The sequence below is a fragment of the Rathayibacter sp. VKM Ac-2926 genome, from assembly GCF_022815565.1.
Taxonomy (GTDB): domain Bacteria; phylum Actinomycetota; class Actinomycetes; order Actinomycetales; family Microbacteriaceae; genus Rathayibacter; species Rathayibacter festucae.
Genome location: NZ_JALGRS010000005.1, coordinates 170,757 through 284,782 on the forward strand (window position 1 = coordinate 170,757; position 114,026 = coordinate 284,782).

Consider the following 114,026-nt stretch of genomic DNA (forward strand, 5'->3'; position numbering starts at 1 on the left):
CGCGCCGCGTTCCGCAGGAGCGTCGACACGGCGTACTCCTGGCAGGAGCCCGACGCCGAGGACGTCCTCGCCGCACTGCCGGAGCTCCGCGCCGCGCTGCTTCCCGTCGCCGAACGCGTGCTCGTTTCCCCGGCCGCGGCGACGTGGACGAGCCCCGCCACCCGGACTCAGTGGGCCGTCGACTGGCGCCCCGACACCGCACGGCCGCTCCCGACCGGCGCCGCCGCGCTCCTGGACGAGTGGGACGCCGCCCGCCGCGCCGACGAGGAGCAGTCCGCCCGCGATCGCCCGGCCGACCCGCGCGCGAGCTTCTCCGGCTCGTGGTGGTCGCTCCCCCTCCGACTGCTGCGCACGCAGTCCCGGATCGAGGATCTGCTGGAGCTGGTCGAGGACGCCGCCGGACTCGACACCGCGACCGTGATCCCGGTGAGCGGCGCCGGCCGCACGCTCGAGATCGGCAGCGCCGAGGACTGGGCCGCGCTCTGCCGCGCCTTCCCCGCCGAGGTCACCGCCTCCCGCCGGCACGACTGGTACCGGGTGACCGGCGGGGAGGGCCGCTGGCTGATCCCGGACTGGCAGCGCGTCGCCGCCGAGTGGGACGCCGTGCACCTCACCGTGCTCGGCTACCTCTCGGGCGCGACCCGGCTGATCCCGGTCGACGACGGGTACGCCTCCGTGATCGCCGGCTGGGCCCCGGACAGCACCCTGTGGCTCACGGACACCGCGCGGGAGTCGGACGGCCCCCGCCAGCAGTGGCGCCGGAGCGGCCGCGACCACTGGGAGCGCACCGGCTGACCGCGCGCGGCTCAGCCGAGCTGCGTCAGCGCCTCCCGCAGGCGGTCGAGCGCGGCGGTGGCCAGAGCCGCCAGCTCGCCGTCCCGGCCCTCGGACCACTCGGCGAACGACTCCTTGAAGGCGAGCACCCCGAGCTCGGCGGCGGCATCGGCGACCGCCGGGGCGACGCCGCGCTCGCGGAGGGCGTCGGCCATCGCCGTCGCCATCCCGACCTTCTTCAGCAGAGCCCGCTGCTGCAGCTCTGCGCTGGTGGCGATCACCGCCTCGAGCCGCGGCCCGAGCTCACGGTTGAAGGGCGTCATCGCGCCGGACGCCGACACCAGACCGGCGGCGACCGCCTGCATCGGCGTCGCCCCGGCCGGAGCCTCGCGCACCCCCTGCGCGAGCAGCGCCGAGAGCGTCTCCTGACCGGCGGCGAGCACGTCGCGCTTGTCGGGGAAGTGCCGGAAGAACGTGCTCCGGGTCAGCCCGGCCCGGTCGGCGATCTGCGCCACGGTGGTCTCGTCGTAGCCCTGCTCAGTGAACAGGTGCAGAGCGGCGGAGACGAACCGCTCGCGGGCATCGGGTTCCCAGCGTGGCATGGGGAGATCCTACCGTGACGCGACACGAGTCCCATCGCAGGGCTACAGTGATGGGACATCGATCCCATCACTCAGAAGGAGTCCTCCCATGCGCATCCTCCTCACCGGCGCCCCGGGCGCCATCGGCCTCGCCGTCACCGAGGATCTCGTCGCCCACGGCCACGAGGTGCTCGGTCTCGCCCGGTCGGAGTCGGCCGCCCGCCGGGTCCTCGACGCCGGCGGCGAGCCCCTCCGCGGCGAGCTCGCCGACCTCGAACTGCTGGCGGACACCGCCCGTGCCGCTGACGGCGCGATCCACCTCGCCTTCAGCAACGACTTCTCCGACCTCGAGCGCAGCATCGCGGAGGAGGGCGCGGCGATGGACGCGATCGGCGCCGCGCTCGTCGGCACCGGCAAGCCGTTCTCCCTCGTCTCGGGCACGACCTTCTCCGCGGGTGCGGTCGCGACCGAGCACGACCCGCTGACCACCACCGGCCCGGTCGGCGGCCGCGGGGTCAACGCCGCGCGGGTCCTGGGTCTGGCGGAGCAGGGCGTCCGGACGACCGCCGTCCGGCTCCCCCGGTCGGTGCACGAGCGCGACGTCGCCTACGGCTTCGCCGGGCTCCTCATCCAGGCCGCGCAGCGCTCCGGAGTCTCCGCCTACGTCGGCGACGGCGGCCAGCGCTGGCCGGCCGTGCACCGTCGCGACGCGGCGTCGCTGTTCCGCCTGATGATCGAGCGGGGCGAGGCGGGGACGGCCGTGAACGCCGTCGCCGACGAGGGCGACACGATGCTCGCGATCGCCACGGTCATCGGGCGGCGCCTCGGCCTGCCCGTCGAGCAGGTGCCGGCGGAGACGTTCGGACCCCTCGGCGAGATCTTCGCGATGGACCAGCCCGCGTCGAGCACCTGGACCCGCAGCACCTACGGCTGGGCGCCGACCCACCCGAGCCTGCTCGCGGACCTCGAGGCGGGCGACTACCCCGCCCGGAGCTGACCCCGGCCTCCGTGCGCTTCGGCGGTCGAGCGCCGCGCGTCGCCGTCCGCCCGGGCGGCGCGCAGGCCCTACCGTGGGTGGTCGGTTCCGGGGAGGGCGACGTGCGCAGTGCAGTGGTGAAGGACGGTGTCCGCAGGCGGACGCCGCTGCGGGACCCGGACACCGCGTCGCGGGCGGTGATGACCCGCCGCGCCTGGTGGCTGCTCGGGCTCGGCCTGCTGATCCCCGGATCCGCGCAGGTGCTCGCCGGCTCGCGGCGTCTCGGCCGGATCGGTCTCGCCGCGACCCTGCTGCTGTGGGCGGTCGTCGTCGTGCTGCTGCTGGCACTCCTCGTCGTCCCGTCGCTCGTCTTCTCGGTCGCCGCGCTCGACGGGACGCTGGCCGTCCTGCAGGTCGTCCTGGTCGCCTGCGCCGCGCTCTGGCTCGTGCTCACCCTCGACACCCTGCGGCTCGCCCGGCTCGTGAAGCTCCGGTCGCGCGCCCGCGTCGCGCTCGGGGTGGCGACGGCGCTCGCGCTGCTCGTCTCGGTCGGGACGGCGGGCTACGGCGGCCACCTCGTCGGGATCTCCCGTGGACTGCTGTCGACGGTGTTCGGCGACGGGCCGGTGGCCGCGCCCGTCGACGGCCGCTACAACGTCCTGCTCCTGGGTGGCGACGCCGGCGAGGACCGCGCGGGACTCCGCCCGGACAGCATCTCCGTCGCCTCGATCGACACGGCGACCGGAGCGGCGACGGTCATCGGGCTGCCGCGGAACCTCCGGAACGTGCCCTTCCCCGAGGACTCGCCGATGCACGACCTCTACCCCGACGGCTACCTGTGGCGGGGCTGCAACGTCGATCCCTGCATGCTCAACTCCATCCACACGGAGGTCGAGCTGAAGAGCCCCGAGCTCTACCCGGACGCGGTGGCCGACGGCAGCTCCCCCGGCATCGAGGCGACGCGCGACGCCGTCGAGGGCGCGCTGGGGCTGCCGATCCAGTACTACGCCTTCGTCGACATGCAGGGCTTCGCGAGCCTGATCGACGCGCTCGGCGGCATCGACGTCGACTACACCGGCGACGGCGACCTCCCCTTCGGCGGCGTCCTCGACGAGACCACCGGCGAGCTGGTCGGCGTGAACGCCTGGCTCACCCCCGGGGAGCACCACCTCGACGGCAGCAACGCGCTGGCCTACGCCCGTTCCCGCTACGGCTCGGCCGGCGGCGACTACGACCGGATGGTCCGCCAGCGCGAGGTGCAGGGCGCGATCCTCGCCCGCCTCTCCCCGGTTAACGTGCTGCTGCAGTTCCAGGGGATCGCGGACGCCGGCGCGCGCGTCGTCCGCACGGACATCCCGCAGGGCGCGCTGGGCGGCTTCCTCCAGCTCGCGCTCCGGACCCGCTCGCAGCCGATCGGCTCGGTCGAGCTGACGCCCCCGGCGGTCGACCCCGAGCACCCGGACTACGACGCGATCCACGCGTCGGTCGCCGAGGCGCTCACAGGCGGCTGACCCGCCCGCGTCGGGGGGACTCGCCGCGGAGAGCGGCCGCGCCGCTGAGCCGCGGAAAGTCGACGAGCGCGATGTCCCGGGGTCGCGGTAGCGTCGACAGTGGTCGTCAGCCCACACCAGAGAACGGGAGAACGCCGTGAACGCCGTGAAAGCCGTGATCCATCGCCTCCGATCCCTCGCCGCAGCGCTGCGGAGCGCCGTCTCGAGGACTCCGGCCGAGCTGCCGGTCGACCCCTTCGGCGAGCCGCCGCGGGCGCCGCACGATCCGCACGCCTACCGGACGGAGGCGTGGAAGGCGCCGTCGCCGTCCACGCTGAACTTCCACTGACCGTCGGAACTCGAGCATGCGAGGGACGCGCGCCGCAGCAGTGGTCGCCTGTGCGGTCGTGCTGACGCTCTCCGGGTGCTCCCCGGCGCCGCAGCCGGTGCTCGTCGGAGCCACGGGCGACCTGCACGTGAGCCCCGACGGCGAGACGCGCTTCTGCGAATCGGTCATCGACACCGGCTTCGGCACGGACTGCCGCGACGGCGTCCCGACGGCCGGAATCGACCCGGCGGCTCTCGCGAGCACGCCCGGCGACACGGTCGTCCTCTCCCGCCAGGGTGAGCGGTCGACCTCCCCCGGCGGCCTGGTGCGCACCCTCGAGGACGGCACCCGGGTGTACTCGCTCTTTCTCGTCGGCACGAGGGACGCCGACGTCTTCACCGTCTCCTCGATCGGGACCGCGGACTTCACCCTCCCCGACGAGTACCGGAAGCCGGACGTCGACGTCCCCGGCGGCTTCCTCGTCCCGGTGGTCCCGACGGGCTGACCGTCCGGGCCCGGCGAGCGCGGCGATGCCGAGCCGTGCGCCGTCACGGCACTGCGCCATGATCGAGTCATGGTCGCGTCGGTCGAGGTCGTCACCCGCTCGGAGCGGTCGGTCGAGGACCTGTTCGACCGCGCGCGGAGCATCGACCTGCACACGGAGTCGCAGGCCGCGGCCGGTGAGCGGGCGGTCGCCGGAGTCGTCAGCGGCCGGATCGGCCTCGGCGAGGAGGTGACCTGGCAGGCCCGGCACTTCGGAGTCCGCCTGCGGCTGACCAGCCGGATCACCGCCTTCGACGCGCCGCACTCCTTCACGGACGAGCAGACCCGCGGCCCGTTCCGCTCCTTCCGGCACGAGCACCGCTTCGAGCCGGACGGCAGCGGCTCGGTGATGACCGACCGGCTCGCCTTCCGCGCCCCCTTCGGCGTCCTCGGCCGGGTCGCCGAGCGGCTCGTCCTGGCGCGCCACCTGCGCCGGCTGCTCGAGGAGCGCGGCGCGTTCCTCGCGGCCTCGCCCGCTCCGGGAGACGACCGGCGCTCGTGACGGCCGCCCGATACTCCTGCCGTTGGAGTATGGTATCGCCCGTGCCGAGGAGATGCGAGAGACGACCTTCTGGATCCTGACCGCGCTCGCTCTCGGGCGCCGCCACGGCTACGCCCTGCTGCAGGAGATCGAGGAGCAGTCGGAGGGCCGCGTGCGGCTGCGGGTGACCACGCTCTACGCGGCGCTCGAGCGGCTGGGGTCGGCGGGCCTGATCGCCCCCGACGGCGACGAGCGGGTCACCGGCCGCGTGCGCCGCTACTTCCGGCTGACGGACAGCGGCCGATCCGCACTCGGCGCCGAGGTGGCCCGGATGGAGGCGAGCGCCGTGCGGGCGCGGATCAACCTCGGGCTCTCGCCGTCCGCCGCGCTCTGACCCGACCACTCGACGAAGGAGAACGGCATGACGACGAACGAGGACGCGCGGCGCACCGACCGCTTCCGCCGCGCGCTGCGCTGGTACCCGGCCGCCTGGCGCGATGAGCACGGCGAGGTCCTGCTGGGGATCCTGCTCGACGAGGCCGACGACCGCGGGCACCGCGGCCCGGGCATCGGGCAGCGGACCACCCTCGCGGTCGGCGGTCTGCGCCACCGCCTCCGATCCACTCCCGGGCGCTCCCCGTCGACGATCGTCCCCCTCGCCCTCGCCACGGCGTTCTTCGCCTTCTACGCCGTCGTCAACTGGTCCCCCGGCGTCAATTTCCCCGGTGCGATCGGACCGTTCACCAACCCCTCCTTCCTCGCCGGGGCGCTCTTCGCGATCGCCCTCGGCCTCGCTCTCGCCGCCCGGACCGGCGCCGCACGGGTCACCGCCCTGCTCGCCTCCGCCACGGAGTTGAGCATCGCGCTCGTCGCCGCGGCGGCCGGCTGGCTCGGTCCCGATCTGTCGACGGCGGGTCCGGTGGCGGCGCTCGGCGTGCTCGCCGTCGTGCCCTGGCGCGGTCGGGCGGCGGCCGCGATGTCGGTCCTCCTGCTGGTCGGCCTGTCGGCGCTGCTGACCGCCGTCGACGCCCTCGGTGCGACGGTGCTCATGGATGTGCCGGCCGCCCGGGTCGTCCTGCCGCTCCCCATCATCGCCGCCGTGCTGCTCGCACTCGCCCTGGCCGCCCGCCGCGCCACCCTCCTGGAGCGGAGTCTCCCCCGCGGCGTCGGGGCGTGACGCGCGAGGCGTCCCCGAACGGTCGAGGCAGCCCGTTCCTGCGGGACGTCTCGACCGTTCCGGGACGCCTCGTGGAGGCGTGACGGCTGACGGCGGGCCGACCCGCGGCAGGGGTGCCCCGGCAGGGAGTCCCAGCCGTGCGCCCGGCGCTCCTAGCCTGGGCGGACCCGAGGAGAGGACGACGACATGGACCCGGACCCGGACCCGGACCTGAGCGACCTGATCGCCGCGTTCGACGCGCGGCGGACGATCGAGGGCGGCTCCCCGCTGCACGCGGTCCTGCACACGGCGAGCCAGGAGGCGCTGCGCATCACCGGGGAGCTGAACAGCGGCTACCACCCGCCGGAGCGCGTGCGGGAGCTGCTGGCGGAGCTGACCGGCCGGCCGATCGACGAGTCGGTGACCCTGTTCCCGCCGCTGCGCGCCGACTTCGGCCGCAACCTCCGGATCGGCGCCCGGGTCTTCATCAACTCCGGCTGCGCCTTCCAGGACCAGGGCGGCATCACGATCGGCGACGACTGCCTCATCGGGCACGACGTCGTCTTCGCGACCCTGAACCACGACCTCGATCCGGCGCGACGCGGCGACCTGCACCCCGCCCCGATCGTCGTCGGCTCCAACGTCTGGATCGGCGCGAAGGCCGTCCTTCTCGCCGGCGTCACGGTCGGCGACGACGCGGTGATCGCCGCCGCCGCGGTCGTCACGAAGGACGTCCCGGCGGGAGCGGTCGTCGTCGGCGCCCCGGCCCGCGTCGTCAGGAACGTGCGGGAGGCCGGCGCGGACGCGACGGCCTGAGGGCCCGCCCGCGGCCGGTTCCGCGCGTCACTCCGACGGGACGGCGCAGGTCTCCTCGGCGGCGGTCTGCCCGGGGGCGTCGAGCGGTTCCGGAGCGGGCTCCGCGGCGGCGGGGTCGGTCGGCGCAGGAGCGGAGGTGCTCCCCTCGACCGGCGGCGCGGATTGCTCCTCCGCGGGCGTCGACGCGAGCACGACCGGCTCGTCGTTCAGCACCTTCGCCATCAGCTCGCCGCCGAGCACCGTGTCCGGCACGACCTTGCCCGGCCGGTCCGGGTCGTCCAGCGCCGGGTACTGCACGAACACCATCTGCGCGAGGTCGACGTCCTCGAGGGCCAGCGCGAGCGAGATCATCGTCGACGGGTTCGTCAGCGTGGTGGAGAGGTGCACGTTCGAGGACACCGCCTGTGCGAGTCCGTAGAGGGCGGGCACGTTCGACAGCGTGTCCGCCGAGCGGACCGTGCGCATCAGCGAGGCCAGGTACTGCTGCTGCGAGGAGATCCGGCTGAGGTCGCTCTCGTCGCCGACGCCGTGCCGGGTGCGGAGGAACGCGAGCGCGGTCGCTCCCGAGACGGTGCTCGTGCCGGCGGGGAGGTCGAGCCCGGAGTCGGTGTCGCGGATCGGCCCGGTGAGGCAGATCGGCACTCCCCCGACGGCGTTGCTCATCTCGATGACGCCGTTGAAGGAGACCCAGCCCGCGTACGGCACGGTCAGGCCGGTGAACTGCTGCACCGTGTCGTTGACGCAGGAGAGCCCGCCGGCCTCGAACGCGGAGTTCAGCGGGACGTCGGCGGTCGCCTCCGTGACCTCGCCGGTCTCCGGATCGGTGCAGGCCGGGCGGTCCAGGACGAGGTCGCGCGGCAAGCTGATCACCGTGGCGCTGCGATGGTCGGCGGAGACGTGCAGCAGGATCGTGACGTCGTTGAGCGTGCCGTCGCGGACCCCGAAGGCGTCGCCCTGCACCGCGTCGTTGTCGGTGCCCACGATGAGGACGTTGAAGCCGCCCTCGATCGCACCCAGCTGTGCGGCGCGCGGCTCCGCGGAGGGCGCGATCCCGAGGTCGACCGCGTTGCCCGCGACGTTGCTCGTGATGCTCGCGGTCGCGATCCCGACCAGGCAGGCGCCGCTCACGGCGAGGACCGCGACGGCGGCCACAGCGCCGCGGAGCAGAGTCCGCGGTCCCGAGCGCGGCCTGAGCCGTCCGTGCCGTGCGCCACCCGTCGTCGCCATCCGTCCCCGCCACCCCCGCAGCTCGCGCCGCCGTCCGCGCGGCGCCCGGGCCAGTGTACGGAAGCGCCTCGACCGGGAGCGGACGGCGTCGCGCCGGGTAGCCTTCCCCGGTGACGACTCCGACCGCAGCGCTCGATCTCGGCTACGCACGCCTGGCGGTCGGCGCCTGGGGCCTCGTGCACGCAGCACTCGCCGCAGTCCTGGTGCCGTTCGTGCTCCTGGGCACCGCGTCCGCTGTCGACCCGGGCATCGACAGCTGGAAGGAGCTGCGCGTGCTCTCGCCCGCGGTGCAGTGGGCCGTGCTCGGCGCGTGGCTGCCCGTCCTGATCACGCCCGTCGTCGGGTTCGCGGTGGTCGGGCGGCTCGCGAGACCGCTGCGCTGGTGGTGGGTGACGCCAGCGCTCGGGGTCCTCGCGACGCTCGTCCTGCACTTCCTGCCGTACCTCTTCTTCACGGCTCCGCCGCCCGCGATCGGCGGCTAGCGGCACCGCCTGTGCCACCGTCTGTGCCACCGCCTGTGCCACCGTCGCCCGGTACGCTCGTCAGCGGATCCGAGAGGGAGGCGACCGGTGCTGGAGACGATCCTGGAGGCTCTCTCCCTCATCACGCTCCCGCTGGGGCTGCTGTTCCTGTTCGCGGCGTTCGTGGGGCTGCTGATCGACGGGCGGTGGTCGACGACGACCGCCTACCTCGAGGACGGTCCGCCGCGCGCGCTGCACTGGGTCACCCGTGCGGGCGAGGTGCGCTCGCGGCCGCTCGCCGTCGACGACCCGCTGACGCCGGTCGGCTCGGACCAGCGCGAGGTCTACTACCGCGAGGAGGACCCGGAGCGCATCCGGCTGCACCGGCGCGCGGATCCGGTGCGGGCGCTGCGGCTGACGGGCCTGATCCTGGTCGGCACCGGCGCGGTCTGCGGGATCCTGTCGACGGTGCTCGCGATCCTCGGGAGCTGAGGCCGCGCCGGTGTGCTCGGCTCATGTGCGCCGGACGCGGGTGCGCCGGACTCGGGCGCGCCGGGCTCGGGTGCGCCGGGCTCAGGTGCACCGGGTTCAGGCCTCCGGACGCCGCTCGTCGTCGATCGCGCGGCGATGCGCCTCGTCCTCGCGATCGAGGGCGGCGGCGCTCGCCGGAGTGATGACTCCGGCCCGCCTCAGCGCGCTCGTCACCGCCGCCCGGACGACGAAGTAGACCGCGACGAGGACGAGCGCGAACCAGAAGAGGTTGATCACGAGGCCGGTGAGCAGGGCTCCGAAGCTGGGTTCCATGCCCTCCACGCTAACCACCGAATCCGTCCGGAGCCGAGTGCGCCCACCCCCGAAGCCGCGGTGATCCGCCGATCGACCCGTCACGAACGGCTCCCTCGGCACGTCGGCGAGAGCCGTCCGCGACGGATCGACCGCCCGCTGGGAGCGCTGCGGAGCCTCAGCGCCAGTGCGCGAGCGTCGCCTCCATCAGCAGGCGGGCCCGGGAGAGCTGCCCGCGGACCACGGTCGCGCTGACGCCGAGCTCGGCGCCGATGTCGTCGTAGCTGCGCTGCTGCAGCTGGCGGAGCTCCCAGCAGCGGCGCTGCAGCTCCGGCATCCGGCCGAGCACGGCGCGCGCCTCGGCGACGAGCGCCGCGCGCTCCGACACCGCGGTCGGGCAGTGGTCGAGCGACTCGGGCAGGTCCTGCTCCAGCTCGGCGTGGTTCTGGTGGTCGCTCGAGCGCAGCCGGTCGTAGCAGCGCCGGCGCACCGTGGTCAGCAGCCAGCCGACGATCGTCTCGCCGTCGATCACGCTGTCCATGTGCGTCCAGGCGGCGAGGAACGTCTCCTGCACCACGTCGTCCGCCTCGCTCGAGGCGCGGAGGATGCGCAGCGCCGTCCCGCGCAGCAGAGAAGTGTGCCGGCGGACGATCTCGGCGAACGCGCCGTCGTCGCCCGAGGCCGAGCGGATGACGAGCATCCGGTCGGAGTCGGGCGGGAGCAGCGGCAGCGCGGGCGCGAGGACGGCGCGCGAGCGGCGGGCGGCAGCGGTGCCGGCGGTGGGGGCGGTGCCGGTGGCGGTGGCGAGCATGCGGGCTCCGGTCGTGAGGTTGATGTGTACGCATGATTCGGAGCAGACCTGGGAGCGGATGGCGGGAAGGGCCGCTCTGGCGCGACAGGACGGCCGGAACGTCGCCACATCAACGATTCTGAGCACCTGTGCAGCCGCTGCCGGTGGGGCGTCCGTTGTTGCCGGTCGAGCAGCCCGGAGGGGCGTATCTCCTTGGCAGAGGCGCTCGCACACATGCTGGTCGAGTAGCCCCGGAGGGGCGTATCGAGACCCACCGTCGCCAGCAGGGCAGCCTGCAGACCCGCCTTCCGACGCTGGTGGATGTCGATACACCCGCTCCGCGGTCCACTCGATCAGCAATGGAGGCGCCCACTCGCGCCGGGTGCGGCACGCCCGGGATCGCCTACCGCGACTTCCGCGGCGAGGTGGTGCCCTGGTGACGGCGGTGCGGTGCCGGTCCTGCGGTACCGGTCCTGCGGTAGCGGTCCTCCGGTAGCGGTCCTGCGGTGCCGGTCCACCGGTAGCGCTCCTCCGGAGCCGGTCCTCCGGTGACGGTGGTCTTCCGTACGCTCGGGGGGTGCCCTCTCCTCGACCCTTCCAGCAGCGACTCCTCCGGCAGCTCGTCGGCACGCTGAGCGGCCAGCGCCCCGCCGCGCCGGTGAGCCGTCGCTCGCAGCGTGCCGTCCTCGCCGAGCAGACCGTGCGCGGCGTGCTCGAGCTGGCGGTGCGGCTCGGGGAGACGCTGCTCTCGCTGGGCTCCGCGGCCGCGGAGGTCACCGAGACCATCGAGCGGGTCTGCCGCGCCTACGGCATCGAGGTGCAGGTCGACCTCACCTTCACCTCGATCCTGGTCGTGCACGACGGGAGCGAGGACTCGCCCAGCGTGAGCGTGCTGCGCGTCGTCGCCTCCCGAAGCGCCGACTACGAGCGGCTCGCCCGCGTGACGACGCTGGTCACCGCGATCACCGACGGCTCCCCCGAGGTGCGGGTCGCCGACACCGTCGACTCGACGGCCGCGCGCGACGAGGCCCGGCAGCAGTTCGAAGCGGCGCACGAGCGGCTCGACGCGATCCTCGTCCAGCCGCACCGCTACCGGCGGAGCGTCGTGACGCTCACCCTCGCGGTGATGGCCGCGGGCGTCGCGATCCTGCTCGGCGGCGGGCCGCTCATCGTCCTCCTCGCCGCGCTCACGACCGCCGCGATCGACGGCGTCAACCAGCTGCTCGGCCGCTGGGGGCTGCCCGCCTTCTTCCAGCAGATCGCCGGAGCCGCACTCGCGACCGGAGTCGCGGTGCTGCTGCTCGCGGTCGTGCCGCAGCTGCCGGTCGAGTTCGCCGTGCTGCCACCGGCACTGGTGGTCGCCTCCGGAGTCGTCGTGCTGCTCGCCGGGCTCTCCTTCGTCGGAGCGACGGACGACGCCATCAACGGCTTCCCGATCACGGCCGGCGGCCGGCTGCTCGAGGTCGGGCTGCTGACGCTCGGCATCGTCGTCGGCATCGCCGCCGTGCTCGACGGCGCGCGCACCCTCGGCGTCGAGCTGGTGCTGGTCGACTCCTACGCCCGCCCCTGGCCGGCCAGCGTGCAGGTCCTCGGTGCCGGCATCGCCGCGGGAGCCTGGGCGCTCTCGTCGCACACGCCCCCGCGGCCGGCGCTCGTCGCCGCGCTCACCGGTGCGGGAGCGTGGGTCGCCTCCGACGCGCTGAGCGGGCTGGGCGCCGCGCCGCTGCTCGCCAGCGCCGTGCCCGCGATCGTGATCGGCCTGCTCGGCGAGACCCTGGCCGAGCGCTGGCGCGTGCCCGCCGTGGTGACCACCGCCTGCGGCATCGTGCCGCTGCTCCCCGGCCTCACCCTCTACCGCGGCGTGCTCGACCTCACCTCCGGCCGCGGCCCCGAGGGCGGGATCGAGCTGCTGCTCCAGGCGGGCATGATCGCGATCGGGCTCGCGGGCGGCGTCACCCTCGGCCGCATCGCGTACCGGCGGCTGCGCACTCCGGTCGTCCGCGCGGTGGCGCCGGTGCGGGCGCGCCGCTCCCCGCATCCGGAGTCGGCGCCGACCGCCGAGGAGCCGCTCGCGCGGACGGGCACGATGCCGATCATCAGCACGATCGGGGTGACCGAGCCGACGGAGGACGACCTCGCCGGAGGCGCCGCGGCGGCGAAGGACTGACGCCCGACGGCAGTGGGCGGCGTCACTCGCTGTCGATGCGGCCGATCTCGCGCCCGTCCTCGCGGAACGCCGCCCGCGCCGCCGACCAGCTGCTCGCGTCGACGCCGAGCGCGGTGCGGAGGTAGGCCGTGGTCAGCTGCTGGATCGTGGAGAGTCGCGCGGGATCCGCGTCCGTCGTCTCGGCGACCTCCTCGCCGACGATGCCGCCGAGCGAGTGCTCGCCGCCGTGCAGGGTGAGCAGGTCGGTCGCGCCCGGGCTCTGCGTGTAGGCGTCGGTGAACCAGTCCGGCCCGCGCCGGGAGAGCCGCGACTGATCGCGGTCGCCCGCGACGACGAGGGTCGGCGTGCTCAGCTGCGCGAAGGAGGGGCGGAGGAAGGGGAAGGCCGCCTGCGCGAACGGCTCGAGGTCGTCGCCGGCGACGCCCGTCGCGGCGAGGAGGACGCCGGCGCGCACCCGGCGGTCGGAGCGGTCCGGGCTGAGCGAGCCGTCCTCTCCGACGATGCGGGCGCCGAGCAGCGCCTGCGCCGTCTGCGCGCCCCAGGAGTGCCCGGCGACAGCGATGCGGCTCGAGTCGACCCGGCCGGCGAGACCGGGCACGGCCGCCTCGAGGACGTCGAGCCGGTCGAGCACGCGGGTGAGATCGGCGATCCGCTGCTCCCAGATCGTCGGGAAGACGGGGTTGTCGAAGCCGAAGCCGTGACGCCTCGAGTCGAGGTGCGTCGGCTGGATCGCGACGAAGCCGCGCGAGGCCCAGTACGCGGTGAGCGGCGCGTAGCCGTCGTGGTTCCAGCCGTTTCCGTGTGAGAAGAGCACGACGGGGAGGTCCGTGCCGGTCGCCGGGGCGGAGATCCGCACGGTGAGCGGGACGGGGCGGCCCGGAGCGTCGAGCTCGACGGGGGCGACCGAGACGACGGGGAGTGCTTCGGAGAGTGCTTCTGGGGAAGAGGTGGGGACGGTGCTGGTCATGCTGGTGCCTTCCGGTTCGCGCTCTGCGATACTGCTTATCGGAGCGACGTTCCGCAACAATACGGAGCGCTGTTCCGTTAAGCAAGCGGAGCGTTCGGAGGAGCAGCAGTGACGGATGATGGCGGCATCGGCCCGGCGGTCCCCCGCGTCGGCCGGCCTCGGCGCGACTCGCAGGCGCTCCTCGACGCGGCCGCCGCGGTCTTCGTCGAGTCCGGCGTCGACGCCCCGGTCCGCGAGATCGCGACGCGCGCCGGCGTGGGCACGGGCACGATCTACCGGCACTTCCCCACCCGGGCGGATCTCGTGGTCGCCGTCTACCGGCACCAGGTCGAGGCCTGCGCCGAGGCCGGGCCGCGACTCCTCGCCGAGAGCGACTCCCCCGAGGCGGCGCTCCGGGAGTGGCTGGCGCTGTTCGTCGACTTCCTGGTCACCAAGCACGGGCTGCCGGATGCGCTGCAGGGCGACGGCGCCGGCTCCGACGCCCTGCACGCCTTCTTCGTCGACCGGCTGGTGCCGGTCTGCGCGACGCTGCTCGAGGCGGCGCTCTCACCGGACTCCCCACCCGTCGAGGCGTACGGCCTGCTGCGCGGCATCGGCAATCTCTGCATCGGCGGCGCGGGCGACCCGCGCTACGATACGGACGCCCTCGTGCAGCTGCTCGTCACCGGCGTCCTGGCGCGCGGCGGGTCCTGAGGCGCGCGGTCCGAGGCGCGGCACCCTCAGTCGCCGAAGCGGGTCTCCTTGTGCGGGGCGCCGGTGCGGTCGTAGGCTACCGCGTCGCGGGCGAGTACCCGGCCGACGTCGCGAGCGAGCAGCGCCGGCTCGACGCCGCCGAGCACCTCGTGCTGGTCTTCCCCGTCTACTGGTGGTCGATGCCGGCGCTGCTGAAGGGCTGGATCGACCGCGTCTTCGTCAACGGCTGGGCCTTCGAGATCGACCCGGCCGACGGGATGCGCCGGAAGCTCGGCGGGCTCACCGTCCACCTCGTGCCGATCGCCGGCGACAGCGCCGGGGTGTACGACCGGCACGGCTACGAGCAGTCCCTGCGCACCCAGATCGAGCACGGCGTCGTCGACTACTGCGGCGCCGTGCGCGGCGCGACGGCCTTCGTCCACGACTCCGAGCAGGAGGACGCCGCCGCCCGCGCGGCGAGCGTCGACCGCGCGGTCGCGGCCGTCGTCGCCGCGATCCGCGGGCAGGCCCCCGCGCCGGCGGAGTAGCCGCCTCGGGCGCCCTCCTTCTCGCCCTCGCCGCCTTTCGTGCCGGTCGAGCAGCCGCCTCCAGCGCCATTCATGCTGGTCGAGCAGCCGCCTCCTGCGGCATTCATGCTGGTCGAGTAGCCCCGGAGGGGCGTATCGAGACCCGCCCAGCTCAGCACGGTGGATCTCGATACGCCGCGTTCCGCGGGCTGCTCGATCAGCGTGGGGTCGCCGTCCGCAGCCGCGATGCGGGTCGTGGGCTTCATGCTGGTCGAGTAGCCGCCACCGGCGCCTCCTCATGCTGGTCGAGTAGCCGCCTCCGGCGCCTCCTCATGCTGGTCGAGTAGCCGCCACCGGCGGCGTATCGAGACCCACCATCACTGGCAGGTTCGGGAGCGAGTCTCCTCCACACTCGTCGATCCGCCGATGTTGTCCCCGATCAGCCCGTGGTTCCGACCCGGCCGTCGGTGGCCCCTGCTTCGATATCCGTATGTCAGAAGATGAGAACGCGGCAGCACTCGCGGAGGTGCGCGACTGCTTCACCGACGCCGCCGCCACCGAGCGCGCCGCATCCCCGACGCGCCTGAGAGCCGCAGAACGCATCCACCGCGGCTACCGCGTCGCCCTCACCGTCCCGGAATCATTCGCCCGCGGCGCCTCCCGGAGCGAGACCCGTGACCTCGTCGAGCGCTCGATCCGCGCCGAACTCGCGGTGACGCTCGGCGTGTCCGAGCGGGAGGTCTCCCGCCGCCTCGAGACCGCGCAGATGCTGATGGAGCACCTGCCGCTCACCCGTGCGCTGCTCCGCGACGGCCGGATCCTCTGGGAGGTCGGCGAGGCGATCTGCAGGACGGCGAGCAGTCTCCCTGAGGCCTCCCGAGCGGCCCTCGACGAGCGCGCGGCCGACGCCGCGCTCACGATGACGACGACCCAGCTGCGCCGCGCCCTGAGTCGCTGGCGCGAAGAGCTGCACGAGCAGCCCCTGAGCGAGCGCCACGCCCGCGCCACGCTGGACCGCGCGGTCTGGATCACACCGGACGTCGACGGGATGGCCACCCTCTGCGTCCACGCTCCCGCGCCGGCGGTGACGGGCGCGTACGACCGGCTGCGCCGCATCGCCCGCACCCTCCGAGACGACGGCGACCCCCGCACCCTCCAGCAGCTCAGCGCCGACGCGGCCGTCGATCTCCTCTGCGACGGCGACATCGCGGGAACGACACCCGACCCCGAGCACCAGCCGGACCCGACCTTCGTCCCCGGAGTCCGCGCCGAAGTCCGGCTGACCCTCGCCGCCTCCACCGCAGTCGGCCTGGACGACGCACCCGCGGACCTCGACGGCTACGGACCCGTCCCCGCGCCGATCGCCCGCGAGCTGGTCCGCACCGCCGCCTCCTTCACCCGAGTCCTCACCGATCCGGACACCGGCGCGGTCGTCTCCGTCGGCCGCACCCACCGTGTCCCACCGCCGCAGATGCGCCTGCACCTGCAGCTGCGGGACCAGACCTGCCGCTTCGCCGGCTGCACTCGCCCCGCTGCGACCAGCGAGGCCGACCACACCCTCGAGTGGCGCAACGGCGGAGAGACCTCCCTGGAGAACCTCGTCTCGCTCTGCACCTCGCATCACCATCTGCGGCACGGCGACCAGTGGACGTACATCGGGAGCGGTGACGGGACGATCGTCTGGACGAGCCCGACCGGTCGGCGGATCAGCAACCGCCCGCCACCGCTCCCCGGCCGGCCGCCCGACCCGCCGCCGAAGCCCCGCTTCGTCGACGTTCCCGCCCCGTTCTGACGACAGTGGATCTCGATACGCCCGCTCAGCGGGCTACTCGATCAGCAGGAAGGGGCTGCTCGAGCAGGATGCGTGGTGCGCTCCGCGGGGTTGCTCGATCAGCAGGCAGCGCGCGCGATACAGGCGTGCGCTCCGGACCCGCACATGCTGGTCGAGCAGCCCCGTCGGGACGTATCGAGACCCGCCCAGGCCCGCATGGTGGATCTACCGGGAAGGGACGCCCGCAAAAATGCTGGTCGAGTAGCCCCGCAGGGGAGTATCGAGACCCACCCACCCCAAGGACGTCGGTCTCTTACCCGCCCTGCGCTGGCGCCGGAGGCGCCCCCTCCGCTCGATCCGCCCGCGTGGCGGGCTACTCGATCAGCATGCAGGGGCTGCCCGATCAGCAGGCGTCCGAACCAGAGGCGGCGCCGTGATCGGATCGCGACAGCCCTCGATCCGATCGGGACACCCGCCGTCGGCCTCCGCCGCGAGGCTGGATCCATGACCGACACCACCACAGTCCCCCTCCTCACGGACGACCGGCTCGCCGGCCGCACCGCCCTCGTCACCGGCTCCTCCAGTGGACTCGGCGAGGCCATCGCCCACCGACTCGCCTCGTCCGGCGCGCACGTCCTCGTGCACGGCCGCGACCGCGCGCGCACCGAGGCGGTCGCGCAGGCGATCACCGCGGCCGGCGGCACCGCCTCCGTGCTCGTCGCCGACCTCGGCGGCACGCCCGACGCCACCCGAGCCGTCGCCGCCGAGGCGCTGCGCCTGCTCGGCGGCCGGATCGACGTGCTCGTCAACAACGCCGGCGTCTTCCCCGTCGGCCCGACCGCCGAGCTGAGCGACGCCGAGGTCGACGCACTACTCGTCACCAACATCCGGGTCCCGCACCAGCTCGTCGGAGCGATCGCGCCGACGATGGCCGAGCGCGGCTCCGGCGTGATCATCAACATCACCTCGTGGATGGCGCGCGTCGGCACGCTCGGCACCGCCCTCTACCCGGCGACCAAGGCGGCGCTCGATCACCTCACCCGCGCCTGGGCGGCCGAGTACGGCGCGGACGGCGTGCGCGTCGTCGCGGTCGCGCCCGGCGCGACACTCACCCCCGGCAATGCGCACGCCTCGGCGATCCTCGACGCGATGACCGCCCCGACCCCTGCCGGCCGCCCCGGCCGCCCGGACGAGATCGCCCAGGCCGTCCGCTGGCTCGCGACCGACGAGGCGTCCTACGTGCACGGCACGACCCTGCTGGTCGACGGCGGCATCGTCGGCGCGCGGCGCTGACCGCGGACCCGCGAGCGCAGGTCAGTCGACCTGCACCAGCCGGCCGGGGTGCAGCGCGGCGTCGGCGGCGGGGGTCGTCTCGTAGGCGCGGCGGTAGTCGCGGCCGAAGTGCGACGCGCTGGCGTAGCCGACGGCCGCCGCCGCGCCCGCCGCCGTCTCGCCGCGGACCAGCAGGAGGCGCCGCGCCTCGCCCAGCCGCAGTCGGCGCAGGTAGCCGAGCGGGGACATCCCGGTCAGCTCACGGAAGCGCCGGGTGAGCGTCGGCACGCTCGTGCTCGCCTCGGCGGCCAGCGCGTCGAGCGTCCAGCCGTGCGCGAGCGCGCCGGTCATCGCGTCGACCGCCCGGGTCACCGCGGCCGAGCGGACGGCGGACGACGCCGACAGCAGGCGCGGCGCCTGGTCGCTCTGCAGCAGCCGGAGCACCAGCTCGCGGGACACCGCCGGCCCGAGCACCGGGATCTCCTCGGGGACGTCCAGGAGCCGGAACAGGCGGTGCAGCACGTCGGCGAGCTCCGGGGTGATCGTGCCGATCCGCTCAGGGATCGCGGCGGCTGGCCGGTGCGCGACGAGCCCGGCGACCTCGGCGACGAGCACCGGATCCAGGTGCCAGTTGGCCGAGACGAAGTCGCCCTGCTCGCCGGTCTCGACGACGGCCGCGATCACCGGCAGGTCGACCGGCGTGATCAGGAAGCGGCCGGCGCCCCACTGCTCATCCGAGTCGCCGACGATCGAGCGCTTGCGGCCGGAGAGCACGAGGCTCAGCGTCGGCGGGAAGCGCGTGTAGACCAGCGAGGTCGGCGCCGTGACCCGGTGCAGCCGCAGGTCCAGCGCGGCCGCGCGCTCCGGATGCTCCAGGTGCCGGCGGGCGAGATCGGCGGCGGCGGCGAGGTGCTGCCGGGCGGTCCCTGGCGCGGCGGTCACGGGCGCGGCGGTCACGGGCGCGGCGGTCACGGGCGCGGCAGCGCCGCGAGGGCGAGCTCGCCGATCTCGGCGACGCGCTCCGCGCTCCCACCGTCGCGGGCCTGCGTCGACATCCCGGTCAGCACCGCGACGACGAAAGCGGCCGTCCGCGCCGCGTCGGTGCCGGCCGGCACATCCCCCTCGGCGATCCCCCGATCGATGCGCGCGGCGATGACGTCCTCCATCGAACGTCGGCGCTCGGCCAGGCGCGGCTCGCTCAGCACGAAGCAGCCGGAGGGCGTGCCCGGGTCGGAGTAGCCCGCGGCGCTCGAGCGGACGACGGCGGCCAGCGCGTCCCAGGCCGTCGGGGCGTCGAGGAGCCGGGCGAGGGCGGCGTCGGCGGTGTCGGAGTAGCAGCTCGCCGCGGCACGGAAGAGCTCGTCCTTGTCGCCGAAGGCCGCGTACAGGCTCGGCGCCGAGATGCCGATCTCGCGGGTGAGCACGGCGACCGTCGTCTCGTCGTAGCCGTCGCTCCAGAAGCGGCGCATCGCCGTGTCGAGCGCCTCGTCGCGGTCGAAGCCCCTCGGTCGTCCTGCCATGCTCCGATTCTATAACAGTCGCTACGGAACGTGCTAGCGTGCGTCGCACCAGTTCTTTATCGACCATTACAGAAAGGCACTCCCATGCAGATCCAGGACTCCGTCGTGCTCGTGACCGGCGCCAACCGCGGCATCGGCGCCGAGTTCGTCCGGCAGCTGACGGCGCGCGGCGCCCGCACCGTCTACGCCGCGGCGCGCGACGCCTCGACGATCGCCGCCGCGCCGGGCGTCGTGCCGATCGCGCTCGACGTGACCGATCAGGACCGCATCGCCGAGCTCGCGGCGACCCTCGGCGACGTGTCGATCGTCGTCAACAACGCCGGCATCGCCCCCACTGTCGACTTCGTCACCGGCGACCTCGACGAGATCCGCCGCACGGTCGAGACCAACGCCTTCGCGCCGCTGACGCTCGCGCGCGCCTTCGCCGGGAGCCTCGGCCGCGCGGGCGGCGGCGCCGTGCTGAACGTGCTCTCCGTGTCCGCCTTCGTCTCGTTCCCGGGCTCGGAGTCGTACTCGATGTCCAAGGCTGCGGCCTGGAGCGTCACCGACGGCCTGCGCCTGGCCCTCGCTCCGCAGGGCACCCAGGTGCTCGGCCTGCACATGGGCCTCGTCGACACCGACATGGCCTCGTGGTCGGACGCTCCGAAGTCGAGCCCCGAGGCGATCGTGACGGCCGCCCTCGACGGCCTCGAGCGCGGCGCCGCCGAGGTCCTCGCCGACGACACCGCCCGCGCGGTGAAGCCCGGCCTCGCCCTCGACCCGAGCGAGCGCTACGCGGACGCGCTCGCCACCACCCGCTGACGCCTCATGCTGGTCGAGTAGCCGCGGGACGCGGCGTATCGAGACCCGCCGTCCCAGCAGGACAGGTCTGCAGACTCGTCCTGCTGACGCCGGTGGATCTCGATAAGCCCGCTGCGCGGGCTACTCGATCAGCATGGAACGGCCGACACGAAGAGGACGCTCCCTCCCAGGAGTCGGAAGGGCGTGGCCGCCGCTTGCCATCATGCTGGTCGAGTAGCCCCGCAGGGGCGTATCGAGACCCGCCGTCACCAGCACGTCAGGTCTGCACACTCGCCCTGCTGACGCCGGGTGGAGGCCGATCCGCGATCTCCGACGCGGTGCGGCCACTGCTCCGCCTTCGCGGGAATAGAGTGGCCTCTAAGACGCAGAAGCGGAACTCCTTCCCGCACCGTCGAACCCAGGAAGGTCCCTCCATGACGCTCCCCCGCGCCGCCGCCGCACTGCTCTCCTCCGCGGCCCTCCTCGCGGTCCTGGCCGGCTGCTCCGCCTCGGCACCCGCCGAGACCGCGACGGCCGAGGCCTCGAGCACGCCGACCGCGACCAGCGCACTCTCCGGCTCGATCACCGTCTACGCCGCCGCGTCGCTGAAGGGCACCTTCACCGAGATCGCGACCGCCTTCGAGGCCGAGCACCCGGGCACCACCGTCGAGCTCACCTTCGCCGGCTCGTCCGACCTGGTGACCCAGATCACCAACGGCGCGCCCGCCGACGTCTTCGCCTCGGCCGACGAGAAGAACATGGCGAAGCTCACCGACGCCGACCTCATCGAGGGCGACCCCGTCGACTTCGCGACCAACACCCTCGAGATCGCCGTCCCGCCGGCGAACCCCGCAGGGATCGGCTCGTTCGCCGACCTCGCCCGCGAGGGCGTGAAGACGGTCGTCTGCGCGGCCCAGGTCCCGTGCGGCGCGGCGACGGTCACCGTGGAGACCGCGACCGGCGTCGACCTCCAGCCGGTCAGCGAGGAGTCGTCGGTCACCGACGTCCTCGGCAAGGTCACCTCGGGCGAGGCCGACGCCGGCCTGGTCTACGTCACCGACGTCGCCGCCGCCGGCGACGCGGTGACCGGGATCGAGTTCCCCGAGTCGTCGCAGGCCGTGAACACCTACCCGATCGCCCCGGTCGCCGGCTCCGCGAACCCGGACCTCGCGGCCGCCTTCACCGCGTACGTGGCCGGCGACGAGGGCCGCACGGTCCTCGCCGCGGCGGGCTTCGGCGCCCCCTGAGCACCGGCCCCCTCCGCCGAATCGGCTCTACGATGGCTCCCATGCCGCAGATCCGGATCAAGAACGCCGCCGACTACCTCGGCGTGAGCGACGACACTGTCCGCCGATGGATCGAGAACGGCACCCTCGCGAGCAGCAAGGACGCCTCCGGCCGCAGCGTCGTCGAGGGCCTCGACCTCGCCCGCCTCGCCCGGCAGAACGCGATCCTCCCCGTCGACCCGAGCGAGGTGGGTCGCTCGGCGCGCAACCGCTTCGTCGGCATCGTCACCGAGGTGGTCTCCGACACCGTGATGGCGCAGGTCGAGCTGCAGTGCGGCCCGCACCGCGTCGTCTCGCTGATGTCCGCCGAGGCCGTCCGCGAGCTCGGCCTCGAGCCGGGCTCGCCCGCGATCGCGATCGTCAAGGCGACGATGGTCGTGGTGGAGACCCCGATCGGGAAGGCGTGACGCGCGCGCCCGTGACCCGCTCGGCGGCGACCCGCGGGCCGGTGACGCTCTCCGCCGGAGTCCCCCGCTGGGTCGTCGCCGTCGCGGTCGTGGGCGGTGCCTTCGTGCTGCTGCCGCTGGTCGGCATCCTCACCCGCGTCGACTGGGCCGGGTTCGTCCCGCTGATCACCTCGGACTCCTCGATCGCGGCGCTCCTGCTGAGCCTGCGCACCGCCGCCGCCGCCACCGCACTCTGCCTCGTGATCGGCGTGCCGATGGCGCTGACCCTCGCCCGGACCTCCTTCCCCGGTCAGGGGCTCGTGCGCGCTCTCGTGCTGCTGCCGCTCGTGCTGCCCCCGGTCGTCGGCGGCATCGCCCTGCTCTACACCTTCGGCCGGCTCGGCCTGCTCGGCGGCGCCCTCGAGGCGCTCGGGATCCGGATCGCGTTCTCCACCACCGCGGTGATCCTCGCGCAGACCTTCGTCGCCCTGCCGTTCCTCGTGCTTAGCCTCGAGGGGGCGCTCCGCTCGGCCGGCGACCGCTACGAGAGCGTCGCCGCGACCCTCGGCGCCCGGCCCTCGACCGTGCTGCGCCGGGTCACCCTGCCCCTGATCCTGCCCGGGCTGCTCTCCGGCGCGATCCTCTCCTTCGCCCGCGCGCTCGGCGAGTTCGGCGCGACGCTGACCTTCGCCGGCAGCCTGCAGGGCGTCACCCGCACGCTCCCGCTCGAGATCTACCTGCAGCGCGAGACCGACCCGGACGCCGCGGTCGCCCTCTCGCTGGTGCTGGTCGTCGTCGCGGTCCTCGTGATCGGGCTCGCGCACCGCCGGCCGCGCGCCGCCCGGACGGAGGTGCGCCCGTGACGCTCGAGATCGACGCGCGGCTGCACGCCCGCGGCGTCGACGTCGCGCTGCGGGTCGAGACCGGGACGACCACGGCCGTCCTCGGCCCGAACGGCGCCGGCAAGTCCACGCTCGTCGGGCTGCTCGCCGGCCTCCTCCGCGCGGACGACGGACGCGCGACCCTGGCCGGAGCGACCCTGTTCGACTCCGCCCGCCGCCTGCACCTGCCGCCGCACCGCCGCAGCGTCGCCCTGCTCGCCCAGGACCCGCTGCTGTTCCCGCACCTCAGCGTGCTCGACAACGTCGCCTTCGGCCCGCGCAGCACCGGCGCCGGCCGCTCCGCCGCGGCCGAGACCGCGCGCACCTGGCTCGAGGCCGTCGACGCCGTCGACCTCGCCGACCGCCGGCCGGCGCAGCTCTCGGGCGGGCAGGCGCAGCGGGTGGCCGTCGCCCGGGCGCTCGCTCCGAGCCCGGAGCTGCTGCTGCTCGACGAGCCGATGGCGGCGCTGGACGTCGCGGTCGCCCCGCTGCTGCGGCGGATGCTGCGCCGCGTCCTGCCCGGGCGGACCACGATCCTGATCACCCACGACGTGCTCGACGCCTACACGCTGGCCGACCGCGTCGTGGTGCTGCACGGCGGTCGGGTGATCGAGGACGGCCCCACCCACGAGGTGCTGGAGCGTCCGCAGAGCCCGTTCACCGCCGAGCTGGCGGCGCTCAATCTGCTGACAGGCACGGCGACCGGCACCGGGCTGCGGACCGACGACGGCGTGGAGCTGCGGGCGGCGGGCTCCGTCGCCGCGGGCGTGCGGGCCGCGGCCGCGTTCCGGCCCGCCTCCGTGACGGTCGCGCCGGCCCTGCCGGGGGCGCCGGGCGCGGGCCGGGTCCGCACCCGCATCCGCGACCTCGAGCGGCGCGGCGACCTCGTGCGGGTGCGCGCCGCCGGCATCGCGGCCGACCTCTCCCCCGCTCAGCTCGCCGCCCTCGGCGCGGGGATCGACGACGAGGTCGACTTCCTGATCGATCCGGAGGCGGTCGCGCTCTACCCGGCGCGCGGCGTCGCGGGCGGAGGGTAGCCCTCCGCGGCCCGCCCGAGAAGGGCCCCCTCCTGCGCCCTCTCCCGCGGGTAGCTTTCAGCCATGGCGCAGCGCAGCGAGACCAGGTCCGTGCCGTCGACCGCGATCGACGTCACCGTGAACGGCGAGTCGAGAGCGGTCGACGTCGACAACCGCACCACCCTCCTCGATCTGCTCCGGGAGCGGCTCGACCTCACCGGCTCGAAGAAGGGCTGCGATCACGGCCAGTGCGGCGCCTGCACCGTGCTGCTCGACGGGCGCCGGACCAACAGCTGCCTCGTGCTGGCGGTGTCGGTCGACGGCCGCGAGGTCACCACGATCGAGGGCCTGGCCGACGGCGACGACCTGCATCCGGTGCAGCGGGCGTTCCTCGAGCGCGACGCCTACCAGTGCGGCTACTGCACGCCGGGGCAGATCTGCTCGGTGGTCGGGATGCTCGCCGAGGCGCGCGCGGGCATGCCCAGCCACGTCACCGCCGAGCTCGGCACCGAGAACGTGGTGCTCGACGACGAGGAGGTGCGCGAGCGGATGAGCGGCAACCTCTGCCGCTGCGGCGCCTACGCCAACATCGTGCCCGCCGTCCACGACGCGGCGGAGCACCCGAGCGAGACGGAGACCGCGCGATGAGGACCTTCGAGTACCAGCGGGCCGCGGACGTCGCCGACGCCGTGCGCCTGCTCGCCGCGTCCCCCGAGGCGAAGCCGCTCGCCGGCGGCACCAACCTCGTCGACCTGATGAAGCTCGGCGTCGAGCGCCCCGCCGCGCTGGTCGACGTCAGCCGCGTCGATTTCGGCGGCGTCGAGGAGACGGCCGAGGGCGGACTCCTGATCGGCGCGGGAGTCGCCAACAGCGACCTCGCCGCGCACCCGCTCGTCCGCCGCCGCTACCCGGCGCTCAGCCGCGCCCTGCTCGCCGGCGCCTCCGGCCAGCTGCGGAACCAGGCCTCGACCGGCGGGAACCTGCTGCAGCGCACGCGCTGCACCTCCTTCACCGACGTCTCGAAGCCGTGCAACAAGCGGGAGCCCGGCACCGGCTGCTCCGCTCTGAAGGGCGTCTCCCGCGAGCTCGCGATCCTCGGCATCGTCACCGACGCCGACCCCGGGCACGTCTGCATCGCGACCCACCCCGGCGACATGGCCGTCGCACTCACCGCCCTCGACGCCGCCGTCCGCTTCGAGACCGTCGACGGGCCGGCGAGCCTGCCGATCACCGACTTCTTCCGGCTCCCCGGCGAGCACCCCGAGCGGGACACGAACCTGCCGGCGGGTGCGCTGATCACCGCCGTCGAGCTGCCGCCGCTGCCGTTCGCCGCGACCTCCACCTACCGCAAGGCCCGCGACCGCCGCTCCTACGCCTTCGCGCTCGGCTCGGTCGCCGCGGCGCTCGAGGTCACCGACGGGACGGTGACCGACATCCGCCTCGCCCTCGGCGCGGTCGCGCACGCGCCCTGGCGCGCCCGCATCGCGGAGGACCTGCTCCGCGGCGGCCCCGCGACCGTCGAGGCGTTCACGCGTGCGGCGGAGGCGGAGCTCGCCGCCGCGACGCCGACCGAGCAGAACGCCTTCAAGGTCCCGCTGCTCACCAGGCTGATCGTCGGCGTCCTCGCCGAGCTCGCCGGACTCGACGAGGAGGCGGCGGCATGACCGCGCTCGGCACGGCCCTCGGCACACCGCTGGGCACACCGCTGGGCACACCGCTGGCCCGCCTGGAGGGCCGCGACAAGGTCACCGGCGCGGCCCGCTACGCCTTCGAGCACTCGCCGGAGGGTCTGCTGCACGCCTGGCCGGTGCAGTCGGCCGTCGCGACGGGCATGGTGCGGCGGATCGACCTCGACGCCGTGCTCGCGCTTCCCGGCGTGCACTCGGTGATCACCCCCGACTCCGCGCTTCCCCTCGAGGACGCGGACGACGGCGAGCTGCAGGTGCTGCAGTCGCACGCCGTCGCCTACCGCGGCCAGGTGATCGCGCTCGTCCTCGCCGAGACGCTCGAGACCGCCCGCGAGGGTGCCGCCGCCCTGTGCGTCGAGTACGTCGACTCCGGGACCGACGTCGTGCTCACCGAGGACCAGCCGAAGCTCTACGCGCCGGAGCAGGTCAACGCCGGCTTCCCGACCGACAGCTCCGACGGCGACGTCGACGCGGCGATCGCGGCCGCGGCCGTCTCGATCGACGCGCGCTACTCCACGCCGGCGCTGTTCAACTCGCCGATGGAGCCGCACGCCTCGGTCGTCACCTGGTCCGACGGGCGCCTCGACGTCCTCGACTCCTCGCAGGGCACGAGCTCGGTGCAGTCGACCCTCGCAACGCTGTTCTCGCTCGATCCCTCCGTCATCCGGGTGCGCAGCGAGCACGTCGGCGGCGGCTTCGGCTCGAAGGGCTCGCCGCGACCGAACGTGGTGCTCGCGACGATGGCGGCCATCCTCACCGGCCGGCCGATCAAGATCGCCTGCACCCGGCAGATGATGTTCGCGCTGGCCGGCTACCGCACGCCGACGATCTCGCACGTCCGGCTCGCGGCCGATGCGGAGGGGCGGCTCACCGCGATCGCGCACGAGGCCTTCTCGCACACCTCCACGATCCAGGAGTTCGCCGAGCAGACCGGCGAGGCCACCCGCCACCTCTACGCGGCGCCGAACCGACTGGTCACCCACCGGGTCGCGGCGCTCGACGTGCCGACGCCGCGCTGGATGCGCGCGCCAGGCGAGTGCCCCGGCATGTACGCGCTCGAGTCGGCGATGGACGAGCTCGCGGTCGCCGCCGGGATCGACCCCATCGAGCTGCGGGTGCGCAACGAGCCGGACGTCGATCCCGATTCGGGCTCGCCGTTCTCCAGCCGGCACTACCTCGAGTGCTTCCGCCGCGGAGCGGAGCTGTTCGGCTGGGAGGACCGCGATCCGCGGGCAGGCAGGGACCGCCGCGGCCGCTGGCTGGTCGGCACCGGGGTCGCGGGCGCCACCTACCCCGTGCTCACCTCGCCGAGCGGGGCGCGGGCCACCGCGCTGCCCGGCGGCCGCTTCGTGATCGCGGTCAACGCGACCGACATCGGCCAGGGCGCCCGCACGGTGCTCACCCAGGTCGCCGCCGACGCGCTGGACGTGCCGGTCGACCGGATCGAGATCGTCATCGCCGACAGCGCGCTGCCGCAGGGCCCGGTCGCCGGCGGCTCCTCGGGCACCGGATCGTGGGGCTGGGCCGTCACGAAGGCCTGCCACCGCCTGCTCGCCCCGCTGGCCGACGGGCAGCCGCTGCCCCCGGAGGGCCTCGACGTCGTCGTCGACACCACGGAGGACGTCGCCGGGATGGGCGACTTCGCCCGCTACGCCTACGGCGCCCACTTCGTCGAGGCGCGGGTGGACCTCGACTCGGGCGAGATCCAGGTGCCGCGGATGCTCGGCGTCTTCGCCGCGGGCCGGATCCTCAACCCGCGCACCGCGCGCTCGCAGTTCCTCGGCGGCATGACCATGGGCCTCTCGATGGCGCTGCACGAGCACGGCGCCCTCGACCCGGTGCTCGGCGACTACGCCAACCACGACTTCGCGACGTACCACGTGGCGGCGAACGCCGACGTGCTCGACCTGCGGGCGGAGTGGCTGGACGAGGAGGACCCGCACCTCACCCCGATGGGCGGCAAGGGCATCGGCGAGATCGGCAACGTGGGCACCGCCGCGGCTGTCGCCAACGCCGTCTTCCACGCCACCGGCGTCCGCGTCCGCGACCTCCCCGTGCAACCGGACACGCTGCTCGCCGCCCTGCCGCCGCGCTTCTGACCGCCGCCGCATGCTGGTCGAGTAGCCGCGCAGTCGCGTCTCGACACATGCTGGCCGAGTAGCCGCGGAGTCGCGTCTCGAGACCCACCCACCGGGCAACGGTGGATCTCGATACGCCCTCTCCGAGGGCTACTCGATCAGCATGCGGGGCGCCGACACATGCTGGTCGAGTAGCCGCGGAGCGGCGTATCGAGACCCACCAGCGTCAGAAGACGAGTCTGCAGACCGCCCTGCTGACGACGTCGGGTCTCGATACGCCCCTGCGGGGCTACTCGACCAGCATGCTCTCGCCCCTGCGGGGCTACTCGACCAGCATGATCTCGCCCCTGCGGGGCTACTCGACCAGCACGATGGAGCGACGCCGCGTCCGTTCCCTCAGCACCGAGCCGCGGATCGACTGAGGCCCGGCAGCCGGCCGAAGGCGGCGACGACGGCGGTCGCGGCGAACGGGAGGGCGGCCCCGGCGGCCGCGAGGCCGAGCCCGGGGAGGCTCGTCGCGAGCGCCAGCAGCAGGAGCAGCACCGCGCCCAGCATCAGGGTGCAGCGCGGCCGCGCGAGCAGCAGCTGCGCCGTGGTGCGCAGCTGCCAGCGCGTCCGCTCCGCGAAATGCGCGCGGACCACCCAGAACTCCACGGCGAACACCGCGAAGAGGGCTGAGACCACGAGGAGGACACCGGTCACCGCGACGCCGAGGCCGTCGACCTCGACGCCGCCGAGGATCCGGTGGTCGACCCAGAGGACCGCGCCGACGCCGAGGAGTGCGCAGCCCGGCACGTTCGCGCGCGGGAACTCGTCGCGCCAGAACCGCGCGAACAGCGAGACGGTCTGCCGGAGCGACCACGGACCGTCCGGGTCGAGCAGCCGGGCGCGGTGCACCGCGTGCGCGGCGGCCACCGCAGGGAAGAACCCGGCGACCACCGCGCCGCGCAGCGTGAAGAGCAGCATCGCCGCCGAGACGACCAGCACGAGCAGCACGACCCGGCAGGCCGCCTCGTAGCGCTCGGCGAGCGACGCCATCAGCCCTTCACCGCCCCGACCAGCACGCCCTTGTCGAAGTAGCGCTGCAGGAACGGGTAGAGCACGAGCAGCGGCAGCGTCGAGACGATGATCACGCCGTACTTGATCTGGTCCGCGGTCTCCTGCAGCTGCTGCGCGGACTGCCCGCCGCTGCCGCCCTGGCCCGCGACCGACTGGTTCGCGAGCAGGATGCTCTGCAGCACGTTCTGCAGCGGTAGGAGCGAGGCGTCGCGGACGAAGACCAGGCCGGTGAAGTAGTCGTTCCAGTGCCCGACGAAGTAGTACAGCCCGATCACGGCGATGATCGCGGCGGAGAGCGGGAGCACGATCCGCAGAAAGAAGCCGAGGTAGGTCACCCCGTCGATGCGGGCCGCGTCGTGCAGCTCCTCGGGTATCGAGGTCTCGAAGAACGACCGGGCGATGATCAGGTTGAAGACGCTGAGGGCACCCGGGAGCACGAACACCCACATCGAGTTCAGCAGCCCGAGATCGCGGTAGAGCAGGTAGTTCGGGATCAGTCCGCCGGAGAAGAACAGCGTGACCGCGAACACCAGCAGCAGCACCCGCCGCGGACGGAACTCGGGCCGGGAGAGCGCGAACGCCGCCGGGATCGTGACGAGCAGGTTCAGCGCCGTCCCGAGGACGGCGTAGACGACGGAGTTCCGGTAGCCGTTCCAGATCCGCTCGTCCTGCAGCAGCCGCTCGTAGCCCGAGAGCCGGAACCCCTCCGGGATCAGCGTGAGCCGCCCCGAGGAGACCGCACCCGGATCGGAGAACGACGCCACCACGATGAACCAGAGCGGGTAGAGCACGGCGAGCACGACGATCGCGATCAGGAGGCCGGCGACGGCGTCGATCACCCGGTCGAGCGGCCGCTTCGGCACCGTCCGGCGCCGTCGGCGCGGCAGAAGGGGTGCGCCGCCGCCGGCTCGGGCGTCGGCGACGGCGAGGCCGCGGGTGTCCGGTGCAGGGGTCATGGACGTCCTCTCCCTCGGGGTCCAGGGGTCCCAGCGGCGGGTCGCCCCTCCGCGCTCCGACGACCCTCCGCGCTCGGAAGACCCTCCGCGCTCAGAAGACACTGGAACCCGTGGCGCGCTTGGCGAGCTGGTTGGCCACGATCAGCAGGGTGAAGTTGATCACCGTGTTGAAGAGGCCGATGGCGGTGGAGTAGGAGAACTGATTGCTGAGAATGCCGATCTTGTAGGTGTAGGTCGCGATGACCTCCGCGGAGGACAGGTTGAGCGAGTTCTGCATCAGGTAGACCTTCTCGAAGCCGACGCTCAGCACCGACCCCATGTTGAGGATGAGCAGGATGGCCGCGGTCGGCAGGATCGTGGGGATGTCGACGTAGCGGATGAGCCGGAGCCGCCCGGCGCCGTCGATCTTCGCGGCCTCGTAGAGCGACGTGTCGACGGTCGAGAGCGCGGCGAGGTAGATGATCGCGTTCCAGCCGCAGTGCTGCCAGACCTCGCTCATCCAGTAGATCGCCGAGAAGGCGTCCGGCTCGGCGAGGAGGTTCCGACCCGGCAGGAACCGGCCGAGGAGCCCGTTCTCGGGCCGCAGGAAGATGTTGATCATCGCGACGATCACCACGACCGAGATGAAGTGCGGCATGTAGGTGATCGTCTGCACGAAGCTCTTGAGGCGACCGGCGCTGATCTGGTTGATCAGCAGCGCCAGCACGATCGGGGCGACGAACCCCATCGCGAGCGTCCAGAGGCTGATCTGCACGGTGTTCAGCACGATCGTCGAGAAGAGCGGCGACTCGAAGAACTGCACGAAGTAGTCGAGGCCGACCCACTCCCCGCCGCTGAGCCCGCGCGCGGGGACGTAGGTCCGGAAGGCGAGCTGGAGCCCGTACAGCGGCACGTAGGCGAAGACGGCGGTGAAGACCAGCGCCGGCAGCACCATCAGCCAGAGCTGCCACTGGTTCCGCACGCTGCGGAGGGCGCGCAGCGGCCGGGGCGGGGCCGGGAGCGGCGCCCCCGCGGCCGGGGCGAGGGGCGCCCCGGCCGCCGACGAGTCGAGTGCCGTCCGCGTCATGACGCCGCGGTCGCGAGGTCGTAGGCCTTCTGCCAGAGCTCGACGTTCTGCACGAGGCCGATCGACTCGAGCTGGGCGACGTACTCGTCCCAGTCCTCGTCGACCCCGCCCTCCGCGATCCACTGCGACGTCTTCTGCAGCGCGTAGTTGAGCACGGCGGTGTCGTTGTTGGCGGCGGTGATCGCGTCCTCGGCGGACAGCCGGACGTAGTCGGGCATCAGGTCGCGCACGTGGTCGTAGTGCGAGTACTGCTCGGTGTAGACGTCGTCCACCTCACGGAGATCGTCGCGGTTCCAGTCCCCGTTCAGGGTGACCGAGTCGGGGATCCAGCCGGCCAGGCGGTCGGCGAGCGCCGGGTCGCGACCGTCCGCAGCGGCGGCCCGGTACGCCTCGGTGACCGAGTACGTGCCGTCGCCGTCGTCCGTGACGAACTCGGGGATCGATCCGGTGAACTGCTGGATCGAGTACTTCTCGCTGTAGAGGGCGTCGACCACCTTCCACACGCACTCGTCGCCCGCCGCGGCCGCCGAGACGGCGAGCTTCCCGCCCTCGTACTCGTTGTCCGAGCCGTCCCAGACCACGTCCTCGGCGGACATGCTCGCGGAGGCGGCGGGAGCGGGCATCGCCACGTACTGGTCGCGGAGATCTCCGAAGTCGGCGAGCGACCAGCCGAAGATCAGGCCGATCTGCGCGGTCTCCCCGTCCCCCGCCTGAGCGGCGTAGTACGCCGAATCGTCCTTGGTGAGCGCGTCGGCCGGGATGAGGCCGGCCGCGAGCAGCTCGTGCAGGTACTCCACCACCCGGCGGTACTCGTCCGAGACGAGGAAGTTGGCGACCCGTCCGCCGGAGACGTGGATCCCCTGCGCCGACGGACCCTTGTTGAACGAGGTCGCGATGCCGGTGGAGTTCAGCAGCAGGAACGGGCTGTACCAGCCGAAGCCGGCCGTCTCGAGACGGCGGACGTTGAACGGGACCTCGTCCGCCTGCCCGTTGCCGTTCGGGTCCTGCGTCTTGAACGCCTGCAGCACCGTCGTCAGCTCGTCCCAGGTCCGCGGGACCTCGAGGCCGAGGGAGTCGAGCCACGCCCGGTTGATCATCATGTGCTGGCCGGAGCCGCGATAGCCGCTGCCGCGGGACGAGGAGAGCGAGTGGATCTCGCCCTTCTCGTTCTCGACCAGCCGGCGCGCGTCGGGCTTCTCCTCGAAGAACCGCCGCACGTTCGGCAGGTCGTCCAGGTGCGGCGCGATGTCCTCGAAGAGGCCCGGGTACTGCACCGCGTCGTTCGCGCCGACCGCCCGGAGCGCGATGTCCGGCACGTCCCCCGCGGCGAGCGAGGGATTCTTCTGCTGGGTCCACGCGGTGTCGTCGATCGTGCTCCAGTTCACCGTGCAGCCGGTCTCCGCCGCGAGCGCCGCGGCCCAGGGGGTCTCGCCGACCGGCACCTGCGCCGTGCTCTGCGCGACGAGGACGTCGACGGCGCCGTCGTCGGCGGCCGGACCGCTGTCGGTGCAGGCCGCCAGGCCTGCCGTCAGCGCGAGCGCGGTCGCTCCGGCGAGCGATCGCCGGACCAGGGTGTTCGAGACGAGGGGCATGGTGGTCTTCTCCATCGAAGGGTGAGCGGCAGGGGAACGCGGTGGCCGTGACCGTTCACGTGAACGGTCACGGACCACGAGTGCCCACACGCTAAGCTGGCGGCCGTCGACCTGTCAAGGCAGCTGTCGCCGCAGACGCGAGGCGCTGTCGCCATATGCGTGTTGCCAGACGAGACTGAGAGAAGGAGGGCCGCTGTGGACCGCTCCGGCGAACCGCCGATGCCCCCTCGTCCACCGAGAGACCTGCCGGTTCGCCGCGCCACCATCCGCGACGTCGCCCGCGAGGCCGGCGTCTCGCGGCAGACCGTGACGCGCGCGATGAACGGCATGTCCGAGATCAGCGCCGCCACCCGCGAGCGCGTGCTCGCCGTGAGCGAGGCCCTCGGCTACGTCCCCAGCCGGTTCGCCGCCAACATGGCCCGGCAGAAGAGCATCGCGGTCGGCCTCGTGATCACCTCGCTGCGGAACCCGTACTACACCGACCTCGCCGCCGACCTGCTGGAGGAGTTCGCCGCGCGCGGCTGGCAGGTCGTCGTCGTCGCCGAGACGAACGAGTCCGAGGAGCAGATCGTGGCGGACCTGGCCACCCAGGTCGACGTCATCGTCGGCTATCTCGCCCGGGAGAGCCTGGAGTCGATCCGCCGGGCGGCGCGCGGGGTGCCGGTCCTGCTGATCGAGCGCGACGACGAGCTGCCGGGCGTGCACGCCATCGCCGTGGACTTCGCGCCCGGGATGCGCGCGCTGGTCGACGGGCTGCGCGAGCGCGGGGCGCGCACCATCGGGATGCTCGACCACGCCGAGCCCGACGAGTACGCCCCGAGCGCGCGCCGGCTGCGATTCGAGGAGTGCCTCGCGCCCGGCGAGGCCGCGCTCGTCGCGACCGGCGGCGACACCATCGCCGGCGGAGCCGACGCCTTCGGCGAGCTGCTGGCCGCGCACCCCGAGGTCGACGCCGTCATCGCGTTCAACGACATGATGGCGCTCGGCGCCCTGCAGCGGGCGAGCCGCCTCGGGCTCGAGGTGCCGCGCGACGTCCGCATCGCGGGGATCGACGGCCTGAGCCTGGGCGCGGCGATGCTCCCGAGCCTGACCTCGCTCACCATCGATCGCGCGCTGATCGCCCGGGCGACGGCGCTCCGGCTGGCGGAGCTGCTGTCCCCCGCCGGCGCGATCCCGGGCGGTGCGGGTGCCGCGGGTCCGATGACCGTCGTCACGCCGTGGCCGGAGTGGCGGGACAGCGCATGAGGATCACCGCTCCGGCCCCCCGCTGGCACCGGCCGCGGGAGCGCGCCCTAGCCGACGGCCGTCGGCCGGTCAACGCGGTCATCCCGATCCGCTCCGCTCCGTACGCTGAGGATCCGGGCCGAGAGGCCCCACGAGACGGGGGAACCATGCTGCAGGTGACGGTGTCCGAGCGGACGTACCTCCTCGCCGCGGACGCGACGATGGAGCGGACCAAGCAGGACGTGCTCGAGGCGATGCGCACCGCCCCGGCCTTCCTGTCCCTCACGACGGTGCTCGGCGGGCGGGTCGAGGTGCTGCTGACCGCGGCCAGCTCGGTCGTGCTCGAGCTGCACGACGAGGCCCCGCTCCCGACGGCCCCGCACGGCGACGCGGCGCCGGACTACGACGACCTCTACGGCGTCGACTACCTCTGACCCGAGGGCGTGTCGGAGGTCGGTCGTAGACTGACCTCCCCATGCGCAGACACAGCCTGACCCCGCGTCCCGACTGGCGAGCCCGCTGCGACGAGGTCGGCTTCAGCTTCTACGACCTCCCCTCGGACGGCGGCCGGCCCTACTGGAACGAGTCGGCGGCCTACGGCTTCGCGCTCGCCGAGATCGAGCTGCTCGAGACGGCGACCCAGGAGCTCTTCGACCGCTGCATGGAGGCCTGCGAGCACGTCGTCCGCACCGGCCGCCTCGCGGAGTTCGGCATCCCGGAGCGCTTCCACGAGCTGGTCCGCACCTCCTGGGACGAGGACGACCCCACGGTCTACGGGCGGTTCGACCTCGCCTACGACGGCGAGGGCGCGGTGAAGCTCCTCGAGTTCAACGCCGACACCCCGACCTCGCTGGTCGAGACGGCCGCCGCGCAGTGGCAGTGGCTGGAGGAGACGCGCGGCCCCGAGGCCGACCAGTTCAACGGCCTGCACGAGCAGCTCGTCGAGCAGTGGCGGCACCTCCGCGTCGACCGCTGGCAGCTGGACGAGGGCGCACGGCTGCACCTCGCCTCGCTGCACGACTCCGGTGACGGCGAGCTGATCGTCGAGGACGCGGACACCGTGGCCTACATGGCCGAGACCGCGGCGCAGGCGGGCTTCGACCCGAAGCTGATCTTCGTGGAGGACATCCGCTACGAGCTCGACGGCGCCGGCTTCCTCGACGCCGACGGCGAGCCGATCCGGCGGATCTTCAAGCTCTACCCCTGGGAGTGGATGCTCGGCGAGCAGTTCGGCGGGCTCCTGCTCGACCGGCGGGAGCGCACCCGCTGGGTCGAGCCGGCCTGGAAGCTGCTGCTCAGCAACAAGCAGCTGCTCGTGGTGCTCTGGGAGCTGTTCCCGGGCCATCCGAACCTGCTCCCGGCCGCCGTCGAGCCGCTCGTCGGCACGGCGCAGGTGCGCAAGCCCCGGCTCGGCCGCGAGGGCGCGAACGTCACGATCCTCGATGCCGACGGCGCGGTCGTCGCGGAGAACGGCGGCGCCTACGGCGAGGAGGGCTTCGTGCACCAGGCCCGGGCCGATCTCGCCCGGATCGACGGCCGGACGGTCGTGATCGGAAGCTGGATCGTCGGCGAGACGCCGGCCGGCATCGACGTGCGCGAGACCGGCGGACCGATCACCGGCGACCTCGCGGAGTTCGTGCCGCACTTCATCGAGGAGGGCCGGACCCCCCGCGACGAGCCCCTCTTCGGCCGCCCCGAGCACGGCCGACCCCAGGACGCGCGGGAGAACCGCCCGCAGGACGAGGAGACCCGATGACCACCCCCGACGACCACACCGAGAACCGCCCCCAGGACGCTCCGCAGGACTCCCCCGCCGGCGACCCGGGCACCACCCGCACCCGCCGCCGGTCCGGCGACGTCGGCATCAGCGGCATCGCCTCGAAGCGGCGCGGCCTCGTCATCGGCGGCGTCGTCGCCGTCGGCGTGCTCGGGCTCGCGGTCGCGCTGAACTCCGCGAACCCCTCCGCCGACGGCGTGGTCACCACCGGCGCCGACGGCCAGGACTACGTCATCCCCGAGAACGCCGAGCGCCCGGTCTACGCCAGCCGCGAGGACTGCCTGGCGGACGTCCGCGAGCAGATCGCGCAGCTGCAGGCCCAGGGCGAGGAGGTCGGCGACGATCCGGAGCAGCTCTGCGAGGCGACCGACGAGTACCGCGGGCACTACGCCGGCGGCTTCTGGGTCGGCCCGCTGATCTTCGCGTCGTCGCGCTGGAACTCGACCCGCGCCACCAGCTGGGCCCCGGTCACGAGCGGCGGCTTCGCGGCGCGCGGGGCGACCCAGCCCGACGTGGTGCAGAAGGCGCCGGCCGGAGCGACTCCCGGCTCGAAGGCCACCCTCGCGGGCGGCTTCGGCGGCACGGGCAAGTCCGGCTTCGGCTCGCACGTCGGCGGCTGAGCAGCACCTCCGAGGGGAGGCGCCTCAGCGGCGGGCGTCGCGGAGCTGGTCGAGTGCGGCCCGCACGTCGCGCCGCACGTCCTTGTCCGGGTCGCGGACCATCGAGGTCAGCGTCTGCTCGACGCTCGCCGCGAACTCGCCCTTCGCGTCGCGCCCCGAGCCGATCCCGGCGACCGCGGCGGCGACGAGCGCCCGCGCACCGGCCGCGCGGACGCGCGCGTGCTCATCGGTGGTGAGCCGCGCCAGCTTCTTCTGCCCGCCGAGGACCCGCTCGGCGCAGACCCGGGCGCACATCTCGCGCACGCGCCAGGCCGGGTTGGCCAGCCCGGCGAGGACCGCGTCGGCCGCGGTGTCGTCCCAGACGTAGAGCAGGGCGCGCGCGCCCCACAGCTCCGGCCAGTACAGCGAGGGCGCGCCCTGCAGGACGCCCGCCGCGTGCTCGCCGCCGACGGTGAGCAGGAAGGCCTCGCCCTCGTAGCCGCCGGTGAGCAGCGCGGCCGAGCGCAGGGCGACCGCGCGCTCGCCCTCGCGGGCGACCTGGGCGCGCAGGCGCTCCTCGAGCGGATCGGTGAGGGTGACGGAGGGTTCGCTGTCGGATGCCATAGCGCCACCAGCGTAGTCGGGGCGCCGTCGTCCCCGGCGAGGGGGATGCGGCCGCCCGGTCGGCGTCGCTAGCGTGCAGGGATGTCACGAATCACGCGCCACGGCGCTCCCGCGCGCTTCGGCGCCGCCGCCACCACTGCCACCGCCGCCGCCCTCCTCGTCCTCCTCGCCGGCTGCTCCTCCCCCGCCGGCAGCGACTCCGAATCCGGCAGCGACGCCGACACCATCGACACGGCCGCCGCGACCGGCGACACGATCACCGGCGACGGCTACTCCTACTCCGTGCCCGAGGGCTGGGGCACCCCCGACGCCGACCCCGCGAGCATGGGCGCGGACACCCTCGCCGCCGACCTCACCGACACCGACGGCTTCGCCGACAACGTGAACGTCGTCCTCAGCCCCGCCGGCGAGGTCTCCGCCGAGCAGGTCGAGGACGCCGGGGTCACCGAGCTCGAGAACGCCGGGGCGACCGACGTCGAGGCGAACGACCGCGTCGTCGTCGCCGGAGCCGAGTCCGCGCACCTCAGCGCGAACCTCAGCGCGTCGGGCACCAGCTACGCCGTCGAGCAGTACTACGTCACCGACGAGGGCCAGACCTACGTCGTCACCTTCTCGTTCAGCCCCACCGTGGACGACGACCAGCGCGAGGCCGTCGCCGAGTCGGTGCTCGCCTCCTGGGCCTGGGCCTGATCCTGACGTGAGCCTGCTCCGGCCGCCGCCTCAGCCGCGCGGCCGGAGCAGGAAGTCGACGTGCCCGAGCACGGACGCCGCGACGAGCGGCCGACGCCCGACGACGGGCAGGATGATCGCCCCGAGGATCGAGAGCCCGAGCTCGTCGACCGGGGCGTCGGCCGGGAGCTGCCCCGCCTCGACCGCCTTCGCGAAGCGGTCCGAGAGCGTCTGGTCGACGCCGAACGCGCGGCCCAGTCGCTCCCCCACCGCGGCGTCCTCGGCACCGGCCGCGATCAGCGAGCGGACCAGCGACGCGCCGGGCTCACTGCCCGCGAGCTCCAGGATCGGCGCGAGCCACGCCCCGAGATCGCGGCGGAGGTCGCCGGTGTCCGGGAGCTGCACCTCGATCGCGACGAGCCGGCCCTCGATCATGCAGTCCGCGATCAGCGCGCCGCGCGAGGGCCACCACCGGTAGACGGTCTGCTTGGAGACCCCGGCGTCCTTCGCGATGCCCTCCATCGTGAGGTGGTCCCAGCCGCGCTGAAGGAACAGCCGGGCGGTCGCCTCGAGGACCGACTCGCGTGCCGCGGCGCTGCGGACCGGTCCGCTCCGGTGCTCCGTCATGCGACGAGCGTACAGCGGCTCTAGACGAGACGTACCGTATGATCTAGCGACCGCTGTCGCCGCTCGCGTCTGAGCACCTCTCGATCGGACATCTCCTTGGCCTCCCTGCTGTTCCGTCTGGGCACCTTCGCCGCTCGCCGCGCCTGGGCGGTGATCGTCGCGTGGGTCGTGATCCTCGGCGTCGCGGTCGGCGCCTTCCTCGCGGTCGGCGGCACGCTCACCAACAGCTTCGACATCCCGGGCACCGCGTCCGGCGCCGTCACCGACCAGCTGGCCGAGAAGCTGCCGGACACCGCCGGCGGCACCGGCACCGTCGTCTACCGCACCGCCGACGGCTCCGCGCTGACGGCGGAGCAGGAGTCGGCGATCTCGGCGCTGGCCGCCTCCGCCGAGGACCTCGAGGGCGTCGCCGCCGTCGTCGATCCGTTCGCCGCGCGCCAGTCTCAGCTCGACGGCGCGCAGCAGCTCGCCGACGGCCGAGCGCAGCTCCAGGCCGGGAAGGAGCAGATCGACGCCGGGCAGGCCCAGCTCGACGCGGGCCAGGCCCAGCTCACGGCGGGCCAGCAGCAGCTGACCGCGGCCCGCGAGCAGGCGGTCGCCGCCGGCGCTCCGGAGCAGCAGCTCGCCGCCCTCGACGCCCAGCAGGCGCAGCTCGACACCCAGCAGGCCGAGCTCACCGCGCAGCAGTCGGCGCTCGACGCCTCGCGCACCGAGCTCGAGGCCGGCGCGGCCCCGCTCGACCAGGGCGAGGAGCTGCTCGCCCTCGCGGACGGCATCGGCGTCGTCTCGGCGGACGGCTCGACCGCCATCGTCAACGTCTCCTTCACCGAGCCGCGCCTGGAGCTCCCGGAGGAGGTCAAGCAGGGCGTCATCGACCACTTCGAGTCCGCACCGGTAGCCGGCGCCGACGTCACGTTCGCGACGGATCTCGCCCAGGGCGTGCCGCAGATCTTCGGCGTCGGCGAGGCGATCGGCCTGGTCTTCGCCGGTGTCGTCCTGATCGTGATGCTCGGCTCGCTCGTCGCCGCCGCGCTCCCGATCGTCACCGCCCTGGTCGGCGTCGGCGTCGGCGTCACCGCCTCGCTCTCCTTCTCGGGCGTCATCGACATGGCCTCGGTCACCCCGGTCCTCGGCGTGATGCTCGGCCTCGCGGTCGGCATCGACTACTCCCTCTTCATCGTCAACCGGCACCGCAAGCAGCTGCTTTCGGGCGTCGAGGTGCGCGAGTCGATCGGCCTGGCCAACGGCACCTCCGGCACCGCCGTCGTCTTCGCCGGCTCGACGGTCGTCGTCGCGCTGCTCGCCCTCAACGTCACCGGCATCCCGTTCCTCGGCCTGATGGGGACGGTCGGCGCGGTCTGCGTCGCGGTCGCCGTGCTGATCGCGGTCACGCTCGCCCCGGCGATCCTCGGCCTGCTCGGCACCCGGCTCCTGCGTAAGAAGGCCCGCTCGGCCGTCGTGCACCACGCGGCGGTGAGGACGGTCGCGCCGATGTCGACCCTGCGCGCGGTCCTCACCGTCGTCGGCACCGTCGCCGTGCTGCTCGTCATCGCGATCCCCGCGCTCTCGATGCGCCTCGGCCTGCCGGACGGCGCCAGCGAGCCCGAGGGCTCAACCAGCGCCCGCACCTTCGAGATCGTCGGCGACGAGTTCGGCGCCGGCGCGAACGGCCCCCTGCTCGTCACCGCGTCCGTCCCCGGCGGGGTCGCCGACGACGCGCTCCTCGCCACCCAGGTCGACGTCGCCCGGACGATCGCCGAGCAGGACGACGTCGTCGCCGTGGCGCCCGTCGCCGCCTCCGACGACGGCACGCTGCTCGCCTTCCAGGTGCTGCCGGCCGAGGGCCCGAACAGCTCCTCGACCGAGGCCCTCGTGCAGGATCTGCGCGCGCTGCCCCCGGTGGACGACGACATCGTCCTCGGCGTCGCGGGCCAGGCGGCCACCAACATCGACATCTCCGAAGGGTTGAACGACGTCCTGCCGACCTACCTCGCGGTCGTCGTCGGCCTCTCGCTGCTGATCATGATCCTGGTGTTCCGCTCGCTGCTCGTGCCGCTGATCGCGACCGGCGGCTTCATCCTGTCGCTGTTCGCGACCTACGGGCTGATCGTCGCGGTCTTCCAGTTCGGCTGGGGCGCCGACCTGATCGGCCTGCACTCGACCGGGCCGATCCTGAGCTTCCTGCCGGTGATCCTGGTCGGCATCCTGTTCGGGCTGGCGATGGACTACCAGCTCTTCCTCGCCTCGGGGATGCGCGAGGCCTACGTGCACGGGGCGAACGCCCGCCTCGCCGTCGCGCAGGGCTTCCAGGCCGGCAAGGCGGTCGTGATCGCCGCGGCGCTGATCATGGTGGCGGTCTTCGGCGGCTTCATCTTCTCGGAGTCGACCATCATCCGCTCGATGGGCTTCGGCCTGGCGTTCGGCGTCCTGCTCGACGCGTTCGTCGTCCGGATGCTGCTGATGCCGGCGCTGATGCACCTGCTCGGCCGCTCCGCCTGGTGGCTCCCCCGCTGGCTCGACCGGCTCCTGCCCGACGTCGACCTCGAGGGCGCCGCGCTCGAGCGCAGCCACCCGCACCCGCACGCCTGAGCCCCGCGGCTAGATTGGCGGGATGACTGCCGCTCCGGACTCCCGCGCCTGGCGGCGGTCGCCCGCCACGCCCGACCAGCGCCGGGCCGACGTCGCGACCGCCGCCGTGCTCTTCGGCGCCGCCGTGCTCTCGCTGGTGCTCGGCCGCGCGATCGGGCTGTTCACCGATCCCGCGTCGCCCGCGCTGAGCGCCGCGGTGCTCGCCGTCGTCATCCTCCCGCTCGCGTTCCGGCGGACGGCGCCCGTCGCGGTCCTCGCCGTCATCGGGGCCGCGTTCCTGCTGGTCGGCGAGCTGAAGGTGCCCGAGCTGACGATCAGCAACATCGCGCTGTTCATGGCGCTGTACAGCGTCGGCGCCTGGGAGCAGAACCGGACGCGGGCGGGCTGGGCGCGCGGCGTGCTGGTCGCCGTGATGGGCGTCTGGCTGCTGATCACCTTCTTCCGCGCGAGCACGCAGGACCTCGACTTCGAGGGAGCCGGGATCGGCGCGCTCACGCCGATCGCGGCCTACATGCTCCAGCAGATCCTGATCAACGTCCTCTACTTCGCCGGCGCCTGGTGGTTCGGCGACCACGCCTGGGCCTCGGCCCGCCAGCGCGCCCTCACGGACCTGCGCACCCGCCAGCTCGAGGAGGAGCAGTCGACCGTCGCCCGCCAGGCGATCACGATCGAGCGGCTGCGGATCGCGCGCGAGCTGCACGACGCGGTCGCCCACCACGTCTCGCTGATGGGGGTCCAGGCCGGAGCGGCGCGGATGCTCGTCGACGCCGACCCGGCGAAGGCGCACGAGCAGCTCCAGGCGCTGGAGGGCACCTCGCGTGCGGCGGTCGGCGAGCTCTATCAGCTGCTCGGCACCCTCCGCGACGAGGAGTCCGCGCTCGACCCGGTCACGGCCTCGCTCGATCTGGACGCGCTGCCGGCGCTGGTCGCGGACGCCGAGGCCTCGGGTCTGCGGGTTTCGCTGGAGGTGGTCGGCGAGCCCGTCGAGCTCCCTGCACTCGTGGGGCTGAACCTCTACCGCATCGCGCAGGAGTCGCTCACCAACGTCCTCAAGCACGCCGGTCCGGGCACCCGGGCGCGCGTCCACCTGCGTTACGAGGGCGACTCGGTGGAGCTCGAGGTCGCCGACGACGGACTCGGGCGCCCCAGCCCGCGTCGGCAGAGCGGCGGTCTCGGCCTGCTCGGGATGCGCGAGCGAGCGGCGACGCTCGACGGGACTCTCGAGGCGGGGCCGCGCACCGGCTCCGGCTGGGTCGTCCGCGTCGCCGTGCCGCTGGCGGTCCGGGCACGAGCGGCGGTCCGCGCCTGAACGGCGTTGCGGGCGGCGTGCGAGTCGTCCTCGTCGACGACCACGCGCTGATGCGGCAGGGCATCCGCACGATCCTCTCGCTGCAGGCCGGCATCGAGGTCGTCGGCGAGGCGTCCAGCGGCGAGGAGGCCGTCGAGGTCGTGGCGCGCACCCGGCCCGACGTCGTCTGCATGGACGTGGAGATGCCCGGCATCGGCGGGCTCGAGGCGACCCGGCGGATCCTCGCGGAGCCCGGAGCGACGGCCCAGGTGCTCGTGCTGACCACCTTCGAGCGCGAGGACTACCTGCTGGCGGCTCTGGAGGCTGGCGCCAGCGGCTTCCTGCTCAAGAACTCGCCGCCGGAGCGCCTCGTCGCCGGCGTCCGCGCGATCGCGGCGGGCGACGCCCTGCTCGCGCCCGAGCTGACCCGCGCGGTGATCGAGCGCGCCGTCGCCCGCGAGCGGGACCGTGCTCCGCTCGCCGCCCCCGGCACCGCGCCCGAGAACCTGACCGCCCGCGAGACCGAGGTGCTCCGCCTGCTCGCGCAGGGTCTCTCCAACGACGAGATCGCCGAGCTGCTGGTCGTCGGTCGCGCGACGGTCAAGACCCACGTGTCGAACGTGCTCGCCAAGCTGTCGCTCCGCGACCGCGTCCAGGCCGTGGCCTTCGCCTACCGCTCCGGCCTGGTCGACCCGCGGCGGCCGTCGGAGGCTCCTCCGTCCTGAGGCGGAGACGGCCGTTCACCCCCGCGCCGGAGGTGCCGATGACGCGCCCTCCGTAGCGTGGAGGGGTCAGTCGGATCCGAGGAGGTCGCATGCTCAGCGTGCAGAACATCAGTCGCAGCTTCGGTGCCCATCGCGCCGTCGATGACGTCTGCTTCGATGTCGGGCGGGGCCGGCTCACCGGGTTCGTCGGCGGCAACGGCGCCGGCAAGACCACGACCATGCGGATGATCCTCGGCGTCCTCCGGCCGGACTCCGGCGAGGTGACCCTGGACGGCGCGCCGGTCGGCCAGGCAGCGCTGCACGGCTTCGGCTACATGCCCGAGGAGCGCGGCCTCTACCCGAAGATGGAGATCGGCGAGCAGCTCGCGTACCTGGCCCGGCTGCACGGCATCGACAAGGCCACCGCCGTCCGGCGGGCGGACGATCTGCTCGAGCGCCTCGGGCTGATCGAGCGCCGCCGCGACAAGCTCGAGGCGCTCTCGCTCGGCAACCAGCAGCGCGTGCAGGTGGCGGCCGCCCTCGTGCACGACCCGGACGTCCTGATCATGGACGAGCCGTTCTCCGGGCTCGACCCGCTGGCCGTCGACGACGTCGTCACGGTCATCGCCGAGCACGCCGCCCGGGGCATCCCGGTGCTCTTCTCCTCGCACCAGCTGGACGTGGTCGAGCGGCTCTGCGACGACCTGGTGATCATCGCCGGCGGCCAGGTGAAGGCCGCGGGCGAGCGCGAGGCGCTGCGTGAGCAGTACTCCGGCGACCGCTGGTCGCTCGAGACGGACGGCGACGCGGGCTGGGTCCGCGGCGTCCCCGGTGTCGAGGTCGCGGAGCTGGCCGGCACGTCGGTGCTCTTCCACGCGGACCGGGCGGCGGCCGACGCCGTGCTGCGGGCCGCCGTCGAGCGCGGCACCGTGGCGTCGTTCCGGCCCGTGCGGCCGACCCTCGGGGAGATCTTCCGGGACATCGTGGTGAGCGCGCCCGCGGGCGCCGAGAAGAAGACGGAGGCGGTCCGATGACGACGAGCAGCACGAGGAGCGCGAGCGGCACCGGTACCGGTGCCCCGGACGGCCGGCTGAGCACCTGGGGCGCGACGCTCCTGGTCGCCGAGCGCGAGATCCTCTCCCAGATCCGGTCGAAGGCGTTCCTGGTCTCGACGGTCATCACGCTCGTGCTGGTCATCGGCGGCATCGTCCTCGGGAACGTGCTGAGCAGTCGCACCGCCGACGCGACCCCCGTCGCGGTCGTCGGCTCCGCGGCGTCCGCGCTGACCGCCGGCGACGCCCTCGACGTCACCGAGGTCGGGAGTGTCGCGGAGGCGGAGGAGCTGGTGCGCGCCGGCGACGTCGATGCCGCGCTCGTCCCGAGCGACGACGCCATCGGCTTCTCGGTGCTCGCCCTCGACGAGGCGCCGGAGGGCCTGGTCTCGGCGCTGTCCGTCAGCCCCGCCGTCGAGCTGCTCGAGCCCTCGCAGACGCCGTCGGGCCTGCGCACGCTGATCGGACTGGCGTTCGGGCTGGTGTTCATGCTCGCCGTGCTGGGCTCGGGCGCGACCATCATGCAGAACACGGTGCAGGAGAAGCAGTCGCGCATCGTCGAGATCCTGCTCGCCGCGGTGCCCGCCCGGGCGCTGCTGGCCGGCAAGATCCTCGGCAACTCGGTGATCGGCGTCGGCACGGCCGCCGCGATCGCCGCCGCCTCGGCCCTCGGCCTCGCCGTGACGGGGCAGACCGAGCTGCTCGACCTGCTCTCGGCGCCGCTGATCTGGTTCGTGGTGTTCTTCGTCTTCGGCTTCGTCCTGGTCGCGAGCGTCTTCGCGGCCGGCGCCGCGCTCGTCTCCCGCCAGGAGGACACCGGCTCGGTGATGACCCCGGCGATGATGCTCGTGATGGTGCCCTACTTCGGCGTCGTCATCTTCGGCGACAACCCGCTGGTGATGACGATCCTGTCCTACGTGCCCTTCAGCGCCCCCGTCGCGATGCCGGTGCGGCTCTTCTTCGGCGAGGCGGAGTGGTGGGAGCCGCTGGTCTCGCTCGGCCTCCTCGTCGTCGCCACCGCGGCCGTGATGGCCGTCGCGAGCCGCATCTACACCAACTCGCTGCTGCGGATGGGCTCCCGCGTCCGCCTCCGCGACGCCCTGACCGCGAGCTGACCCTGCCAGATCGACTGCATCGTGCCACCGATGGGGCGGTGCCGACCGCGGTGCCCGAGACTTCGGACTTCCAGCGGATGATCGGTGCTCGGCTTCCGCCTGACACGGGCACCGGCGCGATCAGGGAGAGACGATGCCGGACGCTCGACGGGACGATGCACGCTTCGAGGAGAGGGACGGCGCCGAGCGGGGGGTGACGCGCCGGACCGCCGTGGTGGCAGCCGCGTGGACCACTCCCGTGGTCTCGGCCGCCGTGGCGGCGCCGGGCACGGCCGCCTCCGCGCCGGTCCCGGTCGACCAGGGACCCTACGTCGGGCTCTTCCTCATCCCCTGGCGGGCGGGCGAGTTCCGGATCGATCTGCGGGTGGCGCGGAGCGGCGCAGCCGGAGCCCCGGTCGTGCTCGCCGACGAGGCGAGGGTGGACATCGCGTCGGAGCACGACATCGAGAGCTGGTCCGGCGGGGTCGTCGTCGACGGCCCGCGCGCCGGGCACCTCCTGATCCCGGCCGGCGCCTACCCCTCCGGGGGGACTTACACCGGCAAGGACGGAGTGACCCTCCAGGTCGCGAGGATCGTGGGAAGCGGGTACACCAACTTCACCAGGGAACCCCGGGGACGGTTCTCCGTGACGGCGACCGTGACGCGGGGTCGCGTCCACCCGGGCACCGACCCGAAGGCGCAGACCGCGCTCGGCTTCGGGACCCAGACCGTCGGCCTCGTGAACTGAGCGGACGACGTCTCCCCCGCCCGCCGCTCGACCCCGCGCGTCGACGTCCCGGCGCCAGGTTTACCGCATCGCGCCAGCGATTCGGCGGAACCGGACAGGTGACCGACCATTGCGGCATCCGTCCCGAGTCGGCGAGCCGAGGGCGCGCGGCACGACGGGTCGCGAGGAGCCGTGCGACCGGAGGGAGATCTCATGTCCGGCAATCGTTCGGACGATCCGGGAGTCACTCGCCGGGCCGCGCTGGCGATGGCCTGCGCGGCGCCCGTCCTCGCCGCGGCGGTCGGCGCCCCCCGGTCCGCCGCAACCACTCCGCGACCAGCCGAGGCCGGACCGTACGTCGGTCTCTTCCTGGACTCCCTGTCCTCGGGGAACTTCATCGTCGAGCTCCGGGCGGCGCGCAGCGGGGCGTCCGGAGCCTCGGTCGAGCTCGTCAGCGACGCCCGGATGGACGTGACCACCGAGCACGACGTCGAGCACTGGTCGGAGTGGCTCGTCGTCGACCACCCGCGCTCCGCTCACCTCGTGGTCCCGGCCGGGAGCTACCGGAGCCGCGGCACCTACACGGACCGGGACGGGCGGGTGATGCAGGTGGCGTCCCTCGGCCCGGGACGGATGTACTGCGCGCTGACGCAGGTTCCCCCGGGCGGCTTCCGAGTCACGGCGACCGTGACGCGAGGCCCGGTCTCCCCCGAGACGAAGGGTGAGGCTCCCGCGTTCCTCGGCCTCCCGACCCGGACGATCATCGTCGACGTCTGAGTGCGGCGACGGCGGGTCTCGATTCGCCCCGTCGGGGCTGCTCGACCAGCATGGGGAGCGGCTGCACCCCACGGCGGGCTGCCTCGATCCAAGCCGATCAGCCATCCGTGCTGATCGAGTAGCCCGCGCAGCGGGCGTATCGAGATCCACCCTGCCGACAACGGTGGGTCTCGATACGCCCCTGCGGGGCTACTCGACCAGCATGGAGCGCTCTGCCCTGCGGGGCTGCTCGCGCGCTACCAGCCCTCGGGGCCCGCGCTTCCGGCCTCGTACTCGTCGAGCGGGGTGCCGCCCTCGGCCCAGTGCGAGAGCACCGGCGTGATGATGCGCCAGCACTGCTCGGCGACGGCGCCCGGCACCGACAGCAGGGTGTCGCCCTGGAGGATGCCGGCGAGCACCTGCGCGTAGGGGTCGAGGGTGGCGGCGCCGGGCTGCGCCTGGAGCGTCGTGCGCTCGAGGTCGGTGAGGTCGTCGGCGCTGTTCACCAGCAGGTCGAGGCTGACGTCGCCGCCCTTGAGCGACATCCGCAGGACGGTGCCCGCGCCGTCGTCGGCGCCGACCAGGCCGCGCGGCGGGGTCGCGGCGCGGAAGTGCACGGCGACCTCGTGGCGCGGGTCGCCGATCGCCTTGCCGGAGCGGAGCACGAACGGCACGCCGGCCCAGCGGGGCGTGTCGACCTGGAGCAGCAGCTGCGCGAGCGTCTCGGTGCCGGCCTCCGCGTCGACATCGGGCTCGTCGACGTAAGAGGGGAAGAACCGGCCGTCGACCCGGCCCTCGGTGTAGCGGGCGCGGCGCGCGGTGGCGGGGTCGTCGCGCCAGAGGCGGACGGCGCCGAGCGCCTCGGCCATCCGCTCGTGGACGTCGTCGGGCGAGACCTCGTCCGGGCGCTCCATCGTCGTGAGCGCGAGCACCATCAGCAGGTGGCTCTGCAGCATGTCCCGCAGGGCGCCGGTGCCGTCGTAGAAGGCGGCGCGCCCCTCGATCCCGAGCGTCTCGTCGTAGACGATCTCGACCTTCTCGATCTGCTCGGCGCTCCAGCTCGCCTCGAGCAGGCGGTTGCCGAAGCGCAGGCCGAGCATGCCCATGACGGTCGCGTTGCCGAGGAAGTGGTCGATGCGCCACAGGCGGTCCTCGGAGATCACGGGCGCGAAGGCGGCGTTCAGCGCGATCGCGTCGTCGAGGTCCTCGCCGAACGGCTTCTCGATCGCGACGACGAGGTCCTCCGGGAGGTCCAGCTTCGACAGCGAGTCGGCCACCTTGTGGCCCATCGCCGGCGGCAGCGCGACGTAGAGCACGGGCGTCGTCGGGCAGGCGTCGAGCAGGGCCTTCAGCTGCTCCGGGTCGGAGGCGTCGGTGGCGACGAAGCGGGCGCGCGAGGCGAGGTCGTCGACGGTGTGCGCCGCGATCCCGGCGGCCTCGAGGCTGCGGCGGACGAGGCCCTGCCACTCGTCGTCGGTCTGCGGGGTGCGGGCGGCGCCGATCAGGGTCAGCTCGGAGTCGCGGGCGAGCTCCGCGACGCGGCCGAGCCCCGGCAGGAGCAGCCGCTCGGTGAGATCGCCGCCTGCGCCGAGGATCGCGATGGTGCGGCGGGTGCTCTCGAGAGCGGTGGCCTCGGGGATGCCGATCGGGTCGGTCATGGTGTCTCCTCCTGTGCGGGGTGCGGGGCGTGGTGCAGGTCGGGGTGCTGGGCGTCGGGAGGCGTCGTCACGGCTCACGCCTCGGGGATCGTGCGCTCGAAGAGCGCCGGCCGCTCCACGTCGGGGTCGGGGCCGCTGCGGACGCCGGTGTCGAGGGCGTCGATCCGGGCGAGCTCGTCGTCGGAGAGCTCGAAGTCGAAGACGTCGATGTTCGCCGCGATCCGCTCGGGGTTCGTCGACTTGGGGATCGCGGAGCGGCCCTGCTGCAGGTGCCAGCGGAGCATCACCTGCGCCGGGCTCTTGCCGTGCTCGGCCGCGATCGCGCCGATCGTCGCGTCGTCCATCACGCTGCGGCGCTCGTCGCCCCAGCCGGGGTAGAAGGTGATGCCGCCGATCGGCGACCAGGCCTGGGTGAGGATCCCGCGCTCGGCATGCTCGCGGCGGAGGTCGGGCTGCGCGAAGTACGGGTGCAGCTCGACCTGGTTGACGGCGGGGATGACGTCGACCTCGGCGAGGAGGCGCGCCAGGTGCGCGGGCGTGAAGTTGCTGACGCCGATCGCGCGCACGCCGCCGTCGGCGAGGAGCTTCTCGAGCGCCCGGTAGGCGGCGACGGTGGTGTCGAAGCGGGACGGGACGGGCTGGTGCAGGATCAGCAGGTCGAGCTGCTCGACGCCGAGCTTGCCGGTCGCCTTCTCGAACGCCTGCAGGGTCTCGTCGTAGCCGTAGTCGGTCACCCAGACCTTGGTCTCGACGAACACGTCCGCGCGGTCCAGGCCCGAGCGGCGGAGGCCCTCGCCGACCTCGCGCTCGTTGCCGTACGCGGCGGCGGTGTCGATGTGGCGGTAGCCGGCCTCGAGGGCGGACTGCACGGCGGCGGTCGTCTCCTCGGGCGCGCTCTGGAAGACGCCGAGCCCGAGAGCGGGAAGGGTGACGCCGTTGTTGAGGGTGAGCTCCAGGGTCATGCCTCCACGCTAGGACGCGATCGCCGCCGGAGGGAGGGTCCCGCCACCCCCTCGACGGGAGCGCCGGAGTGTGCGCTGATGGAGGCGGTGCTCGACGACGTCCCTCCGCTTCCGGAGCGGAGCGCGCAGCCCTCATCCGGAAAGGTCGGGTCCGCCGTGTCCCTCAGCGTTCTGTTCATCGGAGGAACGGGCATCATCAGCTCCGAGGGCGTCCGCCGCGCTCTCGCCGTCGGGCACGAGGTGACCGTGCTGAACCGCGGCCGGACCTCCATCCGCCCGCTGCCCGACGGGGTCCGGACGCTGACCGCCGACGTCCGCGACCCGGCCTCGGTGCGCGAGGCCCTCGGCGAGGAGCGCTTCGACGCGGTGATCGAGTTCGCCGCGTTCACCCCCGAGCACGTGCAGCAGGACATCGACCTCTTCGCCGGCCGCACCGGCCAGTACGTCTTCATCAGCTCGGCCTCGGCCTACCAGAAGCCGCCCGCGCGCGTGCCGGTGACGGAGTCGACGCCGCTCCGCAACCCGTACTGGAGCTACTCGCAGGACAAGATCGCCTGCGAGGACCTGCTGGTCGGCGAGTACCGGAGCACCGGCTTCCCGGTGACGATCGTCCGCCCCTCGCACACCTACGACCGCACCGCGCTGCCGGTCGACGGCGGCTGGACCGTCATCGACCGGATGCGGCGCGGACTCGAGGTGGTCGTGCCCGGCGACGGCACCTCGCTCTGGACGATCACGCACAGCCGCGACGTCGCCGTCGGCCTCGTGGGGCTGCTCGGCGCGCCGGCGGCGATCGGCGAGGCGTTCCACATCACCGGCGACGAGACGCCCACCTGGGACCGCATCCACCACGACCTCGCGGCCGCCGCGGGCGCCGAGGCGCGGATCGTGCACGTGACCTCCGACGCGATCGCCGCGGCCGACCCGGAGCTGGGCGCGGGCATCGTCGGAGACAAGGCCCACTCGATGGTCTTCGACAACGCGAAGATCCGGAGCCTGGTGCCGGCGTTCGCGCCCTCGACCCGCTTCAGCGACGGCGCACGCGAGATCGTCGAGTGGTACGACGCGGACCCGGCCCGCCGAACGGCGGACGAGCGGATGGATCGGCTCTTCGACGCGCTGATCGAGACCTACCGGCTGCGGGCGCTCTGATTGCGCGTCAGACCACCGCGATGTTGAGGTAGTCCTCGATCGGAGCGGCCGAGGTGCTCGTCAGCGAGACGAGGCAGCTGACGATGTAGCCCGACGCGTGGACGCTGAACTGCGGCGGGACCGGAGACTCGCCGTCGCGGAGGCCGGTCGCGTCCGACCAGGCGAGGACGACGACGCCCGGCGTGCGGGAGCCGAGCGGCTCCACGACGACCCAGGGGCCCTCCTCGAGGACGAAGTCGGACAGCACGACGTCGCTGTCGCCCGTGTCGAACGTGATCCGGGCGACGATGTCGCGCACGGGCTCGCTGCCCTGCGAGGCCGAGACCACGGGGGTGAACTGGCCGGCGTAGAGGTCGCCGCCGCCGTTCGAGAGGCCGCCGGAGACGCCGAGCGCGGCGCCGACCTCTCCGGAGGCCGCGGCGAGCGGGGCGGCGGAGGCGGCGAGGAGGACGGGGGCGCTCCACAGGGCGGCGGTCGTCGCGGTGCGGCGCGAGACGGGGCGGGGCGTGGTCATGGGGTCCTCTCGGCGGGTTCGGCGGTGCGGTGGACACCGGGCGTCACGCTAGCGCCCGCCGGTCGGTCCGGTGCCGGATCGGCCCGGGTTGTCACCCGCACGGGGTCACCGCACGCGGTCGCCACCGGGACCGGCGCGCGGAAAGTTCACCCGGCTATGCATCTCCGTTCACCCACGGGAGCGGGAATCAGGAGTGTGCTGGGTGAGCCCCTTCTCAGGGGCCCTCACCCCAAGGAGTCCCCGACGTGACACGACTGCCCCGCTCCGCGCACCGCGGACGCACCGCACTGGCCCTCACGGCCGTCGCCCTGGTCGGCGCCGCCGCACTGGCCGCCCCCGGCGCGGCCACCGCCATCGGCGCCGCCGACCTCGCCGCCACCGGTGGCGCCGCCCGCATCTCCCCCGTCGACGCCGACCTCTCCGACTCGCTGCGCGCGGCGGTGAAGGAGCAGGACGCGAAGAACGTCATCCTCCTCATCGGCGACGGCATGGGCGACTCCGAGATCACGGTCGCCCGCAACTACGCGTACGGCGCCGCCGGCCGCTTCCCCGGCATCGACGCCCTGCCGATCACCGGCCAGTACACGACGTACTCGCTCTACCGCGCCGACGACCCCGCCACCGGCGCCGTCAAGGGCGCCCCGGACTACGTGCCCGACTCCGCCGCCACCGGCAGCGCCTGGGCGACCGGCACCAAGACCTACGACAACGCGATCTCGGTCGACATCGACCAGGAGCGCAAGGACACCCTCCTCGAGATCGCGAAGGCGAACGGCCTGAAGACCGGCAACGTCACCACCGCCGAGATCCAGGACGCCACTCCGGCCGTGCAGGCCGCGCACGTCGACGCGCGCAGCTGCTACGGACCCGACAGCACCAGCTGCGGCAACGACGCGCTCGAGAACGGCGGGCTCGGCTCGATCAGCGAGCAGATCCTCGACACCCGCGCCGACCTCACCCTCGGCGGCGGCTCCGCCACGTTCGCGCAGACCGCGAAGGCGGGCGACTGGGCCGGCCAGACCCTGTTCCAGCAGGCCGACGAGCGCGGCTACCAGGTGCTCGGCGACGCGACGACGGCCGCCACGGCGGACCAGCTCGACGCGCTGACCGTCGCCGACCAGGACGCGCCGGTGCTCGGCCTGTTCAACTCCGGCAACCTGCCCGTGCGCTACGCGCCGACCCCCGCGACCGTCGGCGGCGCCGACGCCGCGCCGCAGACCTGCGTCGCGAACCCCTCGCGTCCCGCCGAGCAGCCCACCCTGCGCGCGATGACCGAGAAGGCGATCGACCTGCTCGACACCGGCGACGAGGGCTTCTTCCTCCAGGTCGAGGGCGCCAGCATCGACAAGCAGGACCACGCCGCGAACGCCTGCGGCCAGATCGGCGAGACCGTCGACCTCGATGAGGCCGTCCAGGCCGCGCTCGCGTTCGCCGAGGCGGACGGGAACACCCTCGTCATCGTCACCGCCGACCACGCGCACTCCAGCCAGATCGTCGACTCCACCCCGCCGACCTCGCTCAGCACCGCGCTGAAGACGGTCGACGGCAGCACGATGAAGGTGTCCTACGGCACGGCCGCCGAGGGCGGCTCGCAGCAGCACACCGGCACGCAGCTGCGCATCGCGGCCTACGGACCCGGCGCGGCCAACGTCGCCGGCCTCACCGACCAGACCGACACGTTCTTCACCATCTCGAACGCGCTCGGCCTCGACCGCGACATCCGGAACCTGAGCTTCGGCGCCACCGCCGAGCTCTCGGGCAGCACCTTCGCCCCCGGAGCCCGGATCACCCTGACGGCGGAGGGCTTCCAGGGCGACACGCAGCTCATCGGCTCCGCGCCGCTCTTCACCGAGCGCACGGCGACGCGCGACCTCAACGACGGCGCGCTGACCGCCACCGCGAAGGCCCCCACCACCCCCGGGGACTACAGCGTCACGGTCACCGGCGCGCAGTCGGGCAAGGCGATCACCCTCGCCTTCACCGTGAAGCGCTGATCCCCGGGCACTGATCCCCGGGCACTGCTCCCCCGGGCACTGATCCCCGGGCACTGATCCCCGGGCACTGATCGCAGAAGGGCCGTCCCCATCGGGGCGGCCCTTCCGCCGTCCCCGGCCCGCCCTCCCCCGTCTCGGAGGCGCGGAGTGCTGGCCCCTCGACCCGCCACCGGCCTAGGTTGGAGGCACCTGCTCCGCCCGCACCGAGTTCCGATGGAGGAACCCCATGGCCACGATCCGCAGTCTCCGACGGGCGGCGCTCGCGCTGGTCGCCGTCGCCTCCCTCGGAGTGGCGGGTGCCGCACCCGCTGCCGCGCTCGACTGGCCGTTCCCCGGCGTCCCGAGCAGCGGTCTGCCGTCCGCGCAGGAGCTCCGGGACGCCCTCGGCGGTCCGGTCGTCTCGCCGTCGACGTCGGTCGGCTACGGCGGCGCGGTCTCCTCGGTCGACGCGCTCGCCAGCCGGGTGGGCCTCGAGGTGCTCAAGCGCGGCGGCAACGCGGCCGACGCCGCCGTCGCGACGGCCTCGGCCCTCGGCGTCACCGAGCCGTACAGCGCCGGGATCGGCGGCGGCGGCTACTTCGTCTACTTCGATGCGAAGACCGGCGAGGTGAGCGCCATCGACGGGCGCGAGACGGCGCCGGCCGGCATCACTCCGGACGCGTTCCTCGACCCCGCGACGGGTGCACCGTACCCGTTCACCCCGCAGCTCGTCTCGTCCGGAGTCGCGGTCGGCGTCCCCGGCACGGTCGCGACCTGGGACGCCGCGGTCGATCGCTTCGGCACCCTCCCGCTCCCGGTCGTGCTGGCCCCGTCGATCGTGCTCGCGGCCAAGGGCTTCCCGGTCGACGAGACCTTCCGCAGCCAGACGCTCGACAACCTCCAGCGCTTCCAGCAGTTCCCCGACACCGCGGAGCTGTTCCTCCCCGGCGGCGACGCCCCGGCGGTCGGCAGCACCTTCCGCAACCCGGACCTCGCGAAGACCCTCGCCCGGATCGCCGCCCGCGGGCCGAGCGCGTTCTACGACGGACCGCTCGCGGCCGAGATCGCCGACACGGTGCAGAACCCGCGCCTCGCGGAGGGCTCGACCCTCCCCGCCCCGGCCGGCTCGATGACCGAGGACGACCTCGCCGGCTACTCGGTGGCCGAGCAGGCGCCGACCCACACGTCCTACCGCGGCCTCGACGTCTACGGCATGGCGCCCTCCTCCTCGGGCGGGATCGCGATCGGCGAGGCGCTGAACATCCTCGAGAACCACGACCTGGCCGCCGCGGACACCGGCAGCGCCCTGCACCTCTACCTCGAGGCGTCGGCCCGCGCCTTCGCCGACCGCGGCGCGTACGTCGGCGATCCGGCCTTCGTCGACGTGCCGACCGAGACGCTGCTCAGCCAGGAGTTCGCGGACTCCCGCGACTGCACCATCGACCCGGCGGCCGCCTCCACGCGGCCGGTCGCCCCGGGCGCGCTCGACGGCGTCGGCTGCGCGACCGCCGTCAGCGCGGAGCAGCCGGACACCGAGAACGTCTCGACCACGCACCTCTCCGTCGTCGACAAGTGGGGAAACGCGGCGTCCTACACGCTGACGATCGAGCAGACCGGCGGCTCGGCGATGACCGTCCCCGGCCGCGGCTTCCTGCTCAACAACGAGCTGACCGACTTCTCCGCGACCCCCGTCGAGGGCGACCCGAACCGGATCGAGCCCGGCAAGCGCCCGCGCTCCTCGATGTCGCCGACGATCGTGCTCGAGGACGGGGCGGTGAAGTTCGTCGTCGGCTCGCCGGGCGGAGCGACGATCATCACGACCGTGCTGCAGACGCTCGTGAACCGCATCGACCTCGGCATGACCCTGCCGGAGGCGGTGGCCGCGCCCCGGGCGTCGCAGCGCAACACCGCGTCCACCTCTGCCGAGCCCGGCTTCATCGAGGCCTACGCCGACGACCTCGCGCCCTTCGGCCAGCAGCTGACGCCCTCGGGCGACACCTTCACCTCGGCCGCGCAGATCGGCGCGGTGGCCGCCATCGAGGTCGACCCCTCCGGCCTGATGACCGCCGTCGCCGAGCCCGTCCGCCGCGGCGGCGGCGTCGGCCTCGTCGTCACCCCGGCGAAGTGATGCGGACTCCCCGCTGATCGAGCAGCCCCCGCAGAGGGCGTCTCGAGACCCACCGTTCTGCCGGAGGTGGGTCTCGAGACGCCCTCTGCGCTACTCGACCAGCATGGGGCGGGCCGCCCACTTCGTCCTGCTGACCTCGCGCACAATCATGCTGATCGAGTAGCCCTCGCAGAGGGCGTATCGAGATCCACCGTCACCCGGCGACCGGGTCTCGATACGCGCTGCGCGCTACTCGACCAGCATGCAGAGGAGCAGACCTCACTCTCACGGCAGCGCCTCCCATGCTGATCGAGTAGCCCTCGCAGAGGGCGTATCGAGATCCACCCACCCCCACGACGTTGGGACTGAAGAGACCCCGCCCCCGCGCTCTGCCGGTGTGGTCGCTCCGCGGATCGATCACACCGGCACCTCGAGCCGTGATCGGACCGGCCCGGGTGTCCGGGTACGGTGCCGTCATGGTCGTGTCACGAGAGCTGGTGGACCGCTGGGTGGCGGGGTGGTGCGCGTCGCGCGGGATGCTCGTGCGGCGCGACGGGGACGGCCGGCTCGTCGAGGTCGCGGCGGAGACCCGCTCCCGGGAGTACGTGATCGCCGAGCCGTCGCTGCCCGAGCTGCGCCGCCTGGCCGCCGCCGTCACCGCGCCCGACGTCTGGCTGACGATCGTCGGCGACCTCGACGAGCGCGGTCGCGACGCGGTGGCCGGCCTCGACCCCGTGACCAGCGACGAGCGGATGATGACCACCCGGCTCCGGAGGGCCGTGAGGCCGCCGCAGGTGCGGATCGAGGCGAGCGGTCGCGTCGCGCACGCCCGCATCGAGGCGGAGGGCGAGGTCGCGGCGCGCGGGCAGGCGGCGCTGAGCGGCGGTGACGCCGTCTTCGATCGGATCGAGACGACTCCGCGGTTCCGCCGCCGCGGCCTCGGCGGCCTGCTGATGACCGGCCTCAGCGCCTGGGCGGCGGAGAACGGCGCGACCACGGGACTCCTGATGGCGAGCGTCGGCGGGCGCGCGCTCTACATGAGCCTCGGCTGGACGGAGGTGGCGCCGATCGTCACCCTGCGCGGACGGGCCGCCGGTGCGGCGGCCGACGTGGGGGCATAGCTCCTCCACAGACCCGATCTTGCGGAGTTATCCGAGGGTTCCGCCCGACAGCCGCTCGGGTGTCGGTGGTCCCTGCTTCAATACGCGTGTGGATGAGCACAGCGACCCGGGAGCGGCAGGACAGCCGAGCGCGCTCTCGGCCGTCGACGCGCTGACCGACATCGCCGCGGAGATCGGACGCACCTCGGCACAGCTGCTCCTCACCCGCGCGCAGACCCTGCACCTCGCCTACCGCGCGGCCGTCACCGTCCCCGACGCGTTCGCCCGCGCGAAGTCACTCTCCCGCAGTGAGGCGCGCTCCCTGATGGAGCGGTCCATCCGCGCCGAGTTCGCGGTCAAGCTCCGCCTGTCCGAGCGGGCCGTGACGACAGTGCTCGAGCACGCCCGGCTGCTCGTCGAAGACCTCCCCCGCACCCGCGCCCTTCTGGCCGAGGGCCGGCTGCTCTGGGAGTCGAGCGAGATCGTCTGCGCCACCGCCGCCACCCTGCCCGCCACCTCGCGCGCCCGGTTCGACGAGCGCGCCGCCGAGGTCGCACCGGAGGTCACGCCGACGCAGCTGAGGAGGATCGTCGCCCGCCTCCGCGACGAGCTGCACGAGGAGCCCCTCGCCCAGCGGCACGTCCGCGCGAGGCAGGACCGCGCCGTCTGGGTCTCGCCGGAGATCGACGGCATGGCCACGCTCTGCGCCCTGCTCCCCGCGCCCGATGCGATGGGCATCGCCGAGCGCGTCGACCGCATCGCCCGGTCCCTTCGCGAGGGAGGCGACGAGCGCACCCTGGCGCAGCTGAAGGCCGACGTCCTCACGGATCTGCTGCGCGACGGCGACATCGCCGGCACCACACCCGCGAGCGACGGACCGCAGATGTCCCCGTCGTACGTCCCCGGGATCCGCGCGGAGGTGCGCCTCACCCTCGCCGCATCCACCGCCGTCGGGCTCGACGACGCCCCGGCGGACCTCGACGGCTACGGCCTCATCCCCGCCGACCTCGCCCGCGCCCTGGTCGCCACTGGCGCGTCGTTCACCCGCGTGCTCACCGATCCGGACACCCGCGCCGTGAGGTCGGTCGGACGCACCTACCGTGTCCCGCCGCCCCAGATGCGCCTGCACCTCCAGCTGCGCGATCAGACCTGCCGCTTCCCCGGCTGCACCCGCACCGCGTCCCGGGCGGAGGCGGACCACACTCTCGAATGGAGGAACGGCGGAGAGACGTCCCTGGAGAATCTCGTCTCCCTCTGCACGTCCCACCACCACGTCCGCCACGGCGACCGCTGGACCTACGTCCCCCGCAAGGACGGCAGCATCGTCTGGACCACCCCCACCGGCCGCCTCGTCACGATCCGCCCACCCGCCCTCGCCGGCGCCCCACCGGGCCCCCGCTTCGAGGACTCACCACCCCCGTTCTGACGGACGCCGGTCTCGTCACGCCCCGCCCCATGCTGATCGAGTAGCCCTCGCAGGGGGCGTATCGAGATCCACCGTCACCCGGCGGGTGGGTCTCGATACGCGCTGCGCGCTACTCGACCAGCATGAAATGAGCGCGCCCGCGCCCGCCCATGCGCCGCTTCATGCTCCGCCGGCCCGCTCACGCACGCTCTGCGCACGGGCGCCTTCATGCTTATCGAGTAGGCCTCGCAGAGGGCGTACCGAGATCCACCGTCGCCCGGCGGATGGGTCTCGATACGCGCTGCGCGCTACTCGACCAACATGGGTCGCTTACGCCTGCCCAGCAGGCCGGTACCGATTCATGCTGATCGAGTAGCCCTCGCAGAGGGCGTATCGAGATCCACCGTCGCCCGATGGGTGGGTCTCGATACGCGCTGCGCGCTACTCGACCAACATGAGTCCGTCATGCCTGCTCAGCACGCCGATGCCGATCCATGCTGATCGAGTAGCCCTCGCAGAGGGCGTATCGAGATCCACCCACTCACGAACGGTGGGTCTCGATGCGCGCTGCACGCGACTCGACCAGCAGGCGGCTACAGGCCCGCGGGCTTCGACGGGGTGCGGAGCCAGGTGTCGAAGAAGGCGGTCAGGTCCTGGCCGGAGACCGACTCCGCGAGGTCCTGCAGGTCGGCCGTGGTCACATTGCCGTAGCGGTTCTCGGCGGCCCAGCGCTGCAGCAGCGTGCCGAAGGCCTCGTCGCCGATGGTGGAGCGCAGCTCGACCAGGGTGAGTCCGCCGCGTGCGTAGATCGGGCTGTCGAAGAGGCCGAGCGCGCCGGGATCCGCGACCTGCGTGGCCCAGAACGGGTCGTCGGCGGGGATCGACGCGACCTCCGCGGCCGACTCCTCGACGGTCGGGCCGCCGTCGTGCTCCGCCCACAGCCACTCGGCGTAGGTGGCGAAGCCCTCGTTCAGCCAGATGTCCGACCAGAGCCGCGGGGTGACGCTGTCGCCGAACCACTGGTGCGAGATCTCGTGCGCGACGGTCGAGGTGTCGGCGCTGCCCGAGTAGAACGAGCGTCCCTGCGTCTCGAGCGCGTAGCCGATCTCCTCGTCGTCGACGACGGCTCCCCCGGAGCGGAACGGGTAGGCGCCGAAGACGCCCGTGAAGTAGTCGATGATCTCGCCCTGGCGCGCGAGGGCGGCCTCGGTGCTCGCCCGCGCCTCGCCGGTGATGTCGCGATCGACCGCGTCGATGCTGACGACGCCGCCCGCCCGGGAGCGGACGAGGTCGTAGTCGCCGATGTTCACCATCGCGAGGTAGCTCGCCATCGGACTGGTCTCGACCCAGCTCGACGTGGTCCAGCCGTTGCGGGTGACCGGCGAGCCCACCGGCACCCCGTTGGCGACGGCGGTGCGCCCCTCCGGCACGGTGAGGGTGAAGGAGTAGCGGGCCTTGTCGGCAGGCGAGTCGTTCACCGGGTACCAGGTCGAGGCGCCGTCGGGCTCGCTGGCGACCAGGGCGCCGTCGTCGGTCGACCACCAGCCGTACGGGGCGCCGGTGCCGTCGACCGGGTTGCCGGTCGTGCCGGCGTAGCGGATGTCGACCAGGGTCGGCGCGCCCTTCTTCAGCGAGCGGGACGGCGTGATCGTCAGCTCGTCGCCGACCTGCGTGAAGGCGGCGCCCCGGGTGTTCACCGACACCTTCGAGACCGTCAGTCCGCGCAGGTCGAAGGAGAACGAGCTCAGCTCCTGCGTCGGCGCGAGGGTCACGACGGCCCGGCCGGTGAGCGCCCGCGGCGCCGGGTCGTAGGTGAGGAACAGGCTGTAGCTGAGCGCGTCGAAGCCCGAGCTGCCGAGGCCGGGGAAGTACGGGTCGCCGGAGCTGGTGCCTCCGCTCGTCCCCGCTTTCACAGCGATGTCGGCGAGGGCGGGCGTCGGCAGGGCGAGAGCCCCGGCGACGAGGGCGGAGGCGAGGAGCGCCGGGACGACACGGCGGGAAGAGGCGGGCATGCGGCACACGCTAGCCCCTCGGCCACCCGCCGGACACTCCCCCTCCGCGCGACGCCGATGCCCTACGAGCGCCGCTCCAGCGCGGCCAGCAGGTACGGCGCCGTCCGGCTGCCCTCCGCCCGCGCGACCTGCTCCGGCGTGCCGGTCGCGACGATCGCGCCGCCCGCGTCCCCGGCGCCGGGCCCGAGGTCGATCACCCAGTCCGCGTCGGCGACGATCCGCATGTCGTGCTCGACGACGATCACCGTGTTGCCCGCGTCGACGAGGTGCTGCAGGTGGCCGAGCAGCCGGTCCGTGTCGGCCGGGTGCAGGCCCGACGTCGGCTCGTCCAGCAGGTAGAGCGTGTCGCCGCGCTGGGCCCGCCGCAACTCCGACGCGAGCTTCACCCGCTGCGCCTCGCCGCCGGACAGCTCCGGTGCGGGCTGCCCGAGCGCGACGTAGCCGAGACCCACGTCGAGCAGCGCGTCGAGGTGCCGGGCGATCTCCGTCTCCTCGGCGAAGACCTCGCGCGCCTCGGTCACGCTCAGCGCGAGCACCTCGGCGATCGAGCGCCCGCCCCAGGTCACCTCGAGGGTCTCGGCGTTGTAGCGCGTCCCGCCGCACTCCGTGCACGGCGCCTGCACCGTCGGCAGGAAGAGCAGCTCGACCTCCATGGTCCCCTCGCCCTTGCAGACCGGGCAGCGACCGCTGGGCATGTTGAAGGAGAAGCGGCCGGCACCGTAGCGGCGCCGCTTCGCCTCGGGAGTGGCCGCGAACAGCGCTCGGACGCGGTCGAAGAGCCCGGTGTAGGTCGCGACGTTCGAGCGCGAGGTGCGCCCGATCGGCGTCTGGCCGACCTGCACGACCCGGCGCAGCCGCTCCGCCGGCCCGGTCGCGCTGCCGGTCGTAACGCCGGAGTCGGCGTCGAGCAGCGGATCGTCGGAGGAGGACTCGTCCGGCTCCGGGCCCTCCCCCGCCAGATCCGCCTGCAGACTCGCGCGGAGCAGATCGGGCAGCGCCTGATTGACCAGCGTGGACTTCCCCGACCCGGACACCCCTGTCACCGCGGTCAGCGCGCCGAGCGGGAACGACACGTCGAGCCCGCGGAGGTTGTTGCGCGCCACGTCGACCAGCCGCACCTGCGCGTCGGGCGTCCGCCGGGCGGGCAGCGGCGGCGTCAGCTCCGCGGTCTCGGGGAAGAGGTAGCGCCGAGTGATCGAGTGGTCCACCTCGCGCAGCCCGTCGAGCTCACCCGAGTAGACGACGGTGCCGCCGCCCGAGCCGGCCGCGGGGCCGATGTCGACGATCCAGTCGGCCTCGCGGATCACGTCGAGCGAGTGCTCGACGAAGAAGACCGTGTTGCCGCTGTCCTTCAGCGAGCGGAGGATGCCGAGCAGCGCCTCCGTGTCGGCCGGGTGCAGCCCCGTCGACGGCTCGTCGAGGACGAACACCACCCCGAACAGCCGCGAGAGCACCTGGGTCGCGAGGCGCATCCGCTGCAGCTCACCCGAGGACAGCGTCGGCGTCGACCGGTCCAGCGACAGATAGCCGAGGCCGAGGTCGACGATCGGCACCATCCGGCCGAGCAGGTCCGAGACCAGGCGCTGGGCGGCGAGCCGGGTCTCCGGGGCGAGCGGCCCACCGCCCACCGGCACCCAGTCCCGCTCGAGCACGCGGGCCAGGAGCGCCGCGAGCTCCTCGAGCGGCAGCGCCGAGAGCTCCGTGATGTCGAACCCCTCGAAGCTCACCGCCAGCGCCTCGGGCTTCACCCGCTTGCCGCGGCAGTCCGGACAGGCGACGCTGACCAGGAACGTGGCCGCGCGCTCGCGCATCCGGGCGCTCTTGGAGCCCGCGAAGGTGTCCATCACGTAGCGCTTCACCCCGAGGAACGTGCTCATGTACCGCGGCTCGGCCCCCGCCGCCACGGCCGCCCGCACCTCCGCCGGTCCGCGATCCGTCCAGACCGGCACCTGCGGCGACTCCTGCGTGTACAGGATCCACTCGCGCTCCTCGGCCGGAAGGGTCCGCCAGGGCACGTCGATGTCGTAGCCGAGCGAGATCAGGCTGTCGCGCAGCTGCTTGCCGTGCCAGGCGGTCGGCCAGGCCGCGAGTGCGCCGTCGCGGATCGAGAGCGAGTCGTCCGGGACCATCAGCTCCTCGGGCACGTCGTAGACGCGGCCGATCCCGTGGCAGGCCGGGCAGGCGCCCTGGACGGTGTTCGCGGAGAAGTCCTCCGCGAGGAGCATCGGCGCGCCCTCGGGGTAGGTGCCGACCCGGGAGAAGACCATCCGCACCACGGACGAGAGCGTGGTCGCGCTGCCCAGGGTCGAGCGCGCCGAGCCGCCGGAGCGCCGCTGCGGCAGCGCGACGGCCGGCGGGAGCCCGTCGATCGCGTCGACGTCCGGCACCCCGACCTGATCGATCAGCCGCCGCGCGTACGGCGCGACCGACTCGAAGTAGCGGCGCTGCGCCTCCGCGTAGAGGGTGCCGAACGCGAGCGAGCTCTTGCCCGAGCCGGAGACGCCGGTGAAGGCGACCAGCGCGTCGCGCGGGATGTCCACGTCCACGTCGCGGAGGTTGTTCTCGCGGGCGCCGCGGACGCGGACCCGGTCGAGGCGGTGGTCGTCGGGAGTGCGCGCAGTCATCGGACCAGCCTGCCCTGTCCCGATGTGCGCTGTCCCGATGTGCGCCTAGTCCAGGGTCGGGCGGTACGCGCGGACGACCGGCGGTGACTCGAGCGCCTCCCGCTTCACGACGTCCAGGCGCTGCAGCAGCGCGGGCAGCGTCGGCGTCATCTCCAGCCGGACCTCCAGCTCGCCGTCCCGGCCGGGCAGCGTGAAGGCGACCTGCGCCGCGGAGGCGCTCCAGAGCAGCCGGTCGCGCAGGGGACGGGCGGTCGGCTCCTCCGCGAGCCCGCCGACCTCCGCCAGCACCGCGGCGAGGCGGCGGGCGCGCACCTCGGCGGGCACGTCGTTCAGGAGGTTCGGGCTGAACAGCACGCCGCCGGAGAGCTCCTCGGCCCGCGCGGGGTCGCCGGGACCGACGATCGCCGCCTCGACGGCGGCCGCGGCCGCCAGTGTCGACGGGTGCACCGCGATGGTGCGCGCCGGCGGATCCGCGTCCTCGAGCGCCGCGCGCAGCAGGCCCGTGGCCGCGGCGGCGAGCTTGGCGCCGTTCGTGGTCGCGAAGACCACGACGCCCAGGCCCGACTCGAGGTGCCAGCGCATGTTCGAGGACCAGCCGGGCAGCCCGCCGGAGTGGTGCGCGATCGCGCCGAAGCGGACGTCCTGCTCGATCACGAGGCCGAGCCCGTAGGCGGAGCCGTCGAGCGTGCTCTCCCCGGCCCGCGGGCTGAGCGCGGGCACCGGGGTCCAGCCGCGCTGCATCTCGCGGCGGGAGGCGCGGCTGAGCACGGCGTCGTCGGCGCCCTCGAACGCCGATGACAGCCAGCCGCTCCAGCGCGCGATGTCGCCGACGGTGCTGAACATGCTCGCGGCGCAGGCGCCCACGCCGGTGCCGGTGTGCGGGCGGGCGGTCCAGGTGGCGCCCTCGTCGAAGCTGCTGAAGCCCTGCGCGAGGTCGGTGCCCTCGGGGTAGGCGTTCACGTCGTAGCGCGTGTGCGCGAGGCCGAGCGGCTCGAGGATCGTCCGGGTCGCGAAGGCGACGAAGCCCTCGCCGGACACGTTCTCGACCACCACGCCGAGCAGCCAGAAGCCGATGTTCGAGTACTGGTAGACCTCGCCCGGCCGCTCCGTGAAGGTCAGCCCGCGCGCGATCAGCGCGAGGAACTCCGCGCGCGGCATCGCCATCACGTGGTCGGCCCAGCCGTTGTCCTCGGGCAGCCCCGAGCAGTTGCTGAGCAGCATCCGGAGCGTCACCGGCAGCACCCTGCCCGCGGCGTCGACCGGGTCCGCGAACTCCGGCACGTGCGCGCTGACGCGGTCGTCGAGGTCGAGCAGCCCGCGGTCGCGCAGGATCAGCACCGCCGCCGCCTCGAAGCTCTTCGACATCGAGGCGATGCGGTGCACGGTGCCGGCCTCGGGCGTCGCACCGTCGAGCCGGTGCTCCCCGCGACCGTGCCGGGCGATCAGCCCGTCGCGGTCGAACAGCGCCCAGCTCAGCGACGGCGCGACCGGCGCCCCCTCGTCGAACCAGTGCGCGAATCGGTCGAGGAGCTCCGGAGTCATCCCCTCATCCTTCCGCACGCGAACCCTCCGCACTCGCCGCTGGAGCTCGCAGGGGGTCGTCCCTGCGCAGCTCCACGAGGATGCGGCGCAGGTGGATCGCGACCAGCACGCCCGGCCCCATGCTCGTCCCGGTCGCGGCGGCGCGCGCGTCGACGGCGCGCGCGAGCTCGTCGACCGCCTGCTCCGCCGGCTCCAGCGAGCGGTCCTCCGGCGAGCCGCCCGTCACCACCGCGTCGCCCACCGCGTGGCAGGCCGCGCTCAGCGGCGCCGCGAGCTCGGCGTCGAAGGGCAGCGCGCCCGGGCGGTTCCAGATCGTGTCCGCCAGCGCGGCCGTCATGTCGCGGACGTGGAAGAGCGTCCCGTCCAGGGTCGCCAGCCGCAGGTGGTCGGTCTGCGAGCTGTGCCGGTGCAGCAGAGCGCGCGGATTGCCCTTGCGGCTCTCGTCGCCGTCGACCAGCGCCCGCCGCACCTCGGTCGCGGTCGCCGCCAGCTGCTCGCCGTTGGTCGACCAGGCCTCGTGCTCGGGCGGCCAGGTCTCCTCGAGGGCCGCGCCCATGTCGTGCAGGTGGCGCCCGAGCTGGCGCTCGAACTCGTCGACCCGGGCGGTCGCCGCCTCGGAGGTCAGCCCCGGCGCGACCAGAAGATTGACCAGCAGCCCGACGACCACGCCGACCGCCATCTGCACGAGGTAGCCGAGCGAGTAGTCCTCCGCCTTCGCGCCGCCGATGATCAGGACGAAGAGCGCCGCCATCGGCACGTACTCGCGCCCCGCACCGAACCAGCCGGTCCCCGAGAGCACCACGCCGATGCCCACGATCAGCGGGATCGTCCACCAGGTCGGACCGACCGTCACCACGACCAGCACCGCCAGCCCGATGCCGGCCGCGAGCCCGAGGAGCGTCTGCAGCCCGGTCTTCGCCGAGCCCATCAGCGTCGGGTACATGCTGACCAGCGCGCCGAGCGGCGCGTAGTACGGGTACTGCTCGGCGACGCCGGGCACGTACGGGGCGACGGCCCAGGCGATGCCCACCGCGACCGCCGTCTTCAGTGCGAGCAGCAGCCGCGGGCCGGCCACCGCGTCGCGCCAGGCCCGGCCGGCCCGGGCGAGGCGGGGGCGGATCACGCCTGTGCGTCGGAGCGAGGGGCGTCGAGCCGCGCCGCGACGTCGGCCGGGAAGCCGCCGGTCGCGATCGGGCTCCAGCGCGTCGGCATGATGCGCAGCAGCGACTTGTCCTGCAGCCGCATCGCCGCGCGGTACTCGTCCCAGTCCGGATGCTCGCCCGAGATGCTGCGGTAGTAGTCGACGAGCGCGTCCTCCGCCTCGGGCATGTGCAGCACCTCGGCCTCGCCGTCGACCTGGATCCACGCGTCGTTCCAGTCGTCGGACAGCACGAGGACCGATGTCGCGGAGCGGCGCTCGGCGTTGCGCGTCTTCGCCCGGCCGGGGTAGGTCGAGATCACCAGGCGGCCCTCGGCGTCGACACCGCCGGACACCGGCGACATCTGCGGCCGGCCGTCCGCGCGGGTGGTGGCGACGAGCATCCGGTGCCGCGGTCGCACGAAGTCGAGCATGCCGTCGCGGTCGACGGCGGTGGTGGTGGAGACGGTTCTGGCCATGCGGACCAGGCTAACGAGGACCTCTTCCGGACTAGGTGGTTCTACGTGGTCGTGTCAGCCGGAGCCCAGGAACGACGTGCCTCCTCCCCCTGAGAGGGGCCGTGGCCGGGCGGGCGCTGGCGCGGAAGGACGGGGCGGCTGTCGCTACTTTCTGGACGGAACTCCCCCCTTCCAGGCCCCGAAAGGACCCCGTGCCCACCTCCTCCCCGCTCTCCCCGCTCTCCCCCTCGCGCCGCTCCGTCGCCGTCGCCGCGGCCTGGTCCCTGCCCGTGATCGCCGTCGCCGCCGCGGCGCCGCTCGCGAGCGCCTCCACCGTCCCGGTCGTCCCCGGCCAGCCGGACACCTACCCGAACCCGACCTTCTCGGCGACGCGCCAGTCGGTCGGCGACCCCAGCCTCAAGGCGACCAACAACACCGGCTACGCGCGCACCGACTTCACCGCCGTCCCGGACGACGGCGACTACGCCTCGTACAAGACCGGCTGGACGTACGTCATCAGCTCCGCGAAGCCGGTGTCGACGATCACCTACGACACCACCAGCCTCGCCCCGGGCGTGCAGGGCGTGCTGACCGACGGCCTCTACACCTACTCCTGGACCCTGACCCGCGCGGCGGAGACGACCTGGGTGCGGGTGAAGCCGACCGCCTTCCCGCAGGAGATCCGCTTCGTGCTGACCGACACCACCTCGAACCCGCAGGGCGTCGTCGGCAACGCGACGGCCACCTCGAAGGCGTAGGGCGCGGCGGGCTCGCCTACTCGGGCGAGCCCGCCTGCTCCGCCGCGCTCACCAGCCTCCGGAGGCGCGCGCGCTCCTCGCGGAGCACCACGACCAGCGCGACCCCGTCCGAGCCGCGGAGCCACTCGTCGAGCGCGGCATCGAACAGCGCGGACGCCGTGCGCGCGGCGAGCGCCGCCTCAGCGGCCGGCACCCCCGCGTCCAGCAGCGCGTCGCGCATCGCGTCGGTGAGCACCGCCGACTTCAGCAACTCGCGCTCGCGCAGCGCCGGCTCGGACAGCACGACCGCCCGCCGTGCCGCGATGTCGCCGCGCCAGCCCTCGAGGTCCCCCGCCGCGACCGTCTCCAGCCCGTGCATCAGCAGCCCGAGCGGGTCCAGGCCCGCGGGTGCCCCGGCGAGCAGTCGCGCGACCACCTCCGGGAACTCCCGCTCGCGGAGGAACAGCACGTCGCGCTTGTCGGCGAAGTGCCGGAAGAAGGTGCGGGTCGTGAGCCCGGCCCGCTCGGCGATCGACGGCACCGTCGTCGCGGAGTAGCCGTGCTCGGTGAACAGCTCCATCGCGGCGCGCTCGAGGCGCAGTGCGGCGTCGGGTGCCCAGCGTGACATGCAGCCAGGCTAGCTGATGACACGACGTGCCATCAGGGCTACAGTGATGACACGTCATGCCATCGAGCACTGGAGACCCCTTGCCCTCGAACACCGCCGCACTCACGAACACCGCCGCGCGCCTCCCCTCGCCCCGCGCCGACCTGGTCGTCGGTCCCGCCGCGCTGCACGAGCCCGGGCCCGGCGAGCTGCTGGTGCGCAACCGCGCCGTCGCCGTGAACCCGCTCGACGAGCTCAAGCAGTGGACCGGCGACCTGATGTACCGCTGGCTCCCCTACCCCTCGATCCTCGGCGAGGACGTCGCCGGCGAGGTCGCGGCCGTCGGGCCCGGCGTCGACCGCTTCGCCGTCGGCGACCGCGTCGTCGCCTACGCGGTCGGCATGGAGCGCGGCCGCCGGCACGACGCCGAGGGCGGCTTCCAGGAGTACACGGTCGTCCGCGCGGACCTCGCTGCGCCGATCCCGCCGCAGCTGGCGGACGAGCAGGCCGTGGTCCTGCCGCTCGCCGTCTCCACCGCCGCGACCGCGCTCTTCCAGAAGGACCACCTGGCGCTGCCCCACCCCTCGGCCGAGCCCGTCGCCACGGGCCGGACCGTCCTCGTCTGGGGCGGCGCCACCAGCGTCGGCAGCAATGCGATCCAGCTCGCCGTCGCCTCCGGCCACCGCGTCGTCGCCACCGCCTCGCCCGGCAACCACGCCCGCCTCCGCGAGCTCGGCGCCGACGTCGTCGTCGACTACCGCGGCCCGAGCGCGGTCGCCGACGTCGTCGCCGCGATCGGCGGCGCGGAGGTGGCCGGGATCCTCGCGGTTGGCACCGGCTCCGCCGAGCCCTGCGTCGCCGTCGCGGCCACCACCGGAGCCCGCCGGGTCGCCCTCGCCAGCCCCTCGGTCTCCTTCGGCTCGCTGCCGCGCAGAGCGGGGCTCTCGCTCCCGTTCGTGCGGACGATGTCGCGGCTGGTCGGCGCGAACCTCCGCCTCCAGCTCGCCGCCCGCCGTCGCGGCATCCGCGCCCGCTACGTCTGGGGCGCCACGCTGATGAGCAACGAGGTCGGGCCGATGCTCTGGCGCGACCACCTGCCGAGCGCGCTCGCCGACGGCCGCCACCGCTGCGCGCCCGAGCCCGAGGTCGTCGGCACCGGTCTCGGCGCCGTGCAGGGCGCGCTCGACCGGCTGCACGGGGGCGTGTCCGCGCGCAAGCTCGTCGTGCGGCTCTGACCGCGAGCCGCTCGGGTGCGCCACTATGGACCGTGCCGCTCCCCTCCCCCGCCGGACCGTCCGCTCCCTCCGCGCGCTCCTGGCTGCTCGTCGCGCCGTCGCTCGTCGTCCTGGGCTGGGGCGGCAACCAGTTCCTGCCGCTGATGCAGCTCTACCGCCAGCTCGAGGGCTACACGCAGACGCAGGTCACCATCCTGCTCGCCGCGTACGTCCTCGGCATCGTCCCCGGCTTCGCGCTGGCCGGCGGCTGGTCCGACCGCTTCGGCCGCCGCCCGGTGCTGCTCGCCGGTCTCGTCCTGGGGATCCTCGGCAGTGTCGTGCTCGCCTGCTCCCCCGCCTCGGTGCTCGGGCTCGGCGTCGGCCGCTTCATCAGCGGGCTGAGCGTCGCGGCGGGGATGGTCGTCGGCACGGCCTGGATCAAGGAGCTCTCGATCGCGACCGGGGCGTCCTCGGCCGGCGCCCGCCGCGCCTCCGCGATGCTCACCATCGGCTTCGGCGGCGGCGCGGGAGTCGGCGGCGCGCTCGCGCAGTTCGGCCCCTGGCCGACCGTGCTCCCCTACATCGTCCAGTCCGCCGCCTGCGTCGCGGCCGTCCTCGTGCTCCTCCGCGCACCCGAGACCCGGGCCTACGACCCGTCCGCCGGCCGCCTGACCGGCGAGCTGAGCATCCCGCGCCCCGCCCGCGCCCGCTTCGCCGCCGTCGTCCTGCCGCTCGCCCCCTGGGTGTTCGCGGCACCCGCCCTGTCCTTCGCGGTCGGACCGAGCCTGGTCGCCGACCGCCTGCCCGGCGTCACCGTCGGCTTCGCGACCCTCGTCACCGTGATCACCCTCGGCTGCGGCTGGGTCACCCAGCTCTTCTCCGGCCCGCTGCTGATCATGCTGCGCGGCCGCGGCGCCCTCGTCGGCGGCGCGCTCACCGCCCTCGGCGCTCTGCTGCTGATCCCCGCCGCCGTCGGCCAGCAGCTCTGGCCGGTCCTCGTCGCCGCGCCGGTCTTCGGCTGCGGCTACGGCCTCGCGATGGTCTCCGGACTGACCGCCTCGCAGGCCCTCGTCGAGACGCGCGACCTGGCGAGCGTCACTGCCGTCTACTACTCCGTCACCTACGCCGGCTTCCTGGTGCCGGCGATCCTCGCGGCGTTGGCCGTCGCCCTGCCGATGCCGCTGCTGCTCGCGGCGACCGCGCTCGCGATCCTCGCCTGCGTCGCGCTCGCGGCCCGTGGACTGCGACGCCCGCCCGCGCCTACGCTCGGCTGAACCGCCGCCCACCCGAAGGAGACCCCGTGTCGAAGGTCCGCGTCCACAACTTCTCCGTCTCGCTCGACGGCTACGCCGCCGGGGAGGGCCAGTCGCTCGACACCCCGTTCGGCCACGCCGGCTCCCGGCTGGTCGAGTGGGCGATGGGGACCCGCACCTTCCGCAGGATGGGCATGCCCGGTCCGGGCGAGGGCTCGCAGGGCGTCGACGAGGCGTTCGCCGGCGCCTGGGCGGACGGCATCGGCGCCGAGATCATGGGCCGCAACAAGTTCGGGCCCCAGCGCGGTCCCTGGGAGGACGAGGAGTGGACCGGCTGGTGGGGCGAGGACCCGGTCTTCCACACGCCGGTCGTGGTCCTCACGCACCACCCGCGTCCGACCGTCACGATGGCCGGCGGCACCAGCTTCCACTTCGTCGACGCCGACCCGGCGACCGCCCTCGAGCGGGCCCGCGAGCTGGCCGTCGGCGGCGACGTGCGCATCGGCGGCGGTGCCGCGACGGTGCGGCAGTTCCTCGCCGCCGATCTCATCGACCGGATGCACGTCGTGCTCGTCCCGATCGTTCTCGGCCGCGGCGAGCGGCTGTGGGACGGGCTCGAGGGCCTGGAGCAGCGCTTCCGCATCGAGGCGACGCCGTCACCGTCCGGGGTCGTGCACCTCGTCTTCGAGCGCCGGGAGCGCTAGAACCGCGCCGCGACCTCGTAGAGCACGTCCTCGTCGCCCGCGTACAGGCCCTCCGTCCGCGGCCAGTGCGCGATCACGTCGGTGAAGCCCAGCGCCTCGGCGCGGCCGGCCGAGTCGGCGAAGCGGTCGACGCTCTCGAGCGAGTAGTCCGGCCCGGAGTCGAGCGAGAGGTGCCGCTCGATCGAGCGCGGGTCGCGCCCGGCGGCCTCGAGCGCGTCGTCGAGGCGCTGCGAGAGCTCGGCGACCGCCGCCCACCACTCCTCCGTGCTGCGCCCCTCCGGACCCGTCGTCACCCAGCCCTGCGCCCGCTCGGCCACGAGAGCGAGGCCCTTCGGCCCGTTCGCCGCGAGCACGAACGGCACGCGCGGCGACTGCACCGGCTCCCCCACCATCCGGGCGCCGCGCGCCGTGAACCAGGCGCCGTCGAGGTCGATGCCGCCCGAGCCGGGAGTCTCGTGCCGCAGCAGCACGTCGAGCGCCGCGACGAACTCCACGTAGCGCTCGTGCCGCTCCCGCGGCGAGTGAAGCTTCTGGCCCAGCACCGTCGCATCGAATCCCGTCCCGCCCGAGCCGATCCCGAGGACGAAGCGGCCGCCCGAGATCTCGTCGACCGTCGCGATCTCCTTCGCGAACGGCACCGGATGCCGGAAGTTCGGCGAGGCGACGAAGGTGCCCAGCCGCAGTGTCTCGGTGACCACCGCGGCGGCCGTCAGCGTCGGGATCGTCGCGTGCCAGACCTGGTCGGCGAGCGAGCGCCAGGAGAGGTGGTCGTAGGTCCAGGCGTGGTCGAAGCCGAGCCCCTCCGCGGACTGCCACTTGCGGCGGGCGGTGGACCAGGGCTCCTGCGGGAGGATGACGATGCCGTGTCGCATCGTCCGAGTGTAGGGAGGGTCCGAGTGCAGGGAGGAACCGCACCGGTACGATGGTCGGCGGTGTGCCGGGAAGTCTGGTCGGCGGACGCGGCCCTCTGCCGCGTTCTCACGTGATCCGACGACCTCCCGAAGGAAGCCCCTCCGTGCCCCACACTCCTGCCTCCGAGCCCACCCACCAGGCGCCGCACGCGATCTGGCGGGGACTGCGCCAGACGCTGCGCTCCGACGCCGTCGGCGGCGCCCTGCTGCTCGGCGCGACCGTCCTCGCCCTGGTCCTCGCCAACTCGCCCGCGGCCGGCTTCTACGAGACCGTCCGCGACTACGAGTTCGGCCCCGAGGCGCTCCATCTGAACCTGAGCGTCGGCGCCTGGGCGGCCGACGGACTCCTGGCGATCTTCTTCTTCGTCGTGGGCCTCGAGCTCAAGGAGGAGTTCGTCGTCGGCAAGCTCCGCGACCCGCGCACCGCCGCCCTCCCGGTCGCCGCCGCGTTCGGCGGCGTCGCCGTCCCCGCCCTGATCTACGTCGCGATCAACGCGACCGCCAGCCCCGACGCGCTGCAGGGCTGGGCGATCCCGGTCGCCACGGACATCGCCTTCGCCGTCGCCGTGATCGCGGTCGTCGGCAAGAGCCTCCCGGTCGCCCTGCGCACCTTCCTGCTCACCCTCGCCGTCGTCGACGACCTGCTCGCCATCACGATCATCGCCGTCTTCTACACCTCGGCCATCGCCTTCCTGCCGCTGCTGGTCGCGCTCGTCCCGCTCGGGATCTTCGCCGTCCTCGTCCAGCGCGGCGTCCGCACCTGGTGGATCCTGATCCCGCTCGGCGTCGCCACCTGGGCGCTCGTGCACGCCTCCGGCATCCACGCGACCGTCGCCGGCGTGCTGCTCGGCTTCGCGGTCCCGGTCGTCGCGACCGCCCGCGCCCGCGTCCGCACCGGAACCGGCAGCGACGGCGAGCCCGAGTACGACGGACTCGCCGCTCACTTCGCCGACCGCTGGAGCGGCGTCTCGGCCGGCGTCGCCGTCCCGGTCTTCGCCTTCTTCTCGGCCGGAGTCACGATCGGCGGCCTCACCGGCCTCGTCGAGTCGTTCCAGGACAGCATCGCCCTCGGCATCATCGTCGGCCTGGTGCTCGGCAAGCCGCTCGGGATCCTCGCGACCACCTTCCTGATCACCCGCCTGCCCGGCCTCCGCCTGGACCCGGCGCTGCGCTGGCCGGACCTGGTCGGCATGTCGATGCTCGCCGGCATCGGCTTCACCGTCTCGCTGCTCGTCGGCGAGCTGTCCTTCGGCGTCGGGAGCGAGGCCGACGAGCACGTGAAGGTCGGCGTGCTGGCCGGCTCGGTGATCGCCGCGGTGCTGGGCGCGACAGTCCTCTCGATCCGCAGCCGCGCCTACGCGCGGACCGGAGTCCTCTCGGACTGACCCTCGGCCAGCCGCATCGTGCCGCCCGCCCGGGCGGCGAACGCGCGCGCCGTCGCCGCGATCGTGCGCTGCATGACGCGCACCGCCGCCGTCGGCGCGAGGTCCGCCGGGCGCGCGAGGCTGATCGTCCGGCTGAGCGTCGGCTCCTCGAGCCGGATCGAGCGCAGCCCCGGGCGGCCCTGCAGCACCATCGCCGGCACGATCGCGACGCCGAGACCGCGCTCGGCGAAGCGCAGCACCGCGTCCATCTCGGCGCCCTCGAGCACCACGTCGGGCAGCAGGCCCGCTGCCGCGAAGGCCGCATCGGTCGTCCGGCGCAGGTCGTAGCTGGAGTTGAAGACGATCTGCGGGAGCCCCGCCACGGCCGCCAGTCCGAGGGCGTCGCCGTCGGCGAGCGGGGGCTCGGCCGCGGAGGAGACCACCACCAGCTCCTCGACGAGCAGCGGCGTCACCGTGAACGCACCGACGGCCGCCGCCGTCGAGGTCGTCACCAGCGCGAGGTCGAGCTCGCCGCGTGCGAGCCGGTCGAGCAGGCTGCGCGAGCCGTCCTCGGCCAGGTGCAGCTCGATCGCCGGGTGCGCCGCGTGGAAGGCGTGCAGCACCTCCGCCACGAGGCTGATGCAGAGCGTGGGCGTCGCGCCGAAGCGGACCCGCCCGCGCTCGAGCCCGGCGAGCTCGGCCAGTTCGCGGCGCACCGATTCGGCGTCCGCGAGCATGCGCCGCGCGAGCGGCAGCAGCAGCTCGCCGGCCGGGGTGAGCGTGCTGCCGGAGCGCGCCCGCTGGAACAGCTCGGAGCCGAGGTCCTGCTCGAGCGAGGAGATCTGCCGGCTCAGCGAGGGCTGCGCGAGGTGCAGCTCCTCGGCCGCGCGGGTGAAGCTCCCGAGGCGCGCGACCTCGACGAATCCGGACAGCTGCTCGAAGTTCACACCCATAGCGTAAGCGCATGCCCGGCCCCAGCATTATGCATTGGAGTAATCGAAGCGCCCTGCCTAGCGTGGAGTCATGACCACTTCAGCACCCACTGCCACGGCGGAGCGCCGGATCTCCACCTCCGTCCTCGTCATCGGCACCGGCGGCTCGGGACTCCGCGCCGCGATCGAGCTGGCCGAGGCCGGCGTCGACGTCCTCGCGCTGGGCAAGCGCTCGAAGTCGGACGCCCACACCTCGCTCGCCGCCGGCGGCATCAACGCCGCCCTCGCCACGATGGACCCCGACGACAGCTGGCAGCAGCACGCGGCCGACACCATCACCGAGTCCTACCAGCTCGCCAATCCGCACACCGTCGAGATCGTCACCTCGAACGCCGCCCGCGGCATCCAGGACCTCGAGCGCTACGGCATGCCGTTCGCCCGCGAGGACGACGGCCGCATCTCGCAGCGCTTCTTCGGCGCGCACACCTACCGCCGCACCGCGTTCGCCGGCGACTACACCGGCCTCGAGATCCAGCGCACCCTGGTCAACCGGGCCGCGCAGCTCGACATCCCGATCCTCGACACCGTCTACGTGACGCGGATCCTGGTCAACGAGGACGGCGCCGTCTTCGGCGCCTACGGCTTCGACCTCGTCGACGGCACCCGCTACCTCATCCACGCCGATGCGGTGATCCTCGCCGCCGGCGGCCACAACCGCATCTGGCGCCGCACCTCCTCGCGCCGCGACGAGAACACCGGCGACTCGTTCCGCCTGGCCGTCGAGGCCGGCGGTCGCCTGCGCGACCCCGAGCTGGTGCAGTTCCACCCGTCGGGCATCATCGAGCCCGAGAACGCGGCCGGCACGCTGATCTCCGAGGCGGCCCGCGGCGAGGGCGGCATCCTCCGCAACGGCCTCGGCGAGCGCTTCATGGGCAAGTACGACCCCGAGCGGATGGAGCTCTCCACCCGCGACCGCGTCGCGCTCGCCTGCTACACCGAGATCAAGGAGGGCCGCGGCACGCCGAACGGCGGCGTCTGGCTCGACGTCTCGCATCTCCCGCGCGAGACGATCATGACCCGCCTCCCCCGCGTCTACCAGACGATGCTCGAGCTGCAGATGCTCGACATCACGAAGGACCCGATCGAGATCGCCCCGACGGCGCACTACTCGATGGGCGGCGTCTGGGTCCGCTCGGACGACCACAGCACCGACGTCCCCGGCCTCTACGCCATCGGCGAGGCGTCCAGCGGACTGCACGGCGCGAACCGCCTCGGCGGCAACTCGCTGATCGAGCTGCTCGTCTTCGGCCGGATCGTCGGCCAGGCGGCGGCGGAGTACTCCGCGTCGCTGACCGCGCAGACCCGCTCCGCCGCGTCGGTGCAGGTCGCCCGCGACGAGATCGCGGACCTGCTCGCCGCCGACGGCGAGGAGAACGTGCGGGCCCTGCAGCGCGCGATCCGCAACACCATGACCGAGCACGCCGGCGTCGTCCGCGACGAGGCGGGCCTGCTGGCCGGTCTCGCCGAGCTGGACGCGATCGAGGCGCGCATCGCCGACATCGGCATCCACCCGGACATCGCGGGCTTCCAGGACCTGGCGCACGCCTTCGACCTGAAGTCGGCGGCGATGGCGGCGCGGGCCACCCTCGAGGCCGCGCTGGAGCGCCGCGAGAGCCGCGGCTGCCACAACCGCAGCGACTACCCGGACATCGACCCGGCGCTGCAGGTGAACCTGGTCTGGTCGCCGTCCACCGGCATCACCCGCGAGGACATCCCCGCGGTCCCGGAGGAGATCCAGGCGCTGATCCGCGAGGTCGCCACCGCGGGCAAGCTGCTCGAGTAGCGGCACCGCTCGCGCTCCGCGCGCACGACGACGCCGGCCCGGGAGTGTTTCCGGGCCGGCGTCGTGTCGTTCCGCATCCGATCAGGCGCGGCTGCGGGCGCGTCCGCCGAAGCGGGTGTAGAGGAACAGCACGATGACGGCGCCGATGATGGAGCCGATGATCCCGGCCGGCTGGAGGAAGCCCTCCATCGGGTCGTGCTGGAAGATCAGGAAGCCGAGGAAGCCGCCGACGAAGGATCCGACGATCCCCAGCACGATGGTCATCAGGATGCTGATGTTCTGGCGTCCCGGGACGATGAGGCGGGCGAGAGCGCCGGCGATGAGGCCGACGACGATGAGGCTGATGATGAGTCCGAGCACGGGCGTCACCTTCCTGTCGAGCACGGCGGACCGTGCGGTGGGGCTCTGCGGTCGCTGAGCCGATGGGCAACCCAAGCAGTCGCGAAGGGGTGGCCGGTACACCCCTGGGGGTGTAGTCACGGAGCCCGGTCGCGCGGTACGGTCCGTGGATGGACAGAGCATGCCGGCGCCCCTGACCGTCGCCCTGGTCGACGACTACGACGTCGTCCTCAAGGGCCTCGCGCACATGTTCGACCACTACCGCGACCGCGTCGTCGTCGCCGAGATCGACGCGAACGCCGCGCTCTCCGACCGGATCGACATCGTGCTCTACGACTCGTTCGCCCAGCCGGAGTCGGACCTGCAGGAGCTCGCCGACCTCGTCCGCAACCCGCGCGCCGAGCACGTCGTCGTCTACACCTGGAACTTCCACCCCGACCTCGTCGCCGACGCCCTCGACCAGGGCGTGCGCGGCTACCTCTCCAAGACCCTGCCCGCCCGCGAGCTCGTCGCCGCCCTCGAGGCCGTGCGCTCCGGCGAGCTCGTCGTCAGCGAGCCGCCCCGCCGCGCCGGCACCGCCCCCGGCCTCGACTGGCCCGGCCGCCACGAGGGCATCACCGACCGCGAGTCCGAGATCCTCGCCCTGATCACCCAGGGCAAGAGCAACGCCGACGTCGCCGCCCTCACCTACCTCAGCCCCAACACGGTCAAGTCCTACATCCGCAGCGTCTACGGCAAGATCGGCGCCTCCAGCCGCACCCAGGCCGTCCTCTGGGGCGTCGAGCACGGCTTCACCCCCGACCACCACCGCATCGACCACTGGCTCGGCGGCCCGTGAACCGGCACGCCCACCTTCGGCTCGTGAATCCGGCCCCGGCTCGCTGAAACCGGCCGTTCCGACGAGCCCGACGCGCTTTCGCGAGCCGGAGCCGCTCCGCTTACCGTCCACGCCCCTCGAAGCCGCCTAGGGTGAGCACACCGGAGCACGAGGGGGACGCGATTCCACGGAACCACCCGCACAGAGTCGCCGCCGCGGCGATCGCGCTGCTCGCCCTGCCGCTGCTCGCGGGGTGCGCGGGACCGACGCCCTACTCGGACTTCGACCGGACGCGGGACGAGCGGGACGTGCTGCCGGATCTCGGCGACGTGAGTGAGCAGATCGAACCGGATTCCGTGCGCTTCGTCGGCAGCGCCGAGGGCGTGGACGTCTATCTCGGCTCGTCGATCCGCGGTGACGACCACTGCGTGATCATCGACGGTGACGACGGGCCCGTGAGCGGCTGCGGCGGAGGGGGCGACCTGGAGGTGTCGCAGCGCACCTCGGTGGTGGTGCGGGTGCATCCCGACGGCGTCGTGCCGGAGGACTTCCCCGGTCTCGACTGGACGGCCCTCGGCCAGAACGTGTCGGTGCGGTCCTACAACTGACCGCTGTCGCGCCTGCGGTAGGTCGCCAGCGCCACTCCGCCGGGCAGCGCGCGCAGGTCGACGGCCTCGAGCGCCACCGGCTGCGCGAGCCCGCCGAAGAGCGGGACCCCCGCGCCCAGCAGCACGGGCGAGATCTTCACCTGAATCTCGTCGATCTCCTCGATCAGCTGCGCGGCGAGGTCGCCGCCGCCGCAGAGCCAGACATCGCGCCCGGGCTCCCGCTTGAGCGCCGCGACCTGCGCGCGCACGTCGCCCGCCATCGTCTCCACCCGGTCGGAGGCGGGCAGTTCGCCGTGGGTCACCACGATCTGGCGCAGGTGCGGGTACGCACCGTCGACGAGCCCGGCGTCGACCGCGGGGGCGTGGCTGCGGCGGCCGAGCAGCACGGTGTCGAAGCGGCGCGGCCCGGCCGTGACGCCGAGCGCCGCCCGCAGGTGCGCCGGGCAGGTCTCCGGGTAGCGCTCGAAGAGGTCGGCGAGGGTCTCCGGCGCGGTCGGGAACGCGGAGACGTCCCCCTCAGGATCCGCGAGGAAGCCGTCGAGCGAGGTGGCGATGTAGTAGACGAGGTCGCGCATGCCACCGCACGGTACCCCTCCTCGGCGGGGGTCTTCTAGCCTGGAGGGAGAGGAGGTCCCCATGTCCGAAGCCAGGGATCGCGCCGCTCGCTACGCCGCGGAGCGCGCGACCGGCGGCCGCCCGGAGACCGGTGACGAGCGCACCGGCTCCCTCCCCGAGAATCCCGAGGACCGTGCCGCGTTCATCGAGACGTCGATCCAGCAGGCCATCCGCCGCGGCGAGTTTGACGGCCTGCCGGGCGCGGGCAAGCCGCTCGAGGGGCTCGGCGAGCACCACGACCCGGACTGGTGGATCCGCCGCAAGATCGAGCGCGAGAACCTCACCGGCATCGGTCCCGCCGCGTTCCTGCTCCGCGCCGAGGACCGGCGGCTGGACGAGCAGCTCGACCGCCTGATCCGCGAGTCCGAGGTGCGCGCAGTGCTCGCCGACTTCAACAAGCGCGTCGTCGAGGCGCGCCGCCAGCTGCTCGGCGGCCCCCCGGTGGTCACGCCGCTCCGCGACATCGACGCGGAGGTCTCCGCCTGGACCGAGCGCCGGAACGCGCGGTTCGCAGCGCCCGAGCCGCAGGAGCCCGCGCGGCCCCGCCGCCGGTGGTGGCACCGGCGCTGACCGCACCGCGCACGAGCGCGCCGATCCGCATCACTATGCTGGGAAACTCCGCGAGGGAGGGTCGGATGAAGGTTCCGCGCACCGCGACGACCCGCGTCGTCACCGAGATCAACCGGACGGCGATCGTCGACGCCCTCCGCCTGCACGGCCCCTCCTCCCGCAGCGCCATCGCGCGCCACACCGGCCTCAGCCCCGCGACCGTCGAGCGGCTCTGCTCAGCGCTGCTCGGCGAGGGCGTCATCGTCCTCGACGGCCGCGAGCGCTCCTCCGGCGGCCGGCCGTCCTCGCTCTACCGCTACGCCGGCGACGCCCGCGTGGTCGCCGCGATCGAGGTCTCCGAGACGCAGGCGCACGGCCGCCTCGTCGACTTCGACGGCAAGACCGTGCGCGACGAGGTCCTCGCCTTCGACCTCTCCGGCGACGGCTCCGACGCCGACCGCCGCCTCGCCGGCACCATCGAGACGGTCGACCTGCTGATGGCCGCGTCGAAGCGGATCCGCAAGCCCTGCGCCGGCGTCGGCGTCACCATCCCGGGCATCGTGCACGGACCGGAGGGCCGGGTCACCAACACGATCGAGCTCGGCTGGAGCGACGTCATGCTCGGCAGCATCCTCAAGGCGCGCGTCGGCGTGCCGGTGCTGGTCGAGAACGACGCGAACGCCATCGGCTTCGGCGAGTGGTCCCGCGGCGCCGGCCGCGGCGCGCAGAGCCTCGCCACCTACGTCCTCGGCGTCGGAGTCGGCGCCGGCATCGTGCACGACGGCGCGCTGCTGCGCGGCTCGCGCTCGGCCGCGGGAGAGATCGGCTACCTGGTCACCGAGCGCTCGCACCTGGAGCGGCCGTACACGACCCAGGGCGACCTGGAGTCGCGGATCGCCGGGATCTCCCGGAGCTACGCGCGCGAGCACGCGGCGGACGCGACGAACCCGCTCGAGGCCCTGCTCGACGCGGCCGCGGCGGGCGACGAGGGGGCCCTCGCACCGGCGGGCGAGATCTTCGACTACATCGGCCTGTCCTGCATCGCGCTCTGCACGGTGCTCGATCCCGAGCTGATCGTGCTGGCCGGCCACCTCTCACGCCAGCCCGAGTACGCGATCCAGGAGGTGACCCGTCGCCTCGTCGGCCGGATCACCATCCCGCCGCGCATCGTCACCGCCGAGCTGGGCGCCGATGCGGCGCTGGTCGGCGTCGCGCAGCTGATCATCGCCCGCTCGCGCACGGCGACCTACCTCAGCTGAGGGCCCGGTTCAGCCGAGCTCCCGCTCCAGCACCGCGGCCGCCTCGCGGTCGAGCAGCACCGTGACGTCCGGATGGCCCTGCAGCGCCGAGGCCGGGCAGTCGACGTCGACCGGGCCGAGCAGCGCGCGCGCGACGGCGTCCGCCTTGGCCGCGCCCGAAGCGAGCAGCACCAGCGAGCGCGCGGCGAGGATCGTCGCGATCCCCTGCGTGATCGCCGACTCCGGGACCAGATCGATCCGCCCGTCGAAGAACCGCGCGTTCGCCTCCCGGGTGCTGCGCTCGAGCCGCACGACGTGCGTGCCGACGTCGTGCGGGGTGCCGGGCTCGTTGAAGCCGATGTGGCCGTTGCCGCCGATGCCGAGGATCTGCAGCTCGACGCCACCGGCCGCCCGGATCGCGGCGTCGTAGTCCCGGCCCGCCTGCTCGCCGTCCGCGCGGGTGCCGTCCGGGACGTGCACGGCGCCCACGCCGAGCGGCACGCGCACCTCGCGGTCGAGGACCGCGCGGTAGCTCTCGGGATGCCCGGGGTCGAGCCCCACGTACTCGTCGAGCGCGAAGGCGCTCACCCCGGTGAAGTCGAGCCGGCCCGCCGCGACCCGCTCGGCGAGCTCGCGGTAGAGCAGCGAGGGCGTCGAGCCGGTCGCGACGCCGAGCACCGCGCGCGGGTCGGCGAGGACCCGCTCGGCGACCAGGTCGGCCGCGGCGCGCGAGGCCTCGGCGAAGGAGTCGACGACGCGGACCGAGGTCCCCGGGGCGAAGCCCGTCCTGCCCGTCGTCGGACCGATGATGCTCACGAGGCCACCTCCGAGAGCGTGCGCTCGGCGGCCGCCAGGGCGTGGGCGTGCGCCATCGCGCCGACCACCGGCGGGCGCCGCACGACGACGAAGCCGAGCTGCGGGGCCTCCTCGGCCAGCCGCTCGCGGATCCGCCGCTCATAGGCGGGCTGGTTCACGATCACGCCGCCGCCCGCGACGACGAGCGAGCCGATCGCGCCGCGGCGCACGAGCGAGGCGACGCCCGCCGCGAGCGCACGGGCGGCGTCCTCCAGGATCCGCTCGGCGAGCGACGAGCCCGAGGCCGCCTGCTCGAAGACGAGCGGGGCGAACGCCCCCCAGGCCGCGCCGCCCGCGATGCGCGTCGCCTCGGCGGCGAGGGTGGCCGCGTCGCTCGCGCCGAAGGCGGTGAGGACGGCGCCGATCAGCGGGTCCGGCGCCCCGCCGTCGGAGGCGATGCCGCGGTCGCAGGCCACCAGCGTCTCGCGCAGCGCCGTCGACACCAGGTCGTGCGCGCTGCCCCGGTCGCCGAGCGGCCAGCCGTGGCCGTCGACCGTGATCCGCGTGCCGTCGATGGTCGTTCCGCAGATCACGGCGCCGGTGCCGACGATCATCTGGATGCTCGGCTCCTCCTGCTCCGCGAAGCCGAGCAGCTCGGCGTCGTTGACGACCGTCACCGGGCGGCCGAGGTGCAGCGACAGAGTCGCCGTCGCCTCGCGCATCTGCCCGGGGGTGTCGCAGCCGTGCACGCCGAGGACCACCACGGCGTCCTCGGCGAGCGGGCGCAGGCGCAGCAGCACGCCGGCCAGACGCGGCAGGTTCTCGGGGTCGGCGAAGAGCTCGCCCGAGCGCCAGGCGCTCGAGGGGAGGACCAGGTCCTCCTCCGCGCCGGCCGTGTCGAGCAGGCGGACGTGCGTCTTGGTCCCGCCCACGTCGACACCGACGAGGTGGGCTGCGGCTCGGGGAGGATTATTCTTCACAGTGGCATGAAAGCACCTCTCGGCCCGGGGGACAAGGCGGCTGGCGCGGGATGCGGCCCCTCGCACATCTCCGCGTTACGGCGCTGTTTCCGCGAGTTACGGCCCGATCACGACTTCACGCGCCTCGGAGATATCTGTTGACCTATATGTCTCGTATTGATAAGAAAGCACTACCGCCTCGACGACGAAGCGCCCGCGCCTCGTCGACTGACAGACACATGAAAGGTGTTCCGTTGAAGAAGACAGCACGCGCCACCCTGGCGCTCCTCGGCACGGGAGTGCTGATCGCTTCTCTCGCCGGGTGCGCGAACGGCTCCTCCGGAGCCGGCGCCTCCGAGCCCCTCCAGTTCGTCCTCTCCGGCGACGGCACCCAGGGCGGCGGCTACCAGAAGATGGCCGATCTCTACCAGGAGCAGACCGGTGTCGAGGTCGAGATCGTGGACGTCCCGGGCGACGACCTGACGACCCGCCTGCGCAACAGCGCCCAGGCGAACGACCTGCCGGCCCTCGCTGCGGCCGCCAACGTCGACCCGCTGTGGAAGGACCAGATCCTCGATCTCTCGCAGATCGCCGAGGACCAGGACATCCTGCCGCTGCTCGCCGTGCCGGACCCCGAGGACGGCAAGGTCAAGGCTCTGCCCACCAGCCTCACCTCGGTCGGCATGTTCATCAACAAGTCGCTCTTCGACGAGGCGGGCGTCTCGTACCCCACCGACGCGACGCAGAGCTGGACCTGGGACGAGTTCGTCGCCAAGTCCGAGGAGGTCCAGGCGGCCACCGGCGCGCAGTACGGCATGGTGATGGACAACTCCGCGCACCGCCTCCGCTCGTTCCTCTACGAGTTCGGCAGCGAGGGCATCGTCGACGACGGCGGCACCTTCACCGCCAACGACGAGACCAAGACGGCGCTGGAGTACTTCAAGAAGCTCAACGACGACGGCTTCATGCCCAAGTCGGTCTGGACCGCGGGCGAGGACGCCAGCGCGACCTTCAAGAGCGGCCAGGTCGTCTCCTACTACTCCGGCGTCTGGCAGATCGCGGACTTCCAGTCCAACATCACCCAGTTCGAGTGGGCCTCGGTGCCGACCCCGCAGCAGCCCGTCAAGGCGACCAACTACGGCGCCGCCTCGTGGATCGTCGCCTTCGACGGCACGGGGCAGGAGGAGGAGGCCCAGAAGTTCATCGACTGGCTCTACCAGCCCGAGCAGTACTCCGCGTACTGCGAGATCGCCGGATGCCTGCCCGCCGTCACCGGCCTCGAGATGAACTACCCGGCCAACCAGGACGCCTTCGCGCTCTACAACGCCGAGATCGCGGCCTCGCCCGCCGTCTCCTCGCTGCAGACCGTCGACCAGCTGATCGGCGGCTACGAGGGCAAGTTCCTCCAGTCGGAGCCGCTCAAGGACGAGACGATCAAGTACCTCAACGACCAGCAGAGCGTCGACGAGACCATCGACAACATCCTGTCGACGACCCAGGCCGCCCTCGGCGAGTAGGTCCCCCCACCGGGCGGTGCGGGATCCTCCCCGCACCGCCCTCCCCCTCGCAGGACCACCGATCAGGAGAGCACCATGACCGTCCAGCCGCTCGTCACGCCGTCCTCGCCACCGGAGGCGGTCCTCACGGTCCCCGGCGCGGGTCGCGGATCGAAGGGCTCGCGCCGGCGCCCCGTGCGCCGCCCCCGCTACGTCGTCAGCACCGTGCTGCTGACGGTCGGCGTCGCGATCCTCTTCGCCCTCTTCTTCGTCTGGCCGGGCGCGCTCGGCGTGATGTACTCCTTCACCTCGTACCGGGGCTTCGGCGACATCGAGTTCGTCGGGCTCGACAACTACACGGCGCTCGCGCAGGACCCGGTCTTCTACGCCGCGGTCGGCCGCACGCTCGTCTACGCGCTGTTCTCGGTGCCGTTCGCCTGCGGCCTCTCGCTGCTGATGGCCGTGGCGCTGAACAACGCGCGGGCCAAGGGCAAGATCGGCGCCCGCATCATCTTCTTCCTGCCCTGGCTGGTGTCCCCCATCGTCGCGGGCGTCATCTGGCGCTGGATGTTCGGCGAGAGCTTCGGCTTCGTCAACTTCGCCATCACCTCGCTCGGCGGCGGCGCCGTGCCGTGGTCCTCGAACGCCGACCTCTCGCTGTTCGTCGTGATCCTCGCGTCCGCGTGGGGCGGCGCGGCGTTCAACATGCTGCTGTTCATCGCGGCGCTGAACAACGTGCCGACCTCGCACTACGAGGCGGCCGAGCTCGACGGCGCGAACCCCTGGCAGCGCTTCGTCTCGATCACCCTCCCCGGCATCGCGCCGACCACGCTGCTCGTGGTCCTGCTCTCGACGCTCGGGCACATGAAGGAGTTCGCGATGATCCAGGCCCTCAACAACGGCGGCCCGGGCACCGAGAACCAGCTCATCGTCCAGTACATCTTCCAGACCGGATTCGCGCAGTCGAACGTCGGCTACGCCAGCGCCGCCTCGATGGTGCTGCTGGTGATCCTGCTGATCATCGCCGCCGTCCAGCTCGCCATCAGCAAGAGGAGCCAGGCATGGTGACCACGACCCCCGCCCCCGCCCGCACCACCCGCGCGAAGCGCACGCCGGCCGCGCCCGCGCCGATGACCCGGAAGAAGACCGGCGAGTTCCGCCGCTCGATCGGCCCGACCGCGATGCTCTGGGCGATCGCGATCCTCACGCTCTTCCCGCTGCTCTGGTTCCTGCTCAGCTCCTTCAAGGGCGGCGGCGACCTCTTCACCTACCCGCTCACGCTGCTGCCGCGGGAGTGGACCCTCGACGGCTACCAGCGCGCGCTGGAGCGGGTCGACTTCGTCCGCTACTTCTCGAACACCTTCGTGGTCGCGACGCTGACCACACTGCTCACCGTCTTCTTCAGCGCGACGACCGGCTACGCCCTGGCGAAGTACAAGTCGCCGTGGCTGAGCGTGCTGGCGCTCTGCATCCTCGCGACGACGATGCTGCCCGGCGAGGTCATCCTCAACCCGGTCTTCACCGTGGTGCGCGACCTCGGCATGTACAACACCCTGATGGGCATCATCATGCCGTCGATCCTCACCCCGACCGGCGTCTTCATGTTCCGGCAGTTCTTCATCACGGTGCCGGACGAGCTGCTCGACGCCGCACGGATCGACGGGGCGCGCGAGCTGTCGATCTTCTTCCGGATCATGCTGCCGCTGTCGAAGCCGATCATCCTGACGCTGTCGATCATCTCGTTCCAGTGGCGCTGGAACGACTACATCTTCCCGCTGATCATCCTCAGCGACCCGAAGAACTTCACCCTGCAGATCGCGCTGCGCCAGCTGATCGGCGCGCAGAACATCGACTGGGCGATCCTGCTCTCGGCCTCGGTGCTCTCGATGCTGCCGCTGGTGGCGATCTACCTGGTGTTCCAGAAGTACATCACCGGGTCCGACATCAATGCGGGGCTGCGGGACTAGAGATGCACCACGACGAAACCAAGGCCGCCGCCCGCGTCGACCGCTTCCTCGCCGAGCGCCTCCCCCTCGCGGTGACGGCCGAGCGGATCCCGCTCGCCGTCGCCGCGTGGACGGCGGTCGGCGAGCCGGTCGGCGTCGAGACCGCGACCGACCCGCGGAACGCGTACGAGACGATCGAGCCGGGAGCGCCGTGGGGCGCCCCCTGGGACACCACCTGGTTCCGGGTGACCGGGACGGTGCCCGCCCTGTGGAGCGACCCGGGCGACCGGTTCCGGATCGAGCTCTCGCTCGACCTCGGCTTCGACCGGGCCAAGCCCGGCTTCCAGTGCGAGGGCCTGGCCCGCGCCGCGGACGGCCGGGTGCTCAAGGGCCTCGAGCCGCGCAACCACCACGTGCCGCTCGACGCGGCCCCCGGCGAGGAGTTCCTCGTCTGGGTGGAGGGCGCGTCCAACCCCGACCTCACCGGCGGGAACGACTTCGCCGGCCCGGGCGGCTTCTCGCCCACCCCGTTCGGCGACCGCGCGACCGCGCCCGTCGAGCCGCTCTACCGGCTCGGCCGCTTCTCCGTCGTGCTGGTCGACACCGTCGCCGAGCGCCTCGGCCTCGAGCTGAGCGTCCTGCGCGGGCTGCACGACGAGCTGCCGTCCACCGAACCGCGCCGGCACGAGATCCTCGCCGGGCTGACCGGGGCTCTCAACGTCCTCGACCCCGACGACCTCGCCGGCACCGTCGCCGATGCGCGCGCGGTGATCGCGCCGCTGCTCGCCGCCCCGGCCGCGCACTCCGCGCACCGGATCTCGGCCACCGGCCACGCGCACATCGACTCCGCCTGGCTCTGGCCGACCCGCGAGACCGTCCGCAAGTGCGCGCGCACCTTCTCCAACGTGCTCGATCTGATGGACCGCGACCCGGAGGCCGTCTTCACCTGCTCCTCCGCCCAGCAGTTCGCCTGGATGAAGGAGCACCACCCCGGGATCTTCGCCCGCATCGTCGAGCGGGTCCGCGAGAGCCGCTTCGTCCCGGTCGGCAACATGTGGGTCGAGTCCGACGTCACCATGCCCTCCGGCGAGTCGCTGGTGCGCCAGCTGCAGCAGGGCGCGCGGTTCTTCCAGGAGGAGTTCGGCGCGATCAGCGAGGTCGGCTGGCTGCCGGACTCCTTCGGCTACCCGGCCGCGCTGCCGCAGCTGCTGCGGAAGGCGGGGCTGCGCTGGTTCTTCACGCAGAAGATGTGCTGGAACGAGACCAACGCGATGCCGCACCACTCCTTCGTCTGGGAGGGGCTCGACGGCTCGCGGATCTTCACGCACTTCCCGCCCTCGAACACCTACAGCGGTGACCTCCGGCCGACCGAGCTGGCCCGCATCGTCCGCAACTTCCAGGAGCACGGGCGGGCGACCCGCTCGCTGATGCCGTTCGGCTACGGCGACGGCGGCGGCGGACCGACCCGCGAGATGATGGCGCTCGCGCGGCTGCAGTCCGATCTCGAGGGCTCGCCGCGCCTCGAGTTCTCCTCCGCGCACGACTTCTTCGAGGCCGCGGAGGCCGAGTACGCCGACCCGCCGGTCTGGTCCGGCGAGATGTACCTCGAGTTCCACCGCGGCATCCTCACCTCGCAGGCCCGCACCAAGCAGGGCAACCGCCGCAACGAGCGGCTGCTGGCCGAGGCGGAGCACTGGGCGAGCGTCGCGTTCCTGCGCCACGGCGTGCCGTTCCCGTTCGACGAGCTCGACGCGCTCTGGCGGCGGGTGCTGCTCCTGCAGTTCCACGACATCCTCCCCGGCACCGCGATCGCCTGGGTGCACCGTGAGGCCGAGCGCACGCACGCCGAGGTGACGGCGGCCCTGGAGCGGATGATCGACGAGCGGCTCGCGGTGCTCGTCGGGCCGGGCGAGCGGCGGATCGCGCTGAACGCGGCGCCCGTCGTCGTCGGCGGGGTACCGGCGCGGGGCGGGGCCGCGGTGGAGGCTGTGGTGGCGGCCGCCGAGGGTCTCTTCGTGCGCGCCGAGGGCGAGGGCTTCGTCCTCGAGTCGCCGCGCCTCGTCGTCGCCGTCACCGCGCAGGGGCTCCTCTCGAGCGTCCTCGACCGCGACTCCGGGCGCGAGCTGCTGCCCGCCGGTCGCGTCGCGAACCTGCTGCAGCTGCACCGCGACGAGCCGAACCAGTGGGACGCCTGGGACCTCGACGCCGCCTACCGTGACACCGTCGTCGACCTCGTCGACGGCACGGTCGAGCTCGGCGAGGACGGCGCGAGCGTCGTCGTCCGCCGGACCTTCGGGTGCGGCGGCAGCACGGCGACCCAGACGATCGCCCTCGATCCGCGCGAGCCCGCGGTCCGGATCCGCACGGTCGTCGACTGGCACGAGCGGCGGAAGCTGCTCAAGCTCGCCTTCCCGCTCGACGTGCACGCCGAGCACTCCTCGGCCGAGACGCAGTTCGGCCACGTCCGCCGCCCCGTGCACACCAACACCAGCTGGGAGGCGGCGAAGTACGAGATCTGCGCGCACCGCTGGCTGCACGTCGGCGAGCCGGGCTTCGGCGTCGCCGTGGCCTCCGACGCGGTCTACGGCTACGACGTGCAGCGCACGATCGACGACGGCCGCGTCAGCACCGTGGTCCGCCAGTCCCTGCTGCGCGCGCCGACCTTCCCCGATCCGGAGGCGGACCAGGGCGAGCACGCGTTCCTCAGCACGATCACCGTCGCGCCCGGCATCGCCGACGCCGTCCGGGCCGGCTTCGCCGCGAGCACCGCGCCGCGCGTCGTCCTCGGCGGGTCGATCCCGGAGGCGCTCGTCGTCGTCGAGGACCCGGCCGTGGTCGTCGACACGGTCACGCTCGCCGCCGACCGCAGCGGCGACGTGATCGTGCGGCTGCACGAGGCCCTGGGCGGGCGCGTCCGCACGGCGCTGGTCGTCGCGCATCCGCTCAGCGGCGTCCGCGAGGTCGACCTGCTCGACCGCGACGCCGAGGGGACGGCGCTGCTGGGCGTCGACCCCGGCAGGATCGCGCTCGAGCTGCGGCCGTTCGAGGTCGTGAGCCTGCGCCTCTCCCCCGCTTCCGTTCCTTCCCCCGAGGAGACCCCGTGATCACCGTCGACGACGCCCCCTACGCCGCCCGGCTGATCGCGGACGCCCGCGTGCGCGGCGACGAGTTCGTCGCGCGCGCCCGGCAGCCGCTGACCGGGCTCGGCCCGCGCCCGACCATGCGCGCCATCACCTCCCTGGTCGCCCTGGCGATCGCGGAGGACGACGCGGGCCCGGAGTCGCGGGACGCCGCCGAGACGTACCTGCGGCACCTCGCCGCCCAGCAGCTCGACAGCGGCCTGTTCTCGAGCAGCGGCAACCTCGCCTCGCCGCCCGACACCGCGTTCACGATCAACGACCTCTGCGGCTGCGTCGAGCTGCTCGACCGGTACCGGCCCGCAGGGTTCGAGCAGGTGCGCGCCGGTCTCGCCGCCGTCGCGGTCGCCGCCTCGCCCGCGATGCTGGCGGGCGGCGTGCACACGCCGAACCACCGCTGGGAGCTGGCGAGCGCCCTCGCCGCCCTCGCGGTCCACGTGCACGGCGGGCGCTCGGCGGGCGGCGCGTCCGGCGCCCTCGCCGCCGCGCTGCTCGACCGCGCCTACGCCTGGCTGGCCGAGGGCGTCGACATCGACGCCGACGGGCAGTACAGCGAGCGCAGCGCCGTCTACGCCACCGAGGTCACGAACCCGAGCCTGCTGACGCTGGCGCACGACCTCGATCGGCCGTCCCTGCTGGAGCCGGTGCGGCGGAACCTCCGCGCGATCGCCGGCCTGGTCGAGGACGACGGCGAGATCGAGTGCGTGCACTCCCGCCGCCAGGACCAGACCATCCCCTACGACGTCGAGAACCTGCTCTCGCCCTACCGCCTGCTCGCGCTGGAGCACGCTGACGGCGATGCCGCCCGGATCGTCGGGCAGATCCTCGGCCGGACGCTGCGCGAGCCGGAGCGGCACCTCGCCGAGCTGCTGCGCCGCCCGGAGATCGGCGGACTCCTGCCCGAGCCGGCCACGACGCCCGGCTCGGTCACGCGCAGCTATCCGGTCAGCCGGCTGCTCCGCCGCCGCGAGGGCGCGCTCTCCGTGTCCGTCTCGGCCGGCAGCGACTTCGCGAGCACCGGCCGGATCGGCTCCGGCCTCGCCAACTCCGCGACCCTGCTCCGGGCGCGCGCGCATGGGCTGGTCCTGCGCTCGCTGCGCGTCTCGCCCGCGTTCTTCTCGCTCGGCTGCGCCCGACCGCAGTCCCTCGAGCCGACCGAGCGCGGCGCGGTGCTCGTCGAGCGGCGGGTCTCCGGCTACTACGACACCCTGGGCGCCGGCGCGCCCGCGGTCACCGCCGTCCCGGACAGCGAGGGCCGCTTCTTCTCGGTGATGGACTTCGCCCGGCGCGAGCGCTTCGACGTCGAGCTGCGGACGGAGGTGGCGGTCGAGGTCGACGAGACGGGCATCGACGTGCGGGTCTCCTTCACCGGCCTCGAGACGCGCTACGCGCTGGAGCTCGTCGTCGACGGCGACGCACTCGTGTCGGGCGCCGCGGCGCTCGAGGACGGCTGGTGGCTCGACGGAACCTACGCGACCGTCGCCACCGACGCGGCCGTGCTGTCGATCGACACCGAACCCGGGGACGGCGTGCCGCCGGTCTTCGACGACGGCGAGATGTTCACGTACGTCGGCGGCGCCGACCGCATCGCCGGCACCCGGATCCTGCTCGGCGGCTCCACGGCCGAGCCGCGCCGCCTGCGACTCGCGATCGCGCCCCGATGAGCACCCCCATGAGCGCCGACGGCTCTCACCACGGCACGGCCGGCTCCGGAGGCTTCCACGGCAGCACCGCCGCCACCGGCTGGGAGACGGGGCTGATGGTCGGCACCGGGACGACCGGTGCGGCGCTGTACGAGGGCCCCGACGGCGAGGGAGACGGCGGAGGCGCGGTCGTCTCGCTCTCGCACGAGCGGCTCCGCCTGCCGGTCGACCCGCTGGTCGGGCCGCCGCTGCTCGCCCCGCTGCTGCCGGCGATCCGCGCGCTGCTCGACCGGGCGCCCGTCAGCGACGCCGACGCGGAGCGGATCGAGGAGTGGCACACCCGCGCCTGGGCCGAGGAGGGGCACGACGGCGCGCTCCTCGACGCCGACCCCCTGGTGCCCGCGGGAGTCCTCCGGCTCGAGCTGGCGACCGGGTCGTCCGTCGGCACCCGCGAGCGCTCCGTCGACTACGCGGCGGGCTCTGCCGCCGTGACCCTCCCGACGGGACTCACGGTCAACGTCCGGGCCGACCGCGCGGCGGACCGGCTCCTCGTCTCGGTGCACGCGGACTCGCCCTTCTCCGGCCTGCTCCGGCTCGCCCCGGCCGACGAGCCGACCGAGCCCGACCTCGGCCCCGACGCGCCGCGGGACCACCGCGAGCACGCCCTCGTCCGCGCGGTCGACGGCGGCGAGACCCTCGCCCTCGAGACCGTGCCCCGGCACCCCCGCGCGACCGGCTTCCGCTCCGCCCTCGTCGTCGCGCGCCTCTTGCGGGGCCAGGAGTCCGCCGTGAGGGAGCGCGACGCGACCTGGCCCGCCTGGCGCGTCTCCGGCGCCCGCGAGCTGGAGCTGGAGCTGCGGGTCTCGGTGACCTCGACCGCGCCCGCGCCCGTCACTCCGCCGGTCCTCGCCCGCTACCCCGCCGCGACCACCCCCCACGAGCGGCTCGTCGGCGCCTGCTCCTTCTCCCTCGGCGCCGCGACCCCGCGCAGCATCGAGGAGGTGCGCGCCGACCCCGCGGCGAGCGACGAGCTCGTCGAGCGCGCCTTCGCCGCCGGCCGGCACGCGATCATCGCGGCGACCGGCGAGCTGCCCGCCAGCCTGCAGGGCGTCTGGGCCGGCTCCTGGGCGCCGGCCTGGTCCTCGGATTACACGCTCAACGGGAACGTGCAGAACGGCGGCGTCGCCTCGCTCGGCACCACCGGCACCCCCGAGCTGCTGCGCTCGTTCTTCACCGCCGTCGCCGAGTTCGAGGACGACTACCGCCTCAACGCCGAGCGGATCCTCGGCGCGCCCGGCTTCCTGCTGCCCACCCGCATCTCCGGGCACGGCCGCGCCAACCACTTCACCGCCGAGTACCCGCTGCAGTACTGGCTCGGCGGCGGCGGCTGGATCCTCCGCCTCGCCTGGGACCACTGGTCGAGCACCGGCGATGAGGAGTTCCTGCGCGGCTGGGCCCGGCCCTTCGCCCGCGAGGTCGTCGCCTGCTACCGGCACGCCCTGGTGATCGACCTGGACGGGACGGCGCACGTCTCTCCCGGCTACTCCCCCGAGAACCACCCGGGCGACCAGCGGACCCCGATCACCCGGGACGCCACCTCCGAGGTCGCGATGGTCCGGGACGCGCTGCTGATCGCCGCGCGCATCGAGCGGCTGGTCGCGCCCCGCGATCCCGGTGCCGCCGCCGAGTGGGAGGCGCTCGCCTCGCGGCTCCCCGGCTACCGCATCAGCCCCGACGGGCAGCTGGCGGAGTGGCAGGACCCGGCGCTCACCGACCGGCCGGAGCACCGGCACGCCTCGCACTTCTACCCCTGGTGGTACGAGGGCGACCCGGCGACCGCCGATCCCCTGCTCGGTGCCGCGGCCCTCGAGGCCGTCCGCGCCCGGCTGCGCTGGCGCGCCGAGGAGCCGACCGCCCCGCCCGGCCGGATGGAGATGGCGTTCGGACTCGTGCAGGCCGGCGTCGCCGCCGCCACGCTCGGCGACGCCGAGGCGGCACTGCAGTGCGTCGACTGGCTCGCCCGCCTGCACTGGCGCCCGAACATGATGCCCACCCACGACGCCGACGCGATCTTCAACGTCGACGCCGCGGGCGGCCTGCCCGCCCTGGTCGCGCAGATGCTCACCCGCTCGGACGGCACGACGCTGCACCTGCTGCCCGCACTGCCCGACCGCTGGGCGGCGGGACGGATCACCGGCCTGCACCTGCGCGGCGCCCTCCGGGTCGAGTCGCTCTCCTGGAGCCCGGAGTCCGTCGAGTGCCTGCTCCGCAGTCCCCTCGACGCGGCGGCGGCACGCCTCGGCGAGCGCGTGCTCGTGCGGCTGCCGATCGACGTCGAGCTCGAGGAGGGCACGCCCGGAGCGCTCCAGATCGACCCGCGCACCCTCTCGGTCGACCTGCGGGACGGCGCGCCCCTGCACCTCGCCCTGCGGAGGCTCTAGGCCGTCGCGATCGGCCCGCCGGCGGCCCAGACGGCCCGCACCTGCAGCGCGTCGTCCAGAAGCACCACGTCCGCCGCCCGGCCCACCGCGAGCGCGCCGAGCGCGCCCTCGGCTCCCAGCACGCGCGCCGGAGTCGCGGTGACCGCGCCGACCGCTGCCTCGAGCCCCAGGCCGACCGCCCCGGCCGCGCGCCGGAGCGCCGCGTCGAGCGTCAGTGTCGAGCCGGCGAGTGTCTCCGTGCCCTCCAGCCGGGCGACGCCGCCTCGCACATCGACGCGCAGCCGGCCGATCCGGTGCGCACCGTCGCCCGCTCCCGCCGCCGCCATCGCGTCGGTGACCAGCGCGATCCGTCCGGGCGCCGACGCGAAGGCGATCCGGGCGACGTCCGCGTCCACGTGCTCGCCGTCAAGGATCAGCTCCAGCACCACCCGATGGTCGGCCAGCGCCACCGGGATCGGCCCCGGCGCGCGGTGCCCGATGCCCGGCATCGCGTTGAAGGCGTGGGTGACCAGCCGCGCCCCGCGCTCGATCGCCGCGCGCGTCGTCGCCGCGTCCGCCTCCGTGTGTCCCACCGCGACGACGACCCCCGCCTCGGTGAGCCGCTCGATCGCCGCGAGGGCCCCCGGCAGCTCGGGAGCGATCGTGATCTGCCGGAGACTCCCGCGGGCCGCGCCGAGCAGCCGCTCGACCGCCTCGGCCGTCGGCGCGATCAGCGCCTCCGGGTCGTGCGCCCCGCAGCGCGACGGCGCGAGGAACGGCCCCTCCAGGTGCGCGCCGAGGACCAGCGGATCCTCCGCCGCCAGCGAGGCGACCGCGTCGAGCGAGGCCTCCAGCTGCGCGAGCGGAGCCGACACCAGGCTCACCAGCGAGCGCGTCGTCCCGTGCGTGCGATGCAGCGCGAGCCCCGCCCGCATCCCGTCCGCACCCTCGTCGAAGCTGCGGCCCGCCCCGCCGTGCACGTGCAGATCGACGAACCCCGGAGTCGCGGTCAGCCCGCTCGCGTCGTGCACCCGAGCACCGTCCGCCGCCCGCTCCCAGCCCCGCCCGGCCCCGACCTCGACGATCACCCCGTCGACCGCGACCAGCCAGAACTCCTCGACCGTCCCGCCCGCGTCGACCTTCCGCGCGCCGTGCAGCACCAGCCTCCCGGTCCGCTCCATGTCCACTCCTCCTCGTCCCGGGGCCACCGCCCCCTCGGCTCCTGCTGTCCGACCACCCGCGCAGCGGCCCTTCATGCTGGTCGAGCAGCCGCGCAGCCGCCTTCATGCTGGTCGAGTAGCCGCGCAGCGGCGTATCGAGACCCGCCCCGCCAGCACTCAGCCGCGCCGCCCCCAGATCGCCTCGATCTCCTCCGCACCCAGCACCCGATCCGCGAGCAGCAGCTGCCAGCTCCAGCTCGCCTCCGCCCCCGCGTCCAACGTCCACGTCTCGCCGAAGAACGGCGCCGCGCACAGCATCGGCGTCCCGCTCGTCCGCACGAACCACGTCGACGGATCGACGGGACTGCCCTCGTCCGCCCGCAGCGCGACCGTCGCGCTCCCGTCCGCCACCGCGAGCCAGCGCGACACGACCCCCATCGGCTCCGCGACGGCCCCGTCCGGCCCGCTCACCGTGCTTCCCTCGAACGACGGGTCCAGCCGCAGGAACAGCCCGCCGTAGCCCGCGTCCGGCCGCCCCGCCGTGGTCGGCGACCCGAAGACCAGCCGCTCCCCGAGCGCGCGCCAGCGGCTCTCGACCCGCAGCACCGTCACGTCCCCGAGCCGCCGCACGCTCAGCCGCCGCCGCTCGTCGAGGAAGCGCCACCCGCGCGCATCGAACCACCCCAGCGCGAGATCCCCCGGGTCCGCGCCCTCCGGCCGCTGCGACCCGTTGTTGTCCACCTGCCGGTAGCCGGTCCCCGTCAGCCAGGTCGGCCCGCCCCACAGGTTCGTGTCGAGCTCGGCGTCCCCGATCGTGACGTTCGACACCGCGAGCGACAGCCCGAGATGCCAGTCGTGGTCGGCGGGCCGCAGATCGCTGACGACGCGCCCGGCGGGCGTCCGCAGCGGATGCAGATACGGCCGCGGCGAGTCCTTCGGCGGCGTGTCCGGATCGGTGAGCACGAGGCGCCCGACCCCGTCCGGCAGTTCGACGGAGGTCGGCGAGTCCTGATCCATGCGGCCGACGGTACACGCTTTCCCGGGCTACAGTGCGACGATGCCCCGCACCGGAACCCCGCCCCGATCGCCGCGCCGATGACCGCCGTCCGCTTCGTCTCGATCGGCGACTCCTTCTCGGAGGGCGTCGGCGACGAGCTCCCCGACGGCACCGCCCGCGGCTGGGCCGACCTCACCGCGCAGAGCTGGGCGGATGCGCTCGGCGAGCCGATCGAGTACGCCAACCTCGCCATTCGCGGCCGCCTCATCGACCCGATCGTCGACGAGCAGCTCGAGCCCGCGCTCGCCCTGCGGCCGACCCACCTCTCCTTCAACGGCGGCGGCAACGACATGCTCCGACCACGCGCCGACATCGAGCGCATCGCGGACCGCTACCTCGAGGTCCTCGCCCGCTGCGACGCCGAGGGCGTCGTTCTGATCGCCCTCTCCGCCCCGGACCCGTCCGCGCGGCTCCCGCTCGGCCGCCTGATCAAGCGCCGCGGCGACGCCCTCACCTCGGCCGTCCTGCGCCGCACGCAGCAGCGTCAGGACATCGTCGTCGCCGACAACTGGACCGACCCGGCCTTCGCCGACCCGTCGCTCTGGTCCGAGGACCGCCTGCACCTCGGCCCGCGCGGTCACCACCGCGTCAGCGCCCGCGTGCTCGGCTCGCTCGGCCTCCCTGTCCCGCCCGCTGCCCAGGAGGCGCCCGAGCGGCCGACCGCAGCGAGCGGAGGCTCCGCGCAGTACTACCGCACCCACGTCGCGCCGTGGCTGCGCCGCCGGCTCACCGGCACGTCCTCCGGAGACGGCCGCACGGCCAAGTACCCGGAGCTCGTGCGCATCGCCCCGACCGCTTAGGCGGGGCCGCCGGAGGTCGGCGCCGGCTCAGCGCCAGCCGTAGCGTGCCGAGACGACCCGCGCGACCGCGTCGAACCGCGCACGCTCGAGCGCCGCGCCCTCGCGCCGCATCCCCGCGGGGTGCACGCGGAAGACCCGCTCCGGATCCGCGAAGCTCGGCCGCCCCTCCGGATCCCAGGGCCCCGCGCCGACCGCGAGGTAGCCGTCGTGCTTCTTCGAGCTCAGCCGGATCGCCAGCGCCGTGCCGGCCTTCTCGACCGCGAGGACGAGGACGGGGCGGTCCTTGCCGCGGCCGTCGTCCTCCTCGTAGGGCACCCAGGTCCAGACGACCTCGCCCGGGTCGGGATCGCCGTCCGGCGTCGGCGCGTAGCCGAGGTGGACGCGGCGCAGCCGGGTCGGGTCGACCTCGGAGGTCCTGCCGATGCCGTTCGCGCCCGGCGTGGGCGCCGTGGTGCTCAGGTACGGCCGCTGCGCGGGGGCACCGGCGTCGGCGCGCGGGGCGCTCGCGCGGCCGAGCAGTCGGAGGAGCAGGGACACGACGGAGCGTGAGGAGGGCACCTGAAAACCCTAGCCCGGAAACGGAAGGAGCCGGCTCCGAAGAGCCGGCTCCACCGGGGTGTCGCGGCGAGCGCGACGAGGCAGCGGGAGGACTAGTCCGCGAGGACGTAGCCCGCCTCGCCGTGGATGGCGGTGTCGATGCCGGCGATCTCGTCCTCGTTCTTCACGCGGAAGCCGATCGTCTTCTGGATGACCCAGCCGATCGCGTAGGTGAGGACGAAGGAGTAGATCAGGACGGTGAAGGCCGCGAGGGCCTGCTTGCCGAGCTGGCTGGCGTCGCCGGTGAGGAAGAGGCCGACATCGGTGCCGAAGAAGCCGATGTAGAGCGTTCCGATCAGACCGCCGACGAGGTGCACGCCGACCACGTCGAGCGAGTCGTCGTAGCCGAGCTTGTACTTGAGGTCGATCGCCAGGGCGCAGACGGCACCGGTGATCAGGCCGAGCACGATCGCCCAGAAGGGCGAGAGCACGGCGCAGGCCGGGGTGATCGCGACGAGGCCCGCGACGGCACCGGAGGCGGCGCCGATCGAGGTGGGCTTGCCGTCCTTGATCTTCTCGATGATCAGCCAGCCGATGATGGCGGCGGCCGGAGCGGCGATGGTGTTGAGGAAGGCGATCGCGGCGATGCCGTCGGCGGCGAGCTCGGAGCCGGCGTTGAAGCCGAACCAGCCGAACCAGAGGAGGCCGGCGCCGAGGAGCACGAACGGCGGGTTGTGCGGCTGGTGCGCACCCTTGGTGAAGTTGACGCGCTTGCCGAGGACCAGGGCGAGGGCGAGGGCCGCCGCACCGGCGTTGATGTGCACCGCGGTGCCGCCGGCGAAGTCGATCGCACCGACGTTGTAGGCGATCCAGCCGCCGTCCGAGGTGGCGCCGGTCTCGGGGTCGAGGGCGAAGTTGAACACCCACGAGGCGACCGGGAAGTAGACGATGGTCGCCCAGACGCCGGCGAAGACCATCCACGCGCCGAACTTGGCGCGATCGGCGATCGCACCGGAGATGAGCGCGACGGTGATGATCGCGAAGGTGGCCTGGAAGGCCGCGAAGGCGAGCGTCGGGTATGCGGACTCGATGTCACCGCGGGCCTCGGCGTAGGCACCGGCGAGGCCGAGCTGGCTGAGGTCGATGCCGAGGACGCCGTCGATGCCGACGAAGTCGCCCACGCCGGCGTTGGAGAAGGTGATCGCGTAGCCGTAGAGCACCCACAGCACGCCGATCAGGCCCATCGCGCCGAAGCTCAGCATCATCATGCTGATGACGCTCTTCGCTCGGACCAGACCGCCGTAGAAGAAGGCGAGCCCGGGGGTCATGAGCAGGACCAGCGCCGCCGCCAGGAGCAGGAACGCGGTATTGCCTTGATCCATTGTTGAACCTCTCGTGAGTAAGCAGAGTCGTGCAGGAGTCGTGAGTGAGGGCAGTGCAGAGCCCGATGAGGGCCGGCAGTCGCTGCACGACCCCGAAGACACGGCGTCTCGGAGGACGCGGGGTGTCGGGTCACCTCGGGTAGCCGACAGTCTGGCCGCGCGACGTTACGACCCGTGCGGCACGAGGTTTCGCGGATGTTACGAGCACGGCTCCCGTGTGAACAGTGCGTTACAGCGCGCCGCGGATCCCCCGCGCACGAGCCGCGGAGATGCCGCGGAGGACCGACGCGTCGCGTCAGCCCGTCGTCAGGCGAACGGCCGCATCGAGGTCAGCGCGATCAGGCGCGACATCGAGCGGAGGTACTTCTTGCGGTAGCCGCCGCTGAGCATGTCGCCGCCGAAGACCTCGTCCAGCGCGACGCCGGAGGCCAGCACCGGGATCTGCGCGTCGTAGACGCGATCGATGAAGGCGACGAGGCGGAGCGCGTCCGTCTGGTCGGTGAGGGTGGCGACGTCGCGGAGCACGATGGCGTCGACCCCGTCGATCACCTTGATGTAGCGCGAGGGGTGCACCGAGCCGAGGTGGTCGACCGCGGCGCGGAAGGAGTCGTCGGTGACGACGGCGCCGGAGGGGGCCGTGGCGACGAGCTCGTCGATCTCGCTGTCCGAGCGGGTGACCGCGTGGCCCTCGATGTCGCGGCGGCGGTAGTCGGTGCCGTCGATCCGCATCGTCTGGAAGTGCTCCGCCATCGCGTGGATCTCGCGGAGGAAGTCCGCGGCGGCGAAGCGCCCCTCGCCCAGCGCGTTCGGCGGGGTGTTCGAGGTCGCCGCGATGCGGGTGCCGGAGGCGACCAGCTCGCCCAGCAGCCGGGTCATCAGCATCGTGTCGCCCGGGTCGTCCAGCTCGAACTCGTCGATGCAGAGCAGCGCCGATCCCTTGAGGAGGGACACGGTCGCCGCGTAGCCGAGGGCGCCGACCAGGGCGGTGTACTCGATGAAGGTGCCGAAGTAGGTGCGGCCGGGCACCGCGTGCCAGATCGCCGCGAGCAGGTGGGTCTTGCCGACGCCGAAGCCGCCGTCGAGGTAGACGCCGGGCTTCACCGCGGGCGCCTTCCTCCGGCCGAAGCCGAGGAACCCGCCGCCGCCCTTGGATCCGCCGCCGGCCGCGAACGCCCGCAGCGCCTCGACGGCCTCCGCCTGCGAGGGGTACTCCGGGTCCGGCCGGTAGCTCTCGAAGGTCGCGCCCTCGAACTGCCGCGGCGGCACCAGGGTCGAGGCGATCTCGTGGCCGCTGATCTGCGGCGAGCGCGCGGTCAGGCTGCTCGTCGAACGGACGTCGTCGGGGGTCACGCGGTCTCGCATCCAGGGTCGCAGTACTGTGTCGAGCCGCACGTCGGCGGACGCCGGCGGCACTGTGTCGAACTCTTACGGGGCCGTCCGTGCACCCGCGCACGAGGGCGCGTACTGTCGCTGAGGGCGGTCTCCAGCGTAGCCCGCCCGCACCGCCGCCCATCCGAGAACCACGTCTGCGCCCCGCGCACCATCCTGGAGGTCCCCCTTGCCCGTTGAACTCGACCCGTCGCCGAAGTTCGCCGCCTACGCGCACCCCGAACGGCTCGTCAGCGGCGAGTGGCTCGAGCAGCGCCTCGGCACCCCCGGCCTCGTGGTCGTGGAGTCCGACGAGGACGTCCTGCTCTACGAGACCGGCCACATCCCCGGCTCGGTCAAGATCGACTGGCACACCGAACTCAACGACCCGGTGCAGCGCGACTACATCGACGGCGCCGCCTTCGCCGCGCTCGTCGGCGCCAAGGGCATCGCCCGCGACAGCACGGTCGTCATCTACGGCGACAAGAACAACTGGTGGGCCGCCTACGCCCTCTGGGTCTTCACCCTCTTCGGCCACGAGGACGTCCGCCTGCTCGACGGCGGCCGCGACAAGTGGATCGCCGACGGCCGGCCGACCACGACCGACGCCTCGAGCCCGGCCGCGGCCGAGTACCCGGCGGTCGAGCGCCGCGACGAGGACATCCGCGCCTTCAAGGAGGACGTGCTCGCCCACTTCGGCAACCCGCTGATCGACGTCCGCTCCCCCGAGGAGTTCTCCGGCGCCCGCACCACCGCGCCGGCCTACCCGGAGGAGGGCGCCCTGCGCGCCGGCCACATCCCCAGCGCGCAGAACGTGCCGTGGGGCAAGGCCGCGGCGGAGGACGGCACCTTCCGCTCCCTCGACGAGCTGAACGGCATCTACCGCGACGGCGCCGGCCTCGCCGACGGCGACACCGTCATCGCCTACTGCCGGATCGGCGAGCGCTCCTCGCACACCTGGTTCGTGCTCACCCACCTCCTCGGCTTCGAGGGCGTCAAGAACTACGACGGCTCCTGGACCGAGTGGGGCAGCGCCGTCCGTGTCCCGATCGTCCAGGGCGCCGAGCCCGGCGAGGCCCCCGCGCCCCGCTGATCGACCGGCTCCGACCGTGACCCGAGGGCCCCGTGCACACCTGTGCCGGGGCCCTCGGCGTCCTGCCCCGTCGTCCCCGCGTAGGGAAGAATGGAAGCGATGACCACCGACACCCCCGCCACCGACCTGCTCGGCCCCGCGCTCCGCGAGATCCGCGAGGAGTTCCTCGCCCTCGAGAAGCCCGAGCGCCTCCAGCTCCTCCTCGAGTTCTCCAACGACCTCCCCGAGCTGCCCGAGCGCTACCGCGATCACCCCGACCTGTTCGAGCGGGTCGAGGAGTGCCAGTCGCCGGTCTTCATCGTCGTCGAGTTCGACGGCGACGTGATCCACCTGCACGCGACCGCGCCGCGCGAGGCGCCGACCACCCGCGGCTTCGCCTCGATCCTCGCCCAGGGCCTGGACGGCCTGACGCCCGAGCAGGTGCTCGCGGTTCCCGACGACTTCCCGCAGACCATCGGCCTGTCCGAGGCGGTCTCGCCGCTGCGGCTGCGCGGGATGAGCGCGCTGCTCGGCCGCACCAAGCGCCAGATCCGCGCCCACCTGGCCGCCTGAGCCCGGCGCGAGAGCCCGGCACCGTGATCCTGCAGCCGCTCGTCCCCGCCGGCGAGCCGATCCGCCTCGGCGAGGACGGCGCGCGAGCGGCGATCGAGGCGGCCTACCTCCCCGGCGCCGCCGTCCGCGTGCGGCTCAACATGATCGCGAGCGTCAACGGCTCCAGCATCGGCTCCGACGGCACCAGCGAGACGCTGACCAACCGCGTCGACCGCACGATCCTCGGGGTCATCCGCGCTCAGGCCGACGTCGTCCTCGTCGGCGCCGCGAGCGTCCGCGCGGAGGGCTACCGCGTGCCCCAGCGCGCGCCGCTCGCCATCGTCTCCTCCTCCGGAGACCTGGCCGGCCACCGCCTCGAAGTGCAGGAGGGCGCCCGCGTGCTCCTGCTGCTGCCGGAGGGGCGAGCGACGCCGGCCGATCTCCCCCGCGGCGTCGAGGTGGTCCCGGTGCCCGCGACCGGCGGGCGGATGAGCGTCGACGCGATCCTCGCGGCCCTGCACGCCCTCGGCCTCGAGCGGGTCGTCTGCGAGGGCGGCGCCTCGCTGTCGGGCCAGTTCCTCGCCTCCGGCCGCGTCGACGAGCTCTGCCTGACGACCGCGCCTCGCGTCGTGCTGCCGGGCCTCCCCGTCGCGTCGACCGGCCGGCGGATCGACGACGCCTACGCCCTGACGTCGCTCGCCGCGGACGACGCCGGCTTCACCTACGCGCGCTGGACCCGGACCGGCTGAGCGCCCGCTCCGCCAGCCAGCGCTCGACCGACGACTCCCAGAGCTCCGGGTCGTCGTTCCAGAGCCGGGTGTGCCCCGCCCCGTGGAAGCGCACGAGGTCCACCAGATCGGGGCGCGCCGCCGCGAGGGCCTCGGACGGGCCGCTCGGCACGAAGTCGTCGTCGACGCTGTGCAGCAGGAGGACCGGCACGGTCAGCTCGGCGGCCCGCTCGACCAGATCCATCGCCGCCAGCGGGATGTGACTGCTCTGCCCGGTCAGCGCGGCCGACCACGGCCGCTGCATCGCCGTGAGCGCGAGCGCCGCGATCGGCGCCGGGATCCGGTTCAGCCGCGCCTGCTTCCGCAGGGTCACCCGCCAGTCGATCACCGGCGAGTCGAGCACCAGCCCGGCGATCAGCTCGCGGCGGCTCGAGCGCAGCGCGGTCTGCAGCACGATCGCACCGCCCATCGACCAGCCGACGAGCACGACCCGGCGCGCGCCGCGCCGCTCGGCGAACCGGATCGCGGCGTCGACGTCGCGCCACTCCGTCTCCCCCAGCGCGTAGCGCCGGTCCGGGCTCTCCGGAGCGTCGCCGTCGTTACGGTACGAGACGACCAGCGAGGTGACCCCCGCCCGGTGGAACGCCGCGATCCCGCGCAGCGTCTCCTCGCGGGTCGTCGCGCGGCCGTGCACGTGGATCGCCCAGACGCCGCCGTCCTCCTCGGCCGGGAAGAGCCAGGCCGGAGCCGCCCCGAACTGCGTCGGCACCTCCTCCGCCGTGAACGGCAGCCCGGTCTCGCGCGGCGAGAGCAGCAGCCAGCCGTTCAGCCGCCCGCGGGCGCCGGGCCGCAGCGTCCCGCGGTCGACCTGCCCGAGCTCCCGCACGACCCGGCCGCGCCCGGTCGCGAGCAGCCGCCCGATCCGCGCGTGCCCGCGCCCGTGGTCGAACCAGAGGCTGAAGCCGCCGCGGACCGCGGTGTCGACCGACGCCGACAGCTCGATCTCGTGCACGTCCGGCCGCACGGCGAGGACCCGCACGTCCTGCGCGCGCCGGGAGGGCGGAGTGACCACTCCGCGGAGGAAGGCCGTCCCGAGCGCGGCGCCGCCGAGGGCCGTCAGAGCGGCGAGGGCGGGGGCCGCGAGGACCGCGGCGAGGACGACACCGGTGTGCGCGCTCTCCGCGGCGTGCCTGCGGGCTTCGAGCATGCGGGAACTCTAGTCTGCGAGCGTGCCCGAATTCCCAGCGCCGTCCCAGCTCCCGGAGGAGTTCCGCGCCGCGGTCGACTCCCTGCGCCGGGCGACGACCCGCTCCGAGCTCACCGTCTCCGAGATCGCCTCGCCGGCCGGACTCGCGCCCTACGCCGTCGCCCTCTCCGGCGACGTCTCGCCGCGCGCCCACGGCCGCGACTCCGAGCTGGGCACCGGGCGCTTCATCCTGCTCTACGACCCCGAGGAGCCGGAGCAGTGGGGCGGCCCGTTCCGCGTCGTCTGCTTCGCCCAGGCCCCGCTCGAGATCGAGATCGGCACCGATCCCTTCCTCGCCGAGGTCGCCTGGTCCTGGCTGATGGACGCGCTCGAGGTCCGCGGCGCCTTCTACACCGCCGCCTCCGGCACCGCGACCAAGGTCCTCTCCACCGGATTCGGCGAGCTCGCCGCCCAGGGCGACGGCGCGCAGATCGAGATCCGGGCCTCCTGGAGCCCCGAGGATGCGCAGCTCGCTCCCCACGTGGAAGGCTGGGGGGAGCTGTTGTGCATGCTCGCGGGCCTCCCGCCCGTATCGGGCGACGGCGTGACCTCGCTCGCCTTCCGACGGAACAACCGTGACTGATTACCGTGTCCTCTCCACCCCCGACGAGTTCCTCGCCGCGGTCGACGCCCTCGCCGCCGGCGAGGGTCCCGTCGCCGTCGACGCCGAGCGCGCCTCCGGCTTCACCTACTCGCAGCGCGCGTACCTGATCCAGGTCTACCGCCGCGGCGCCGGAGCGTTCCTCTTCGACCCGCCCGCGATCGGCCGGATGGACGCCCTCCAGGCGGCGATCGGCGAAGAGGAGTGGATCCTGCACGCCGCCAGCCAGGACCTCGCCTGCCTGCGCGAGGTCGGCCTCGACCCGGTGCGCATCTTCGACACCGAGCTCGCCGCCCGCCTGCTCGGCCTGCCCAAGGTCGGTCTCGGCGCGGTCGTCGAGGACCTGCTCGGCATCCACCTCGCCAAGGAGCACTCGGCCGCCGACTGGTCGACCCGCCCCCTCCCCCAGAGCTGGCTGGTCTACGCCGCGAAGGACGTCGAGCTGCTGCCCGACCTGCGCGACCGGATGGCCGAGATGCTCGTCGAGGCCCGCAAGACCCGGATCGCCCGCGAGGAGTTCGAGGCGACCCTGGCACGGCAGCCCAAGCCGGTCCCGGCCGAGCCGTGGCGCCGCCTCTCCGGCATGCACGCCCTGCGCGGGCCCCGCGCCCTCGCCATCGCCCGCGAGCTCTGGCTGACCCGCGACGCCTTCGCTCGCGAGCGCGACATCGCGCCCGGCCGGCTGATCCCCGACTCCTCGATCATCGCCGTGTCGCGCAACGTCCCCACGAGCCTCGGCCAGCTCTCCGGCCGCCGCGACTTCACCGGCCGCGCCAGCCGCGGCGAGGTCGAGCGCTGGTGGGCCGCGATCGAGCGCGGTCAGAGCACCGAGGACCTGCCCGGCCCCGTCCGTCCCGCCGCCGACACCCTGCCGCCGCCGCGCGCCTGGGGCGACCGCAACCCGGTCGCCGATGCCAGGCTGAAGGCCGCCCGCGCCGTCGTCGGCGAGATCGCCGAGCTGCTCTCGCTCCCGGTCGAGAACCTGCTCACGCCCGAGCTGGTCCGCCGCCTCGCCTGGAACCCGCCGGAGCCGCTCGACCGGGACTCCGTCGCCGCCGAGCTGGAGCGCGCCGGTGCCCGCTCCTGGCAGATCGACGCGACCGCCGGCTCGCTCGCCACCGCGTTTGTGGAAGCCGGGCAAGCACCCGTCGAGGGCACGGAACCCGCTTCGTAGGAAGAAGCAAAGGATTCCGGCGCCCGTCGCCGCCTTCCTACGATCGGAAGGACGTCCGGTTTCCGAGAGGGCGTCCCGTTTTCAGGAGGCACTGTGGCCGAGAGATCCGAAGTCGTGTTCGTCGACGGAGTCCGTACTCCGTTCGGGCGAGCCGGTGAGAAGGGCATGTACTGGCAGACCCGGGCCGACGACCTCGTCGTCAAGGCCATGATCGGTCTGCTGGAGCGCAACACCGCCCTGCCCAAGGAGCGCGTGGACGAGGTCGCCATCGCCGCGACCACCCAGCAGGGCGACCAGGGCCTGACCCTCGGCCGCACCGCCGCGCTCCTCGCGGGCCTGCCGCGCTCGGTCCCCGGCTACGCGATCGACCGGATGTGCGCGGGAGCGATGACCTCAGTCACCACGACCGCCGGCGGCATCGCCTTCGGCGCCTACGACGTCGTGATCGCCGGCGGCGTCGAGCACATGGGCCGCCACCCGATGGGCTTCAACGCCGACCCCAACCCGCGCTTCCTCTCGGAGCGCCTGGTCGGCGAGGAGGCCCTCAACATGGGCAAGACCGCGGAGAAGATCCACGACCGCTTCCCGCAGCTCACCAAGAGCCGCTCCGACCACTACGCCCTGCGCAGCCAGCAGAAGCTGGCCGAGGCCTACCGCAACGGCGACATCCAGCCCGATCTCGTCCCGGTCGCCACCCGCAGCGCCGCCGGCTGGGGCCTCGCCACCGCCGACGAGGCGCCCCGCCCCGAGACCACGCTCGAGGGGCTGGCGAATCTGCGCACCCCGTTCCGCCCCCACGGTCGCGTGACCGCCGGCAACTCCTCCGGTCTCAACGACGGCGCCGCCGTCTCGCTGCTGGCCAGCGCCGACGCCGCGAAGGAGCTGGGCCTGCCCGAGAAGATGCGCCTGGTCAGCTTCGCCTTCGCCGGCGTCGAGCCCGAGATCATGGGCATCGGCCCGGTCCCCTCGACCGAGAAGGCGCTGAAGAAGGCCGGGCTCGGCATCGAGGACATCGGCCTCTTCGAGCTCAACGAGGCGTTCGCCGTGCAGGTGCTCTCCTTCCTCGACCACTTCGGCATCGACGACGACGATCCGCGGGTCAACGAGTACGGCGGCGCGATCGCGATCGGCCACCCGCTCGCCTCCTCGGGCGTCCGGCTGATGATCCAGCTCGCCCGCCAGTTCGAGGCGCACCCCGAGGTCCGCTACGGCCTGACCGCGATGTGCGTCGGTCTCGGCCAGGGCGGCTCGGTCATCTGGGAGAACCCGCACTTCGACGGCAAGCGCGCACGACGGAAGGGACGCTGACCCATGCTCGAAGGATTCGAGGACCTGGTCGAACTCGCCGAGGGCGAGGTCGTCACCCACTCCTACGTCCGCGACGTCCCGCTCCCCAGCGGCCGCGTCCTGGCGCTGATCACGCTCGACAACGACCGCGACCACACCCGGCCGAGCACCTTCGGCCCCGCCGGGCTGTTCGAGCTGGCCGACGTGCTGCTCGCCCAGCAGGCGCGCGCGAAGGCCGGTGAGATCCAGGCGGTCGGCGTGACCGGCAAGCCGTTCATCCTCGCCGCCGGCGCCGACCTCAGCAAGGTCGGCAGCATCCCGAGCCACGAGATCGGCCGCCAGCTGGCGCGCCTCGGGCACACGACCCTCGGCCTGCTGTCCGAGCTCGGCGTCCCCTCGTTCGTCTTCATCAACGGGCTCGCGCTCGGCGGCGGCACCGAGATCGCGCTGAACGCCGACTACCGCACCGTCGACGCCTCGATCCCCGCGCTCGGGCTGCCCGAGGTCTTCCTCGGCATCATCCCCGGCTGGGGCGGCGCCTGGCTGCTGCCGAACCTGATCGGCATCGAGAACGCGCTCAAGGTGATCGTCGAGAACCCGCTGAAGAACAACCGGACCCTCAAGGGCCAGGACGTCTTCGACCTCGGCATCGCCGACGCGATCTTCCCCTCCGCGAGCTTCCTCGAGAACTCGCTGGTCTGGGCCGACGGCGTCCTCGGCGGGACCGTCGAGGTGAAGCGGCCGAACGTGCCCGGGAAGATCGAGCGCCTGGTCAAGTGGGACGCCGCGATCGCGATCGCCCGCAAGCAGCTCGAGTCGAAGATCGGCACCGTCGCCGCGTCGCCCTACCGCGCGCTCGACCTGCTGAAGGCCGCCAAGAGCAGCACCCGCGAGGAGGGCTTCGCCGCCGAGGACGAGGCGCTGGCCGACCTCGTCTCCGGGGATCAGTTCCGCGCGAGCATCTACGCCTTCGACCTGGTGCAGAAGCGGGCCAAGCGCCCCGCCGGCGCGCCGGACAAGAGCCTCGCCAAGCCGGTCACCAAGGTCGGCGTCATCGGCGCGGGTCTCATGGCCACGCAGTTCGCGCTGCTCTTCGTCCGCCGCCTCCAGGTGCCGGTCGTCATCACCGACCTCGACCAGGAGCGGGTGGACCGCGGCGTCGCGAGCATCGTCGGCGAGATCGACACCCTGCTCGCCAAGGGCCGCCTCTCGCCGGACGACGCGAACCGCCTCCGCGGTCTCGTCACCGGCACCACCGACCGCGCCGACTTCGCCGACGCCGACTGGATCATCGAGGCCGTCTTCGAGGAGCTCTCCGTCAAGCAGGAGGTCTTCGCCGACATCGAGCGCTACGTCTCCCCCACCGCCGTCCTCGCGACCAACACCTCCTCGCTCTCGGTCGAGCGGATCGGCGAGCGGCTGCAGCACCCGGAGCGCCTGGTCGGCTTCCACTTCTTCAACCCGGTGGCCGTGATGCCGCTGATCGAGGTCGTGAACACGCCGCAGACCGACGACGAGACGCTGTCGACGGCGATGGTCACGGCCGCGAAGCTGAAGAAGAACGCGGTCATCACCCGCGACACCCCCGGCTTCGTGGTCAACCGCGTGCTGGCCAAGGTCCTCGGCGAGGCGATGCACGCCGTCGACACCGGCACTCCCTTCGAGGTCGTCGAGGCCTCGCTCGAGCCGTTCGGCCTGCCGATGACGCCGTTCGAGCTGCTCGAGCTCGTCGGCCTCAAGGTCGGCGCGCACGTGCTCGACACCCACCACGCCGCCTTCCCGGACCGCTTCTACGACAGCGCCAACCTGCACCGCCTGGCGGAGCTCGGCCACGTCTTCGAGCGCGACGCCAAGGGCCGGGTGAAGGGCGTGGACAAGCGCGCCGTCGCCATCGTCAAGGGCGGCTCCGACCCGATGACCGCCGAGGAGCTGCGGCTTCGCGTCGAGACCGGCCTCGCCGACGAGGTGAAGCGGATGCTGGACGACGACGTCGTGCACGCCGCGGAGGACATCGACCTCTGCCTCATCCTCGGCGCCGGCTACCCGTTCCAGATGGGCGGCCTGACGCCCTACCTCGACCGCGTGGGCGCGAGCGAGCGCGCCTTCGGCGGCACGTTCCACGACCCGGCCATCCGCGGCGTCCAGTAGCCGCAGGGACGGCGAGAACGCAGGAGGGCGCCACCGGTCCGGTGGGCGCCCTCTCCCGTGCGTGGTGCGCGCTCAGTCCTTGCGCGCGTCGTCGTGCGCCGCGACCTCTTCGGGCAGCGGGCGCGCGACCGGGATCTTGCTGCCGAGCACCTGGGCGACGACGTCCCGGGCGATGTGCTGCGGAGTCAGTCCGACGTCCTCGAGGATCTCCTCGCGCTTGGCGTGGTCGAGGAACTGGTCCGGCAGCCCCAGCTCGGTGACGGCCGTGTCGACGCCGGCCTCGCGGAGGTCCTGGCGGATCCGGGTGCCGATGCCGCCGACGCGGACGCCGTCCTCGATCGAGATCACGAGGCGGTGCTCGGCCGCCAGATCGATGACGCTGCGCGGGACCGGCACGACCCAGCGCGGATCGACGACGGTGGCGCCGATGCCCTGCGCGGCGAGCCGCTGCGCGACGTCGAGGCCCATCGCGGCCATCGGGCCGACGGTGACGATCAGCACGTCCTGCCGCTCCGAGCGCAGCAGCACGTCCACGCCGTCGTCGAGGCGCTCGAGCGCGTCGATCTCGTCGCCGACGTTGCCCTTGGAGAAGCGCACGACCGTGGGGGCGTCCTTCACGCCGACGGCCTCCCGCAGCTCCTCGCGCAGCCGGACGGAGTCCCGGGGCGCGGCGAGGCGGATGTTCGGGACGACCTGGAGGATCGCGAGGTCCCACATGCCGTGGTGGCTCGGGCCGTCCGGGCCGGTGACCCCGGCGCGGTCGAGCACGAAGGTGACGCCGGCGCGGTGCAGCGCCACGTCCATCAGCACCTGGTCGAAGGCGCGGTTGACGAAGGTCGCGTAGAGCGCGACGACCGGGTGCAGACCGCCGAAGGCGAGGCCTGCGGCCGAGGTCACGGCGTGCTGCTCGGCGATGCCGACGTCGAACACGCGGTCCGGGTACTTCTCGGCGAGGCGGTCGAGGCCGACCGGGCGGAGCATCGCGGCGGTGATGCCGACGATCGTCGGGTCCTCGTCCGCGAGGGTGACGATCTCCTCCGCGAAGACCGAGGTCCAGGAGCGGGCGCCGCTCGCGCTGAGCGGCTCGCCGGTCTCGGGATCGATCTGGCCGACCGCGTGGAACTGGTCGGCGAGGTCCTGGACGGCGGGCTCGAAGCCCTTGCCCTTCTGCGTGATCGCGTGCACGATCACGGGCGTGCCGTAGTCCTTGGCCTGCTGGAGCGCCTCCTCCATCGCGGTGAGGTCGTGTCCGTCGATCGGGCCGAGGTACTTGATGTCGAGGTTGGAGTACAGCGCCTCGTTGTTGATGAAGCGGCTGAGGAAGCCGTGCAGGCCGCCGCGCACACCGCGGTAGACCGCGGCCGCGGGGCCGCCCAGGCGCTCGGAGACGGCGCGGGAGCCGCGGTGCAGCGTCCGGTAGGTGCGCCGGGTGCGGACGCCGTTGAGGAAGCGCGCCATGCCGCCGATGGTCGGGGCGTAGGAGCGGCCGTTGTCGTTGACGACGATGACGAGCCCGCGGGAGTTGTCGTCGCTGATGTTGTTCAGCGCCTCCCAGGTCATCCCGCCGGTGAGCGCGCCGTCGCCGACGACGGCGACCACGTGGCGATCGGTCTGGCCGGTCATCGTGAAGGCGCGGGAGATGCCGTCCGCCCAGGACAGCGAGCTGGACGCGTGCGAGCTCTCGACGATGTCGTGCGGCGACTCGGAGCGCTGCGGATAGCCGGCGAGTCCGCCGCGCTGGCGGAGGCCGGAGAAGTCCTGGCGCCCGGTCAGCAGCTTGTGCACGTAGGACTGGTGCCCCGTGTCGAAGATGATCGCGTCGTGCGGCGAGTCGAAGACCCGGTGGATCGCGATGGTCGTCTCGACGACGCCGAGATTCGGGCCGAGGTGGCCGCCGGTCTTGGACACCTCGCGCACGAGGAAGTCGCGGATCTCCAGCGCCAGCGTCTCGAGCTCGGTCCGGGTCAGGCGGTCGAGGTCGCGCGGTCCGGAGATGGTCTCGAGAACAGCCATTCGCGCCGCCTTTCCGGGGGATGTCTGAGGGGTGTGGACGTCTCCCGAGTCTACGCACGGGGTCCGGTGGAACAGGTGCGCGCCTCCCCGGCTTGCAGGGAGGCGCGCAGATCTGCTCGGAATCAGACCAGGGAGCGCAGCACGTACTGCAGGATCCCGCCGTTGCGGTAGTAGTCCGCCTCACCGGGGGTGTCGATGCGGACGACCGCGTCGAACTCGATCGGCTGCTTGCCCTCGGGCGAGTCGGACGTCGGCGTGGCGACGACGTGGACCGTCTTCGGGGTCACGCCCTCGTTCAGCGCCTCGATGCCCGAGATGCTGATCGACTCCGTGCCGTCGAGCCCGAGCGAGGCCCAGGTCTCGCCCTGCGGGAACTGCAGCGGGACGACGCCCATGCCGATCAGGTTCGAGCGGTGGATCCGCTCGAAGCTCTCGACGATGACCGCCTTGACGCCCAGGAGGCTGGTGCCCTTCGCCGCCCAGTCGCGCGACGAGCCGGAGCCGTACTCCTTGCCGCCGAGGATCACCAGCGGGGTGCCCTGCGCCTGGTAGTTCTGCGACGCGTCGTAGATGAACGACTGCGGGCCGCCCTCCTGCGTGAAGTCGCGGGTGTAGCCGCCCTCCACGTTGTCCAGGAGCTGGTTGCGCAGGCGGATGTTCGCGAACGTGCCGCGGATCATCACCTCGTGGTTGCCGCGGCGCGAGCCGTAGGAGTTGTAGTCCTTGCGGTCCACGCTGTGCTCGGCGAGGTACTGACCGGCCGGGCTGTCGGCCTTGATCGAGCCGGCGGGGCTGATGTGGTCGGTGGTGACCGAGTCGCCCAGCTTGGCGAGCACGCGGGCGTCGGCGATGTCGGTGACCGGGGTCGTCTCCATCGTCATGCCGTCGAAGTACGGGGGCTTCCGCACGTAGGTGGAGTCCTCGTCCCACTCGAAGATCGAGCCCTCGGGGGTCTGCAGCGAGCGCCAGCGCTCGTCGCCGTCGAACACGCCGGCGTACTGCGTGTCGAACATCGACTTGTCGATCGAGGAGTCGATCGTCGCCTGCACCTCGGCCGCGTCGGGCCAGATGTCCTTGAGGAAGACGTCGTTGCCGTCGGTGTCGGTGCCCAGGGCGTCGACCTCGAAGTCGAAGTTCATCGAGCCGGCGAGCGCGTAGGCGATGACGAGCGGCGGGCTCGCCAGGTAGTTCATCTTCACGTCGGGGTTGATGCGGCCCTCGAAGTTGCGGTTGCCCGAGAGGACGGCCGTGACGGCGAGGTCGTTCTCCTGCACCGCGGTCGAGATCTCCTCGAGCAGCGGGCCGGAGTTGCCGATGCAGGTGGTGCAGCCGTAGCCGACGGTGAAGAAGCCGAGGGCCTCGAGCGACTCGGTGAGCCCGGCCTTCTCGTAGTAGTCGGTGACGACCTTCGAGCCCGGCGCCAGCGTGGTCTTGACCCACGGCTTGGCCTTGAGGCCCTTCTGCGCGGCGTTGCGGGCCAGCAGGCCGGCCGCGAGCATCACCGAGGGGTTCGACGTGTTGGTGCACGAGGTGATCGCGGCGATCGCGACGGCGCCGTGGTCGATGGTGAAGCTCTCGTGGCCCTCGCCCAGCTCGACGGTCGTCGGCTTCGACGCGGTGGTCGGCGCGTGCGAGCGGTGGGTGTGCGAGTGCGAGCTGTACTCGTCCTGCGGCTGGAGCTCGCCCGGGTCCGACGCGGGGAACGACTCGGCGAGGGTGAGGTCGACGATGTCGTGGGTGACGTCAGTGTAGTTGTTAAGGTCCGACTCGAACTGCGTCTTCGCCGAGGTGAGCTCGATGCGGTCCTGCGGGCGCTTCGGCCCGGCGATCGAGGGGACGACCGTGCTGAGGTCCAGCTCGAGGTACTCGCTGAAGACCGGCTCGACCGCGGGGTCGTGCCAGAGCTTCTGCAGCTTGGAGTACTGCTCGACCAGGGCGATCTGCTCGTCGCTGCGGCCGGTGAGGCGCAGGTAGTCGAGGGTCACGTCGTCGATGGGGAACATCGCGGCGGTGGAGCCGAACTCGGGGCTCATGTTGCCGATGGTGGCGCGGTTGGCGAGCGGCACCTGGGCGACGCCGGCGCCGTAGAACTCGACGAACTTGCCGACGACGCCGTGCTTGCGCAGCATCTCGGTGATCGTCAGGACGACGTCGGTGGCGGTCACGCCGGCCGGGATGGCACCGGAGAGCTTGAAGCCGACGACCTTGGGGATGAGCATCGACACGGGCTGGCCGAGCATGGCCGCCTCGGCCTCGATGCCGCCGACGCCCCAGCCGAGCACGCCGAGGCCGTTCACCATGGTGGTGTGCGAGTCGGTGCCGACGCAGGTGTCGGGGTAGGCGCGGAGGACGCCGCCGACCTCGCGGGTCATGGTGACGCGCGCCAGGTACTCGATGTTGACCTGGTGGACGATGCCCGTTCCGGGCGGGACGACCTTGAAGTCGTCGAACGCGGTCTGGCCCCAGCGGAGGAACTGGTAGCGCTCGCCGTTCCGCTCGTACTCGAGCTCGACGTTGCGCTCGAGGGCGTCGGGGGTGCCGAAGAGGTCCGCGATGACCGAGTGGTCGATGACCATCTCGGCGGGCGCGAGCGGGTTGATCCTGTTCGCGTCTCCACCGAGGGCCGCGACGGCCTCGCGCATGGTGGCGAGGTCGACGATGCAGGGCACACCGGTGAAGTCCTGCATCACGACGCGCGCGGGCGTGAACTGGATCTCGGTGTCGGGCTCCGACTCCGGGACCCACTCGCCCAGGGCGCGGATGTGATCGGCCGTGATGTTGGCGCCGTCCTCCGTGCGGAGCAGGTTCTCGAGCAGCACCTTCAGGCTGAACGGGAGCTTCTCGTGACCGGGGACCCGGTCGATGCGGAACACCTCGTAGTCGGTCGAGCCGACCTTCAGGTTGTCTTTCGATCCAAAGCTGTCTACCGCGGACACGTCGCCCTCTCCTTCGCTGACGTGGGCTCCGCCGACGGGCGCACCCACATATCCGTCTCCATCTTGGCGACCGCGCACAGCGCCCCGCCACCAAGGAGGACCTAACTATTTATCTTGACGTCGAGACAACTCTACGCGCGTTCGGCGGGCGGAGCCGCCTCGTCCCGCTCCGCCGCGCCGCGGTACTCCGCGCGCACGGCCAGGACGGTGAGCACCAGCAGCGGCGCATAGAGGGGCAGGCCGAGCACGAGCTTCCAGGTGCCCAGGGCCGTGGCGTCGCCGGCGAGGAAGAGCGGGTACTGCACCGCGAGCCGGACGAAGAACAGGGCCGCCCAGGCGAGCGTCAGCAGCGAGAAGAGCCGGCGCTTCCGGCGGTCGTTCCGCCAGGCCGTGCCGTCGCCCATCAGGTAGCCGGCCGCGACGCCGATCAGGGGCCAGCGCGCGAGCACCGACACCAGGAAGACGAGGCCGTAGACGAGGTTGGTGATCAGACCGGGCACGAAGTTGTCGACCGCGCGGCCGGTGATCAGCGCGAGGGCGGCCGAGATCACGACGCCGAGCAGACCGCCGACCGCCTGGATGACCGGGGTGCGCCCGAGGATCCGCGCGACGGTGAACAGCACGGCCATCCCGACGGAGGCGACCAGCGAGAGCACGAGCTCTCCCGTGATCGTGAAGAGGAGGACGAAGGCGACTCCGGGCACGACGGCCTCGAGGATGCCGCGGACGCCGCCCATCGAGCCGAGCAGCGCGCGGCCGTCGAACGGCTCGCCGTCGGCGACGACGCCGAGTCCGGAGCGGCGGGCGGCCTTCGCGATCGCCTCACCGACCTCGGGACGCTCCGGCTGCCCCTCGCGCTCGGACGGGCCGGTGTGCTCCGACCGCCCGTCGCGCTCGGGCTGCTGGTCGCCCTCGGCGCCCATCCCGCTCAGCTCGCGCTCTGCTGGGTCTGGCCGCTGTCCGGCATCTTGAGCGGGATGAGGTCGCGCGGGGGCATCGGGCCGGAGCCGCGCACCACGACGACACTGCGGAAGAGGTCCTCGACGGCGGCCGCGGCCTGCTCGTCGGTGGCCCCCGCGCCGGCGATCACGCCGCGGAGGAACCAGCGCGGACCGTCGACGCCGACGAAGCGCGCGACGCGCACGCCGCCGCCGGCCAGCGGGAGCTGCGCGACGATCTCCGGGCCGAAGACGCCCTCGCGCTCCTCGGTGCTGCCGCCCTGGCGGCCGATCTGCTCCGCGATCTGCCCGCGGATCTCGTGCCAGAGACCCGAGGAGCGCGGTGCCGCGAACGGCTGCACCTGGAGGGTGGACCCGGCGTAGTCGAGGCCGACGGCGATGACGCGCTTGGTCGCCTCCTCGACCTCGAGGCGGATGTGCATGCCCTCGCGGGGCAGCACCTTCACCCCGCCGAGGTCGATGTAGGGGCGGACCGGGTTGGCCTCGCGCTCGTCGAGCGGGCCGGCCTCCGCGCGGTCGGCGGGCGCGGACTTCTCGAAGTCCTGCGCGGCGGTCTCGACGGCCGCGTCCTCGGTGCCGGCGGGCTGGATGTCGCTCATGCGTTCTCCTCGTTGGTGCGGGCGTCTGCTGGTGCTGCGGTGGCGTAGCCGGTCGAGCCGAAGCCGCCGGTGCCGCGGACGGAGTCCGGCAGCTCCTCGACGGCGGTGAAGCGGGCCCGGACGACGGGCAGGATGACGAGCTGCGCGATCCGGTCGCCCGCGGCGATGCGGTACGGCTCGCGGGCGTCGGTGTTCAGGAGGGCCACGCGGATCTCGCCGCGGTAGCCGGCGTCGATGGTGCCGGGCGCGTTCACGATCGTGAGGCCGTGCTTGAAGGCCAGCCCGCTGCGCGGCACGACGAAGCCGACATGACCGTCGGGCAGGGCGATCGAGACCCCGGTGCCGACGCTCGCCCGCTCGCCGGGAGCGAGCACGAGCTCCTCCGTGGAGCGCAGATCGGCTCCGGCGTCACCGGGGTGGGCGTAGAACGGGACCTCGTCCGCGCGGATCGGGACGTCGACGGTTTCGTTCACGTGACGAGGGTAGACCAATCGTCTGATGCAATAGGGACATGCCGTCCTACCGAGAGAGGCTGTGGCCCGCGCCCTGGCTCTTCGTCTCCACCGCCCTCGTGATCCCCGCCAGCATCCTGGTCTTCGCGCCGATCAACCTGTCCGTCGGCTTCCTCGTCGCGCTGGTGCTCTACGGCGGCACCGTCGGCACGCTGCTCGCCACGTCGCCGACCATCGAGGTCGTCGACGGCGAGCTGCGGGCCGGCCGCGCGCACATCCCGCTCGAGCTGGTGGGCGACGCGGTCGCCTTCACCGGCGAGCGGGCGTTCGCTCAGCGCGGACCGCGGTTGGACGCCAGGGCGTTCCTCGTCATCCGCGGCTGGGTGCGCGACGTCGTCCGGGTCCCGATCGAGGACCCCGCCGACCCGACGCCGTACTGGCTGCTGTCGAGCAGGCGCCCCAACGACGTCGTCGCCGCGATCCGGGAGGGATCACGGCGACGGGGCGCTGGTCTTTCGGAGCCGGGAGAGGCCTAGGCGGCGCACTCCAGGCAGATCGGGCCGAGCTTCTCCTCGTGGTCGATCTGCGAGCGGTGCTTCACCAGGAAGCAGCTGACGCACGTGAACTCGTCCGCCTGCGGCGGAAGGACCACGACGTCCAGATCGAGGTCGGACAGATCGGCACCGGGCAGTTCGAATCCGCCCGGGTTGTCGGCGTCATCGACGTCGACGACACCGGACATCTTGTCGGGGACTCGCTCCTTCAGGGCCTCGATCGACTCGGAGTCGTCATCGGTCTTGCGGGGGGCGTCGTAGTCCGTAGCCATTCCCATCCACTTCTTAAATTCAGTCGTTCAACAAATCGGCGGGGACAGTGTGCATCAAGAAGTATCGATGCGCAAACCGCTTCGAACGCGTCTTGACAGCCGCTGCCGCGCCCTCCTCCGCACCAACTTTCGACCCGCCCGCGGTATTCCCGGGGAACGGCCCGTCGGCGTGCGATCCTGAGCCGGTTCGCGGCAGGCACGGGCTCGTCCGCGGCCAGAAGGAGGTCCAGCACGATGATGGAACTGAAGGTGATCGGCGTCGAGAGCGGATCGCTCGTCCTCGTCTCGGACGGCGGTGAGCGGTTCTCCGTCCGCATCGACGAGACGCTGCAGAGCCAGCTGCGCCCGCGCGTGCACTCGCTGCCCCCGCGGGAGAAGCGCGTGTCGCCCCGCGAGATCCAGTCGCACATCCGCTCGGGCCTCTCCGCCGAGGAGGTCGCCGAGCTCACCGGCGCCGACCTCGACTACGTCGCGCGCTTCGAGGGCCCGGTCACGGCCGAGCGCGAGCACATCGTCGCCTCCGCCCTGGCGGTCCGC

The 114,026-nt window shown here is 73.2% G+C and carries 106 protein-coding genes and 1 pseudogene (2 of these 107 cut by a window edge); 67 read left to right on the forward strand and 40 right to left on the reverse strand.

From position 1 onward, the window contains the following. On the forward strand, positions 1-795 hold the 3' portion of the coding sequence (locus MT351_RS08735) for a hypothetical protein (protein WP_243581954.1). The gene continues 258 nt to the left of window position 1, outside the view; 795 of the gene's 1,053 nt are visible here — the last part of the coding sequence; its start codon lies off the left edge, out of view; the stop codon is at positions 793-795. 11 nt (positions 796-806) lie between these two features. On the opposite strand, the gene MT351_RS08740 is transcribed toward MT351_RS08735, so the two are convergent. Next, positions 807-1,376 carry a TetR/AcrR family transcriptional regulator gene (locus MT351_RS08740; protein WP_243581955.1) on the reverse strand — a complete coding sequence of 190 codons (570 nt, stop codon included), beginning with the start codon at positions 1,374-1,376 and terminating at the stop codon, positions 807-809. A gap of 88 nt (positions 1,377-1,464) precedes the next feature. Between MT351_RS08740 and MT351_RS08745 the strand changes: the two genes are divergently transcribed. From MT351_RS08745 to MT351_RS08780, 8 genes and pseudogenes are all read left to right on the forward strand, one after another. Continuing rightward, positions 1,465-2,352, forward strand: a complete 888-nt coding sequence (locus tag MT351_RS08745) for an NAD-dependent epimerase/dehydratase family protein (protein ID WP_243581956.1) — start codon at positions 1,465-1,467, stop codon at positions 2,350-2,352. Between the two features lie 101 nt (positions 2,353-2,453). Then, positions 2,454-3,842 carry an LCP family protein gene (locus tag MT351_RS08750; protein WP_243581957.1) on the forward strand — a complete coding sequence of 463 codons (1,389 nt, stop codon included), beginning with the start codon at positions 2,454-2,456 and terminating at the stop codon, positions 3,840-3,842. Between the two features lie 136 nt (positions 3,843-3,978). Beyond that, the gene (locus MT351_RS08755; protein ID WP_243581958.1) at positions 3,979-4,170 is read left to right on the forward strand and encodes a hypothetical protein; all 192 of its coding nucleotides are present in this window, start codon (positions 3,979-3,981) and stop codon (positions 4,168-4,170) included. A 16-nt stretch (positions 4,171-4,186) separates the two neighbouring features. After that, positions 4,187-4,654, forward strand: a complete 468-nt coding sequence (locus MT351_RS08760; RefSeq protein WP_243581959.1) for a hypothetical protein — start codon at positions 4,187-4,189, stop codon at positions 4,652-4,654. Between the two features lie 69 nt (positions 4,655-4,723). Beyond that, on the forward strand, positions 4,724-5,194 hold the full coding sequence (locus MT351_RS08765; protein ID WP_243581960.1) for an SRPBCC family protein: 471 nt from the start codon (positions 4,724-4,726) through the stop codon (positions 5,192-5,194). After that, a pseudogene (locus MT351_RS08770) lies at positions 5,160-5,567 on the forward strand (PadR family transcriptional regulator); the annotation flags it as partial. The gene MT351_RS08765 and the pseudogene MT351_RS08770, both read left to right, overlap by 35 nt. A gap of 27 nt (positions 5,568-5,594) precedes the next feature. Beyond that, positions 5,595-6,350, forward strand: a complete 756-nt coding sequence (locus MT351_RS08775) for a hypothetical protein (RefSeq protein ID WP_243581961.1) — start codon at positions 5,595-5,597, stop codon at positions 6,348-6,350. Positions 6,351-6,536: 186 nt separating this feature from the next. Beyond that, a complete protein-coding gene (locus MT351_RS08780; RefSeq protein ID WP_243581962.1) occupies positions 6,537-7,145 on the forward strand; it encodes a DapH/DapD/GlmU-related protein in 609 nt (202 codons plus the stop codon). 27 nt (positions 7,146-7,172) lie between these two features. Here the strand turns inward: MT351_RS08780 and MT351_RS08785 are convergent, their stop codons facing one another. Further along, positions 7,173-8,297 carry an LCP family protein gene (locus tag MT351_RS08785; protein WP_243581963.1) on the reverse strand — a complete coding sequence of 375 codons (1,125 nt, stop codon included), beginning with the start codon at positions 8,295-8,297 and terminating at the stop codon, positions 7,173-7,175. A 185-nt stretch (positions 8,298-8,482) separates the two neighbouring features. On the opposite strand from MT351_RS08785, the gene MT351_RS08790 reads away from it, so the two are divergent. Together MT351_RS08790 and MT351_RS08795 are read left to right on the forward strand one after the other, a co-directional pair. Continuing rightward, on the forward strand, positions 8,483-8,854 hold the full coding sequence (locus MT351_RS08790) for a hypothetical protein (RefSeq protein WP_243581964.1): 372 nt from the start codon (positions 8,483-8,485) through the stop codon (positions 8,852-8,854). A gap of 87 nt (positions 8,855-8,941) precedes the next feature. Continuing rightward, positions 8,942-9,325, forward strand: a complete 384-nt coding sequence (locus MT351_RS08795; protein WP_123737123.1) for a hypothetical protein — start codon at positions 8,942-8,944, stop codon at positions 9,323-9,325. 96 nt (positions 9,326-9,421) lie between these two features. On the opposite strand, the gene MT351_RS08800 is transcribed toward MT351_RS08795, so the two are convergent. Next, complete coding sequence (locus MT351_RS08800; RefSeq protein ID WP_123445935.1) at positions 9,422-9,637, reverse strand: hypothetical protein; 216 nt, start codon at positions 9,635-9,637, stop codon at positions 9,422-9,424. Positions 9,638-9,794: 157 nt separating this feature from the next. Continuing rightward, positions 9,795-10,427, reverse strand: coding sequence for an RNA polymerase sigma factor (locus MT351_RS08805; RefSeq protein ID WP_243581965.1), 633 nt, complete (start codon positions 10,425-10,427; stop codon positions 9,795-9,797). Between the two features lie 556 nt (positions 10,428-10,983). Between MT351_RS08805 and MT351_RS08810 the strand changes: the two genes are divergently transcribed. After that, positions 10,984-12,573: a threonine/serine exporter ThrE family protein gene (locus MT351_RS08810; RefSeq protein ID WP_243581966.1), complete on the forward strand. Its 1,590-nt coding sequence runs from the start codon at positions 10,984-10,986 to the stop codon at positions 12,571-12,573. A gap of 22 nt (positions 12,574-12,595) precedes the next feature. Here MT351_RS08810 and MT351_RS08815 read toward each other — a convergent pair whose 3' ends face one another. Then, a complete protein-coding gene (locus tag MT351_RS08815) occupies positions 12,596-13,540 on the reverse strand; it encodes an alpha/beta fold hydrolase (protein ID WP_243581967.1) in 945 nt (314 codons plus the stop codon). 108 nt (positions 13,541-13,648) lie between these two features. Between MT351_RS08815 and MT351_RS08820 the strand changes: the two genes are divergently transcribed. The 4 genes from MT351_RS08820 to MT351_RS08835 all read left to right on the forward strand — a co-directional run bounded on the left by MT351_RS08820 (position 13,649) and on the right by MT351_RS08835 (position 17,803). Next, positions 13,649-14,233 (forward strand): TetR/AcrR family transcriptional regulator, encoded by a 585-nt coding sequence (locus tag MT351_RS08820; protein WP_243581968.1) that lies wholly within the window; start codon positions 13,649-13,651, stop codon positions 14,231-14,233. A gap of 50 nt (positions 14,234-14,283) precedes the next feature. Continuing rightward, positions 14,284-14,760, forward strand: a complete 477-nt coding sequence (locus tag MT351_RS08825) for an NAD(P)H-dependent oxidoreductase (RefSeq protein WP_243581969.1) — start codon at positions 14,284-14,286, stop codon at positions 14,758-14,760. 469 nt (positions 14,761-15,229) lie between these two features. Continuing rightward, positions 15,230-16,531, forward strand: coding sequence for an HNH endonuclease signature motif containing protein (locus MT351_RS08830; protein ID WP_243581970.1), 1,302 nt, complete (start codon positions 15,230-15,232; stop codon positions 16,529-16,531). Between the two features lie 483 nt (positions 16,532-17,014). Then, positions 17,015-17,803: an SDR family NAD(P)-dependent oxidoreductase gene (locus tag MT351_RS08835; RefSeq protein ID WP_243581971.1), complete on the forward strand. Its 789-nt coding sequence runs from the start codon at positions 17,015-17,017 to the stop codon at positions 17,801-17,803. Positions 17,804-17,824: 21 nt separating this feature from the next. On the opposite strand, the gene MT351_RS08840 is transcribed toward MT351_RS08835, so the two are convergent. Together MT351_RS08840 and MT351_RS08845 are read right to left on the reverse strand one after the other, a co-directional pair. Continuing rightward, positions 17,825-18,739 (reverse strand): AraC family transcriptional regulator, encoded by a 915-nt coding sequence (locus MT351_RS08840; RefSeq protein ID WP_243581972.1) that lies wholly within the window; start codon positions 18,737-18,739, stop codon positions 17,825-17,827. A gap of 11 nt (positions 18,740-18,750) precedes the next feature. Continuing rightward, positions 18,751-19,302 carry a TetR/AcrR family transcriptional regulator gene (locus MT351_RS08845; RefSeq protein ID WP_243581973.1) on the reverse strand — a complete coding sequence of 184 codons (552 nt, stop codon included), beginning with the start codon at positions 19,300-19,302 and terminating at the stop codon, positions 18,751-18,753. An 84-nt stretch (positions 19,303-19,386) separates the two neighbouring features. Here MT351_RS08845 and MT351_RS08850 point away from each other — a divergent pair, with 84 nt between their 5' ends. The 8 genes from MT351_RS08850 (at position 19,387) to MT351_RS08885 (ending at position 27,438) form a co-directional block, all read left to right on the forward strand. Then, positions 19,387-20,103, forward strand: a complete 717-nt coding sequence (locus tag MT351_RS08850; protein WP_243581974.1) for an SDR family oxidoreductase — start codon at positions 19,387-19,389, stop codon at positions 20,101-20,103. A 413-nt stretch (positions 20,104-20,516) separates the two neighbouring features. Then, positions 20,517-21,329, forward strand: a complete 813-nt coding sequence (gene modA / locus MT351_RS08855) for a molybdate ABC transporter substrate-binding protein (RefSeq protein WP_243581975.1) — start codon at positions 20,517-20,519, stop codon at positions 21,327-21,329. Positions 21,330-21,370: 41 nt separating this feature from the next. Then, entirely contained in the window at positions 21,371-21,775 is a 405-nt protein-coding gene (locus MT351_RS08860) for a molybdopterin-binding protein (RefSeq protein WP_243581976.1), read from the forward strand. Then, positions 21,772-22,617, forward strand: a complete 846-nt coding sequence (locus MT351_RS08865; protein ID WP_243581977.1) for an ABC transporter permease — start codon at positions 21,772-21,774, stop codon at positions 22,615-22,617. The genes MT351_RS08860 and MT351_RS08865 overlap by 4 nt, the downstream gene beginning before the upstream one ends. Then, entirely contained in the window at positions 22,614-23,672 is a 1,059-nt protein-coding gene (locus tag MT351_RS08870; RefSeq protein ID WP_243581978.1) for a sulfate/molybdate ABC transporter ATP-binding protein, read from the forward strand. Before MT351_RS08865 ends, MT351_RS08870 begins: the two co-directional genes overlap by 4 nt. A gap of 63 nt (positions 23,673-23,735) precedes the next feature. Next, positions 23,736-24,299, forward strand: a complete 564-nt coding sequence (locus tag MT351_RS08875; RefSeq protein WP_243581979.1) for a 2Fe-2S iron-sulfur cluster-binding protein — start codon at positions 23,736-23,738, stop codon at positions 24,297-24,299. Continuing rightward, the gene (locus MT351_RS08880) at positions 24,296-25,315 is read left to right on the forward strand and encodes a xanthine dehydrogenase family protein subunit M (RefSeq protein ID WP_243581980.1); all 1,020 of its coding nucleotides are present in this window, start codon (positions 24,296-24,298) and stop codon (positions 25,313-25,315) included. Before MT351_RS08875 ends, MT351_RS08880 begins: the two co-directional genes overlap by 4 nt. Further along, complete coding sequence (locus MT351_RS08885; RefSeq protein WP_243581981.1) at positions 25,312-27,438, forward strand: xanthine dehydrogenase family protein molybdopterin-binding subunit; 2,127 nt, start codon at positions 25,312-25,314, stop codon at positions 27,436-27,438. Before MT351_RS08880 ends, MT351_RS08885 begins: the two co-directional genes overlap by 4 nt. A 375-nt stretch (positions 27,439-27,813) precedes the next feature. Here the strand turns inward: MT351_RS08885 and MT351_RS08890 are convergent, their stop codons facing one another. The 4 genes from MT351_RS08890 to MT351_RS08905 form a co-directional block, all read right to left on the reverse strand. Beyond that, complete coding sequence (locus tag MT351_RS08890) at positions 27,814-28,455, reverse strand: DUF624 domain-containing protein (RefSeq protein ID WP_243581982.1); 642 nt, start codon at positions 28,453-28,455, stop codon at positions 27,814-27,816. Beyond that, positions 28,455-29,432: a carbohydrate ABC transporter permease gene (locus MT351_RS08895; protein ID WP_123737142.1), complete on the reverse strand. Its 978-nt coding sequence runs from the start codon at positions 29,430-29,432 to the stop codon at positions 28,455-28,457. The genes MT351_RS08890 and MT351_RS08895 overlap by 1 nt, the downstream gene beginning before the upstream one ends. Before the next feature lie 91 nt (positions 29,433-29,523). Then, complete coding sequence (locus MT351_RS08900; protein ID WP_243581983.1) at positions 29,524-30,498, reverse strand: sugar ABC transporter permease; 975 nt, start codon at positions 30,496-30,498, stop codon at positions 29,524-29,526. Beyond that, the gene (locus tag MT351_RS08905; RefSeq protein ID WP_243581984.1) at positions 30,495-32,090 is read right to left on the reverse strand and encodes an extracellular solute-binding protein; all 1,596 of its coding nucleotides are present in this window, start codon (positions 32,088-32,090) and stop codon (positions 30,495-30,497) included. The genes MT351_RS08900 and MT351_RS08905 overlap by 4 nt, the downstream gene beginning before the upstream one ends. Before the next feature lie 219 nt (positions 32,091-32,309). Here MT351_RS08905 and MT351_RS08910 point away from each other — a divergent pair, with 219 nt between their 5' ends. The 4 genes from MT351_RS08910 (at position 32,310) to MT351_RS08925 (ending at position 35,711) form a co-directional block, all read left to right on the forward strand. Then, positions 32,310-33,335, forward strand: a complete 1,026-nt coding sequence (locus MT351_RS08910; protein ID WP_243581985.1) for a LacI family DNA-binding transcriptional regulator — start codon at positions 32,310-32,312, stop codon at positions 33,333-33,335. Positions 33,336-33,490: 155 nt separating this feature from the next. Then, positions 33,491-33,748, forward strand: coding sequence for a hypothetical protein (locus tag MT351_RS08915; protein ID WP_127886538.1), 258 nt, complete (start codon positions 33,491-33,493; stop codon positions 33,746-33,748). Between the two features lie 41 nt (positions 33,749-33,789). Further along, complete coding sequence (locus MT351_RS08920) at positions 33,790-35,070, forward strand: glutathionylspermidine synthase family protein (RefSeq protein WP_123737145.1); 1,281 nt, start codon at positions 33,790-33,792, stop codon at positions 35,068-35,070. Next, positions 35,067-35,711, forward strand: a complete 645-nt coding sequence (locus MT351_RS08925; protein ID WP_123737146.1) for a hypothetical protein — start codon at positions 35,067-35,069, stop codon at positions 35,709-35,711. Before MT351_RS08920 ends, MT351_RS08925 begins: the two co-directional genes overlap by 4 nt. A 24-nt stretch (positions 35,712-35,735) precedes the next feature. Here MT351_RS08925 and MT351_RS08930 read toward each other — a convergent pair whose 3' ends face one another. Then, positions 35,736-36,314 (reverse strand): HEAT repeat domain-containing protein, encoded by a 579-nt coding sequence (locus tag MT351_RS08930; RefSeq protein ID WP_164874455.1) that lies wholly within the window; start codon positions 36,312-36,314, stop codon positions 35,736-35,738. 81 nt (positions 36,315-36,395) lie between these two features. On the opposite strand from MT351_RS08930, the gene MT351_RS08935 reads away from it, so the two are divergent. Further along, positions 36,396-37,004 (forward strand): hypothetical protein, encoded by a 609-nt coding sequence (locus MT351_RS08935; protein ID WP_123737147.1) that lies wholly within the window; start codon positions 36,396-36,398, stop codon positions 37,002-37,004. 30 nt (positions 37,005-37,034) lie between these two features. Here the strand turns inward: MT351_RS08935 and MT351_RS08940 are convergent, their stop codons facing one another. Next, positions 37,035-37,610: a TetR/AcrR family transcriptional regulator gene (locus tag MT351_RS08940; RefSeq protein ID WP_123737148.1), complete on the reverse strand. Its 576-nt coding sequence runs from the start codon at positions 37,608-37,610 to the stop codon at positions 37,035-37,037. 96 nt (positions 37,611-37,706) lie between these two features. On the opposite strand from MT351_RS08940, the gene MT351_RS08945 reads away from it, so the two are divergent. From MT351_RS08945 to MT351_RS08975, 7 genes are all read left to right on the forward strand, one after another. Continuing rightward, a complete protein-coding gene (locus MT351_RS08945; protein ID WP_243581986.1) occupies positions 37,707-40,199 on the forward strand; it encodes an MMPL family transporter in 2,493 nt (830 codons plus the stop codon). A 22-nt stretch (positions 40,200-40,221) separates the two neighbouring features. Next, the gene (locus tag MT351_RS08950) at positions 40,222-41,508 is read left to right on the forward strand and encodes a sensor histidine kinase (RefSeq protein ID WP_243581987.1); all 1,287 of its coding nucleotides are present in this window, start codon (positions 40,222-40,224) and stop codon (positions 41,506-41,508) included. A 17-nt stretch (positions 41,509-41,525) separates the two neighbouring features. Beyond that, a complete protein-coding gene (locus tag MT351_RS08955) occupies positions 41,526-42,212 on the forward strand; it encodes a response regulator transcription factor (RefSeq protein WP_308197727.1) in 687 nt (228 codons plus the stop codon). An 89-nt stretch (positions 42,213-42,301) separates the two neighbouring features. Continuing rightward, on the forward strand, positions 42,302-43,225 hold the full coding sequence (locus MT351_RS08960; RefSeq protein WP_243581988.1) for an ABC transporter ATP-binding protein: 924 nt from the start codon (positions 42,302-42,304) through the stop codon (positions 43,223-43,225). Continuing rightward, positions 43,222-44,358, forward strand: a complete 1,137-nt coding sequence (locus tag MT351_RS08965; protein WP_243581989.1) for an ABC transporter permease — start codon at positions 43,222-43,224, stop codon at positions 44,356-44,358. The genes MT351_RS08960 and MT351_RS08965 overlap by 4 nt, the downstream gene beginning before the upstream one ends. 193 nt (positions 44,359-44,551) lie before the next feature. Further along, positions 44,552-45,085 carry a hypothetical protein gene (locus tag MT351_RS08970; RefSeq protein ID WP_243581990.1) on the forward strand — a complete coding sequence of 178 codons (534 nt, stop codon included), beginning with the start codon at positions 44,552-44,554 and terminating at the stop codon, positions 45,083-45,085. 192 nt (positions 45,086-45,277) lie between these two features. Continuing rightward, positions 45,278-45,841, forward strand: a complete 564-nt coding sequence (locus MT351_RS08975) for a hypothetical protein (protein ID WP_243581991.1) — start codon at positions 45,278-45,280, stop codon at positions 45,839-45,841. Between the two features lie 236 nt (positions 45,842-46,077). On the opposite strand, the gene MT351_RS08980 is transcribed toward MT351_RS08975, so the two are convergent. Both MT351_RS08980 and MT351_RS08985 read right to left on the reverse strand, forming a co-directional pair. Continuing rightward, positions 46,078-47,478 (reverse strand): glucose-6-phosphate dehydrogenase, encoded by a 1,401-nt coding sequence (locus MT351_RS08980; protein WP_243581992.1) that lies wholly within the window; start codon positions 47,476-47,478, stop codon positions 46,078-46,080. A gap of 74 nt (positions 47,479-47,552) precedes the next feature. After that, on the reverse strand, positions 47,553-48,440 hold the full coding sequence (locus MT351_RS08985) for an aldo/keto reductase (RefSeq protein ID WP_243581993.1): 888 nt from the start codon (positions 48,438-48,440) through the stop codon (positions 47,553-47,555). A 156-nt stretch (positions 48,441-48,596) separates the two neighbouring features. Between MT351_RS08985 and MT351_RS08990 the strand changes: the two genes are divergently transcribed. Continuing rightward, positions 48,597-49,592: an NAD-dependent epimerase/dehydratase family protein gene (locus MT351_RS08990; RefSeq protein ID WP_243581994.1), complete on the forward strand. Its 996-nt coding sequence runs from the start codon at positions 48,597-48,599 to the stop codon at positions 49,590-49,592. A 7-nt stretch (positions 49,593-49,599) separates the two neighbouring features. Here MT351_RS08990 and MT351_RS08995 read toward each other — a convergent pair whose 3' ends face one another. After that, positions 49,600-50,106, reverse strand: a complete 507-nt coding sequence (locus MT351_RS08995; RefSeq protein ID WP_243581995.1) for a hypothetical protein — start codon at positions 50,104-50,106, stop codon at positions 49,600-49,602. 245 nt (positions 50,107-50,351) lie between these two features. Between MT351_RS08995 and phoA the strand changes: the two genes are divergently transcribed. The 4 genes from phoA to MT351_RS09015 all read left to right on the forward strand — a co-directional run bounded on the left by phoA (position 50,352) and on the right by MT351_RS09015 (position 56,712). Beyond that, the gene (gene phoA / locus MT351_RS09000; RefSeq protein WP_243581996.1) at positions 50,352-52,100 is read left to right on the forward strand and encodes an alkaline phosphatase; all 1,749 of its coding nucleotides are present in this window, start codon (positions 50,352-50,354) and stop codon (positions 52,098-52,100) included. A gap of 226 nt (positions 52,101-52,326) precedes the next feature. Next, positions 52,327-54,207, forward strand: a complete 1,881-nt coding sequence (gene ggt, locus MT351_RS09005) for a gamma-glutamyltransferase (RefSeq protein WP_243581997.1) — start codon at positions 52,327-52,329, stop codon at positions 54,205-54,207. 455 nt (positions 54,208-54,662) lie between these two features. After that, positions 54,663-55,307, forward strand: a complete 645-nt coding sequence (locus MT351_RS09010; RefSeq protein WP_243581998.1) for a GNAT family N-acetyltransferase — start codon at positions 54,663-54,665, stop codon at positions 55,305-55,307. Positions 55,308-55,395: 88 nt separating this feature from the next. Beyond that, complete coding sequence (locus tag MT351_RS09015) at positions 55,396-56,712, forward strand: HNH endonuclease signature motif containing protein (protein WP_243581999.1); 1,317 nt, start codon at positions 55,396-55,398, stop codon at positions 56,710-56,712. Between the two features lie 572 nt (positions 56,713-57,284). Here the strand turns inward: MT351_RS09015 and MT351_RS09020 are convergent. From MT351_RS09020 to MT351_RS09040, 5 genes are all read right to left on the reverse strand, one after another. Then, the gene (locus MT351_RS09020; protein ID WP_243582000.1) at positions 57,285-58,703 is read right to left on the reverse strand and encodes a M1 family metallopeptidase; all 1,419 of its coding nucleotides are present in this window, start codon (positions 58,701-58,703) and stop codon (positions 57,285-57,287) included. A 62-nt stretch (positions 58,704-58,765) separates the two neighbouring features. After that, positions 58,766-61,327, reverse strand: coding sequence for an excinuclease ABC subunit UvrA (locus tag MT351_RS09025; protein WP_243582001.1), 2,562 nt, complete (start codon positions 61,325-61,327; stop codon positions 58,766-58,768). A gap of 45 nt (positions 61,328-61,372) precedes the next feature. After that, on the reverse strand, positions 61,373-62,869 hold the full coding sequence (locus tag MT351_RS09030) for a serine hydrolase (RefSeq protein ID WP_243582002.1): 1,497 nt from the start codon (positions 62,867-62,869) through the stop codon (positions 61,373-61,375). Positions 62,870-62,873: 4 nt separating this feature from the next. After that, positions 62,874-63,992 carry an aromatic acid exporter family protein gene (locus tag MT351_RS09035; protein WP_243582003.1) on the reverse strand — a complete coding sequence of 373 codons (1,119 nt, stop codon included), beginning with the start codon at positions 63,990-63,992 and terminating at the stop codon, positions 62,874-62,876. Continuing rightward, positions 63,989-64,486 (reverse strand): PPOX class F420-dependent oxidoreductase, encoded by a 498-nt coding sequence (locus tag MT351_RS09040; RefSeq protein ID WP_243582004.1) that lies wholly within the window; start codon positions 64,484-64,486, stop codon positions 63,989-63,991. Before MT351_RS09040 ends, MT351_RS09035 begins: the two co-directional genes overlap by 4 nt. Before the next feature lie 191 nt (positions 64,487-64,677). Between MT351_RS09040 and MT351_RS09045 the strand changes: the two genes are divergently transcribed. Further along, positions 64,678-65,223: a hypothetical protein gene (locus MT351_RS09045; protein WP_243582005.1), complete on the forward strand. Its 546-nt coding sequence runs from the start codon at positions 64,678-64,680 to the stop codon at positions 65,221-65,223. Between the two features lie 16 nt (positions 65,224-65,239). On the opposite strand, the gene MT351_RS09050 is transcribed toward MT351_RS09045, so the two are convergent. Next, a complete protein-coding gene (locus MT351_RS09050; RefSeq protein WP_243582006.1) occupies positions 65,240-65,830 on the reverse strand; it encodes a TetR/AcrR family transcriptional regulator in 591 nt (196 codons plus the stop codon). An 80-nt stretch (positions 65,831-65,910) separates the two neighbouring features. On the opposite strand from MT351_RS09050, the gene MT351_RS09055 reads away from it, so the two are divergent. Genes MT351_RS09055 through MT351_RS09065 form a run of 3 tightly spaced genes read left to right on the forward strand, consistent with a single transcriptional unit; the run spans position 65,911 to position 68,980 of the window. Then, positions 65,911-67,044 (forward strand): zinc-binding alcohol dehydrogenase family protein, encoded by a 1,134-nt coding sequence (locus tag MT351_RS09055; RefSeq protein ID WP_243582007.1) that lies wholly within the window; start codon positions 65,911-65,913, stop codon positions 67,042-67,044. Positions 67,045-67,076: 32 nt separating this feature from the next. Further along, positions 67,077-68,297, forward strand: coding sequence for an MFS transporter (locus MT351_RS09060; protein ID WP_132437081.1), 1,221 nt, complete (start codon positions 67,077-67,079; stop codon positions 68,295-68,297). Between the two features lie 26 nt (positions 68,298-68,323). After that, entirely contained in the window at positions 68,324-68,980 is a 657-nt protein-coding gene (locus MT351_RS09065) for a dihydrofolate reductase family protein (protein WP_132437080.1), read from the forward strand. Here the strand turns inward: MT351_RS09065 and MT351_RS09070 are convergent. After that, positions 68,977-69,852 (reverse strand): LLM class flavin-dependent oxidoreductase, encoded by an 876-nt coding sequence (locus tag MT351_RS09070; protein ID WP_132437079.1) that lies wholly within the window; start codon positions 69,850-69,852, stop codon positions 68,977-68,979. The two genes, MT351_RS09065 and MT351_RS09070, sit on opposite strands and share 4 nt — an antisense overlap. A gap of 143 nt (positions 69,853-69,995) precedes the next feature. Between MT351_RS09070 and nhaA the strand changes: the two genes are divergently transcribed. Beyond that, positions 69,996-71,276: a Na+/H+ antiporter NhaA gene (gene nhaA / locus MT351_RS09075; protein ID WP_374204760.1), complete on the forward strand. Its 1,281-nt coding sequence runs from the start codon at positions 69,996-69,998 to the stop codon at positions 71,274-71,276. Here nhaA and MT351_RS09080 read toward each other — a convergent pair. Beyond that, on the reverse strand, positions 71,246-72,208 hold the full coding sequence (locus MT351_RS09080) for a LysR family transcriptional regulator (protein WP_132437077.1): 963 nt from the start codon (positions 72,206-72,208) through the stop codon (positions 71,246-71,248). The two genes, nhaA and MT351_RS09080, sit on opposite strands and share 31 nt — an antisense overlap. Positions 72,209-72,278: 70 nt before the next feature. Here MT351_RS09080 and MT351_RS09085 point away from each other — a divergent pair, with 70 nt between their 5' ends. Further along, the gene (locus MT351_RS09085) at positions 72,279-74,030 is read left to right on the forward strand and encodes an L-aspartate oxidase (RefSeq protein ID WP_132437076.1); all 1,752 of its coding nucleotides are present in this window, start codon (positions 72,279-72,281) and stop codon (positions 74,028-74,030) included. 81 nt (positions 74,031-74,111) lie between these two features. Here MT351_RS09085 and MT351_RS09090 read toward each other — a convergent pair whose 3' ends face one another. Further along, entirely contained in the window at positions 74,112-74,390 is a 279-nt protein-coding gene (locus MT351_RS09090; RefSeq protein WP_123732321.1) for a GlsB/YeaQ/YmgE family stress response membrane protein, read from the reverse strand. 160 nt (positions 74,391-74,550) lie between these two features. On the opposite strand from MT351_RS09090, the gene MT351_RS09095 reads away from it, so the two are divergent. Beyond that, positions 74,551-75,207, forward strand: coding sequence for a response regulator transcription factor (locus MT351_RS09095; protein WP_123445882.1), 657 nt, complete (start codon positions 74,551-74,553; stop codon positions 75,205-75,207). Positions 75,208-75,494: 287 nt separating this feature from the next. Continuing rightward, positions 75,495-75,794 carry a hypothetical protein gene (locus MT351_RS09100; RefSeq protein WP_243582008.1) on the forward strand — a complete coding sequence of 100 codons (300 nt, stop codon included), beginning with the start codon at positions 75,495-75,497 and terminating at the stop codon, positions 75,792-75,794. Here the strand turns inward: MT351_RS09100 and MT351_RS09105 are convergent. Further along, positions 75,785-76,369: a dihydrofolate reductase family protein gene (locus tag MT351_RS09105; protein ID WP_243582009.1), complete on the reverse strand. Its 585-nt coding sequence runs from the start codon at positions 76,367-76,369 to the stop codon at positions 75,785-75,787. The genes MT351_RS09100 and MT351_RS09105 overlap by 10 nt on opposite strands. Positions 76,370-76,430: 61 nt before the next feature. On the opposite strand from MT351_RS09105, the gene MT351_RS09110 reads away from it, so the two are divergent. After that, on the forward strand, positions 76,431-76,979 hold the full coding sequence (locus MT351_RS09110) for a DUF1992 domain-containing protein (RefSeq protein ID WP_243582010.1): 549 nt from the start codon (positions 76,431-76,433) through the stop codon (positions 76,977-76,979). A 65-nt stretch (positions 76,980-77,044) separates the two neighbouring features. Next, positions 77,045-78,217: an ROK family transcriptional regulator gene (locus MT351_RS09115; protein WP_243582011.1), complete on the forward strand. Its 1,173-nt coding sequence runs from the start codon at positions 77,045-77,047 to the stop codon at positions 78,215-78,217. Between the two features lie 9 nt (positions 78,218-78,226). On the opposite strand, the gene MT351_RS09120 is transcribed toward MT351_RS09115, so the two are convergent. Continuing rightward, positions 78,227-79,012 (reverse strand): glucosamine-6-phosphate deaminase, encoded by a 786-nt coding sequence (locus MT351_RS09120; RefSeq protein ID WP_243582012.1) that lies wholly within the window; start codon positions 79,010-79,012, stop codon positions 78,227-78,229. Beyond that, a complete protein-coding gene (locus tag MT351_RS09125; protein ID WP_243582013.1) occupies positions 79,009-79,971 on the reverse strand; it encodes a BadF/BadG/BcrA/BcrD ATPase family protein in 963 nt (320 codons plus the stop codon). Before MT351_RS09125 ends, MT351_RS09120 begins: the two co-directional genes overlap by 4 nt. A 233-nt stretch (positions 79,972-80,204) precedes the next feature. Here MT351_RS09125 and MT351_RS09130 point away from each other — a divergent pair, with 233 nt between their 5' ends. The 6 genes from MT351_RS09130 (at position 80,205) to MT351_RS09155 (ending at position 90,613) form a co-directional block, all read left to right on the forward strand. Then, positions 80,205-81,467, forward strand: a complete 1,263-nt coding sequence (locus tag MT351_RS09130; protein WP_243582014.1) for an ABC transporter substrate-binding protein — start codon at positions 80,205-80,207, stop codon at positions 81,465-81,467. A 75-nt stretch (positions 81,468-81,542) separates the two neighbouring features. Then, positions 81,543-82,514, forward strand: a complete 972-nt coding sequence (locus tag MT351_RS09135) for a carbohydrate ABC transporter permease (protein WP_243582015.1) — start codon at positions 81,543-81,545, stop codon at positions 82,512-82,514. Continuing rightward, a complete protein-coding gene (locus MT351_RS09140) occupies positions 82,508-83,413 on the forward strand; it encodes a carbohydrate ABC transporter permease (protein WP_243582016.1) in 906 nt (301 codons plus the stop codon). Before MT351_RS09135 ends, MT351_RS09140 begins: the two co-directional genes overlap by 7 nt. 2 nt (positions 83,414-83,415) lie before the next feature. Continuing rightward, positions 83,416-86,496 carry a glycoside hydrolase family 38 C-terminal domain-containing protein gene (locus tag MT351_RS09145; RefSeq protein ID WP_243582017.1) on the forward strand — a complete coding sequence of 1,027 codons (3,081 nt, stop codon included), beginning with the start codon at positions 83,416-83,418 and terminating at the stop codon, positions 86,494-86,496. Next, a complete protein-coding gene (locus tag MT351_RS09150) occupies positions 86,493-88,193 on the forward strand; it encodes a hypothetical protein (RefSeq protein ID WP_243582018.1) in 1,701 nt (566 codons plus the stop codon). Before MT351_RS09145 ends, MT351_RS09150 begins: the two co-directional genes overlap by 4 nt. A gap of 8 nt (positions 88,194-88,201) precedes the next feature. After that, positions 88,202-90,613, forward strand: a complete 2,412-nt coding sequence (locus tag MT351_RS09155) for a glycoside hydrolase family 95-like protein (protein ID WP_165909085.1) — start codon at positions 88,202-88,204, stop codon at positions 90,611-90,613. Here MT351_RS09155 and MT351_RS09160 read toward each other — a convergent pair. Next, positions 90,610-91,773: an N-acetylglucosamine-6-phosphate deacetylase gene (locus MT351_RS09160; protein ID WP_132437067.1), complete on the reverse strand. Its 1,164-nt coding sequence runs from the start codon at positions 91,771-91,773 to the stop codon at positions 90,610-90,612. The two genes, MT351_RS09155 and MT351_RS09160, sit on opposite strands and share 4 nt — an antisense overlap. A gap of 156 nt (positions 91,774-91,929) precedes the next feature. Then, positions 91,930-92,769, reverse strand: coding sequence for a DUF6807 family protein (locus MT351_RS09165; protein ID WP_132437066.1), 840 nt, complete (start codon positions 92,767-92,769; stop codon positions 91,930-91,932). A 78-nt stretch (positions 92,770-92,847) separates the two neighbouring features. Here MT351_RS09165 and MT351_RS09170 point away from each other — a divergent pair, with 78 nt between their 5' ends. Continuing rightward, positions 92,848-93,609: an SGNH/GDSL hydrolase family protein gene (locus MT351_RS09170; protein ID WP_132437065.1), complete on the forward strand. Its 762-nt coding sequence runs from the start codon at positions 92,848-92,850 to the stop codon at positions 93,607-93,609. A gap of 27 nt (positions 93,610-93,636) precedes the next feature. Here the strand turns inward: MT351_RS09170 and MT351_RS09175 are convergent, their stop codons facing one another. The 3 genes from MT351_RS09175 to zapE all read right to left on the reverse strand — a co-directional run bounded on the left by MT351_RS09175 (position 93,637) and on the right by zapE (position 96,878). Then, positions 93,637-94,167, reverse strand: coding sequence for a type II toxin-antitoxin system PemK/MazF family toxin (locus tag MT351_RS09175; protein ID WP_243582019.1), 531 nt, complete (start codon positions 94,165-94,167; stop codon positions 93,637-93,639). Between the two features lie 92 nt (positions 94,168-94,259). Then, on the reverse strand, positions 94,260-95,528 hold the full coding sequence (locus MT351_RS09180) for an ammonium transporter (RefSeq protein WP_123445871.1): 1,269 nt from the start codon (positions 95,526-95,528) through the stop codon (positions 94,260-94,262). Positions 95,529-95,834: 306 nt separating this feature from the next. Next, a complete protein-coding gene (gene zapE, locus MT351_RS09185; protein WP_243582020.1) occupies positions 95,835-96,878 on the reverse strand; it encodes a cell division protein ZapE in 1,044 nt (347 codons plus the stop codon). Positions 96,879-97,086: 208 nt separating this feature from the next. Between zapE and MT351_RS09190 the strand changes: the two genes are divergently transcribed. The 3 genes from MT351_RS09190 (at position 97,087) to MT351_RS09200 (ending at position 99,269) form a co-directional block, all read left to right on the forward strand. Further along, positions 97,087-97,989: a sulfurtransferase gene (locus MT351_RS09190; protein ID WP_243582021.1), complete on the forward strand. Its 903-nt coding sequence runs from the start codon at positions 97,087-97,089 to the stop codon at positions 97,987-97,989. Positions 97,990-98,088: 99 nt separating this feature from the next. Continuing rightward, positions 98,089-98,541, forward strand: coding sequence for a SufE family protein (locus MT351_RS09195; protein ID WP_123732307.1), 453 nt, complete (start codon positions 98,089-98,091; stop codon positions 98,539-98,541). 23 nt (positions 98,542-98,564) lie between these two features. After that, positions 98,565-99,269 carry a dihydrofolate reductase family protein gene (locus MT351_RS09200; RefSeq protein WP_132437062.1) on the forward strand — a complete coding sequence of 235 codons (705 nt, stop codon included), beginning with the start codon at positions 98,565-98,567 and terminating at the stop codon, positions 99,267-99,269. On the opposite strand, the gene MT351_RS09205 is transcribed toward MT351_RS09200, so the two are convergent. After that, positions 99,238-100,455: a S9 family peptidase gene (locus tag MT351_RS09205; protein ID WP_132437061.1), complete on the reverse strand. Its 1,218-nt coding sequence runs from the start codon at positions 100,453-100,455 to the stop codon at positions 99,238-99,240. The two genes, MT351_RS09200 and MT351_RS09205, sit on opposite strands and share 32 nt — an antisense overlap. Before the next feature lie 22 nt (positions 100,456-100,477). On the opposite strand from MT351_RS09205, the gene MT351_RS09210 reads away from it, so the two are divergent. The 4 genes from MT351_RS09210 to MT351_RS09225 all read left to right on the forward strand — a co-directional run bounded on the left by MT351_RS09210 (position 100,478) and on the right by MT351_RS09225 (position 105,704). After that, the gene (locus MT351_RS09210; protein WP_123445865.1) at positions 100,478-101,077 is read left to right on the forward strand and encodes a DUF3000 domain-containing protein; all 600 of its coding nucleotides are present in this window, start codon (positions 100,478-100,480) and stop codon (positions 101,075-101,077) included. Then, positions 101,070-102,269 (forward strand): ribonuclease D, encoded by a 1,200-nt coding sequence (locus MT351_RS09215; RefSeq protein WP_132437060.1) that lies wholly within the window; start codon positions 101,070-101,072, stop codon positions 102,267-102,269. The genes MT351_RS09210 and MT351_RS09215 overlap by 8 nt, the downstream gene beginning before the upstream one ends. A 93-nt stretch (positions 102,270-102,362) precedes the next feature. After that, complete coding sequence (locus MT351_RS09220) at positions 102,363-103,577, forward strand: thiolase family protein (protein WP_123445863.1); 1,215 nt, start codon at positions 102,363-102,365, stop codon at positions 103,575-103,577. Positions 103,578-103,580: 3 nt separating this feature from the next. After that, entirely contained in the window at positions 103,581-105,704 is a 2,124-nt protein-coding gene (locus tag MT351_RS09225; protein WP_132437059.1) for a 3-hydroxyacyl-CoA dehydrogenase NAD-binding domain-containing protein, read from the forward strand. A gap of 72 nt (positions 105,705-105,776) precedes the next feature. Here the strand turns inward: MT351_RS09225 and dxs are convergent, their stop codons facing one another. From dxs to dut, 5 genes are all read right to left on the reverse strand, one after another. After that, on the reverse strand, positions 105,777-107,717 hold the full coding sequence (dxs, locus tag MT351_RS09230; protein ID WP_123703583.1) for a 1-deoxy-D-xylulose-5-phosphate synthase: 1,941 nt from the start codon (positions 107,715-107,717) through the stop codon (positions 105,777-105,779). A 122-nt stretch (positions 107,718-107,839) separates the two neighbouring features. Then, positions 107,840-110,653, reverse strand: a complete 2,814-nt coding sequence (gene acnA, locus MT351_RS09235; protein ID WP_132437058.1) for an aconitate hydratase AcnA — start codon at positions 110,651-110,653, stop codon at positions 107,840-107,842. A gap of 131 nt (positions 110,654-110,784) precedes the next feature. Then, positions 110,785-111,576 (reverse strand): DUF3159 domain-containing protein, encoded by a 792-nt coding sequence (locus MT351_RS09240; protein ID WP_132437057.1) that lies wholly within the window; start codon positions 111,574-111,576, stop codon positions 110,785-110,787. Between the two features lie 5 nt (positions 111,577-111,581). Further along, complete coding sequence (locus MT351_RS09245) at positions 111,582-112,211, reverse strand: DUF3710 domain-containing protein (protein WP_123445858.1); 630 nt, start codon at positions 112,209-112,211, stop codon at positions 111,582-111,584. Continuing rightward, the gene (dut, locus tag MT351_RS09250; protein ID WP_123445857.1) at positions 112,208-112,684 is read right to left on the reverse strand and encodes a dUTP diphosphatase; all 477 of its coding nucleotides are present in this window, start codon (positions 112,682-112,684) and stop codon (positions 112,208-112,210) included. Before dut ends, MT351_RS09245 begins: the two co-directional genes overlap by 4 nt. Positions 112,685-112,722: 38 nt before the next feature. Between dut and MT351_RS09255 the strand changes: the two genes are divergently transcribed. Further along, on the forward strand, positions 112,723-113,199 hold the full coding sequence (locus MT351_RS09255; protein WP_123445856.1) for a DUF3093 domain-containing protein: 477 nt from the start codon (positions 112,723-112,725) through the stop codon (positions 113,197-113,199). Here MT351_RS09255 and MT351_RS09260 read toward each other — a convergent pair. Then, positions 113,196-113,489, reverse strand: a complete 294-nt coding sequence (locus MT351_RS09260; RefSeq protein ID WP_055792269.1) for a DUF4193 domain-containing protein — start codon at positions 113,487-113,489, stop codon at positions 113,196-113,198. The genes MT351_RS09255 and MT351_RS09260 overlap by 4 nt on opposite strands. A gap of 234 nt (positions 113,490-113,723) precedes the next feature. Here MT351_RS09260 and sepH point away from each other — a divergent pair, with 234 nt between their 5' ends. Beyond that, positions 113,724-114,026, forward strand: partial view of a septation protein SepH gene (gene sepH, locus MT351_RS09265; protein ID WP_132437056.1) — the 5' end (the start) only. The gene runs 837 nt beyond the window's last position; the window shows 303 of its 1,140 coding nt (coding positions 1-303); it begins with the start codon at positions 113,724-113,726; its stop codon lies off the right edge, out of view.

Coding starts and splice junctions, on each gene's coding strand:
- MT351_RS09240 (WP_132437057.1), bottom strand. CDS start 111,576: ATGGGCGCCGAGGGCGACCAGCAGCCCGAGCGCGACGGGCGGTCGGAG.
- MT351_RS08905 (WP_243581984.1), bottom strand. CDS start 32,090: ATGCCCCTCGTCTCGAACACCCTGGTCCGGCGATCGCTCGCCGGAGCG.
- MT351_RS09095 (WP_123445882.1), top strand. CDS start 74,551: ATGCCGGCGCCCCTGACCGTCGCCCTGGTCGACGACTACGACGTCGTC.
- MT351_RS08950 (WP_243581987.1), top strand. CDS start 40,222: ATGACTGCCGCTCCGGACTCCCGCGCCTGGCGGCGGTCGCCCGCCACG.
- MT351_RS09160 (WP_132437067.1), bottom strand. CDS start 91,773: ATGGAGCGGACCGGGAGGCTGGTGCTGCACGGCGCGCGGAAGGTCGAC.
- MT351_RS08845 (WP_243581973.1), bottom strand. CDS start 19,302: ATGGCAGGACGACCGAGGGGCTTCGACCGCGACGAGGCGCTCGACACG.
- MT351_RS09170 (WP_132437065.1), top strand. CDS start 92,848: ATGACCGCCGTCCGCTTCGTCTCGATCGGCGACTCCTTCTCGGAGGGC.
- MT351_RS09245 (WP_123445858.1), bottom strand. CDS start 112,211: ATGAGCGACATCCAGCCCGCCGGCACCGAGGACGCGGCCGTCGAGACC.
- MT351_RS08860 (WP_243581976.1), top strand. CDS start 21,371: ATGCCGCAGATCCGGATCAAGAACGCCGCCGACTACCTCGGCGTGAGC.
- MT351_RS09050 (WP_243582006.1), bottom strand. CDS start 65,830: ATGTCACGCTGGGCACCCGACGCCGCACTGCGCCTCGAGCGCGCCGCG.
- MT351_RS09110 (WP_243582010.1), top strand. CDS start 76,431: ATGTCCGAAGCCAGGGATCGCGCCGCTCGCTACGCCGCGGAGCGCGCG.
- MT351_RS09260 (WP_055792269.1), bottom strand. CDS start 113,489: ATGGCTACGGACTACGACGCCCCCCGCAAGACCGATGACGACTCCGAG.
- MT351_RS08805 (WP_243581965.1), bottom strand. CDS start 10,427: ATGCTCGCCACCGCCACCGGCACCGCCCCCACCGCCGGCACCGCTGCC.
- MT351_RS08930 (WP_164874455.1), bottom strand. CDS start 36,314: ATGGCATCCGACAGCGAACCCTCCGTCACCCTCACCGATCCGCTCGAG.
- MT351_RS09105 (WP_243582009.1), bottom strand. CDS start 76,369: ATGCGCGACCTCGTCTACTACATCGCCACCTCGCTCGACGGCTTCCTC.
- MT351_RS08765 (WP_243581960.1), top strand. CDS start 4,724: ATGGTCGCGTCGGTCGAGGTCGTCACCCGCTCGGAGCGGTCGGTCGAG.
- MT351_RS08850 (WP_243581974.1), top strand. CDS start 19,387: ATGCAGATCCAGGACTCCGTCGTGCTCGTGACCGGCGCCAACCGCGGC.
- dxs (WP_123703583.1), bottom strand. CDS start 107,717: ATGGCTGTTCTCGAGACCATCTCCGGACCGCGCGACCTCGACCGCCTG.
- MT351_RS08800 (WP_123445935.1), bottom strand. CDS start 9,637: ATGGAACCCAGCTTCGGAGCCCTGCTCACCGGCCTCGTGATCAACCTC.
- MT351_RS09145 (WP_243582017.1), top strand. CDS start 83,416: ATGCACCACGACGAAACCAAGGCCGCCGCCCGCGTCGACCGCTTCCTC.
- MT351_RS09155 (WP_165909085.1), top strand. CDS start 88,202: ATGAGCGCCGACGGCTCTCACCACGGCACGGCCGGCTCCGGAGGCTTC.
- MT351_RS09140 (WP_243582016.1), top strand. CDS start 82,508: ATGGTGACCACGACCCCCGCCCCCGCCCGCACCACCCGCGCGAAGCGC.
- MT351_RS08875 (WP_243581979.1), top strand. CDS start 23,736: ATGGCGCAGCGCAGCGAGACCAGGTCCGTGCCGTCGACCGCGATCGAC.
- MT351_RS09010 (WP_243581998.1), top strand. CDS start 54,663: ATGGTCGTGTCACGAGAGCTGGTGGACCGCTGGGTGGCGGGGTGGTGC.
- MT351_RS08895 (WP_123737142.1), bottom strand. CDS start 29,432: ATGACCCCTGCACCGGACACCCGCGGCCTCGCCGTCGCCGACGCCCGA.
- MT351_RS09115 (WP_243582011.1), top strand. CDS start 77,045: ATGAAGGTTCCGCGCACCGCGACGACCCGCGTCGTCACCGAGATCAAC.
- MT351_RS08880 (WP_243581980.1), top strand. CDS start 24,296: ATGAGGACCTTCGAGTACCAGCGGGCCGCGGACGTCGCCGACGCCGTG.
- MT351_RS08910 (WP_243581985.1), top strand. CDS start 32,310: ATGCCCCCTCGTCCACCGAGAGACCTGCCGGTTCGCCGCGCCACCATC.
- MT351_RS09085 (WP_132437076.1), top strand. CDS start 72,279: ATGACCACTTCAGCACCCACTGCCACGGCGGAGCGCCGGATCTCCACC.
- MT351_RS08830 (WP_243581970.1), top strand. CDS start 15,230: ATGTCAGAAGATGAGAACGCGGCAGCACTCGCGGAGGTGCGCGACTGC.
- MT351_RS09205 (WP_132437061.1), bottom strand. CDS start 100,455: ATGCTCGAAGCCCGCAGGCACGCCGCGGAGAGCGCGCACACCGGTGTC.
- MT351_RS08835 (WP_243581971.1), top strand. CDS start 17,015: ATGACCGACACCACCACAGTCCCCCTCCTCACGGACGACCGGCTCGCC.
- ggt (WP_243581997.1), top strand. CDS start 52,327: ATGGCCACGATCCGCAGTCTCCGACGGGCGGCGCTCGCGCTGGTCGCC.
- MT351_RS08740 (WP_243581955.1), bottom strand. CDS start 1,376: ATGCCACGCTGGGAACCCGATGCCCGCGAGCGGTTCGTCTCCGCCGCT.
- MT351_RS08775 (WP_243581961.1), top strand. CDS start 5,595: ATGACGACGAACGAGGACGCGCGGCGCACCGACCGCTTCCGCCGCGCG.
- MT351_RS08780 (WP_243581962.1), top strand. CDS start 6,537: ATGGACCCGGACCCGGACCCGGACCTGAGCGACCTGATCGCCGCGTTC.
- MT351_RS09225 (WP_132437059.1), top strand. CDS start 103,581: ATGCTCGAAGGATTCGAGGACCTGGTCGAACTCGCCGAGGGCGAGGTC.
- MT351_RS08975 (WP_243581991.1), top strand. CDS start 45,278: ATGTCCGGCAATCGTTCGGACGATCCGGGAGTCACTCGCCGGGCCGCG.
- MT351_RS08985 (WP_243581993.1), bottom strand. CDS start 48,440: ATGACCCTGGAGCTCACCCTCAACAACGGCGTCACCCTTCCCGCTCTC.
- MT351_RS09135 (WP_243582015.1), top strand. CDS start 81,543: ATGACCGTCCAGCCGCTCGTCACGCCGTCCTCGCCACCGGAGGCGGTC.
- MT351_RS08745 (WP_243581956.1), top strand. CDS start 1,465: ATGCGCATCCTCCTCACCGGCGCCCCGGGCGCCATCGGCCTCGCCGTC.
- MT351_RS08815 (WP_243581967.1), bottom strand. CDS start 13,540: ATGACCAGCACCGTCCCCACCTCTTCCCCAGAAGCACTCTCCGAAGCA.
- MT351_RS08925 (WP_123737146.1), top strand. CDS start 35,067: ATGACCACCCCCGACGACCACACCGAGAACCGCCCCCAGGACGCTCCG.
- MT351_RS09020 (WP_243582000.1), bottom strand. CDS start 58,703: ATGCCCGCCTCTTCCCGCCGTGTCGTCCCGGCGCTCCTCGCCTCCGCC.
- MT351_RS08900 (WP_243581983.1), bottom strand. CDS start 30,498: ATGACGCGGACGGCACTCGACTCGTCGGCGGCCGGGGCGCCCCTCGCC.
- MT351_RS08760 (WP_243581959.1), top strand. CDS start 4,187: ATGCGAGGGACGCGCGCCGCAGCAGTGGTCGCCTGTGCGGTCGTGCTG.
- MT351_RS09030 (WP_243582002.1), bottom strand. CDS start 62,869: ATGACTCCGGAGCTCCTCGACCGATTCGCGCACTGGTTCGACGAGGGG.
- MT351_RS08885 (WP_243581981.1), top strand. CDS start 25,312: ATGACCGCGCTCGGCACGGCCCTCGGCACACCGCTGGGCACACCGCTG.
- MT351_RS08995 (WP_243581995.1), bottom strand. CDS start 50,106: ATGACCACGCCCCGCCCCGTCTCGCGCCGCACCGCGACGACCGCCGCC.
- MT351_RS09195 (WP_123732307.1), top strand. CDS start 98,089: ATGACCACCGACACCCCCGCCACCGACCTGCTCGGCCCCGCGCTCCGC.
- MT351_RS08935 (WP_123737147.1), top strand. CDS start 36,396: ATGTCACGAATCACGCGCCACGGCGCTCCCGCGCGCTTCGGCGCCGCC.
- MT351_RS09025 (WP_243582001.1), bottom strand. CDS start 61,327: ATGACTGCGCGCACTCCCGACGACCACCGCCTCGACCGGGTCCGCGTC.
- MT351_RS09165 (WP_132437066.1), bottom strand. CDS start 92,769: ATGGATCAGGACTCGCCGACCTCCGTCGAACTGCCGGACGGGGTCGGG.
- MT351_RS09080 (WP_132437077.1), bottom strand. CDS start 72,208: ATGGGTGTGAACTTCGAGCAGCTGTCCGGATTCGTCGAGGTCGCGCGC.
- MT351_RS08940 (WP_123737148.1), bottom strand. CDS start 37,610: ATGACGGAGCACCGGAGCGGACCGGTCCGCAGCGCCGCGGCACGCGAG.
- MT351_RS09040 (WP_243582004.1), bottom strand. CDS start 64,486: ATGGCCAGAACCGTCTCCACCACCACCGCCGTCGACCGCGACGGCATG.
- MT351_RS09070 (WP_132437079.1), bottom strand. CDS start 69,852: ATGCGACACGGCATCGTCATCCTCCCGCAGGAGCCCTGGTCCACCGCC.
- MT351_RS08980 (WP_243581992.1), bottom strand. CDS start 47,478: ATGACCGACCCGATCGGCATCCCCGAGGCCACCGCTCTCGAGAGCACC.
- MT351_RS08890 (WP_243581982.1), bottom strand. CDS start 28,455: ATGGCGTCGCTCGCCGAGCGCTACGAGGCGGCCTGCCGGGTCGTGCTG.
- MT351_RS08920 (WP_123737145.1), top strand. CDS start 33,790: ATGCGCAGACACAGCCTGACCCCGCGTCCCGACTGGCGAGCCCGCTGC.
- modA (WP_243581975.1), top strand. CDS start 20,517: ATGACGCTCCCCCGCGCCGCCGCCGCACTGCTCTCCTCCGCGGCCCTC.
- MT351_RS09180 (WP_123445871.1), bottom strand. CDS start 95,528: ATGGATCAAGGCAATACCGCGTTCCTGCTCCTGGCGGCGGCGCTGGTC.
- MT351_RS08965 (WP_243581989.1), top strand. CDS start 43,222: ATGACGACGAGCAGCACGAGGAGCGCGAGCGGCACCGGTACCGGTGCC.
- MT351_RS09255 (WP_123445856.1), top strand. CDS start 112,723: ATGCCGTCCTACCGAGAGAGGCTGTGGCCCGCGCCCTGGCTCTTCGTC.
- MT351_RS08960 (WP_243581988.1), top strand. CDS start 42,302: ATGCTCAGCGTGCAGAACATCAGTCGCAGCTTCGGTGCCCATCGCGCC.